Origin of the sequence: Anaerobacillus sp. MEB173 (genome assembly GCF_052119505.1) — a bacterium.
Taxonomy (GTDB): domain Bacteria; phylum Bacillota; class Bacilli; order Bacillales; family JBJMAU01; genus JBJMAU01.
In genome coordinates this window covers 57034-172376 of the sequence record NZ_JBJMAU010000005.1, presented here as the reverse complement: position 1 = coordinate 172376, position 115343 = coordinate 57034, and the positions used below count along the sequence as shown (strand labels likewise).

Genomic DNA, 115343 nt, shown 5'->3' with positions numbered 1-115343 from the left:
AATATCAAAAGCTATTAGAGCTTGATGATGTACAGTTAGAATTTACTGACGAAGCACTGGAAGAAATTGCGAAGAAAGCAATCGAGCGTAAAACAGGTGCGCGTGGTCTCCGTTCCATTATTGAAGGGATTATGCTGGACGTTATGTTTGAGCTTCCTTCAAGAGAAGACATTGTAAAATGCACAATAACTGCTGAAGCTGTAACGGATGGAGCAGTACCGATCCTGGAAACTGCTGACGGCAAAATTGTCACTGTGAAGAAGCAAGAACCAAAAGAAAGCGCATAAGAAGTAGAGACGAGAATATTCTCGTCTCTTTTTTTCATTTGAAGTAATAAATTCGTTTACTGTACCAATTCTCGGAGATACTAAAAAAAACAACATAAGGAAAAACAGAGATCAGGAGGGTAACTTTGATGAGTTGGACAGGTATTGCATTGTTAATACAATTATTTTTTGGTGTAATTATCGGGCTTTACTTTTGGAACTTACTCAAAAGCCAAAGAACTCAGAAAGTGTCAGTAGATAAGGAATCCCGAAAGGAAATGGAACAACTGAGAAAGATGCGGGCAATTTCATTAAGTGAACCTCTAGCTGAGAAGGTTCGTCCAACCAGTTTTGATGAGATAGTTGGTCAGAAGGAAGGAATCCGTTCATTAAGAGCAGCCCTATGTGGACCTAACCCTCAACATGTAATTGTTTATGGGCCTCCGGGAGTAGGGAAAACGGCTGCAGCGAGGTTAGTATTAGAAGAAGCAAAGCGAAATGAAAAGTCACCATTTGCAAAAAATGCTGTATTTGTGGAATTAGATGGGACAACGGCACGTTTTGATGAAAGAGGTATTGCAGATCCACTTATCGGTTCTGTTCATGACCCAATTTATCAAGGGGCAGGAGCGATGGGACAAGCAGGGATACCTCAACCGAAACAAGGAGCAGTGACCAAAGCACATGGAGGAGTTTTATTTATTGATGAAATAGGAGAACTTCATTCGATTCAGTTAAACAAATTATTAAAAGTGCTGGAGGATCGGAAGGTATTTTTAGAAAGTGCCTATTATAATGAAGAAAATACACAAATTCCTCAGCATATCCATGAAATTTTTAAAAATGGATTACCGGCCGATTTTCGCTTAATTGGGGCAACAACAAGAACACCAGATGAAATACCTCCGGCCATTCGTTCACGTTGTTTGGAAGTATTCTTTCGTTCACTTCAGCCTGAGGAGATCATTTCAATTGCAGAAAAAGCTGTACAGAAAATTAATTTTGAAGTTGAGGATGGTGCCTTAGACATTGTTTCAAAATACGCTACAAACGGCAGAGAATCAGTGAATATCATTCAAATTGCAGCCGGTTTGGCGACGTCTGAGGATCGGGATAAAATAACAATTGCCGATATTGAGTGGGTTGTTCATTCGAGTCAACTGTCTCCGCGTCCTGAAAAGAAAATTCATCCAGAGCCTAAAGTCGGCCTTGTTAACGGCTTAGCAGTATATGGGCCGAACACAGGCGCATTGCTAGAAATTGAAGTTACTGTCATTCCAAATAAGGAGAATGGTTCGATCAATATTACGGGGATCGCAGAAGAGGAGCACAGTGGAAACCAAGTCCGTTCCATTAAACGGAAAAGCATGGCAAAAGGATCGATTGAAAATGTGCTTACTGTCTTAAGAAACCTAGGTCAACCAACGTACGATTACGATATTCATGTGAATTTCCCAGGAGGTACACCAGTTGATGGACCTTCAGCAGGAATCTCAATGGCTACTGCGATTTATTCTGCGATTAATGAGATTAAAGTAGATAACACGGTTGCAATGACAGGGGAAATTGGAATTCACGGTCTAGTAAAACCGATAGGAGGCGTCGTTGCCAAAGTTGAAGCAGCAAAACGGGCAGGAGCAAAAACAGTAATTATTCCAAAAGATAATGAACAGGCAATTTTAAAAGAGATCACGGACATCGATATTATCCCAGTCACAAAAATCGAAGAAGTATTTTCATATGCTCTGCTTAGCGAAGAACAAGCAAAAGAAGAAGAAGTCATTCCGGCAAGCAGCACAATAGAAGGCGATACAGCAAGCGTGTAATTAATTTAGAATTGAGAATGTAGGATTTAGAATTGTTTGCAAGATTCTTCTAGAAGGTATTACTTCTACATCATTGATTCTGCAAACACTTAATTCTAAATTCTAAATTCTACATTTTACATTTGTTTGTCTTTGGTTAGAATTAGACAAAGATTATTTAATAGGATAAAATTAGACAAAGGTTAATTTTAACTTTTTTTAACACATAATGTATGGTTTTCCTAAAACGATTATGTTCTTTATACATTCCTGTGATGTTCGCAATGGTATCCGGGAATGTATAAAGTTTTTATCTGGCGAATTTTTTATGTACATAGCTTAGAAATGTAAAAACATATGCAATTTAGTTTTAGTAAGTTCTGGAGGTGTTACGAATATGGCAGATCAAGAACGTATAATTCCTTTACTGCCTTTAAGAGGTTTACTCGTCTATCCAACAATGGTATTGCATCTTGATGTTGGTCGTGAAAAATCGGTGAATGCATTAGAAAAAGTGATGGTAGACGACCATGAAATTCTATTAGCGACTCAAAAAGAAATTGCGATAGATGAACCTAGTGAAGCAGAAATATACCGCGTTGGAACGCTTGCAAAAGTAAAACAAATGCTCAAACTCCCAAACGGTACGATCCGTGTTTTGGTTGAAGGGCTGCAACGGGCAAAAATAAATGAGTTTATCGAAAATGATGATCATTTTGAAGTATCAATTTCAATTATTGATGATGTAGTAGAACCAGATGACTTAGAAGTACAAGCATTAATGAGAAATGTTCTTCATCAATTTGAACAATACATTAAGCTTTCAAAGAAAATTTCGGCGGAAACGCTGGCTTCGGTTAGTGACATTATTGAGCCGGGTCGTTTAGCAGATGTCATTTCTTCACATTTACCATTAAAAATCGCTGAAAAGCAGGAAGTTTTAGAAATTTTTGATGTGAAGGAACGGTTAACCAAGCTTTTGGAAATTTTAAATAATGAAAAAGAAGTACTTGGTTTAGAAAAGAAAATCGGACAACGCGTAAAGAAGTCAATGGAACGGACGCAGAAGGAATATTATCTCCGTGAACAAATGAAAGCAATCCAAAAAGAACTTGGAGATAAAGAAGGAAAAGGCAGCGAAGTTGAAACGTTAAAAGAAAAGCTTGAACAAGCAAATATGCCTGAGAATGTGCTTGAAAAAGCATTAAAAGAACTTGACCGTTATGAAAAAATGCCAGCCAGTTCTGCAGAAAGTTCAGTTATTCGAAATTATATTGATTGGTTACTAAATCTCCCATGGACAAATGAAACTGAAGATCGTCTTGATACAAACCATGCTGAGAAAATTTTAAATGAAGATCACTACGGCTTAGAAAAAGTAAAAGAACGTGTGCTTGAATATTTGGCTGTACAACAGTTAACTAAACAATTAAAAGGACCGATTCTTTGCCTGGCAGGCCCTCCAGGTGTGGGGAAGACATCGTTGGCACGATCAATCGCTCGCTCCCTTAATCGTAATTTTGTAAGAATTTCACTTGGTGGAGTACGAGACGAAGCTGAAATTCGCGGCCACCGCCGCACATATGTGGGCGCAATGCCGGGAAGAGTTATTCAAGGAATGAAAAAAGCAGGAACAATTAACCCTGTATTTCTTCTTGATGAAATTGATAAAATGGCTAATGACTTTAGGGGTGATCCTGCAGCAGCACTTCTTGAAGTGCTAGATCCCGAACAAAACAGTACATTCAGTGATCACTATATTGAAGAGCCGTATGATCTATCCAAAGTTATGTTCATTACAACAGCCAACAATGTCGGAACCATTCCTGGGCCGCTTTTGGACCGTATGGAAATTATCTCAATTGCCGGTTACACGGAGCTGGAGAAATTGCATATCGCAACCGATTACTTACTACCAAAGCAAATGAAAGACCATGGTTTAGATAAAGGGAAGCTTCAAGTAAAAGAAGAGGCCATTCTAAAGGTTATCCGTTATTATACGCGTGAGGCGGGTGTTCGAAGTCTTGAAAGACAAATGGCAGCATTATGTCGTAAAGCAGCAAGGACAATTGTTTCAGGAGATAAGAAGAAAGTAATCTTAACTGACAAAACCGTTGAACAGTCGTTAGGAAAGCCGAAATTCCGTTATGGCCAAGCAGAAGTCGAAGATCAAATCGGTGCAGCAACTGGCCTAGCCTACACAACAGCAGGCGGGGATACACTTTCAATTGAAGTGTCAATTGCACCTGGTAAAGGAAAGTTAACATTAACGGGTAAACTTGGTGAAGTTATGAAAGAATCTGCGCAAGCAGCTTTCAGTTATATTCGTTCGAAATCTGAACAGTTAAATATTGATCCAAGTTTTCATGAAAAAAATGATATTCATATCCATGTTCCTGAAGGAGCGACACCAAAAGACGGCCCGTCTGCCGGAATTACAATGGCAACAGCGTTGATTTCTGCATTGACCGGTCGGGCAGTTAGAAAAGAAGTTGGAATGACTGGTGAAATCACGTTACGAGGTCGAGTGTTACCGATTGGCGGTTTAAAAGAAAAATCGATGAGCGCTCACCGTGCCGGATTGAAAATTGTCATTATGCCAAAGGATAACGAGAAAGACCTCGAAGATATTCCAGAAAGTGTGCGTAAGGATTTAACGTTTATTCCTGTTTCACACCTGGATGAGGTTTTGAAACACGCGTTAGTAGGAGAGTAGAAAATGAAAGTGAATAAAGCAGAAATTGTCATCAGTGCCGTCAAGCCTGAACAATATCCTGATACGAATTTGCCGGAGATTGCATTAGCTGGCCGTTCAAATGTTGGGAAATCTTCGTTCATTAACAAAATGATTAATCGAAAAAACCTAGCTCGGACTTCACAAAAGCCTGGAAAAACGCAAACATTAAATTTCTATATTATTAATGATGTAATGTATTTTGTTGACGTTCCAGGCTACGGTTTTGCGAAAGTTTCCAAAAAAGAACGTGAAGCTTGGGGAAGAATGATTGAAACATACATTCAACAAAGAGAGCAATTGAAGGTTGTTGTACAAATTATTGATATCCGTCATGACCCTTCAAAGGATGATGTCATGATGTATGAATGGCTGAAGCATTTTGAAATACCAGTCATTCTTATCGCGACAAAGGCCGATAAAATTCCTAAAGGAAAATGGCAAAAGCATTTGAAAAATATTAGTACGGTGTTAGGAAGAAAGAAAGAAGATCCATTGTTGATTTTCTCTTCAGAAACCGGACAAGGAAAAGACGAAGCATGGGCGACAATTCAATCTTATACGTTGGATAATGAGTAAAAGCAGGTTATTATGTACCTGCTTTTTTTCATTCTTGGCAATAGTGCTATTCTTGTTACCGCTTTTGTGATTTTTGACACAGAAATTTCAAGAAAAGTAAGATAGAGTTGGAGATATAGTAAAGTGTACTGAATTCATTGTTTGCAAAATTTGTCTTTTTTTATTAGCTTTGCTAGTATTAATATGAGAGTTGGTTATAATAAAAGTAAGGAAAATTGTTACTAACTAACCACCTTTTCGAGGATTCGAATATAACATGAAGCTTTCAAGATCTGTTCACAATTTGTTTAGATACTTGTTTATTTCCGTGTTATAATAGTATGTAGCAATTATAAGATCTTGTTTATAATAATTATTAAGAGATATAATCTTATGGGGGTGAGTGGAGAAAATGCATATTGTAGTTGTTGGTTTTAATTATAAAAGAACCCCTGTCGAAATACGCGAAAAGTTTGCTTTTCAAGGAGCAGAACTGCCAGATGCAGTCAAAAAGCTACAAAATATGAAAAGCATCTTAGAATGTGTTGTTATATCAACATGCAACCGTACTGAAATTTATGCAGTAGTCGATCAATTACACGTAGGCAAATACTCCATTAAGCACTTTTTATCGGAATGGTTTGAAATGGATAAAGAGGAGTTTATTCAATATTTAGATATTCGTGAAGATGATCATGCGATTGAGCATTTATATAGAGTTACTTGTGGATTAAACTCAATGGTATTGGGTGAAACACAAATTCTTGGCCAAATCAGGGACGGATTTTTGCTTGCCCAAGAAGTAGGAACAACGGGAACGATCTTTAATCAATTATTTAAACAAGCCATTACTGTTGCCAAACGTTCTCATTCAGAAACAGAAATCGGCGAGAATGCCGTATCTGTTAGTTATGCAGCCGTAGAACTTGCGAAGAAGATTTTCGGAGATGTATCTGATAAGCATGTTCTTGTTGTCGGTGCTGGTAAGATGAGTGAATTGACAGCAAAGCACCTTCATGCAAATGGTGTTGGAGCAGTAACTGTATTAAATCGTACAATGGCTAAAGCAGTGGAACTGGCAGAACGATTCTTTGGCCAAGCGCGTTCAATGTCCGAAATCAAACAGGCAATGATTGATGCTGATATTTTAATTAGCTCAACTGGATCAACGGATTATGTTGTGACAAAAGAAATGGTAGCTGATATCGTTAAAAAGCGAAAAGGTCGTCCTTTGTTTATGGTGGATATTGCTGTCCCGCGTGACTTAGACCCACGTTTGGGAGAACTTGATAGTGTTTATTTATATGATATCGATGACTTAGAGGGAATTGTTGCAGCCAACTTAGAAGAGCGCAAGAAAGAGGCTGCGAAAATTGAAATCTTAATCGAAGCAGATATGGATGAATTCAAGAATTGGTTAAATACACTTGGTGTTGTTCCTTTAATCTCTGCTTTGCGTACAAAGGCACTTGCTGTTCAGGCAGAAACAATGGAAAGCATCGAACGCAAATTACCTAATTTAACAGAACGTGAAAAGAAGGTTTTACGAAAGCATACGAAGAGCATTGTAAACCAGATTTTAAGAGATCCAATTATGCGTGTAAAAGAAATTGCTGGTGAATCGAACTCAGAAGAAGCTCTTGAGCTATTTACAAAAATCTTTGCTTTAGAAAATGAGGTTGAAGCCGAACAAAAAAAAGCAGAGGAAAAGTTAAGAGTTGAAAAAGCAGAAAAAGAATGGAATGCTTTTAAGAAAGAGTCAATGACTAGTCTGAAAGAAGTTATTGTTCGCTCCTAGGTAAGAGAGGAGTTTTGCGTTTGTGGTAAGCTTAAATGTGCTTTATATACTAACCGTTATTTTATATGCACTTAGTGTACTAGGATATTTTATTGATTTTTTACAAAACAACCGGAAGGTCAATCGTACTGCCTTCTGGTTGCTTTCGATTGTATGGGTTTTTCAAGCTACGTTTTTTATTTTGAGAATGATTGAATATGATCGATTGCCAATTCTAACGATGTTTGAAGGGCTATTTTTTTATGCCTGGCTTCTAGTTACATTATCATTAATGATCAATTGGTTTTTTCGAATTGATTTTATCGTTTTTTTCACGAATGTCGTCGGCTTTATCGTCATGTCGATAAATTTATTTGCTCCTACTGGTGATGTGTCGACAACCTTTCAACAATTATTAATTTCAGAATTACTGATCATTCATGTTACGATGGTATTGTCCTCTTATGGTGCATTTACATTAGCCTTTATATTTTCGATTATGTATATTCTTCAACATAATATGTTAAAAAAGAAAGTATGGGGTAAACGTTTAGGACGCTATGGGAGTCTATCAAATTTAGATCGTTATGCTTATATATCTGTTCTTCTTGGAGTACCTCTTTTACTACTTGGTCTCATCTTAGGATTAGTATGGGCTTCATTAAAATTGGATCATCCGCTATGGTTAGACGCAAAGGTAATCGGCTCTTTTACAGTGTTATCAATATATAGCGTTTATTTATATTTAAGAGTTGTAAAAGGATTGCAAGGACATAGTCTTGCATTATGGAATATTGCTGCGTTTTTAATTGTTATGATTAATTATTTCTTGTCAGGTAATTTGTCAAGTTTTCATTTATGGGTATAGGTATGTTTTCGATCATTATTTTGCAAAAGAAGAATGCTCACAGAAGGTTGGAGGAAAATTATGAGAAAAGTCATTATTGGTTCAAGAAAAAGCAACTTAGCACTAACACAAACTGAATGGGTGATTGATCAATTAAAAAAACTTGATGATCGCTTTGAGTTTGAAATAAAGAAAATCGTAACAAAAGGTGACCAAATTTTAGATGTAACACTTTCTAAAGTTGGTGGAAAGGGCTTATTTGTTAAAGAAATTGAACAGGCAATGATGGATCGAGAAATTGATATGGCTGTTCACAGTATGAAAGATGTGCCATCAGTTCTTCCTGAAGGATTCACAATTGGCTGTGTTCCGAAAAGGGTTGACCCTCGTGATGCCTTTATTTCAAATGGTCATGTAAAATTAGCTGACCTGCCGGCAGGCTCGATCGTTGGTACGAGCAGTTTACGCCGATCAGCGCAAATTTTAGCGAAACGTCCTGACTTACAAGTAAAATGGATAAGAGGTAACATTGATACACGTATCCGTAAGCTGAAGGAAGAGGATTTTGATGCGATTATCCTGGCAGCTGCCGGCTTACAACGTATGGGCTGGTCAGATGATATTGTCACTGAATTTTTAGATGCTGATTTCTGCCTTCCAGCTGTTGGTCAAGGAGCACTTGGAATCGAGTGTCGTGAAGAGGATACGGAGTTAAGAGAATTACTGAAGAAGTTAAATGATGAGGTAACAGAGCGTACAGTGGCTGCAGAGCGCGCATTTTTATATAAAATTGAAGGTGGTTGCCAAGTTCCGATTGCTGCTTATGCAACATTAACCGAGGATGGACTGGTCTCATTAACGGCATTAGTCGGTTCACCAGACGGAAAAGTTCTCTTAAGTGAGCAAATGACAGGTGATGATCCAATTCAACTTGGCGAATCAATTGCTGAGCGCCTGCTTTCTCAAGGTGCGAAAGAGATTCTGGATGCAGTTAAGAAAGAGCTTAATCAATAATGATCGAGCTTGGGGGGAAGCGGATTTTGGTAACGAGAGCAAAAGCACAAGCTTTTGCTCTTTCCAACAAAATTGAGCAGTATGGCGGCATAGCCATTGAGGTACCACTCATTGCGTTTCAGCCGCCAAAAAATGCAGAACCGATCTATCAAGCAATTGAACATATACATAACTTTAAATGGATCGTTTTTACAAGTGCAAATGGTATTGATTATTTTTTTGAATCGTTAAAAGAGAGTAACCGATCTACTTCGTCCTTATCTTCTTTAAAAGTTGCTGTTGTTGGAGCGAAAACAGAAGAACGCTTAATGGCGTATGGGATAAAAGCAGATTTGATTCCAAAAGAATTTGTAGCTGAAAGTTTGCTTGAGTCATTATTGGAACATGTCAATTCAGAAACTCCTGTATTGATTCCTCGTGGCAATTTAGCGAGGGAGATTATTCCGAATGGGTTAAGAAAAAAAGGAATCCCAGTCACTGAATTGGATGTATATGAAACTGTTCTGGCTGGTGAAGCGAAACATACATTAATCGGGTTACTTCAAGGAAATGATCTCGATGTCATTACCTTTACAAGTCCGTCAACAGTTGATCATTTTGTTCAAGTACTTGAGGGTACAAATTGGCGTAATGAGATCAATATGATTCAGATTGCATGCATTGGCCCAATTACAGCACAGGCAGTTGAGAAGAATGGCTTAACACCGGACATTGTTGCTAAGGAGTATACAATACATGGTTTGTTACAGGCGATTGCTGAGACAGTATAGGACAGCGAATGATCGTTAATGAGATATTAGAACGTTTAGGAGGCTAACTTAATGAGTAATTTACAATTTCGCAGACACCGTCGATTACGTCAAACACCATCAATCCGTGCGATGGTTAGAGAAACACATATACATAAAGAAGATTTAATTTATCCGATCTTTGTCGTTGAAGGAGAAGGGATAAAAAATGAAGTGCCGTCAATGCCGGGTGTTTTTCATTTATCATTAGATTTATTAAATGAAGAGATTAACGAAGTGGTTTCTTTAGGAATTGAATCAGTCATTATTTTTGGAGTGCCAAATCATAAGGATGACGTAGGTACTTCAGCTTATCATGATCATGGTATCGTTCAAAAAGCAATTGCACAAATTAAAGAAAACCATCAGCAGTTAACAGTGATTGCAGATACTTGTCTTTGTCAATTTACGGATCACGGCCATTGCGGCGTGATTGAAGATGGAGAAATACTTAATGATCCGACGCTAAATTTGTTAGCTCGTACTGCTGTTTCTCAAGCACAGGCCGGTGCTGATATTATCGCCCCATCAAATATGATGGACGGTTTTGTTGCGGCCATTCGCCATGGGTTGGATGAAGCGGGATTTACACATGTGCCAATTATGTCTTATGCGGTAAAATATGCTTCTGCATTTTACGGTCCGTTCCGTGATGCAGCTCACAGCTCTCCTAAATTTGGTGATCGCAAAACATACCAAATGGACCCAGCTAACCGTTTGGAGGCCCTTCGTGAGGCAGATTCTGATATTGAAGAAGGTGCAGATTTCTTAATTGTCAAACCTGCATTATCTTACTTAGATATCATCCGTGAAGTAAAAGATCATTCAGGCTATCCGGTTGTTGCCTACAATGTAAGTGGAGAATATTCGATGATCAAAGCCGCAAGTCTAAACGGCTGGATCGACGAAAAGGATACTGTCCTGGAGAAATTAACAAGCATGAAACGAGCAGGAGCCGATCTAATTATCACCTATTTCGCCAAAGACGTAGCGAGATGGATTTCTTAATTAATAGTTAAATAAGTTTAGAGTTTAGAGTGTAGAGTTATTGTGGGGAGCGCTTCGAAGGTCTTCTAGCATCTCTGAATTGCTTAAACAACTCTAAATTCTAAACTCTACACTCTAAACTAAAAAAAAGAGGTGTTTTTACATGCGTACATATACGAAATCGCAGGCGGCGTTTGAGAAGGCGAAGCCTTTAATGCCGGGCGGCGTAAATAGTCCTGTTCGAGCATTTAAATCAGTAAAGATGGATCCTGTCTTTATGGAACGTGGGAAAGGGTCGCGTATTTATGATATCGATGGAAATGAGTACATTGATTATGTTCTATCATGGGGACCGCTTATTTTAGGTCATGCCAATGACCAAGTCGTTGAAGAGTTGAAAAAAACGGCAGAATTAGGGACGAGCTTTGGAGCTCCTAGTGAATTAGAAACAAAGCTGGCTGAATTAGTCATTGAGCGTGTACCATCGATTGAAGTTGTTCGTATGGTTAACTCTGGAACAGAAGCAACGATGAGTGCACTCCGTCTTGCCCGAGGGTATACAGGCAGAAATAAAATAGTCAAATTTGAAGGCTGTTACCATGGACATGGTGATTCCTTATTAATAAAAGCAGGTTCAGGTGTTGCAACATTAGGTTTACCAGACAGCCCGGGGGTACCTGAGGCAGTTGCGATGAATACATTAACCGTTCCGTATAACGATCTTGAAAGTCTTCGTTATGCTTTTGAACAGTTTGGTGATGATATTGCTGGTGTTATTTTAGAGCCTGTAGCCGGAAATATGGGGGTTGTTCCTCCACAGCCTGGTTTTTTAGAAGGAGTTCGTGAAATCACTGAGCAAAACGGTGCTCTGCTTATTTTTGATGAAGTTATGACGGGCTTCCGTGTCGGTTATAATTGTGCCCAAGGATATTTTGGTGTTACTCCTGACTTAACGTGTTTAGGAAAAGTCATCGGTGGCGGTTTACCGGTTGGTGCGTATGGTGGAAAACGTGAAATTATGGAGCAAATTGCACCAAGCGGACCGATCTATCAAGCAGGTACGTTATCAGGAAATCCTTTAGCTATGACAGCCGGTTATGAGACACTTTCACAATTAACGCCAGAACATTACAAAACGTTTGAACGTCAAGGAAAACGACTCATTGAAGGCCTTTCAGCTGCTGCAAAGAAATATGATATTCCGCATACAACAAATCAAGCGGGTTCAATGGTAGGATTCTTCTTTACGAATGAAGAAGTGATTAACTACGATAAAGCAAAAACCTCAAATTTAGATTACTTTGCGAATTACTTTAAGTATATGTTAGAGGAAGGGGTATCATTGCCTCCGTCTCAATTTGAAGGGTTGTTTTTATCAACAGCACACACAGATGAAGATATTGAAAAAACAATTGCAGCAGCAGAGGTTGCTTTTTCTAAATTGAAATAATAAGGAACGGTTTGACCACTCTTTCATTTGAAAGGGTGGTTTTTTAGTCATATTTGCTGAAGTCTTGTCATACATCTGTAACGTATTGGTATTTATATAAATTAATCCATTTATGCAGAGATGATAACGAACATGATTTGAAATCCAAACATACGTGGAGACCAAAATTTTTTATAGAGGGAGGAGAAGGTTTTGTCACAAGATCATCCATCTAAATTAACTTTTTCCGTGGAAGAGTCAGTATGGCTAAATAAAGGACAGGAAATCGAGGAAATACTGGCTATGGAATTAGAGCCGGAAATCACGATTCACGAAAATTCTGATCATATTTCCATTCGCGGGGGGCTTCTGCTCACAGGGGAATATCGTCAAGTGGAGCCTGAACAGTCATTAGAGGTAGAGGAAGGCTCTTTACGGGATCAAGTTTCTTTTCGCTCAATTGAACAGGTTTCTGTGTCTGATGACGGAATTGCCAATATTACACATCGTTTCCCAATCGATGTCACAATTCCGCAGAACCGAATTAAAAACTTAGAGGATATTTATGTGATTGTTGAGTCATTTGATTATGATCTACCAGAACGCGGCTGTATTCAATTAACAGCTGATGTTTCGATAAGTGGAATGACAACAGAATTGCAAAACAAAACAGAACCAAAACAAGCAGTTCAACCAGTAATTACTTCTGAACCAGAGCAAAGTTCTATTGAACGGACGATGGAGCCTTTCCAATTTGAAGCACGAAAAGCGCCACAGGAAACAACGAATGTTCAACCTCCACCAGTGACATTAGAAGAAACAGGTACGGATGATCTTACACCACAACCTTCTGTTCAACCGAATGTTCAAGTCGAGTCAGTTGCTCCGGCTGAAGCAAGAGATGAACATATCGAAGTACCGAAAAATGCAGAAGAACACAATGATAATGAAGCTGAACTTCAAGTAGAGGCACAGAAAGAAGAAGCAGAAGTACCGAAAACACCACAAATCGAAATGAACTCCCGTCGAGAAGATAAAGTCACTAATGAAAAAAGAGAAACGGTATCTTCCATTTTTTCAAGAACCGAAACACCAAAAGAAACACAACCTGAACCTGTAGCAAAGAAAGTTGAGGAGAAAGCACGGCCTGTTGAGGATGCTGAAGATAATGTGGTTTCACTTACTGAAGCAAAGGAAGAATCTGGTGTAGCAATTAATTTAGCTCCATTAAAAAATTTAGCTGATAATCGCCCGGAAGTAGTCGTTGAAGAAGCATCTGTCAAAGCAACGGCAAGTCGGGATGAAGAGGTTAACGAGCTAGATGAAGAGCCACAGGAGAAAACGCGGAAAGATGAGAATGCCTTATATTTAACAAAAATGCTAACAAAAGGGGAAGAGCAATTTTCAAAGTTGAAAATGTGTATTATTCAGGAAAATGAGTCATTAGAAACTATTGCCGCACGCTATGAGGTGTCAGCTAGTCATTTAATTCGGGTAAACCGTCTTGATGATGAGTCTGTTGAGGAAGGACAGATCTTATATATTCCAGTAACATCAAACTCATAAAGAAGAGAATGATAGAAGTTTCACTTAAGAGAAAAGGGGATTGCGCTCATGGATATTCTAAATTTAATAGAAGAGCATTATAGGCTGACAGAATTGAAATGGCGTAAAAATAAGGAAATCATTGAGAGTAAAACAGGTGTAAAGAAAATTCGATATTGGGAAAATCGACAACTCCTTGATTGGCATATTGCTTGGAGAGATGGTATTAACCATAGCAATCAAGTCATGGTCGATCGAATGATACGAACGAAAAAAGGTGAACCAGCCATCCAATATGAGAATGGCTGGTTAACCTTGCATGATGAGGTGTCAATAACGTATCCAATCGAGGAAGACATTGATAAATGGGCATTATTATTATCACAGATGCTTGGTTACGGGCTAACTGTTGAGAAAACGATTCATGAAGACGTGCCTTTTTCAATTGAACAATGCTTGCGTTTACTTCCACATAGCAAAAAGCTGGATGGAGTGGCCAAAGTGGTTCTTGAAAAAAGCTGTAACGAAGCCAAAAAAAGAGTTCAATTAGTGAAGGGCTTACTCAAACATTGTGATAAACAAAAGCTTCCAATCGTTGATAAAATTACAACAGTTCAGCAAGGAAAGCAAATCTATCAGCTGTTATTTTGGGTTGGCGGCAATGAGAAACCGGATGTTGGTTACAAAGGAATCCGGAAGTTTCTTGAACAATGGCTAACCGTTCATGGAACAGACGGGACAGAGCTATTGCTGAATAAAATAAATGATAATTTTTCATTAACGGGTGAACAAGGGCTTTTTCTATTGGCTGAATGCTTGACTCCATGGGAGCTGCATGAGTGTCTGGACCATTTGGCGGTGACAACGAATTCAGAAGAAGTGTACACTATTTTTGATCGATACAATCAACGATGGGAATTAAGCAGGGAGCTTGTTGATATAATAAGCAGCTGGTTAGACAAGAAGAGAGAGAAGGTGGCGACATGAGTCTGAAAACAATCAACCAGTCTTATGGGCCGATCCTTTTCCAATATGATCTATACCCTGACAGGATTGAACAGCATGGTAAAGTTAAGAAAATCGTTACAGGCTACGGCAATTTTGCCTTAAAGAAAACCAATTTTACAGAAGAGCAGGCAGAATGGTTTATCCATGTGATGCGGAGGTTAGAACGGCTCGGATATGAGAATGTTATCCCAATCATACCGACAAAGTATGGAGATTATATTGTTACAAATAATCAGCAATCGTATTATTTGATGCCCTGGCTGGAAGAATTTGATCATAACCGAATCTCGAAAGAAGAAGTTATATTGCAACAGATGGCCAAACTTCATGGATTGACGGAGAAAGAACAAAAGTATTCTCCTGAAACGTTAGAAAACTCATATAATGCCCTGATCCAGCGCTGGGAACGCAGACGCCTTGAGATGGAGCGGTTTGCTCAATTTGCTGAAACAAAAACGTATATGTCACCATTTGAACTAACCTTCCTTACGCATTTTGGCCGATTAATCAAAATGGCAGAAGACTCGGTATACTATTTAAAAAGCTGGTATGAAGCTTGTCAAGAAAATGGAAAGTATCGCAGTGTTCTCTGTCATGGGCGTTTATCCCGGCATCATACACTTTTTGATCGCTATGGTAATGGATATTTATTTAATTTTGAAAGGGCAATCCTTGATACACCTGCAAGGGATCTGGCGGTGTTCTACCGGAAATCATTACAATACACGCCATGGGATGAAGATGAGGGCATACGCTGGATGAACATCTATCAAAGTCAATTTCCTTTAGTAGCGGAAGAAAAGCAATTATTCATAAGCTATTTATCGTATCCTGAACCTGTATTTCGTGTCATTGACGATTATCAGGAACGAAAAAACTATTTAACAGAATTACAATATGTGCAAAGACTCGAAAAGCGCCTTCTTAATATGGCAAGAATCCGGCGCTTTATAGAAAAACTATCAAGTATAGAAAGTGAGTAAGCCGCCAACAGACTTCTGTGGCGGTATTTTTTTTTAGTTGGAAAGTTGTTTAGCTAATAGCTATTAGCTTTTAGCTTTCAACTCTAAACTCTAAACTCTAAACTCTAAACTCTAACTCTAAACTAACTAAATCCAACCCAGCAAAAAGCATGTATAGAGAAACGTTAGAAATAACAGGATTAATACGTCTAAAGTAGTTGGAAAGAGTAATAGGCGAATCACTTGAAAAATGATCAAAGGAAGAACAAATTGATAACAGGCATCCCTAATTCGTCGGAGCCAAAGAGGATAACGGTATTTATTAAAACGGCGACGATGAGACATTATCGGATCCCCCTTTCAAAATAAATACGACAGACTTATTGCTACTATCTTATGTGAAAAAAAAGAATCAGTGCATATCATTTCCAGAACAAGCAGACAATAATGGGAGAATTCAGTTTAGAGTTTAGAGTTACTTGAATCTGAAATCATTGGAGGGCTTAAGTTCATCAATGATATTGCTACTAACAACTCTAAACTTTCAACTCTACACTCTAAACTAAAAAAGGGGTTTTAAAATGATTAATTCCACGTTTCTATTTTACGAGTTGTTATGGGGAGCTGTTTGTGTTTGGCTGATTTGGTTTGTTGTTCGTGTCATTGTCAGCAAAGATCATTAACTAAACTAAACATATGAGGTGTTTGCTGTGAATTCGACGGGAAAAGTGGCTTGGAGCAGTATAAAGCGGAAACGCTCACGGGCATTAATTTTAGTCGCCAGTACAGCGATCACGGCTTTCATTATATTTTCTAGTTATTTTTTTCTTCATTCATTACATAATAGTGTTGCAGCAACGGAAGGCAGGTTAGGTGCTGACCTGATCATTGTCCCTGAAGGAATGGCAAAGTATGCAGGTGAAAATGCTTTGTCAGGGGTAGTGATGAAACAGTATCTTGATGAAAAAAAGGTTTCATCCACACTCGCTGCAATCCCTGAAGTACAAGAGTATGCCCCGCAGCTTTACTTGGAGACAGTGTCGACTGTATGCTGTGGAACAGAGGGTGACTTTCCAATTGTTGCATTTGAACCAAAGGATGATTTTACATTGTCGTCATATATGGTGACCATCACAGACTTTGAAAAGGACGATGTGGTGATCGGAGCGAATGCCGGCGGAGATCGGTTTATTTATCATTATGATGATCAGTATATTACAGAATCTGTCCAAATTTTTAATGAGAGATTTCGGATTAAAAATGTTTTGTTTCCAACGGGGGCTGCAACTGATGAAACGATTTTTATGCGTTTAGACCGAGCGCGTGAACTGATTCAACATAATGAGCTGTTAACCATTCCTGAACAAGCGGTATCTGTTATTTTCGTGAATACGAAAAAGGGAATGGAGGAGTTTGTCATGTATCAAATCAAACAGGCAGTGGATGGCATTGATATTGTATTAGGCAACCAACTAAAAGCCGAAATAAAGCAACAGCTTCTCCCCGTTAAACTATTAAGTTATTTCATTATCGCTCTTGTTTTGGTTATGTCATTAATGCAAATCATGACGCTTTTTTCGGCGATGATGATGGAAAGACAGAAGGAAATAGGTATGCTTAGAGCGATGGGTGTATCGAAAAAAAACACCTATCATCTGCTTATTATGGAGGCCGCTATTATTTCTGTCATCGGTGCTGTTGTTGGCATAGTTGCTTCTCTTGGTCTGATTTATGATCATAAAACAATGATCTTAATGCTGGTTCAGCTACCACTTGTTTTTCCGGATGTTTTAACTACGCTATACATTGGGTTTGTCACACTGCTCATAACAGTCGGAATGACAATGATCGGTTCGCTATTCCCAATCCGAACAGTCTTAAAGGTTGAACCGTATGAAGCAATCCGTGAGGGGGAAGTGTAATGCTTCGTGTGGAAAACATATCAAAGGAGTACAAAATTGACAGAGAGCGAAAGGTTGTTGCGATTAAAGACGTGTCATTGACCATTCAGAAAGGGCAGTTTGTTTCAATTACGGGTCCTTCAGGGAGTGGGAAGTCGACACTGTTAGCAACGATGGGACTATTGGCTAAGCCGACAGCTGGTGAGGTTTTTTACGATGGGACGTCAACAAGCAGCTTGAAAGATCGAGATCGAACAAGGTTTCGCTATCAATGTAACGGTTTTGTCTATCAGTTTGCAAGTCTGATCCCCACATTATCTGCCTATGAGAATATTTTGTTGCCAGTATCACTTGAAGAAAAGAAAGTGACAATCCGACATCAAAAGAGGGCTGATGAACTTTTAGAGATGGTTGGATTAATTGAACAGCGTGAACATCTTCCAAGTCAGTTAAGTGGCGGGGAGCAGAGAAGGGTCGCCTTAGCAAGAGCATTAATGAATGAACCCCCTTGTTTGTTTGCGGATGAACCGACGGCAGCTCTTGACCGTGATTCGGCAAACAGAATTTTTTCAATGATGAAGCAGTTACAGCAAAAAGGCACAACGATTATCATGGTAACACATGATAACGAATTAGCTCGAAGAACGGATAATATGATAAAAATATCAAACGGTACGGTTGTGACTGAATAAAAAAGATGGATATGGGGTATCCTATTGACGAAATTTAGTATATAAAGGTAAAATATTAAAGGTATTTGAATAATAGATACAATGAAATGCAGTGATAGGGAAGAGTATATCCCCAACCCTTCAGAGAGAAAAATCATTAGCTGTGAGATTTTTCAGGACGTAAGGATAGAAGGTCGCCCTTGAGTAGCTTCTTTGAACAGTATGTCTTATTGATAGACGTAAAATAGAGGGAGCCGGTTTAAGCCGTTATCTTAATGAAGTGTGCAGTAGAATAACTTTGACTTTTTTTACTGCAAACAAAGGTGGTACCGCGAACAAACTTTCTTCGTCCTTTGAGATGGAGGAGGTTTTTTTTAATTTAGAATTAAGAATTAAGAATTTAGAATTGTGTTTAAGTTTTTCAAAGAAGCTTCTTTGAAATTACCCACACTAATTCTAAATTCTAAATTCTACATTTTACATTGGAGGTTTTGATACATATGGCAAATCAAGAGATTTCAATGCCGACGAAGTACGATCCACAGGCGACGGAAGCGAAATGGTATCCGTTTTGGCTGGATGGGAAATTCTTTGAGGCGACTGGTGATGAAAGTAAGGAGACATATACAATTGTTATCCCGCCACCGAATGTTACAGGGAAACTGCATCTTGGACATGCATGGGATACAACATTGCAAGATATTCTTTCACGCGTTAAGAGAATGCAGGGTTATGATACGTTATGGCTTCCGGGAATGGACCATGCAGGTATTGCGACACAGGCTAAAGTAGAAGGAAAGCTGCGCGAGGAAGGTTTAAGCCGTTATGATCTAGGGCGCGAGAAGTTCCTGGAAAAATCATGGGAATGGAAAGAAGAGTATGCTGATTTTATCCGTAAGCAATGGGCAAAATTAGGTCTTTCATTAGATTATTCACGTGAGCGTTTCACACTTGATGAAGGCCTTTCAAAAGCAGTTCGTGAAGTATTCGTTAAGCTCTACGAAAAAGGCTTGATTTACCGCGGTGAATACATCATTAACTGGGACCCGCAAACGAAAACAGCACTATCGGATATTGAAGTAATTTACAAAGATGTTCAAGGTGCATTCTATCATATGAAATATCCGCTTGTTGATGGCAGTGGTCATATTGAAGTGGCAACAACACGCCCTGAAACAATGCTTGGTGATACGGCAGTTGCTGTTCATCCAGAAGATGAGCGTTATAAGCATTTAATTGGTAAAAAGGTGAAGCTGCCAATTGTTGGCCGTGAAATTGAAATTGTTGCTGATGATTATGTTGATATGGAATTTGGTTCTGGTGCTGTAAAAATTACCCCTGCACATGACCCGAATGACTTTGAAATCGGAAACCGTCATAACCTAGAGCGTGTGCTTGTGATGGATGAAGCTGGAAAAATGAATGAGAATGCCGGGAAATATCAAGGGCTTGATCGCTTTGAATGCCGTAAACAAATCGTGAAAGATCTACAGGACGAAGGAATTCTTTTCAAAATTGAGGAGCATATGCACTCAGTAGGTCACTCTGAGCGTAGTGGTGCTGTTGTTGAACCGTATTTATCAACACAATGGTTCGTAAAGATGGGGCCACTAGCTGAGCAAGCGATTGAGTTACAGAAGTCTGAAGGGAAAGTGAATTTCGTTCCAGAACGATTTGAAAAGACGTATTTACATTGGATTGAAAACATCCGTGACTGGTGTATTTCACGTCAGCTTTGGTGGGGACACCGTATTCCGGCTTGGTACCACAAAGAAACGGGTGAAGTGTATGTAGGTCATGAAGAACCTGCAGATATCGAGAACTGGGAACAGGACGAAGACGTTCTTGATACATGGTTCAGTTCTGCACTATGGCCGTTTTCAACAATGGGCTGGCCGGATAAAGAGGCAGCAGACTTTAAACGTTATTACTCAACTGATGTACTTGTAACTGGATACGATATTATTTATTTCTGGGTTGCGCGTATGATTTTCCAAGGACTGGAGTTTACAGGAGAGCGTCCATTCAAGGATGTCCTTATTCATGGATTAGTTCGTGATTCAGAAGGTCGTAAAATGAGTAAGTCGCTAGGTAATGGTGTTGATCCAATGGATGTTATCGACAAATATGGTGCAGATGCGCTGCGCTTCTTCTTATCTACTGGAAGTTCCCCGGGAAATGATTTGCGTTTTTACTGGGAAAAAGTCGAATCAACATGGAATTTCGCCAACAAGATTTGGAATGCTTCGCGTTTCGCCTTAATGAATATGGATGGAATGAAGTATGAAGAAATCGACCTTACTGGTAAAAAATCAATTGCCGATCAATGGATTTTAACTCGTCTTCAAGAAACAATTACAGACGTCACTCGTTTGATCGATGCTTACGAATTTGGAGAAGTAGGTCGCCTATTATACAACTTCATTTGGGATGACTTCTGTGACTGGTATATTGAAATGGCGAAACTGCCGCTTTACGGTGAAGACGAGGAAGCGAAGAAAACAACCCGCTCAGTCCTTGCCTATGTACTTGATCAAACAATGAGATTGCTTCACCCATTCATGCCATTTATTACAGAGGAAATTTGGCAGCACTTACCGCATGAAGGTGAATCAATTACAGTTGCCAAGTGGCCGACTGCTCAATCTGAGTTAACTTTTGCTGATGCAGCGAAAGATATGAACATTTTAAAAGATATTATTCGTTCTGTTCGTAATACACGCGCTGAATTGAATGTACCGATGAGCAAGCAAATTGAATTACACATTAAAGCCAAAGACGAAGCAGTTCTTGCACAGCTTGAAAATGGCCGCAGTTACATTGAGAAATTCTGTAACCCGAGTTCGCTGAAAGTAGGAACAGATTTAACGGCTCCTGAAAAATCAATGTCATCAGTTCTTTCAGGAGTTGAGCTCTACTTGCCGCTTGCTGGTCTACTTGACTTAGACGCAGAAATTGCCCGTCTAGAAAAAGAAGTAAAGAAACTTGACAGCGAAGTAGAACGTGTTCAGAAAAAATTAAGCAATCAAGGCTTCATTGCCAAAGCTCCTGAAAAAGTCATCGAGGAAGAAAAGGCAAAAGAGAAGGATTATTTAGAAAAACGAGCAACAGTCCAAGCTCGAATTGATGAATTAAAAGGGTAAGTTGTATAGACAAAAACGGGTCCATTATAAATGGATTCGTTTTGTTTTATCCAGAATCAATGAATGTGGAGGCTGAATATGAAAACTTACGAAGAGGCATTGCAATGGGTTCATGGTTTACTAACGTTTGGAATAAAACCTGGTCTTTCACGAATGGAATGGATGTTAGAAAGGTTGGGGCACCCAGAAAGGAGGTTGAAATCGATTCATGTTGGGGGAACAAACGGGAAAGGATCAACTGTTACCTTTTTACGCCACATGTTAGAAGGAGCGGGCTATGATGTTGGTACATTTACATCTCCATATATTGAACATTTTAATGAACGAATTTCCGTAAATGGATTGCCAATTAAAGAAGAAGATTTTTTAACGGTAGCGAATAAGATTCGTCCACTAGTTGAAGAACTCGCACAAACAGAACTTGGATCACCGACTGAATTTGAAGTGATTACAACGATTGCTTTTGAATATTTTGCAACGGTTGCTTATCCTGATGTCGTCATTTGGGAAGTTGGACTTGGAGGGCGCTATGATTCGACGAATGTGATCCATCCGCTATTATCAATTATTACGAATGTTGGCTATGATCATATGAACATTCTCGGAAATACAATTGAGGAAATCGCTTCACAAAAGGCAGGCATTATTAAGCCGGGTGTTCCGGTTATTACAGGATCGGAAAAGGAGGAAGTGTTAGCCGTTTTCCGGAAAGAAGCTATCGAAAAAAGGAGTGTCCTATACGAACTAGGGAAGCAATTTTCTTATCGTAATTACTCTTGTACTGAAGATGACCAACGCTTTAGATTTGAATCGGTCTTAGGAAAACAACAGGATGTAGTCATAACAATGAGTGGAGAGCATCAAGTAAAAAATGCATCATTAGCCTTAATGGCAATCACTTATCTCAAAACGTACTGCGCATTCCTTGTTGAAGATGAACACATTTCGACTGGCTTACAAAAGGCCAATTGGCTTGGACGATTTGAGAAAGTGTCTACGTCTCCAACTGTCATACTTGACGGCGCCCATAACCCTGAGGGAGTCAAGGCATTAGCTGAGACATTGAAACAACAATATAATGATCGGAACATTTATATTATCTTTTGTGCGATGAAGGATAAGGAAGTTTCTGAAATGCTTACTCCATTGTCACAATTAGCTAAGGAAGTTATCTTTACTTCGTTTGATTTTCCGCGTGCTGCCACAGGGCAGGAGCTCTTTGAACAGGCCAAATTTGAAAATAAACGTGTGGAAGAGGATTGGGGAAAGGCAATTGCTACTGTTAAGGAAAAGATGAGGGAAGAGGATGTTCTTGTAGTGACTGGGTCGTTGTATTTTATTTCCGAAGTTAGAGGGTTATTTGTTAAGAAAAATTTATAGATAATTGAATCCTCATAATAATAAGACCCTCAAAAGTATTTAAATTACTTAGGAGGGTCTTATTATATTTAGTAAGTAACGGTTAATTCATCATTAATTAATTTCCATCTGTTAACATCATAATGATATTCAGGATTTATAACAGTTGTATTACACAAATCATCATCATTATTTACGATTTCATGATAGGTCTCCCATTTATTATTTTTATAAATATAGGAATCGCCATTTATGCATATACTATTGTTCCCAAGTCCCCTAAAGTCAACTGGCCTATTAAAATAGGCATCTCCGGTTACTGTAAGAATCGCATTATTTCCGTTAAATCGTAAAAGCTTTTCAAAGTAGGCCTCTCCACCAATAATAAGTAAGCTACCATTACCACCTAGCGTTACATCATTACTAAAACGCATTGAAGAGAAGTATTGAGCTTCGGAACGACCAGAGATATTTACTGTGGAAGTATAAACTTCCAGATCACTACTCGGACCATTTAATCCATCTCTTTCTGAACTTTCTCTTTCACTCTCATTGCCAATTGTAAAGGTAGCATTTATAGTTTTTTGGGTTTGTGACATGTTGCCAACTGTACCGATACTTTTAATATTAATTTTGATAGATTCTAAATTCTCACAAGAAATGCTTGATGGACCACTTAATGTATATTTATACGATTCATTATTTACTTGTTTAGTTTGAGGGAAGACACCTAACTTTATTCTATTGTCTAACTTCTGACAAAAGAGACGGTCATGATTTGAAGTGCGAAAATTCGGATCTTTTTTTACATCGTCAATGGCAAGTGCTATTTGTTTGTTTAGAATATTATGTGAAGAATCAATCCCCATCTCAGCTAGATTAGTTGCTTGGAGATCACCTTCACGAAGATTTACTTGTTTTGTGTTAGAGATGTTCATTGAGATTAGTGACATTCCAAGAATAGTAAAAACCGAAGTAATAAGTAGTACTAAAATTAAAGCTGCACCTTTTTCGTTAAAATAGGTCATGATAAATTGCTCCTTCGTGATGTATCGAAAACTCTAGCTGTAGTTTTAGCAAAAATATATCATTTAAAAACTAACTAAAATATAAATTACCTATATCTGTTAAAATTATTCAGTTAAACCAATATTTTATAAAACAATAATAGCGATTTATGAAATAGGGTTATAAATATATTCAATATTTGATAAATCATAATCAATCCCCCATTCAAAAGTTGGGGAAGAACTGTTACTCTCTGAAAAGGAACCACAATAGGTTTTAAGTTCATCAAATGAGTCTACGGTTATAACAGAATGATTCGTAATGTTATGTGTTCCGTAAACATAAATATCTGCTTTATTATTAGCATTATTACCAACATTTACTTGGCCGCCAGTTACGAAAAGGTTTCCTTTTACACATAATTTAGCGGGATTTCCTCTTAACTCCAAACCATTATTAAATCTAGCCTCACCATTTACTTTTAATGAATGACTTCCTCTAATATTAACATTCTTCGAATATGTAACAGATCCAGTGGTAGTACAGTTATTATTAATATTAATCTTGTTAGGAGTTTCTCCTGATGTACAGTTGTTCACTATATTCTCATTACTTCCATTTCCATCACTTGGTGATGTGATACTTTCTTTAGATATTGTAAAGTTAGCTAAAAGACTTTTTTCCATTTCATTTTCAACGTACCCTGTGCTAATAAAGGAAATCCTAATTTTATCGTTCCCATCATTATCTATGGAATAATTTTTAGTGGATGTAAAAGGGGATTGTACTCTAAAAGCATATTTTTCTTGGTCTTCGTAAACAATAATCTCCTGACTGAGTATTTTTGTATCCATTTCTTGTTCTATGAGTCTAATTAATTCATTTATTTCAAGTTCTTCCGAATATTCTATTTCAGGGTCATCATATAGCTGATCGATATAGTCATCTAAAGGTTCTAAACTATCATTAATCGATGCTTCAATCGAATTAATATATAAGTCGACCCCCATCTCCGCTAAATTAGTTGCTTGTAAGTCTACTTCCCTATAGAACACCTGTTTAGTGTTATTTATATTCATAGAAATGAGTGACATCCCCAAAACTGTAAAAACCAATGTAATAAGTAGAACAATAAGTAATGCTGAACCTTGGTTATTTGTCTTTAAATTCATTTTATCACCTCTATTTCATTTCCAAGGATAAATTAATCTACTTTCTAGTTCGAGTGGTTTCACATTTCTATTTTCATCATTGTAGGAAATAACAAGTGTGATTTGGATCTCCTTCTCTGCGAAAACTAGATCATCAACAGGTAATTCATAGGTGAAATTTGGATTTGAGAAATCTCTTATAATGTCTAATATTTCATCCTTTATTTTTTTTTCATCTATTTCAACTTCATTTTCCTTAAGAAACTCTTTCTGAGTATACCCTTCCTTTTCATAAAAATCATTCACTATATGTGCCATAACAATATCAGCATCTTGCCTCATCAAAGTTTCTGTACTTCCTTTATGAAACAATGAAACACCACTAATGAGAACACCATAGACAAGTGTAATAACTAATGAAGAAATTGCTAAAACGGCAAGGACCTCAATTAATGTCATTCCTTTTTCGTTGTTCCATTTTTTAATCACCATAAAATCATCTCGCTTTATTTGTAGGCATAGGTCTCAGCAATTGGACCGCTTGTTTCGTCTATGTATACTTGTATAACAACTTCTTCTAAGCCACCTGATCCACTCTTTGAGAAAAACCAAATATTGTAAATTTCATTATTTACTCTGATTTTTCTATCTGGGTTATTATCAGTATCAAAACTTGAGTTATAGTCTGCATAATGGGTATATGTAAACGAAGTTAATCCAGGATTTACTGTTGGATTTTTCGAATCCGATTTTGTTTCCCAATCTAGACCAAGCCGATCGATGTTTTTCGCATACTGCCGTGCCAAATTCACCGCAACCAATTTATCCTCTGCTTTCTTACCAGCGAGAAAAGCTTGTCCGAAAAATCCGAAGAACGTAAGAGAGACAACGGATAAGATTGTTAATGCTAGTAAAAGTTCTATGATTGAAAAACCTTGTTCATCTGTGTTTATTCTCAAATATAACACCTCGATTTTCGAGTATATTGCCTAATAACTTTCACTATACGATATATTTCGTAGTATGATAAACTGATTTTAGTATTTAGGCACTAAATATTCAAAAAATAGGGGGATGACTTTTGTTCCATATATTAATTAGCTCCATTATACTATTAATTTTACTTTTATGTGCATTTCTGCTAATCCCCTTTTCACTACATAAAAAAATAAAGTGGATTAGCTTTGGAGGAACAGTCATTGCAGCCTATGCCGCTTTGTTTATCTACATATTTTATAATGTTTGGTTGTCGATCATTGTTTTATTCCTTCTGCTTACGTTAACTGTATTGTATGTACGTCAACAACTATTAACTAGTCCTATCGTCAGTGCTAGTGATGAAAGTAACGAAGATTACATAGAAGACTCTGAATTCGAACAGACGGTAAAAGATAGCGAGCCTAACAATGAGGAGGCTGAAGCGCTGTCTTTTTCGGATGTAAAATTAAATCAAGATAGTATTGATGAGCATGTCGAGGCATTACTTGAAGGGAAAGAAAAGAATGAAAAGGATTCTTTAGAACATGACTTAACACACAGCAAGGAACCAACAGATAACGATAAAGACGAAGTGAAAGCGCAAGAAATTGATGTTGAAGAAGGATTATTAAGTGATCGTTCACAGCTTGAAGCGATTGAAGAGAAGGAAATTAATGATGAGCAGGAGTTGCTTGCTTCGAGAAAATGGATGCTGGCGGACATCATCGGTGATAATGAATCGGAAGAAAAGGAATCTTTAAAATTCATGGAAAGCGAGAATGTTGATTTCAAAGAGGATCATGAATTGAAAGAAGAGAATTCCAACAAACTAAAAAAAGAGAAATCTTCGTTACAAACATTAGAAGATATTAATATCCATGATTCGAAAGACTAGAGGGGGAGAAAGTCGTTGCACGAACGAGAGATTTATCGCTCTACACTAAAAAAAGTAATGATTATCGTTTTTTTGTCAGGTCTTCTTCTTTACAGTTTGTCGATTGGAATTGGCTCAATCTTTGAACGGACTGCAGATGGTGCTGCGATCCCGGCTGGTTCTACAATTGCCAATATTGATGTTGGCGGCTTAGAGTACAGTGAAGCCCAACAGCTAATACAAGCTGAAGTAAGTTCATGGAAAGAGAAGCCGGAAATTATTGTCGATACAAAGCATGAGGAAGAGGAAGTAAGGATAGACCGCAAATTGTTTACATTTAAAATTAAAGATACACTAGAGCAGCTCCACCGTGAAATAGAACAGCCATGGTATAAGTTTTTTGTAAGACATTCAGCTGTAACCTTACCATTACATGTTGAGCTTAACCCAGCATTTGAACAGTTAGAGGACATTTGGCCTAAAACAATAGATATTGAGAAAACATTATTAGCTGCAACAGAACAGGTGAAGCATCTAAATGAACCTATTGTTGCTGCTGCCTATATAGAAAGTTCACAACTAGAGATGGTAACGATCGCTGAAGCGTCAGTTGTGATCAATGCGAGTAACAGCCTTGCTTTGCCTAAACTGGTTCATCAATTAGATCAATTTGAACTGGATGAGGGACAAGCCTTTTCATTAGTACATGCACTTGGTGACAGCACAGAGTTTGGAATCTCAGCAGATGAGCTTGATCGATTAGCTACTGCGGTTTATACGGCAGTACTTGGCACAAACTTCGAGATTATTGAACGGCATTCCCAAGGGCAAATTCCAGCCTATGCTCAAGCAGGATTGGAAGCAACAGTAGTTATCAATGAAAAAGATTTAGTTTTCCAAAATTCGAGCCCGTTTTCGTATACATTGCAATTTTCTATAGAAGATTCACAGCTGAAAGTGGCTGTAATCGGACCAGAGCAGGAAACTACGTACAGCTATGACACTAAGAATGTTCAAGAACTACAGCCAAGAACGATCTATCGCTACGATAAAAATCTGGCAGCTAATCGAGAACGAGTCGCCGATTATGGATCAAACGGTTATCGTGTCGATGTATATCGTGTAACATACAACAATCATGGCAAAAAGCTAAATGAAACCCGAATGGCCCGTGATTACTATCCGCCATCACCAAGAATCGTCATGCTTTCTACAGAGCAGTCTATCCCGCAAGCAGAAGATGATTCATTTGAAAATATTGATCGTAACGATGACAAGGATTCGTACTATGATCAAAACGGTGGACGTGATAATTATGATGATGAAGAAACGAACCCACCGACAAAAGGTACAAACCGTGGGGGAAATGGCGATCAAACAGGTGAAACAAAAAAGAAACAAGATAAAGGTTCATCTGCCGGAAATGGTGAAGAGGATGATACCGAAGAAGAAAACTGGGATTGGTTAAAGGATCTTGATGGTCCAATTAAAGGCCACTAAAAAATAGATGTAAATAAGTAGGGATGGAAAATGGCTAGAAAAAGATTAGGTGATTTACTTGTTGAGTCAGGCTTAGTCACAGAAGAACAGCTAGAGAAAACATTAAAAGAAAAATCACGTGACCAAAAGCTGGGAGATGCCCTTCTTCAGGAAGGCTACATTACTGAGCAGCAGCTGATTGAAGTGCTTGAATTTCAGCTCGGAATTCCGCATATTAGCTTGTATCGCTATCCAATCGATACGAGCTTAATTCACATCGTTCCAAAAGATCTAGCGAAACGTCATAATGTGTTGCCTCTTAAGAAAGAAGGCAATAAACTATTTGTCGCAATGGCTGACCCGATGGATTATTTTGCGATTGAAGAGATTCGAATGGCAACGGGATTCCAAGTAGAGCCGGCAATTTCCACAAAGGACGAGCTGCTTAGAACGATTAATAAGTATTATGAATTGCAAGAGTCGATGGAAGAGGTGATGAGTGATCTTCCAACAAATGAAGAAATAGAGGAAACAAGAATTACAGATGAAGAGTCACCAATTGTTCGCCTTGTGAATCAAATTATTTCACAAGGGGTCGGCTCAAGGGCAAGTGATGTACACATTGACCCTCAGGAAAATGAAGTTCGGGTTCGCTACCGGATTGATGGTGTCCTTAGAACAGAACGGACATTGCCAAAGCATATGCAAAGTGTCATTATTGCCCGGATTAAAATTATGGCCAATTTAAATATTACCGAATCGCGCATTCCGCAAGATGGCCGGATGAAGTTGAATATTAACTTTAAACCAGTCGATATTCGTCTTTCAACATTGCCAACTGTATACGGTGAAAAAATTGTTATGCGTATTCTTGATCTTAGTACACAGTTAAATGATATCGAAAAAATAGGCTTTAACCGTCATAGTTTTGCCCTTTTTTCAGGCATGATTTCACAGCCAAATGGCATTGTCCTGATTACTGGACCGACTGGATCAGGGAAATCATCGACACTCTATGCGGCATTAAATAAATTAAATAATGAAGAAGTAAACATTATTACGATTGAAGATCCTGTTGAGTATCAACTAGAAGGGATTAATCAAATTCAAGTGAATGGAAATATTGGAATGACCTTTGCCAAAGGCTTGCGGGCAATATTGCGTCAAGACCCGGACATTGTGATGGTCGGGGAAATCCGTGATCAGGAAACCGCAGAAATTGCTGTACGTGCTTCATTAACAGGTCATTTAGTATTAAGCACATTACATACGAATGATTCAATTGGAACGATTACAAGACTTGTTGATATGGACATTGAACCGTTTTTAATTGCTTCATCACTAGCTGGTGTTGTTTCGCAGCGGCTTGTTCGCCGAATTTGTCGAGATTGTCAGGAGTCTTATCAGGCAACAGAACGGGAGAAGGAAATTTTTAAGAAACGTGGCTTATCTGTCGATACATTAAAACGCGGTCGTGGTTGTCATAGCTGTAATATGACGGGCTACCGGGGCCGACTGGCGATTCAGGAAGTGTTAAAGGTCGATGAACAAATAAAAGGATTCATAATGAATAACCGTCCAGTGTCTGAAATTCGTCATTATGCGCTTAAATCAGGAACCATTTTCTTAATTGATGACGGACTGTTAAAAGTAAAACAAGGGTTGACAACGACCGAAGAGGTTCTGAGAGTAACATTGAGTGATTAGGAGGGGAGATAATGAAAGAAAGAATTGAAGATTTGCTTCGCGTTGCCTTTGAAGCAAAAGCTTCCGACTTGCATATTACAGTAGGCGCCCCGCCAATTCTTCGACTGAACGGCAGTTTGAAGCAATATGGAAAGGATGTCTTGACTGCTGAAGAAACGGAAACAATGGCAAAAGCACTTGTTCCGAGTCACCAATGGGAGAGCTTCCTTAATAAGGGCGAGCTAGATTTTTCATACGGCCTTCCTGGAGTTTCAAGATTTCGGATGAATGTTTACCGCCAGCGCTCTCATATTTGTATTGTTGCTCGTGTTATTTCCGCAACCGTACCGAGTCTGGATGATTTACAAATGCCCCCAATATTAAAAGCAATTGCTGAAAAGCCGCAGGGCCTTTTTTTAGTAACGGGACCAACCGGATCTGGGAAATCAACGACACTTGCAGCAATGATTGATTATATTAACAGGAAACAATCGAAGCACATTATTACTCTTGAAGATCCAATTGAGTATTTACATAAGCATCGATTTAGTATTATTAATCAGCGTGAAGTCGGCTTTGATACGTTAAATTTTGCCAATGGATTACGGGCAGCATTACGACAAGACCCTGATATCATTTTAGTTGGGGAGATGCGTGATTTAGAAACGATTTCAACGGCAATAACGGCAGCGGAAACAGGACATTTAGTGTTGGCAACGCTTCATACGAGCAGTGCACCGCAAACGATTGATCGTATTATTGACGTGTTTCCATCGCATCAGCAGCCGCAAATCCGGATTCAGCTTGCAAGTGTTCTTGTTGGTATACTTTCACAGCGACTGTTCCCACTCTCAAATGGGAAAGGGCGAGTGGCAGCAACGGAAATTTTAGTGAACCAGTCTGCGGTTGCGAACTTAATTCGAAATGAAAAGAATCATCAAATTAAAAGTGTGATGCAAACAAGCAGAGCGAGTGGGATGCAGACGATAGAAATGTCGATCAAAGAACTGGTTGATCAACAGAAAATATCCAGAGAAGTTGCCGAAAGTTTCCTCGGTGAAGGAGTGGCGTACTAGTGTCGTATTACAGTTATCTCGGCAAAGACCGACTTGGACGAAAAAAGAAAGGGACGATTGAAGCCGAATCAAGGTACCGGGCGTTTCAGCAGTTAAAGGAAAAGGGAATCCTGGCGATTGAAGTTGTTGAAACAAAACCAAGCATCTGGAAGCAGGACATTTCCATTGGCGGCAACAGTGTGAAGCATCAGGACTTTGTTATTTATTGCCGTCAATTTGCAACGCTCATTCGTGCCGGCGTGACCGTGATCGATTCAACTCGAATTCTTGCCAAACAGACAAGCAGCAATTTGCTGAAAAAAGTGTTAACAGAGGTTGAAGAAGACTTACAAAAGGGAACATCGATTTCTGCAGCGATTGAAAAACACCCAAAAGTCTTTCCGCCGATGTTTATCAATATGGTTCATGCGGGCGAAGTCAGTGGAAATCTCGATGATACATTAGACCGATTAGCCACTTATTTTGAAAAACAGTATCAGCTAAGAAAAAAAGTCCAATCAGCACTTAGTTATCCGATTGTAATCGGGATTGTCACCGTGTTTGTCGTTATGTTTCTGCTCGGACAAGTAATTCCGCAATTTGTCGATATGTTTGCGAGCTTTGATGCCGAATTACCGTGGATTACACAGTTAGTCATGAGTCTCAGTGATTGGGTGCAACGGTTTTGGTGGATCTTATTAATAATCATTATTGCACTTTTTGTAGTTTTTCGTATATTATATAAAGATGAGCAGTTCAAAATGCTTACGACTTATGGTCTGCTTAAAATGCCGTTATTCGGTAAACTTATGCAGCGGTCCGCACTCGCCCGGATGACAAGAACGTTATCATCATTATTCTCAAGCTCAGTTCCGATCTTACAAGCATTAACAATTGTGACAAAAGTCGTAGATAATCCAGTCATCGGTAAAGTATTGCTAGAAGCACGAGACAGTTTAGAGAAAGGGAATTCATTGACCGTTCCCCTTGAAAAAAGCTGGGTCTTTCCACCTCTAGTTACGCAAATGATCTCAATTGGCGAAGAGACAGGCTCACTCGACTTAATGCTTGAGAAGGTCGCTGACTTTTATGAAGCTGAGGTTGAAGCAACTGTTGATGCGCTAAAGTCACTTATTGAACCATTAATGATCGTTGTCTTAGCGGCAGTTGTTGGGGTAATTGTGTTAGCCATCATGGTACCAATGTTTGAAATTTTCAACTCGATTTAAAAGCAGATGTCACTAATATTTCACTATTATTTCCTAGGTAAATTGGTATAATTTTAGTGAAGACAGGAAACGACAATTAGATTATGATATTAGAGGAATGTGATGAGTCATTATCTGTATGTGGGCACTTGGATGATGAGGAGCAAGTAGTGCAACCGGCCATTTTTTATGTTGATGTATGCAATGTAAAAAAGGCTTTTTTAATTTTGTACTTTGGAAATAGTAATACGTAAAGAATCAACACTTTACTTTATTTATATCTTTTTATCATTTTAAGAAAAAAGTAAAACAAGGGAGGAATAATAAATGATAAAGAAAATGAAGTTAATGAAAGACCAGCGAGGATTAACACTAATCGAGCTTTTAGCAGTAGTTGTTATTTTAGGGATTATTGCAGCGATTGCGGTGCCTAGTATTGGCGGTATAATTGAGAACTCAAAACAAAATGCGGCGGTTGCTAATGGGGAGATGCTTGCTAGTGCAGCTAGATTATATGCTTCAGCAGGTGGGAATACTACTACCATTGATAAAACTGAGCTAAAAACATACTTAGAAAGCGGTATTAATGACCCGTGGACAAAAACAGCGGTTGCTGATGATAACTGGACTGTTACTTTTACAAATAATGTACCAACCATTTCAATAACCTATTCAAAAGGGAGTGTTGCTGGTGCTGCGGGAAATGTTACTTATACAGGACCTACAACTTAAAGGACTGATCCCATGACAACATTCCTTTATCTCTATCTTTTTGCCCTAGGCTTAGTCCTAGGCTCTTTTTTTAATGTAGTTGGGATTCGGGTGGCGGATGGGGAGTCGATTGTGACTCCTCGCTCCCATTGCCCGACATGTGAGCGGACGCTGAATTGGTACGAGCTTATTCCAGTCTTATCATACATACTACAAGGCGGCAAGTGCAGAGGCTGCCGCATATCGATTTCAATTAAATACCCTTTTTTTGAATTGCTGACGGCAGTTCTTTTTGTGTTTTCATTTTATATTATCGGTTTTGGGAAAGATTTAATTTTAGCACTATGTCTAGTTTCATTGCTTGTTATTATTTCCATCTCTGATTTTCATAGGATGTTAATTCCGAATAAAATCTTGCTGTTTTTCTTTTTGCTTTTTATTCCTATTCAGTTCATTGTTCCTCATCAGCCGTGGTGGGACGGGATTGTCGGCTTTTTTGTCGGTGGTATTCTCCTGTTTCTCATAGCCCTGGCTAGCAGGGGCGGTATGGGAGGAGGCGACATTAAACTCTTTGCACTGCTCGGCTTTATTCTGGGGATCAAAGGTGTACTGTTAGCGTTCTTTTTTTCGACATTGTTTGGAGCGGTCTTTGGTAGTATGCTAATGTTAGTAGGAAAGGTAAAACGAGGCAAACCGATGCCCTTTGGCCCCTACATCGCCCTAGGCACCCTAACCGCCTACTACTACGGCGAACAACTATGGAATTGGTACATACAACTAATCTAATTTAGAATTGAGAATGTAGAATTTAGAATTAGCCTGAGCATTTTCAAAGTAGCGTCTTTGAGAGACTTTCAACAATTCTAAATTCTAAATTCTACATTATAAATTAACAATTGGAGTGACATGCGTTGTCTTTATTTTCTTTTAAACCTAATAAGAAGATTGTGAGCTTGGCGTTGAATGATTATGTAATTCGGATGGTTGAAAATCATACGCATACTATAGCTGGTGTGAAGCGATGGAAGGAAAAGCGTTTACCTGATGGTGTGATTGTGAATGGCAAAATTGTTGATGATGCTGCATTAGTACAATTTCTAAAGGAATGTGTCATTGAATGGGGGATAAAAAAGCGGCCGATTTTATTTTACGTACCTGATTCAACGGTGATCATGCGGAAGGTTGAGATCCCAACCAATATTCCTGAGGAAGAAATCAACGGCCATTTTATGCTTGAGCTGGGGACTTCACTGCATTTACCGTTTCAAAATCCAATTCTTGATGTGTATCCGTTTCCTCTAGAGGAAGGGAAGAGGACACGAGCGGGTGTGTTATTTGCGGCACCAGAGGATGAGGTGCTGAAATATAGTGATGTGTTAGAGGAAGCAAAGCTGGAACCTGTTGCTGCTGATATTTCGGCTTTAGGACTTTATCGCTACTTTTACGAGAGTGATCTTGCAATGCGCGGGCAAAATTATTTATTTGCTCAATTTGATATACATACGGTGTCAATTAGCATCTTTTCAAATCATTGTCCGGAGTTTCTTCGCTTTGAAGCCTTGACAACGGAGGATAATGATCATTGGACAAGTCAGCAAACGATCGAAGGTGAGCTGCGCTGGAAATACAATGGTGATATGGAGACGATGTGGGGACAAATTCATGACCAACATCTTGAAATTGAACGGATGTTGAACTTCTATAAATTTTCGATGCATCAAGGTAATAAAGAAGTTAATCAAGTCATCATTACAGGTGATCATCCGTATTTGGAGGATATTCAACAGCGTCTTGATGGGATCATCGGTATACCTGTGTCCATTTTGCCAAAGCATGATGATTTGCACGTTAGCCGGCCATTTATTCCTGTTGTAGGGCTGTCCTTGAAAGAGGTGAACTAGTTGTTAGTAGATATTAACCTATTGCCGAAAAGGCTTAGAACAAGCTCTTTTCTTATTGTTTTATTAGGAGTATTCGTTTTAATTTGGCTTTTAATGCTTACTGTCTTTATGTTTGTTTATTTTGATTTGCGTGGTGATATCGAAGCGGCCGAAGTGAGGAAGGCACAGCTCATAGAACAACGGCTGGAGCTTGAACAACAGCAAGCATCTACAGTGGGCCGCCATAACGTGACCTTACAGGAAGCTGTTGAACATATCGAAAAACTTACAGTTCCTACGACGATTTTAATTGATGATTTAATGAACTGTTTACCTGATCATGCTTATTTAAGTACGTTTAGCTATAACAATGGACTGGCAGCTATTCAAACGCAATTCGAAACGTTAGAGGATATATCGCTTTATGTGACACAATTAACGGAATCACCGTTTCTTGTTGATGTAAAGGTGAATACAATTACATCATTTGAGTTTGATTGGGAAGATGAAGGGAATCATTCTGTTATTCCTCGTTATGATGTGAATTTTACGCTTGAAGTAGACCGCGGAGAGCTTGTAAAGGGGTTGAAGCAGAATGAACGAATGGATTAGTGAAAGAAGAACAATTGTCATCGTTGGATTAGCTGTCCTTTTTCTCATTTTGGCTATGTTTTATTATTTCCTGCTTCAACCTGCACGAGAACAGTTGAAGCAGGAGGAACAGGCAATTGCTTTTGAGCAGCAATTGATCGATGCGCTAGAAAAAAGAGGAGATCGTGATGTACAGCCGGAGGAAAATACGGCAATGCTTGAGAGGAGAGTTCCACTTCACCGTGCTGTTGATCAATACTTGCTTTCTCTTCAAGCCGTTGAGGCGGTATCAGGAACAACAATAAATTCTGTTTCGTTCAGTCAGTATGGCGGTGAACTTACGGAAGCAGATGAGACGTACACTGTTATTGATGAATATGAAGAGTTCCAAGAAGAGGCCGCGAGTATCGGGCAAAGAAAAGATGAACCAGTAGAAGAAGCTGTAGAGGTTGTTCATCCAGAGGAAATACAGACGATTCGTTTAAGTTTGAATGTGACATCGCCAGACTATGACAGCCTAATCGATTTTATTGAGGAATTAGAGCAAGCAGAGCGGATTACAAATATTCATACCGTTAATTTCACTGCACCGGGTGAAGAAGGATTGTTCTTCACAGATGAAGAGGACCAAGACCTGTCATTTACCATTGATCTGTCAATATATTATTATGAAAATGAAATGTGACAAAACCTTCAAGAACAAGACGACAAAAGTCTTGTTCTTTTTTTACCCGATTATGATAAGGTTTAATTATAATTTAGAATTTAAAATTTAGAATGTAGAATTGGTGAATGCTATTCCTAGCAGCTTTTTCAGTTCACAACAACTTGCAACTCCAAACTCCATTACTTTAAACTAATTTTACATTTTAAATTAACCAATCATAGTTCTATCTAGTAAGAAATAATAATAGAATAGAATATATAGTAAACCTTTGTATGAAAGGGGCTGACAAGGAGTGGACAAGGACCACCGTCAAATTTCGATCCGCTTAAACGGGAAAAAGCATAATTATGAAGAGTCTGCAGAACCTGAGGCGGCAGCGGCCAATGAAGAGGACGAGCTACTATCATTGCCTGAGCCCGAAAAGAAGACGTCAAAAATCATTGATTTTGGCAAGCGTCTCCATGAACGAAAAAAGAATGATCAGCCATTTTGGGATGATGGAAATCGTGAGCAAGGTCCTAAGCTTCCGTTGAAACGAAAGAAAAAGCGTCGGACAACCATCGGCCTTTCGTTAAAATCATTGCCGATGAGTATGATAATAGCGGTTGTATCGGCGGTAATTATAGGAATTAGCTTTGGTTTTATGGTACTCACTGTTTTTACAAGTGATCGAATTGAACCGACGACTGCACCTTCGATGGAGACAAATGAGCCACTTGGTACCCCTGTGATTACAGAAGGTGAAGTCACAATTCCAGCTCTTACTGTTGATATTGTTCAAGGAGGAGCTTTTTCTACGGCAGATAAAGGGGAAGTGGGAGTTGCTAACCTTCAACGCTCTGGTTATGCTGCGGTAATTTCTAAGGCAAATGAGCCAGTGTTATTATTTATTGGTGTTGGAAATAATCGTGAGGAGGCAGCTGCTGTAGCTGATTTATATAAAGAAAATGGACAAGAGGTGTACCTGAAGTCGTTGACAATTCCTACTGTACAGATGCCAGCTACTGAGACGTCAAGTGCTACTTTTCTTGCTGAAGGAGGGGAGCTTTTTCATGAACTTATAACATTATCTGTAAATAGTTTAAACAGCTCCAGCCCAACGGAAAAACAGCTTACAGCCATTGAGCAAAAGCACGTTCAATGGAAAGAAAAGCAGCAGCAGTTTGTATCGGATTTTTCGGAGTTATCCGAGCCGGCTAGTGCGTTTGCGAGCTCGTTATCTTCAGCGGTTGAGCAACTGAAACAGCCTAATTCCAATCAACAATTTTGGCAAGTACAGCAATCATTATTAGATGGTTTACTAATCTATCAAGAACTAATTCAAAAAGCTCAAAGTAACGGTTAGACAAGCATCCATGAATGGGAGGATGCTTGTTTTTTAATGCGAAGACATACCTTTCTTGAGTTTATGGATGAGAGACAATAGTACTGGTTAACATAATAGTTAAATCGTACATGAGAGTGTAGCATCGCATAGGATAGATTACACAGAAAATAAATTTGAAAGTTTTGAAAATAAGGTTATCTATTGTAAATCATAGGAAAAAGGCTTACCTTTAAGATGCTTTCTGAAAGTTTATAATGAAGGGATGTTTATCATGACGAATGTTCGTGTTGAACGTGATTTATTAGGGGAGAAAGAAGTACCCGTTGATGCTTATTACGGCATACAAACAATAAGAGCAAAGGAAAACTTTCCGATTACTGGTTATCCGCCACATCAAGAGTTAATTCGTGCTTTTGCCTATGTGAAAAAAGCAGCGGCCATGGCTAATCGTGATGTTGGGGTTTTAAATGAAAAGATTGCTGATGCAATTGTGAAAGCCTCCGATGAAATTATAGAAGGAAAGCTTCATGATCAATTCATTGTTGATGCGATTCAGGGCGGGGCAGGCACTTCTTTTAATATGAATGCGAATGAGGTTATCGCCAATCGGGCAATCGAGCTGCTTGGCGGCAAAAAAGGGGAGTATATTAAAGTAAGTCCTAATACGCACGTGAATATGGCTCAATCTACAAATGACGCTTTTCCAACCGCAATTCATATTGCTTGCTTAAATTTAGCGAAAGGGCTGACACGCTCGCTAAATGATTTAATTTCTGCATTACAAATGAAAGAAAATGAGTTTGATGATGTGATCAAAATGGGCCGGACACATTTGCAAGATGCAGTTCCAATCCGATTAGGACAAGAATTTGGTGCGTACCGCCGTGTACTTACGAGAGACTTGGGCCGGATTACGGAATCGGTTGATCATCTCTATGAAATTAATATGGGGGCAACTGCGGTAGGAACCGGACTAAATGCCATGCCAGAATACATTGAGAAAGTGGCTCGATATTTATCTGAGCATACGGGAATGCCGTTTCGAAGTGCTGAAGACTTAGTTGATGCTACGCAAAATACCGATGCCTATACAGAACTTTCCAGCTCGCTAAAAATTGCGGCGATTAATCTATCAAAAATTGCCAATGATTTACGTTTAATGAGTTCAGGGCCAAGAACGGGGATCAATGAAATTAATCTCCCGCCAAGGCAGCCGGGATCGTCGATTATGCCAGGGAAGGTTAATCCAGTTATGTGTGAGGTTATTAACCAAATTTCCTTCCAAGTGATAGGCAATGACCATACGATCTGTTTGGCTTCGGAAGCTGGTCAGCTTGAATTGAATGTAATGGAGCCGGTGCTTGTCTTTAATTTGTTGCAGTCTCTTTCGATTTTACAAAATGGAATTAAAGTATTTAGAGAGTTTGCAATTGAAGGCATTACGGCCAATATAGACCGCTGCCGTGAATTGGTTGAAAAAAGTGTTGGAATTATTACCGCGATTAATCCTCACGTAGGCTATGAGGTGGCAACAAGAATTGCGAAAGAAGCCATCCAAACAAATCGTTCAGTAAGGGAAATTTGTGTAGAGCGAGGAATTCTATCAGAAGATGAACTGAACAAAATTCTTGATCCAAAAGAAATGACGAACCCAGGGATTGCTGGAGCCAGCTTACTCTTTTAGAAGAGTTTCCTATTATTTTTGCAAATACCATTATAAAAAGTCTGTTCTTGTCGAATGATAGTAAAGGGCAGGCTTTTTTTTGCTATTTTCAATGGACTGCTTTCGGCAGGTGTATAAGATGGGGAACTTTTTTTAGTAGTGAGCAAAATAATTTTACATTTTACATTTTCAATTTTACATTTAAGTGGTATTCTAAATTTACATCCTTGTACATAATATACCTCAACAAACGTAAAGGGTGATCTTCATGAAACAACTCATTTTAGCTTCAGGCTCCCCACGCCGTAAGGAACTCCTTGAACAAGCACATCTCCAATTCTCCATTATCACAAGTGATATTCAGGAACTAGTCGATCCTACTCAATCTCCAGGTGCTATTGTTGAATCATTAGCATTGCAAAAAGCGTCTGCTGTAGCCAAGGACTATCCTCAAGCTGTAGTTCTAGGTGCAGATACAATTGTTACCCATGATCAAAAAGTACTAGGAAAACCAGAGAATGCTGCTGATGCAAAAAATATGTTACAATCCCTCTCGGGCAACAGTCACGAGGTTTATACAGGTGTGGCCATTGTTACTTCAACAGAAACAATTACTTTTCATGAGAGAACAAAGGTGACCTTTTGGGATTTAAAAGATGAGGAGATTGATCAATATATTGAAAGCGGAGAGCCGTTTGACAAGGCAGGTGCTTACGGCATACAGGGATTTGGAGCTACATTAGTCAAGGGTATTGTAGGTGATTATTTCTCAGTCGTTGGTTTACCACTTGCGAGGACGGTAAGAGAACTGGAGCAGTTTGGCTTGAAACCGGTCCTTACGAAACATGAAACAGAAAAAACATGAAGCAGGGAGGAATTGTAAGTGGGAGAAAAACCCCTTATGATCCGCGATGTCCCCATTAGTGAACGCCCAAGAGAGCGGATGTTAAACGAAGGTGCACATGTTTTGTCAAACCAAGAATTGTTAGCCATTGTTTTAGGTACTGGTACGCGAAATGAATCCGTACTGCAAATATCACAGCGGGTTCTACAGCACTTTGATGGTCTACACCTCTTAAAGGAAGCAACAGTAGAAGAGCTAAAAGGAATTAAGGGAATTGGTGATTCAAAAGCAGTCTTAATTCAAGCCTCGCTTGAATTAGGGCGCAGAATGAGCCGGTTGCAACTTGAGGCACGTTATGTGATTCGCTCGCCAGAAGATGTCTCACGTTATGTTATGGAAGATATGCGTTTTTTAACGCAGGAGCATTTTGTCTGTTTGTATTTAAACACGAAAAATCAAGTGATTCATAGACAGACTGTATTTATCGGAAGTCTTAATGCCTCAATTGTCCATCCGCGCGAAGTATACAAAGAAGCGATCCGTCGTTCGGCTGCCTCCATTGTTTGTTTACATAATCATCCATCTGGAGATCCCTCACCGAGTAGAGAGGATATTGATGTAACAAAGCGGTTAGTCGAATGTGGGAAGATGATTGGGATTGAGCTGCTTGATCACGTCATCATTGGTGATCAAAAGTATGTAAGTTTGAAAGAAAAGGGATATGTTTAATGTGAAATTTAAAATTTAGAATGTAGAATTTAGAATTGGTTTGGGGGATTCATGGGGGAAATATCTTACATGATATCCCCTTAGCAATTTTATCGATTTATCTGTTTCACAATTTTACATTTTTAATTTTACATTTTACATTCTAATTGCTATTTTTTTTTCGTGTTTTTAAGTATAATAAAGGTTATGGGTTCGCAAATGAACTGTGATAATATGGTAGATTTTTTATTAAAATTTGGAGAAGTTGTTTAAAAAACCCTTTTTTAAACAAGTGTTGAAGGGAGATTACATAGATGTTTGGTGGTTTTTCTAAAGATTTAGGTATTGACTTAGGAACTGCGAATACGCTGGTCTACGTCAAAGGAAAAGGAGTTATCGTCCGAGAGCCTTCCGTAGTAGCGTTGCGCACGGATACGGGATCAATTGAAGCAGTCGGAAATGATGCAAAAAATATGATTGGACGTACACCGGGAAATATTGTAGCGGTACGACCAATGAAAGATGGAGTTATTGCTGATTTTGATACTACTGCGACAATGATGAAATATTTTATTAAACAAGCGCAAAAGAGCCGTTCGATTTTCGCCCGCAAGCCAAATGTAATGGTTTGTGTTCCTTCTGGAATTACAGCAGTTGAAAAACGAGCTGTTGAAGATGCGACAAAACAAGCTGGTGCGAGGGAAGCATATACGATCGAAGAGCCATTTGCAGCGGCAATCGGTGCTGATTTACCAGTTTGGGAACCGACTGGGAGTATGGTTGTTGATATTGGCGGTGGTACAACAGAGGTAGCGATTATTTCTCTTGGTGGAATCGTAACAAGTCAATCGATTCGCGTTGCCGGTGATGAAATGGACGATGCTATAATTCAATATATTAAGAAGAAGTACAACCTGATGATCGGTGAACGTACAGCTGAGGCGATTAAATTTGAAATTGGTTCAGCTGGTGATACTGAAGGTGTTGAAGATATGGATATCCGAGGTCGGGATCTTGTTTCTGGCCTGCCAAAAACAATCTCAATTTCTGCGGAAGAAATTGCCGGAGCATTAGCTGATACTGTAGCGACAATCGTTGAAGCGGTGAAAAATACGCTGGAGAAATCACCTCCAGAATTAGCGGCTGACATTATGGACCGTGGTATTGTCTTAACAGGTGGCGGAGCGCTGTTACGTAATATTGATAAAGTGCTAGCTGATGAGACGAATATGCCGGTGTTAGTAGCAGAAAATGCACTTGATAGTGTAGCAATTGGAACAGGACGTGCCCTGGAGAACTTGCATCTGTTTCGTTCAAAAGCAGGAATTACGGTTCGTTCAAAAAGAAAATATTAAGAAGGTGTAAGTTATGCCACATTTTTTTTCAAATAAACGACTAATTGTTCTTATGGTATGTATTATCGTTTTGGTGGCATTGATTGGCTTTTCTATTAAGGACCGTGAACGACTAACAGTACCGGAGCAGTTTATGAAAGATTCAGTCGGATGGGTGCAATCCATCTTTATCAAGCCCGCTCAATATGTAGCGGGTTTCTTTGAGAATATTTCTGAAATGAAAAATATTTATGAAGAAAACAAAATCTTAAAGTCAAGACTTGATGAATTTGCTGCTCTATCCGTCGAGCTACAGCTGGTCCAAAAAGAAAATAAGTCATTGCAAGAAATGCTTGATACAAAAGAAAGTTTATTTGATTATTCGTTACGCCCCGCATTAGTTATTCATCGTTCTCCTGACCGGTGGAGTGAATATATCGGTATTAACAAAGGGGAACAGCATGGGATTGAAAAAAATATGGCAGTGATCACTGCCCATGGATTAATTGGTAAGGTAAGGAACGTTTCACAATTTACATCGACGGTTCAGCTATTAACAGATCACGACAGAACAAATCGTGTGTCTGCAATGGTGCTGGGTGAGGAAAGTGTATTTGGATTCATTGAAGGCTATGATCATGAACGCGGGACATTAATGTTTAAGAAAATCGATACTGAGGCACCGGTTGAGGTCGATCAAACGGTTATAAGCTCAGGTAAGGGCGGGATGTTTCCAAGAGGCTTAATTATTGGAAAGATTGTCCATGTTGAACCTGATGAATATGGATTAACGAAAAACGCATATGTAGAGCCTGCGGCAAATTTTTATGATATGGATTTTGTCATGGTTGTGGAGAGATCGGGGACCTCTCTTGAACGTGAGCTAATAATAGAGGAAGAGGGGGATGACTTATGATTCGTTTTCTCCTTCCTTTTTTCGTCTTTCTCCTATTTATCATAGAGGGAACCGTTGTCCAAGTATTCACTCCTGAACGTTTTGGTTCGGAAATTTTTTTTGTACCTAGATTTGTCATGGTTGTCATCGTTTTTATTGCTATATTTTTAGGACGAACAACAGCCACATTTTATGGAATTGTTGTTGGTCTCTTTTATGATTTGATCTACACAGATTTAGTAGGTGTTTATTTATTCTCAATGGGTTTTGTAGGTTATGTTACCGCATTGACATATGATGTGTTTCAACGAAGTTTATTTCTGGTCATTTTTGTTTCTTTGCTGGGGGTAGCTATTCTTGATTATTTAGTGTATGGGCTGTACACAATCGTCGGGATTGCAACAACTCCGCATCAGCTCTTTTTATATGAACGGTTATTACCTAGTATTATTTTTAATGGTGTATTTACGATTATTATTTCGTATTCATTACGGAAATTTTTAGTCTATTTACAAGTTCTCAAGCGACGTGATCAGCAGCAAGAAGAAAATTAGAGTGAAGAAAAAGGAATTAGACGATAAATGTAGAATATTAGGATGTTGAGGTGAACTTTGGAATGGGACAAAAACAGCATTTTGTGACGATAAAAGGAACCAAAGATGGCCTAATCTTTTTGCTTGATGACAGCAGTTCTTTTCAAAGTTTGTTGGAGGAGCTTGAGGACAAACTATCAACAAAATATCATCAATTATTTGAGGGACCGACTGTTAGTGTGAAAGTAAAGGTAGGAAATCGTTATTTAACTATTGATCAGGAAAGCCAGTTAAGGCATTTAATTGAAAAAACAAAGAGTATGCATGTAGAATCAATAGAATCGAATGTGATGACTAAGGCTGAGGCTGAAGAAATACGAAAAGACAGCCAAGTCGTTTCAGTCGCAAAGATTATCCGCTCAGGACAGGTTCTTGAGGTGAAAGGTGATCTGCTTCTGTTAGGGGATGTCAATCCAGGTGGAATTGTTGTCGCCACGGGAAATATTTATGTAATGGGAGCACTAAGAGGGATTGCTCATGCAGGGGTAGAAGGAAATGAAGAGGCGATAATCAGCGCAGCACTTATGGCGCCTTCACAGTTAAAAATTGCGGACACGCTTAGTCGGTTTCATGAGCAGGACGAAGTAGTCGAAGGTCCAATGGAATATGCTTACATAGATAGGCGAAACGAAAACGAAAGAATAATTGCAACAGATCGAGTGCAGCAAATAAGCCGGCTAAGAACATACATAACGAGGTTGTAGGAGAAAGGGGAATGTGTCGTGGGAGAGGCGATCGTAGTTACTTCTGGTAAAGGAGGCGTTGGAAAAACAACAACTTCTGCAAATTTAGGTACAGCCCTTGCCCTTTCAGGTAAGAAGGTTTGTTTAGTAGATACAGATATAGGACTTCGAAATTTAGATGTGATCATGGGACTTGAAAACAGAATTATCTATGATCTTGTTGATGTTGCTGAAGGGCGTTGCCGCGTACAGCAAGCATTAATAAAGGACAAGCGTTTCGAATGTCTTGATTTATTACCGGCTGCTCAAACAAAGGATAAGGCAGCTGTTCAACCTGAACAAATGAAAAAGATAGTCATGGAACTTAAGCAAGATTATGATTATGTCATCATTGATTGTCCGGCAGGAATTGAGCAAGGGTTCAAAAACGCTGTAGCCGGAGCAGACAAAGCATTAGTTGTTACTACCCCAGAGACTTCTGCAGTCCGTGATGCCGATCGAATTATCGGATTATTAGAACAAGAAGATATTGAACCGCCGCGTTTGATCGTCAACCGTATTCGCGGGCATATGATGAAAAATGGTGACATGCTTGATGTTGATGAAGTTGTTCGAACATTAGCTATTGAATTAATTGGAATAGTAGTTGACGATGATGAAGTCATTAAAGCGTCAAATAAAGGGGAACCGATTGCGATGAACCCGAATAGCAAGGCTTCCATTGCCTATCGTAATATCGCTCGCCGTATATTAGGAGAATCAGTTCCGTTAATGAAGCTCGAATCAAATCAGGGAGTGTTCTCCAAAGTAAAGAAGTTTTTTGGAATAAGGTAAAACCAATGTATAATTAATAATTAAAAATTTATAATTAAGGGCACTTGGGCATAAGCTCAGGTGTTTTTTTGCGTACATCTAAATAATGATAAGTCATATCTATCACGGACAAGTCATAAAATGAAGTAGGACAAGGAAATCTTTTGAACTTTAATTTTCAATTATTAATTATACATTATTAATTAAAAAAGGGTGTGAAGCGATGGCTAATGAGGCGGAAAAGATTAGGAAAAAATTAGCGGCCAGGCGAAAAGAAATAAACCACAAAGTCCAATATAAGCAAAGGTCGGCGCCGCAAATTTTTCAAAGTCATGACGAAGCTAGAGATGAACCAATGTTTTATGTAGCAACAGATCATGATGTAAACCAAGAAGAAAAAAGAAATAAACTGTTTAAAATGGAAGTATTTATTTTACAAATGTCTGCGGCAGTTTGTCTCTTTCTAGTTGCTGCAATTCTATTTAAGTCGCCTGCACAACAGTGGGAGGGGGCTCGGCAATTTGTTCATCAGACATATGAACAAGAATTTCAATTTGCGATGATCTCCAATTGGTATGAGGAACAGTTTGGAAAGCCGTTAGCATTACTCCCTACTAGAGATCAGCCGGCTATTCCTGTGACTGATGATGATCAGCAAGTTGAACCTGTTTATGCGGTTCCTGCATCAGGCAGAGTAGCAGAAAGCTTTGAAAAAAATGGGACAGGAGTTGTTGTCGAGACTGGTCCGGACTCACATGTAGAAGCTGTAAAAGGCGGGATTGTTCAATACATTGGTGAATATGAGGATCTTGGAAAAACAGTTATTGTCCAACATTACGATGGCGGGGAGTCATGGTATGGCAAATTAGAAGAGATTAATGTTAAACTATATGATCATGTAAAGAGCGGGCATCACTTAGGGACAGTATCAAGGCTTGATGGAGCAAATATGGGTATCTATTATTTTGCTTTGAAAAATGGGGAGTCTTATATTGATCCGATTCAAGTGATTTCATTTGAATAGTTATCTTTCCCTACTAACGAAAGTAAAGATTAATCCTTTTTTTTGGCTTATTATTGGAATTGGTATAATCACAGGTTATTTTCGTGAAGTTATTATGGTCTTTTTAATTGTCTTCATTCATGAAATGGGTCATGCGTGTATGGCCCATTTTTTTAAATGGCGAATTAAGAAAATTGAATTGCTCCCATTTGGAGGAGTAGCAGAAGTTGATGAGCATGGAAATCGGCCATTTAAAGAGGAGTTCTTCGTCATTATTGCTGGTCCATTACAGCATCTTTGGCTTATTGGGTTATCATTTCTATTCCTTTCTTTTGACTTTTGGACACTTCAAGAACATGAAACATTTATCAAACATAATCTCACCATTCTTCTTTTTAATTTATTACCGGTTTGGCCACTAGACGGTGGTAAATTATTGTTTTTACTCTGTTCGTTTGCTTATCCGTATCGAGACGCACATAAAAATGCATTATCCTTTTCATTTTGCATACTTCTGATTGGAATGGTTGCTAGTTTTTTCTACTTTCCTTTTCATTTAAATCTATGGATTGTGATTAGTTTTCTGTTGATTTCACATTACCTTGAATGGCGTCAAAGGCATTATGTGTTTATGAGGTTTTTATTGGAACGCTATTATAATGATGTGAATCAGCGTCAAATGAAGGCGTTGCAGGTTGAAAAACAGACGAAGGTTGGAGATATTTTAAAACAATTTGAACGAGGAGTTTGTCACGAAATTGTTATTCAACATAACCATAAGTGTCAGTTTGTTTTTAAGGAACAGGAACTATTACAAGCCTTTTTTGAAAAAAATAAAGCGAGAAACCAAGTTGGTGACCTCCTAATCAAAACATGACAGTAAGCGACTGTCATGTTTTTTTATTAACTATCAACTTTCAACTTTTAACTTATAAATACATTTCAGCTTAAGAGGATTTCTACTCAAAGTTGCGGTAAAATAGAAAGTAGCACCTGGTTGAAAGGGGGAGTGAAGCTTGAAAAAAATAATATTTAATTTAGCGACAACAGAACGTCGCGTTGCCATAACTGAGCATGATAAAGTAGTTGAATTCATGATTGAGCGCCCGGTTGAAAATCGTATTGTTGGCAATGTTTATAAAGGTAGAGTTGTCAATGTATTGCCTGGCATGCAAGCTGCATTTGTTGATATTGGTCGTGATAAGAATGGTTTCTTGTATCGTGATGACTTATTGTCATTTCAGCGGTTAGACCTGCCTGATGAGGAAAAGAAAAATCGGAATATATCAGAGTTTGTTACGAAAGGGGAAGAAATTCTCGTTCAAGTTACAAAAGAAGGCTTTGGAACGAAAGGGCCAAGGTTAACTGGGGTTGTATCGTTTCCAGGGCGTTATGTTGTCTATATGCCGGAAGGTGGCTATGTTGGCGTGTCAAGACGAATGAAGTCTGAGGAGGAACGTGAACGGTGGCGAGTATTTGGGGAGCAATTATGTGAAGGAAATGAAGGGATCATTATTCGCACTTCTTGTGAAGGGATCGCAACTGATAAGATTGAACAGGACATTCAGTTTTTACGAACAGTATGGCAGGATATTTGGAAAGATGGCAAAGCACTGAAACCGCCTGCACTCATCCATCAAGATATCAGCTTGTTAGAGCGAATTGTCCGTGATTTTTCTTTTGATCATGTTTCAGAAATCGTTGTCGATAATCGTAAAGATCATCAACGTCTACAGGAGTTACTGCAGGCATACCCGAACTTACGCGAACGGTTGAAAATGTATCGTGATAAAGAAAATGTATTCTCAGCATACGGTATTGAGGCTGAGCTTGAAAAATCGTTACGTCGCCATGTATGGTTAAAGAATGGTGCCTATTTAATTATTGATCAAACAGAAGCCCTAACCATCATCGACGTCAATACTGGGAAGTTTACAGGAAAGAAAGACCTAAGAGATACGATTGTTAGAACAAACCTGGAAGCAGCAAAGGAAATTGCCAGACAACTGCGCCTTCGTGATATTAGTGGGATTATTATTATTGATTTTATTGATATGAGAAATGATGCTGATAAAGCAAGAGTGTTAGCAGCATTCACAAAAGCATTAGAAAACGACCGGACAAAAACAAATGTAGTAGGCTTTACAGGCCTAGGCTTAGTGGAAATGACAAGGAAAAAGGTCCGTCAAAATTTACAAGACAGCTTATCGAAGTCTTGTCCAACCTGTGACAGCAAGGGAAAAGTGCTGTCTGATGAAGCACAAGCCTACCGGATTGAGCGGTTATTATGGGAATACCGTAACATGGATGATGAGGCAATTCTACTCGAAGTTCCGCCAAATGTTGCGAGAATTATCCGAGGTGAAGGAGACAATCACCTTAAGGAGCTTGAATCAGTCTTTCATTACCGGATATACATAAAGGAAAATGAGCATATGAACGAAATGGAATATTCGTTTCGTCATATTGGTTCAGAAATGGATGTACTTGAGCGGATGAAACGCATGTAAAATCGATTGACAATGAATTTAGTAATATGGTATTATATTTTTTGTTAGTTATTTGGATAGCACCCAAACAACTACAACCGCACAGAACAGGTTTTAAGCTATTTAAGACGGATTTACAATTTTCGTCGTAGCACCTAGGATGGCGAGTCTGAGTATAAGAGGAGGTGCACAAGATGTACGCAATTATTGAAACTGGTGGAAAACAAATCAAAGTTCAAGAAGGTCAAGAAATCTACATCGAAAAGCTAGACGCTGCTGAAGGTGAAGTAGTAAGCTTCGATAAAGTCCTAATGGTAGGTGGAGACGATCTTAAAGTTGGTACGCCTTTACTTGAAGGTGCAACAGTTACTGGTAAAGTTGAAAAACACGGCCGTGACAAAAAGATCATCGTTTACAAAATGAAAGCGAAGAAAAACTACCGTCGTAAGCAAGGTCATCGTCAACCTTACACTAAAGTTGTTATTGAAAAAATCAACGCATAAGGTTAACGCATATGATCAAAGTAAATGTTGAGCGTAATCAAGAACAGCAGATTGTCTCGTTTTCAATGAGCGGTCATGCTGAGTCAGGTCCGTATGGACAAGATCTTGTTTGTGCCGGAGCGTCTGCTGTTTCCTTTGGAACAGTAAATGCAATAGATGCTATATGCAAAGTACAGCTTGAGATTGAAATGAAGGATGATGGTGGCTTTCTCCGCTGTGTAGTTCCGACTGGTTTAGTAGAATCTACAAACGAGAAAGTTCAACTTCTTTTAGAAGGCATGATTGTTTCGCTTCAATCAATTGCTGAAGAATACGGAAAACATATTAAAATCTCTGAAAAAACAGGAGGTGAATGAACATGTTAAAAATGAACCTTCAATTTTTCGCATCGAAAAAAGGGGTAGGTAGTACAAAGAACGGTCGTGATTCAATCTCGAAGCGTCTTGGTACAAAGCGTGCTGACGGACAAACTGTAACAGGTGGATCAATCCTTGTTCGTCAACGTGGTACTCGTATTTACCCAGGTGTAAACGTTGGTAAAGGTGGAGATGACACTTTATTTGCTAAAGTTGACGGCGTTGTTAAATTCGAACGTGTAGGTCGTGACCGCAAGCAAGTTAGTGTATACCCAGTTGCTCAAGAAGCATAATCAAAAAAAAGCTCCAATCGATTAGTCGATTGGAGCTTTTTTTTTTTTGCGGAGTTTAATACTAACGTTCTTTTCCAATTTAATAGAAGAACGGGAAGAAGAATGTTCTTAATCTGTGAAGCGGGAAGCGACGTCTTCTAAAACGGCGAAATCTGCGTGGAAAACCATACCCATGACCATATGGTGAAAAACCTCCATATCCGCCTGGACCGTAGAATCCTCCTGGATATCCAAAGCGATGATCGTTATCCATATCTCCTTCTGGAGTAAGTAATGTTACACCTTCTTGATCCACATCTTCAATAATTCCATCGTGCATTTGACCATCATCTGTTTGCATTTTGACAAAATATAAATGATATTGATTGCAGGCGTCATACATTTGTTGTGCATGTGGCTGATGGGCTGTTGTTGGGTCTTCCATATGGTGGCTTGGATTGGGCACGTTCATATGATTCATTGTTGGATCTTGCATGTGGTGGCTTGGATTAGGCACGTTCAAATGATTCATTGTTGGATCTTGCATGTGGTGGCTTGGATTAGGCATGTTCATATGATTCATAGTTTTTATTCCTCCTTTTTCTTTCACAGTCATAGTATTCAGCCTATAGGTATTTGTGAGTTTTTATCCTTAGAAAATTTTCTTTTCTCTTTACAGCCGGTAGCTTTTGGTGAATAATTCCATGTAATAAGTTGAAAGTTAAAAGTGAGTTTAGAGTTTAGAATTTAGAGTTGTGTGGGCTTTTTCTATGAGGTGAAAAACTTCCAAGGATTTGCAGTCACAACTTACAACTTTTAACTAAACTGAAAGGTGTGTTGTAAATGAAATTAACAGTTGTAGGACATTGGGGGGCATATCCTGAGCAAGGGGAAGCAACGTCAGGTTACTTATTAGAACATAACGGCTTTACATTGCTCATTGATTGCGGGAGTGGTGTGTTATCACATATGCAGCAATTTGCATCAATTGAACAATTGGATGCTGTTATTCTGTCTCATTATCATCAGGATCATATAGCCGATATTGGTCCATTACAATATGCTAGGCTAATTGCAACACAATTAGGAAAAATAACAACGTCACTACCGGTTTACGGACATACATATGATCAAGCGGCCTTTCAACAATTGGGAAAAGAGCCTTATGTAGTGGCAACTCCATATCATGAAGACGACACGTTACAAGTTGGACCATTTACAATTACCTTTAGCAAAACAATTCATCCTGCTCCATGTTTTGCTATGCGGATTGAATGTGAGTCAAAAGTGATCGTCTATAGTGCTGATACGGCTTATTATGAGGAATTGATTGATTTTACAAAACATGCCGATCTGATTATTTGTGAGGCAAGCTTTTACGCTGGACAGACTGCAGCTACCTATGGACATATGAATAGTACTGATGCAGCAAAGGTAGCACAAAAAGCCTATGTTAAGCATTTGTTACTTACACATCACCCGCATTTCGGTAATGTGCTTGAGTTAGAAGCGGATGCGAAAAAACATTTTCAAGGAAATGTAAATGTAGCCTCATTAGGATGGAATATTGAATTGTAGCAAGATTAATAGAAAAAATAAACGTGTAATGAATGAAATTGGTCATTATACGTTTTTTTGTTTTGTAAATTCACCTTTACATTTCTTTTACACGTTATTAACAACGCCTCAAAACTAACTTAATATTACTCTTCTATACTATGAATTGTGATAGAGATAAATCAAAAAGAAATCGACAAAATCTATCAACAACTTTTTGTAAACATGAGGAGGAAATAATCAGTGAGCGCAAAGAAGTTTCTACTATTTTTAGTCATGGCAGCAGTAATGATGATCGTAGCAGCATGTGGGGGTGGCAGTGAAGACACACCTTCACAACCAAATGAAACAGAAACTGGAGCAAGTGAAAGTGTAGAAGAAACAGAGGGAGCAACTGATGAAAAACTTTCAGGCTCAGTCGTGATTGATGGATCAGGTACAGTATATCCATTCATGGCTCAAATGGCTGAAAATTACATGGTTAATAAAGAAGAGGATGTTTCTGTCGAAGTAAGCCGTGCTGGTACATCAGCTGGTTTTAAAAAGTTTTTAGTTGAAGATGGAACGGATTTCAATAATGCTTCTCGTCAAATTAAAGACGAAGAAACAGCAACAGCTGAAGAGTTAGGAATTGAAGTTCAAGAATTAAAAGTTGCTTTAGATGGATTAACATTTGTTATTAACAAAGAAAATGATTGGGCAACAGAATTAACTGAACAAGAAGTAATTGATATTTTCCTAGCAAGTGCAGGGAATAAAAACTGGTCAGATATTCGTCCGGATTTCCCGAACGAGCCAATCGTAGCGATGGGTCCTAACGAAAACCACGGAACGTATGAATTCTTTTGGGAAAAAATTCTCGATGAACAAGATTTAGTAGAAGGAGTTAATCTTCAACAAGAATACTCTACATTAGTTGATTTAGTTTCTAAAGAAAAGAATGCAATTGCCTTCTTTGGATATGGTTACTATGCAAACAACACTGATAAATTAACAGCTGTTAAGGTTGACTTTGGTAACGGCCCAGTTGAACCATCATTAGACACAATTGCTGAAGATGGTGATTATGCACCGTTTACTCGCCCAGTATTCACTTATTTAAATAAAAATTTAGCGAAAGAAAAACCACAAGTATTAGATTATGCGATTTACACAATGGAAAACGCACAACAAGTAGCAGCTGAAACAGGATTTGCACCTTTATCGGATGCCGATATTCAAGCAGCAATCGAAGCTTTAAACGGATTAAAGTAATTTTAAAAAATGTTGATCCTTAATTAATGAGTAAACAATAAGATGAGAAGCTATTTCATTCTCATCTTATTGCCATGTTATGATAGCAGTTTCCTATAATTAGTTTTTATAATAGTAGATTTTTTCTCCTTACAGCATTGTATGGATGATGGAGGTTTATAACATTGGAAAAAAGCGTGGTTAATCAAACGAGTAAGAATGTTAATATCCGCGATATGATAGATCAAAATAAGAAGTCTTTTAGTATAAGGAGAATCATTGAAAGAGGAATTCCGCAGATTCTCTTTGCAATCGCAACCGTTTCTATCTTAACGACAATTGGAATTTTATTTACATTGCTAAGCGAAACGTTTCTCTTTTTTAAGGAAATCCCTTTTGTAGACTTTTATACAGGTACGATATTAAAACCGTTAGGAGAGAATGCCCAGTTTGGAATATTACCATTACTTACTGGTACGATTATCTCTTCGATTATTGCGATGTTTGTTGCTATACCGATTGGTGTGATGACAGCGATCTATTTAAGTGAATACGCATCAGATAAGGTGAGAAGAACGCTTAAACCAATTCTAGAGGTATTAGCTGGTATTCCTACGATTGTATATGGATTTTTTGCATTTACATTTGTTACACCATTTTTACAGTCATTTATCCCAGGATTAGATCCTACAAATATTTTAAGCCCGGGACTAGTAATGGGAATTATGATTATCCCAATGGTTGCTTCCCTTTCAGAAGATGCGATGAGCTCTGTACCGAATGCCATGAGGGAAGGTGCTTTAGCACTAGGAGCAACAAAGCTTGAAGTAACATTTAAAGTTGTAATACCTGCAGCTATTTCTGGTATTATTGCTTCATTTGTACTTGGAATTTCCCGAGCAATCGGTGAGACGATGATTGTTACCATCGCTAGTGGAAGCTCAAAAAACTTTACCTTTGATATTACTCAATCAATGCAAACGATGACAGCTTATATTGTCGAAGTAACTGGAGGAGATGCACCTGCGGGGTCTACTATCTATTACAGTTTATATGCAGTTGCGATGACATTGTTTGTATTTACTCTTATTATGAATTTGATTGCACAATATATTTCTCGTAAGTATAGAGAGGAGTATTAATTGATGAAGTATGTAGATATTGCAAAAGTAGAAAAGAAGATGGACAAACGTATTATTACTAATAAAATAGCAAAAGCTTTATTTCTTACGGCTGCTTTATTTGGACTTGTTATTTTAGCTGTACTTATTTATCGAATTTTTTCTCAAAGTATAGGTTGGATCGATATGAATTTTCTTACAAATAGGTTATCGACTGATCCAAACAAAGCAGGGATTATGGGAGCAATACTAGGAACATTATGGCTAATGGTTGTTGTCGCACCTGTAACAATGTTCTTAGGGATTGGAACGGCCATCTATTTAGAGGAATATGCAAAAAAAGGAAAAGTGAGATCGTTTATCCAAACAAATATTACAAATTTGGCGGGTGTACCTTCAGTCGTATTTGGAATTTTAGGTTTAACGATATTTGTTAGAAACTTTGATTTAGGATCAGTTGTATTAGCCGGTGGTTTAACAATGGCTTTACTCGTCCTGCCGATTGTCGTGGTTGCCAGTCAAGAGGCTATTCGTGCTGTACCTCAATACTTGAGGGAAGCTTCGTATGGCATGGGGGCAACTAAGTGGCAAACAATTAGGAATGTCGTATTACCAGCTTCGATCGCTGGAATTTTGACTGGGGCAATTTTGGCACTTTCCAGAGCGATAGGGGAAACTGCACCACTGATTGTAATTGGTATACCTGCACTCCTAATCCCACTTCCAAATGGAATCTTTGATAAATTTACGATTTTGCCGATGCAGATCTATTATTGGACAATCGACTCTGCATTAGTAGCTGAATATGCAAATTTGGCTGCTGCTACAATTCTAGTATTGCTCATTGTATTGTTTGTTATGAATTCAGTAGCTATTTTGATTCGAAATAAGTTTCAAAATCGATTTTAATAGGGGGAAATAATCATGTCAGCTTTAATGGTTGAAAATAATAAAAAGAAAATAAATGAAACTGTTGGTGATAAAATGACAGTTGATATGCAACAAGAAGCAAAAAAGGTTGTCTATAATACAAGAGATTTAAACCTATGGTACGGTAAAGATCATGCTTTAAAAAATATTAACCTCCCTATTCAAGAAAATGAAGTAACAGCAATTATTGGCCCATCTGGTTGTGGAAAATCTACTTATATTAAGACGCTTAATAGAATGGTAGAGTTAGTTCCAAGTGTCAAAATATCAGGAGAGATTTTATATAGAGAACGTAATATACTTGATAAAAATTATAAAGTTGAGGAACTTAGAACACGTGTAGGAATGGTTTTTCAGAAGCCGAACCCGTTCCCGAAATCAATCTTTGAAAATGTAGCTTATGGACCAAAAATTCATGGAATCAAAAATAAAAAAGTTTTAAAAGAGATTGTTGAGCATAGTTTGAGAGGTGCAGCCATTTGGGATGAAGTAAAAGACCGGCTTCATGAAAATGCTTTTGGACTATCAGGAGGGCAACAGCAGCGATTATGTATCGCCCGTTGTTTAGCGATTGAGCCAGATGTAATCCTCATGGATGAGCCAACATCAGCACTTGATCCAATTTCAACGTTAAAAGTTGAGGAACTTGTACAAGAATTAAAGGAGAATTATAGTATCGTTATTGTCACTCATAACATGCAACAGGCCGCACGTATTTCTGACAAGACAGCCTTTTTCTTAAACGGTGAGGTAGTTGAGTACGATAAAACAGAAAAGATTTTCTCAAATCCAGCTGATAAGCGTACAGAAGATTATATTACAGGACGATTTGGTTAAAAGGGACGTGTTGAATAATGAATGTTCGCGGAAACTTTGAATTAGAATTAAAAACGCTGAAAAGTAAAGTTATACAACAAGGAAAAAGTGCTGAGTATATGTTAGACGAAGTAATCAAAGCCTTCAATGAACAGAGCACTCCGAAAATGGATTATGTCATTAATTACGATATAAATATAAATATGATGGAACTTGAAATTAATGAAGCCGCTACGGTATTGATTGCAAAACAACAGCCTGTAGCATCGGATTTAAGAAAGATCATTGTCGCAATGAAAATCTCGAGTGACCTTGAACGTGTGGCAGATTTAACGGTTGATATCGCTAAAGGAGGCAAGCGGATCGATATAGTCTCCTTTAATAAGCACATTGGCGACTTGAATAAAATTGCTGATGCAGTGAAATCGATGCTTACTTTATCACTTGAGGCCTTTGAAACTGTAGATGTATTAATGGCACAAAAAATTGCCACCCTTGATGATCATGTAGACAAAATGTACGGTGAATTTATTCGACAATTATTCCAATTTGTAACGAATCAAGCTGATGCAGAACAAGCTACACAGATTGCATTTATCTTAAGATATTTAGAGAGAATTGCAGATTACGCAACAAATATTGCTGAATGGGTCATTTATGAAGTAAATGGTAAACATTTTGACCTGAATTAACCTATGGATTTCATAGGTTTTTTTTATGAAAAACTAACTGAGGCTTTTGAAAAAATAGTAGAGTACAGAGATGATATGTGCTCTACTATTTCTAATGATAGTTATGCTTTGAAACGTTTTGTTATTGAAGTGAGAGATTCAGATAGTTTCATTAACTGTAAACCAATTTGATGGGTTGTTTCCATTTGTACAATTTGCTCACCACTAGTACTATACATCTCTTCAGCACTTGCTAATGTTTCTTGAGAAATTGACGTGAAATTTTCCGTTGCTAATTCAAGCTGTGGTAACACATGATGCAAATCTTGCAGCTCCCCTTTCATTTCACTGATTCTATTATTAACGATGTTAATTTCCAGCATTAGTTCGTCAAATGAATTTTTAGCTTCATTAGCTGCTGCAATATTTGCTGAGGTTTTCGAAAGCATTTGTTCAAACTCCTGGCTAGCTTGAATGGTTATATGTTCCATACCTTTGATTGAATTTGTAATCTCTTCTGTTGTGTTAGTCGCTTGTTCAGCTAGTTTACGCACTTCGTTAGCAACGACTGCAAAACCTTTCCCGGCCTCACCAGCTCTTGCAGCTTCAATTGCAGCATTTAAAGCTAACAGTTTTGTTTGTTCTGCAATTCCCTTGATTAACCCAACTAAGTTTGAGATGGACGAAGAATGAGTTTTAACGTTTTGAATTGTCTTTGTCATGTGATTAAAGTCTTCTTCATATGTTGTAATTGTTTGAATTAACTTTGTAATATTTTCCTCTCCCTGTTTAGCAGAATGATTCATATCTTCAGAACTAGTAAAGATGATTCCCATATTATTTAATAACTCTTTCACTTTCATGTTCATATCACTAAAGCGATTTGCACTTTTTTCTGAACTACCTGCTGTTTGTTCTGCTCCGGTTTTGACGCTATGTATGGCTTCAATTAACTGGTGACTTAATGTTAGAGCGCTATCTGATGACTTCTTTAGTTCTTCTCCTGTTGTCTCTAATTCGGTTGTTGTATCAGTAAGTTCATTCAACATAAGACGCATTTGACCAATCATTGCATCATAGCTTTTATGTAAGGAAACAATTTCGGGTATTGTTGTATGAATATCGATCGTGTGCTGTAGATTCCCTTCTCTCACTTCTCTCATCGTATTGCGCAATATCGTTAATGGTTTCGTTAAACTACGAACAAATAACATAAGTAATAGCACGGAAATAACTGAACTTATAATGATCGCATAAATTGTAAATTCAGCTATTTGATTGATATGAACCATAAAGGACTGAGTACGTGCAAGAAGAACATAATGGCCATTAATTTCCTCTAAATTTTGAACAATGATTGTATAATCATCCCCATTTATTTTTTCGTACAGGACCCCTTTTTGTTTAGAAATGATTCGCTCTGTTAATGAATCAGAGAAGGCAATTTCTTTATCTTTACTAACCTGGAAAGGAATTACGTTGTTATTAGCAATATAAAAAATATCAGAAGAAATGCCATCATCCTTTAATTGTTCTTGTTGTGATCGTATATGTATTTCTAATTGTTGCATAAAGTAATCTTCATCGCTTACATAGAGGAATTTTAAATTAGTAGCAATGTATGTCATTAAATCTGCCTCACGAACTAAACGATTTTCTATCGTCTCCATTGTTGTATCTTTTGCTTTCAGATAAGAACTTAAGCCAACTACGTTAAGAGAAACAATTAATAGAGAGATAAATAGAATCAACAATCTATTTTGTAAACTAATGTTTTTAACTATATTACTTAAATAATTTAGATTGTTTTTTCTTTTTTTACGTGTATTTTGGCCATTTTTTTTGATTAAAAAATTAAATTTCAATGGAACAACCTCCAAGTGTTAACAAATTTATATCTCGACAAATTTTACCAAATCTATATTAAGTGATTATTAACATTCCATATAGTTTAAGTAAATGTGTAATAATAAAGGACTTAGCAAGATTAATGTCGAAAGTTATTTTTGACAACATGTGGTATCTAGGAGGAGATGGACGCATGGCTTCAAATGCAGATCGCTTTATTACAGCATTCAATTCGATTGAGAAAGCATTAAAGAAAGAATTGTTATTAGACAGGCATTACTCATTTATTAAATTAGTAGATTTATCGAAAAAAAGAAATCCTTTAGTTATGAAATACGAACTGGATTTAAAGAAATTTGCAGAGTTGAGAAATGCAATTGTTCACGAACAAACCGAAATAGAGTTTATCATCGCAGAACCACATATCCAAATTGTTGAAGAAATTGAAAAAATAAAAGAAGAACTAACTAAACCAGAGTTAGTCATCCCGCGATTTAAGAGAAAGGTTATTTATTTCCAATTAGAGGATAGGTTAACTACTGTTCTTAAAGCCATTAAAGAACATGCTTTCACACAATATCCAATATATAAAGATGGAAAATTCTTCGGGTTAATAACAGAGAATGGGATTGTCAGGTGGCTTTCTAATAAAGTAGATAAAGATCAAATTACATTGAATTCAAAAACATTAGATCAAGTTATGCTTTATGAAAGGCATGCACAAAATGTTATTTTTATTCATAAAGAAACTACGCTCTATGAGGCACAGGATCTTTTCGTAAAGCAGTTAGATAAAAAGTTTACACGGCTAGATGCATTGCTTATTACGGAAACAGGAGACAAAAATGAGCCGTTATTAGGGATCATTACTCCGTATGATGTTATTAAATTTAAATTTTAATTTCGGGAAATTTGTATTGTTCCTTTCTTTTCGCTAAACTTAAATTGAGGTGAATCAGTATGATTGAGCCAAAGGTAATCATCGTAGAAGGGAAAACCGATCGTGATAAACTACAAGAAATCATTTCTGAACCGGTTGAAATTATTTGTACGTATGGAACATTAAGTGAGGAGAAGATAGAGGAGTTAATTATTCCTGTTGAACTTAATGATGTCTATATTTTCGTTGATTCAGATGAATCTGGTGAGAAATTACGAAGACAATTAAAGAATGAATTACCAAATGCAACTCATTTGTATATCGCAAAGCAGTATCGTGAAGTAGCCAAAACACCGTATGATGTATTAGCAAAGATTTTAAGTGATGCTTTTTTTGAAGTTCGACAAGTTTAGACGTAAATAGAGCATATTAGTTTACGATTTTCATTAAAAAATGTATACTATACTTGTTTTGAACATAGCAAGTGTGAAAAAGATATAAAGTATTTGGAGGGATTGTATGCCATACGCAGCGTTACTGCATACACATGTATTGACATGGTTTTTAGCGTTAGTATTTTTTATTGTTAGTTATTTTCTGTTTAAAGCCGGGAAACAAAAAGGTCAAAGAATCACTCATATGATTTTACGACTCATGTTTATTTTAGTTTTCCTATCAGGCGGTAGTTTAGTTTTTGCATTAGGATTTTCTGTTTCCTCGATCATTAAAGGGGTATTGGCTATTTGGCTGTTATCACTAATGGAGTTAATTTTAGTGAAATCTGTAAAAGGCAAGATTTCTGGTGGCTATTACTGGATTCAATTTATCATTGCATTAGTAGCCGTATTCTACTATGGCTATATTGTGATTCCATCATAGTAAACATGAAAAGACAACCATCCCAATTGTGGAATGGTTGTCTTTTTCAATTTCATCAATGACTAGGGTGCAGCAGAATGGAGACACTAAAACATATTGCGACATGTAAGGATGGGAAGAAAATGGATTTGAAGCATATTATTAAAAAGTGCGAACTGCTCATTTTTGATTTAGACGGAACGTTATATGAGGGGACAGACCACTTTGATTATTTTGCAAAGTGCTTACAACAAAAACTAAGTAAAGAACAACAAGAGCCCTTTATGCGTGAATATGAGGAAATGAAGTGTGGTGAGCATGTAGCAGCAATAGGAAAAGGTTATGATATTAATCGAGATTGCTTACTCTCTATTGACCCATTGACATTAAAAGTGGTTGCTGTAGAAGAATGGGATGGTCAAAGGTGGTCTCCAAAGAAAATAGAGGAAGTTTATAAAGATCCAATTTCGTTTGACTTTGAGCGGATCATTGCCATAGGTGATGGTTGGTGGCTTCCTTTTGTTATCGGTACTCATTACTGTATTGATAATATCAATGAGAGCTACAATGAAACAAAGGAATATATGGTTACTGATGAATTCCATTTGGAAAAAATTATTGGCTTAAAAGAATGGTTAGTCAGTTTAAAACAAGATAAACAGATTGTCCTGATGACAAACAGTGATCAGGATGATGTCGGTCGGTTGTTACATGAATTAGATTTACAGAACGTATTTGATCATGTGATAACTTCTGCCAAAAAGCCAACGGAGACAAAAAGGCTGTACCATGAATTAATGGAACATTACAAAGTTAAAGCAGAACAAGTGGTATCAATAGGTGATAATTTTTTAAATGAGATTGCCCCAGCTCTATTAATGGGGATGTGTGGGGTGTATATCCAACCAAATGAACAGCAAATAGAACATGAAAATCTAATAATAATTAAGAGAATTACTGAATGTTATAAACATTAGAATCATTTTATTTACATATGGATGTCGAAGGGTCGCGTGAAAAGCGACTCTTATTTTTGATTTTCGTCAAAATAACCCTAATTGTTTAAATTATATATATAATTATGTCAATTTATAATTTTCATAAAATTATAAAAATTATGTTGACTTGAGCGCATGCTCATTTGTATAATCGTGTTAACGCTTACATATGAGGACAAAGTGAGGAGGAAAAGTAATGGCAATGTTGACTGTTGAAAATGTCTCACTTCAATTTGGTGGGGTTAAAGCGTTAAATGATGTTACCTACCATATAGAAGAAGGGGAAATATTTTCACTAATCGGGCCGAATGGTGCCGGAAAAACGAGTATGCTAAATTGTATTAGCGGTCTGTATCGACCTACGAATGGTTCAATGAAGTTTCAAGGTCAAGAAATATTGACAATGAAACCTTATAAACGAACAGGACTTGGAATTGCACGGGCATTCCAAAATATTGCTCTTTTTGCTCATATGTCGGTGTTAGATAACTTAAAGCTTGGACGACATATTCTGATGAAGTCGGGAATGCTTTCAGGGGGACTTTACTGGGGAAAGGCACAAAAAGAAGAAGTAGAGCACAGAAGGGCGGTCGAAGAAGTAATTGAATTTCTTGAAATGCAGGATATTCGAAATGTACCAGTTGGCACATTACCATATGGCCTTCAAAAGAGAGTTGAGGTTGGGCGGGCACTGGCGCTTGATCCAAAAATGATCTTATTGGATGAGCCAATGGCTGGTATGAATAGCGGGGAGAAAGCAGATATGGCCCGTTATATTATTGATATGCATGAAATTAAAGGAATGACAGTTGTATTGATTGAGCATGATATGGGCGTAATTATGGACTTGTCTGACCACATTGCCGTGCTTGACTTTGGAAAATTAATTGGCTTTGGTACACCTGAAGAAATTCAGAAGAATCCAGAAGTAATTCGAGCTTACTTAGGTGAGGAAGAAGTTAGTTAAAGGAGGCTATGACGATATGTCTGAAAAAACGTTGCCGCAGCTACTACTGGAAAAGGCTGAAAAGGACGGTAATAGCATTGCTATGAGGCAAAAGGAATTAGGGATATGGAATGAGATTACATGGTCTTCTTATTATGAAAATGTGAAGCAGCTTGCACTTGGTTTACAACAATCGCTAGGTTTTAAACGGGGGGAAAAGCTGGCCATCATTGGAGAGAATAGACCGCAATGGGTCTTTACAGAACTTGCTGTACAAAGTGTTGGCGGAATACCAGTTGGTGTCTATCAGGAAGCAGGATCATCTGAAATCGTTTCAGTCATCAACCAGTGTGAAGCTAGATTAGTTATTGTAGAAGACCAAGAACTCGTTGATAGATTATTAATGATAGAACAAGAGTTACCTAATGTTGAAAAAATTATTTACTATAATCCGAAAGGAATGCGGAGATATAACCATCCAAAATTACTCGATTTTGCTGATTTGCAAGAAGTGGGTAAAAAGTACGATAGTAATCATCAAGAGCATTTCAAACAAGAAATTAGTAAAGGGAAAGCGAATGAGACCGCGATTATCACATATTCATCTGGAACTACAGGAGAGCCAAAGGCGATTCTTCTCTCACATGGAAATTTAGTTTCAGCTGCCAATCATATGGCTGATATCGATCCGGTCAGCGAGAGTGATGACTGTTTATCATTTATGCCATTAGCATGGATTGGTGAACAAGTAATGGGAATCTCACTTTCGTTAACCCAAGGAGTAACATTAAATTTCCCAGAAGAAACATCGACTGTATCAGGGGATTTAAGAGAAATTGGTCCGCAGGTTTTGTTTGCGCCACCTCGTATGTATGAAAACATTGTCTCGAAATTCCAATTGCGTATACAAGGTTCAAGCTGGTTTAAGAAGAAGGTTTACAATCTATTTAAACCTTATGGCAAGAAAATGGCTGATGCAAAGCTAAATAATACACCGGCTTCTTTTTCAACTAAGATCATGTATACAATAGGAGATTTTCTTGTGTTTAGTGCTATAAGAGATCACTTAGGATTAGCAAGGATTAAACGAGCTTATTCAGGTGGGGGATCGCTTGGTAAGGAAGTGTTCGAGTTTTTCCATGGCTTTGGAGTCAACTTAAAGCAAACATATGGATCAACTGAGCTTGCAAGTATAGGTTTTGCCCACCGAGATGGCGATATTAACTTAAATAGCGTTGGTGTGCCACTGCCAAATACAGACGTTAAAATTTCTGATGAAGGAGAAATTTTAATTAAAAGTCCAACTGTTTTTCAAGGCTACTTTAACAATGAGGTTACGTCTAAGAAAGCACTTGATAACGGCTGGCTGCATACAGGGGATGCCGGATACTTAGGTGATGATGGTCATTTGTATATGATCGATCGAATGGAAGAGGTCTTTGAAACTAAGTCGGGAGAGCTCGTTTCACCGAAATATATTGAGAATAAATTAAAGTTCAGTCCGTATATAAGAGAAGTTATTGCAATTGGGAAAGATCGGCCATATGTCGTGGCAATGATCAATATTGATATGGAAAATGTAGGTAGATGGGCTGAGAAAAATCAACTGGTTTATACAACGTATGCGGATTTAGCCGCATTACCGGAAGTAACGAATTTGATTGAAAAAGAAGTTTCCCAAATTATGAAGGATGTACCTGAAGAATTACGAGTCAAGAAATTTATACTTCTTCATAAAGAACTAAGTACTGCTGATCATGAACTAACTCGTTTGAGAACAGTACGAAGATCCTACGTAATCGAAAAGTATCAATCATTAGTTGACGGCATGTATGGTACAGAAAAAGAAATTACGATTCAGGTGAATAACGGGTTAGAAACGGACCAGGAAACAAAACTTCGAATTGTTTTATTAGATGTAGGACAGGAGGTGGCATAGAGAATGACGTTTTTCTTGCAGATGTTAATTACAGGAATCGTTGTAGGGAGTATTTACGCGTTAGTTGCATTAGGATTCGTCCTCATTTACAAGGCGAGTGATGCCCTAAACTTAGCAAATGGTGAATTTGTATTAATTGGATCTTACATTTGTTTAACGTTAGTAGCAGTGTATCAAATTCCGTTCTTTATTGCCTTTCTTCTTACTTTAGCCTTTAATGCTGTTTTAGGTATGGCGGTTGAAAGGGTTGTACTAAGACCATTAATTAATGCTCCGGTTATTTCGGTCATTATGGCAACAATTGGTTTATCGAGTTTATTAGGCGGGATCGTTCATATGATTTGGGGCCATCAAACAAAGTCATATCCATCTATTTTCCCAACTGCGCCAATTGAAATAGGTGGAATCATTATTTCACCAGTTTATCTATGGTCGTTCATTATCGTTATGATTTTACTTGTTGCATTTACAATCTTCTTTAAATATTCAAAAATGGGTCTCGCAATGCGAGCAGTTGCAGACGATCAAATGGCGGCACTATCGATGGGAATCAGTGTTAAATCGGTATATGGAATTACGTGGGGTATCGCTGCATTAGTTGCTTCAGTAGGTGGGGTTTTGCTTGGAAATATCAACGGTGTTGACGCTTCAATGGCGATGATTGGTTTAACGGTACTTCCGGTTGTTATTTTAGGCGGACTGGACAGTATCCCAGGTGCGATTATAGGCGGATTTATCATTGGTATCTCACAAAACTTGGCTGCTGGTTACTTACAGCCAATTCTTGGAGGCGGTATTAAAGAAGTTATCCCATTTATCATTGTAATCATTATATTAATGCTTAAACCACATGGCCTCTTTGGCAAAGGTGGAATTGAAAGGGTGTGAATGAATGAAGAATCCGTTCGTTATGGAATGTGGGAACTACAAAACGAGCTATAAGAAAGACATGGCTCTTTATCGGAACCCGCGAATACAAAGAAGGATGTTAATAATTGTAGCGCTACTATTTTTGTTCCCGCTCTTTGCATCAAACTATGTCATTGGTCTTGCAACATTATGTGCCATTGCTGTTATCGGAGCGATTGGTTTAAATATTCTAACTGGTTTTACAGGACAAATTTCTGTTGGGGTAGGGGCTTTCTTAGCCGTAGGTGGATATACTTCAGCAATATTGACATCGACATTAGGTTGGAGCTTTTGGATTTCTCTTCCACTTGCCGGTATTGTCACAGCTGTTATTGGTGGATTATTTGGAATTCCGTCACTGCGATTAAAAGGTTTATACTTGGCGATTGCTACGTTAGCAGCTCAAGTTATTATCCTTTGGATTATCGGCCGTGCGAGTGGTTTAACTGGTGGTAGTGCGGGTATGATTTTAAGCCGACCATCCATTGGTGGATATTCATTTACTAGCCATAACAGTTATTATTACCTTTGCTTAACGGTTGCTGTAATAACAACGATCTATGCTTTAAATCTATTTCGTTCGAGAACAGGCCGTGCGTTCCTGGCTGTACGTGACCGAGATGTTGCTGCACAAATTATGGGAATTAACTTGTTTAATTACAAAGTAATGTCATTTGCAATCAGTTCATTCATTGTTGGTATTGCTGGTGCATTACTCGCACATTATACGATGGTTGTTACTGTTGAGCTCTACAGTATTGATGTTTCCATTCAATACTTAGCCATGATCTTAGTTGGTGGATTAGGCAGTGTGTTTGGTGCCATCTTAGGAGCAGTCTTCATCACTTTATTACCGGTAGGATTAGGCTTTATGGTTGAATTTTTGACAATTTATATGCCTGATGCTCACTCTCTGCTCTCATCATTCCGTGAATTTGTATTCGGTTTGGTAATCATTCTGTTCTTAATCTTTGAACCAGGTGGTCTGGTTCATATCTGGAATAACATCAAAAATTATTTCCGACTATGGCCATTCTCTTATTAAAACGTTAAGTAACTTTGGGATTTTGAAGCTATTACATACTAATTTAGTTAATAGTTGAAAGTTAAAAAGTTAAAAGTTATTGAAAGCTTCACTGAGAAGCTTTCAATAACTCTACACTCTACACTTTACACTCTAAACTTATAAATTACATAGTAATAGCTTCATCCAGATAAAAATGGTTTATCTATTAAAAGGGGGAAAATAGTAAATGAAAAGAAGTCGTTGGAGCAAAATTTCTACAGTTGTAGCATCATCTGTTCTTGCAATTGGTTTATTGGCAGGTTGTGGAGGCGGAGAGGAAGCTTCTACTGATTCTGCAGATGGAGGCAGTTCAGGGGATTCAGCAAAAGTAGTAAAAATCGGTGGAATCTTTGATGAGTCAGGTGCAACTGGTGATGTAGGTGCACCATATGCTGAAGGAGCAAGAGCTTACTATGAATACCTTAATGCAAATGGCGGATTTGATGGCTATCAAATCGAATTAGTTGGTGAAGATTATGCCTATGATATTAGTCGTGCACAACAAATCTATCAATCTTTAAGAGACCGTCATAAAGTACCTGCAATCATTGGATGGGGTACAGGAGATACAGAGGCTTTACGTAGTCAGATTATCAATGACGAAATTCCATTTATTTCTGGATCTTATTCCGAAAACTTAAAAGATACAGGAAGTGAAAGTGGATTTAACTACTTAACAGCAGCAAGTTATTCTGACCAAGGACGTGCAGTGTTAGAATGGATTGCTGAAAACCATGAAGGTGATAAGCCGGCTAGAGTAGCACTTGTATATCAAGAAGGACATCCGTTCAGTGAATCGCCAATGGCAGATCTGAAAGCGTACGCTGCTGAGAATTTAGCAGGTGTTGTTGAGCTTACTCCGGATATTTTAATCGAGCTTGGCGATACTGATCCACAAACGTCATTACAGTCATGGGCAAGAAGCAATGAAGTACCAGACTATACAATCATTAACTATACTTGGAACCAAACGAGAAATGTTGTTCGTGATGGAAAACGACTTGGCTGGGATACACAGTTTATGGGCTTAAACTGGACAGCTGGAGAAGGATTAATTCCTACTGGTAGCGATAACCAGCAATGGGTTGATTCATTAGATGGCTTTATTGGGGTAGTAACGCACGCGTTTCCGTTTGAAGATCTACCTGGTATGGATCCAATTAAAGAGTACCTAGATTCTAAAGGAAAATCAATTGAAGACATTAACCAAAAGTTCGTTCAAGGCTGGACATCAGCATCAATCTTTGGAGAAGCAATCCGTATTGCGATCGAAGAAAAAGGTGGAGATATCACTGGTCTTGATGTGAAAGCTGGTATGGAGTCTATTAACGATTTAGACTTAGGCGGATTAGGTTCAAATGTTTCATTCTCACCTGATAATCACGCTGGTACAGACAAAATCCGATTAGGTCAATTAAAAGATGGTCAATGGGAGATTATTACAGACTACTTTAGCTTTAGCGACTTAAAGTAAAGCTTACAAGTTTGGGAGGACAATCTAATCAAGTTGTCCTCTCAATTCTTTAAATAGTTATTAAAATAGTTAAAAGTTAATGAAAGCTTCTTCGGGAGGCTTTCATTAACTCTAAACTCTAAACTCTAAACTCTAAACTCTAAACTCTAAACTCTAAACTCTAAACTCTAAACTCTAAACTCTAAACTCTATTTGTAGGAGGTTGCGTATGCTCCGTCTTAGTAATATTGAAGTTGTTTATTCAAAAATGATTCTAGTGTTAAAGGGCGTTTCACTAGAAGTTCCGGAAGGTAAAATCGTATCACTACTAGGTAGTAACGGAGCAGGTAAATCGACAACATTAAAAGCGATTTCCGGCTTGTTAAAAAATGAAAACGGGCAAGTGACAGATGGGACGATTGAATTTGAAGGGCAAAAAATAAGTGGGATTGACCCAGATCAAATTGTAAAAAACGGTATTTTTCAATGTATTGAAGGCCGAAGAGTGTTTAAGCATTTAACTGTTGAGGAAAATCTTATGGCAGGCTCATATACTAGGAAAGATCGAAAAAATATTAAAGATGACCTAGAACGGGTATATCATTACTTTCCAAAATTGAAAATGCTGCGCTCAAGAGCTTCAGGCTTATTATCAGGTGGTGAGCAGCAAATGCTGGCCATTGGCAGAGGAATAATGGCAAAACCGAAGCTGCTCCTATTAGATGAGCCATCACTTGGGATTGCACCGCTACTCGTTAAAGAAATCTTCCAAAATATTAAACAAATCAACAAAGAAGAAGGAATGTCAATTTTGGTCGTTGAACAAAACGCCAATGTAGCACTTTCTATTGCAGACTATGGCTATATTATGGAAAATGGCCGAATCGCAATGGAAGGTCCAGTAGATTTTCTACTTTCAAATGAAGAGGTACGTGAGTTTTATCTTGGAATGAATGATAAAGGAAAGAAAAGTTTCCGGGATACAAAAACATATAAGAAAAAAGTGCGTTGGGTATAATTACTTTTACTTATTTTTGAAGTTGCAAAGAAAGGTGAGGAAATAGCTCCTCACCTTTTTTTAGCTGTTCAGTATTGTATTGTTAACATGTTTTATTTGACCGTTTCTTTTATAGACACGAGGGACTCGTTTCCCAATTAAACAAACGACCTCATAATTGATTGTACCCATATGCTCTGCGACTTCATCAATGGATAAGAAGCTTTTGTCATTTCCACCAAAGAGAGTTACCTCATCACCAATCGTAACAGCAGGAAGAGATGACACATCAATCATTGACTGATCCATACATACCCGGCCAACAATAGGTACTCGAGTATTGTGAACGAGAACGTGTCCTTTGTTCGATAATAAACGAGAAAAACCGTCTGCATAGCCAACCGGGATAGTAGCAATATCAGTTGCGTCTGTTGCTGTAAATGTACAACCGTAACTTATAGATGTTCCAGCACTTACTTTCTTTAATGCCGATATTTTTGTTTTAAAGTGCATCGCTTGCTGAAGCGGAAAAGCTGGATTATTCACATCTGCTGATGGGCGTAATCCATAAAGACTTATTCCAACACGGACCATGTCAAGGTGCATGTGAGGAAAGTTAATAGTTCCTGCACTGTTGCAGCAATGTTTGATCGGAATCGCAATCTTATGTTCCTCTAAATAATGGATCATCTCTGTGAATCGTTCGAATTGCTCATTTGTATATGTTGAGTCATCACTATCAGCACTGGCAAAGTGAGTAAAGAGTCCTTCTAGTACTATATTGTTGGCATTTACAGCGATATTTGCTAATGTAAGCAAATCTTCCTTTGTCGTTAGACCGACTCGACCCATTCCAGTATCGACTTTCAAATGAATAAGCGCTTTTTTATTTAAGTCTTCCGCACATTTGTTGCATTCTACAAGTACGTCTTCTGAATAAACAGTTATTGTAATGTCTTCTTCAATGGCTTTTATGACAGAAGTTGGCGGTGTATAGCCGAGAACTAAGATTGGCGTTGTTATACCATTCTTTCTTAAAACAAGTGCCTCATCCAAAAAAGCAACACCTAAATAGTCAGCTCCTGCTTCAAGTGCAGTTTTGGCTACTTCAACAGAGCCATGTCCATATCCGTCTGCCTTAACAACGGCCATAAATCTTGCGCCATTTGTAAGGTTATTTTTGAATGTCGTTGCATTATGATAAATCGAATCAAGAGAAATTTCTGTCCAAGTATCACGGTAACTAATAGTACTCATTATTAATGCTCCTTAAATATAAAGTGGGAAAGAGTTTCTGTATACTCTATCATAGAATACGACAAAGACCATGTAAATAGAGGAAAATCCCCTCATGATCTCAATCTTGAGGGGATCTTTATTTATATTTTTTATTAAACTGTAGCTACTGCTTTTTCAAGAGCTTTTTCTACAGGAACATATTCGTAGCCAAGGTCTCTAGCTACAGCTTCATAAGTGATCGAACCAGCAGCAACGTTAACACCAAGTTTAAGTGCTGGGTTTTCAGCAACTGCTTTGTTTACGCCTTTGTTTGCAATTTGTAGAGCGTAAGGAACAGTTACGTTTGTAAGACCGATTGTTGATGTTTTCGGAGCAGCACCAGGCATGTTAGCAACAGCATAGTGTACAACGCCATGTTTTTCATAAGTTGGGTTGTCATGAGTTGTAATGCGGTCAACTGTTTCAAAAATACCACCTTGGTCGATGGCTACGTCAACGATAACTGAACCAGGAGACATTGCTTTAATCATGTCTTCAGTTACAAGTTTAGGAGCTTTTGCACCAGGAATTAATACCGCACCGATAACTAAGTCAGACTCAGCAACAGCTTGAGCGATGTTTAAAGGATTAGACATTAATGTTTGAATGTCGTTTCCAAAGATATCATCTAATTGGCGAAGACGCTCAGGGCTAAGGTCGATGATTGTTACATCAGCTCCAAGTCCCATTGCAAGTTTCGCTGCGTTTGTTCCAACAACACCGCCACCGATAACTGTAACTTTTCCACGTTTAACACCTGGAATTCCAGCTAATAAGATTCCTTTACCGCCATTTGATTTTTGTAAGAATTGTGCACCGATTTGTGCAGACATACGACCAGCAACTTCACTCATTGGTGTAAGAAGTGGTAATGTACGATTTACTTCTACAGTTTCATATGCAATAGCAGTTACACCTTTTTCTGTTAATGCTTTCGCTAATTCAGGCTCAGCTGCTAAGTGTAAGTATGTGAATAGGATTAAGCCTTCACGGAAGTAGTTGTATTCAGATGCTAATGGTTCTTTAACTTTCATTACCATTTCAGCTGACCAAGCTTCAGCAGCAGTATCAACAATTGCAGCTCCAGCTTGAACATAATCTTCATTAGTGAATCCGCTTCCAAGACCAGCCTCAGTTTCAATGATTACTTTATGACCAGCTTTAACTAATGCATCTACCCCTGCAGGTGTTAAAGCAACACGGTTTTCATTATTTTTAATTTCTTTAGGTACTCCGATTAACATAATAAAAATCCCCCTTAAGTTCAGTCAATTTCAATTAAATTGCTTGATAATCACAGTATAGTTTTTCGTCTCGGATTCCGCATTGTTAAGAAAAGAAAAAGAAAGAAAGTCTATTTGTTTAAATTAACAAATAGACTTTCAAAACCGTTGATAAATCTAACCTAAAGGCAATAGTTTGTTATCAAAATTCTTTTTGATCAATTTTATTTAGTTTAATTTCCAAATATAATGTCATTTTCTGGTTAGGATCTTTAAGGTTCATCCCCGTGATTTCGGAAATACGTTTTAGGCGATAATTTAAAGTATTCGTATGAACATGAAGTTCTTTAGCGGCATCATGTACATTACTGTCATTATTTAAAAAGGCTTCTAATGTTTCAAGTAATTGTGTTTTATTAATTTTGTCATAATGAATTAACTGAAGCAGTGTAGAGTTTTCAAACCCATCTTCTTGTCTTTTTTGCAAAATGACATCTAAATATCGATAAATGCCAAGAGATTGATATGTATAAAGATGTCCAATTTCGTGTGGAAACTGATTTTTTAATTCTAATACAGTTAGTGCTTGTTGATAGCTGGCTTCAATTTTTTCATATTTATCATAAATATTGCCGCAACTTCCTTGAATACGTGAGACTTTAAATCGTTTGTTCATTTGGGCTACAAAATCACTAATAAATTCATTGATACTATGATGAAGCTCCTTTGACAAGTTTGGAGAGACAAGTAATATTAGTTCTTTTCTGTCAATTACATGAAATGGAACTCGGAGCTGCTGTGTTGTTGTGAGCATATAAGTAATATGTCGTTCATTGTCAGTCGTTATTTCTTCTTCAAATTGAAAAACAATAACCGCAACAGGGTTAGGCGGAATCATTTCTAGTTGTTCAATCTTCTTTTTAATTTCATTATGTGCTTTAATATGCCCCGTAAGTAACTGCCAAAAAAACTCTTGATGACCTTCTTCTTTCTTCTTTTTTCTTACTTGTAAATGTAAAAGCTGGTTTTTTGCTGTTTGTGCTGCTTGTTTCAATAGCTGTAATTCTTTTTCGGATAGCTTGTGGTCAATTTCTAATGCCCATATGTACCCTAACATTTCATTGTTCTTCTTTATGGAAATAGCAACGCGGTCACCTAACCCGATATCTGAGATTTGTGAAATTCTTATTGGTTCGTCACTTTGGTTAAGTTTAGGGATAACACCATCTCTCCATAGGCTATTGATTACTTTTTCAGGTACCCTTCGTCCAATAATCGTAGCCACTCTGGCTGGATCAGTTTGGTTATCGTGTGAACTATATGCAAGTAAACGGTGGTTAGAATCCTCAATCGTTATCGGACATTTTAAGACATCACTAATACGATCAACTAAATTTTCTAAGCTGCCGAATGTTCCTTTGAAGGGATCTCGTTCAAATTGTTTTTCTTTCATCGTGAATCTTCTCCTTAAGTAGTTAGAAATCCGACGACTATCTTCTTATATAAATAATTTACTGGATCATAATTATATCGTGTCTAAGGGACATATGCCACTGTGAAACGAAATTTGATGTAACAAAAGATTAAAAAATAAAATTATTCCTCAATCCCTTCCCGTATTCTGATAATTAGTACAGTTTTTTGAATAAATGGGGGATCATTGAAATAAAATTTCAAGCATTTGGAATAATGCCTAACTTACTTTTTTGAATTATATCTACATTTGTTTGGTTAAACAACAAAGTGACGTTATGTTTTAGTATATTCACAAATGGGAAGGTTCACAGAAATGTTAAAATTACGTTATCAGTCTTTCAAAAACATTTTTTTTCAACATTTTTGGAAGCGTTATCACTGGAGGGGGAAATACAGATGGATATTTTAGCAATATTGGATAAAATTAATGGTGTCCTTTGGGGAACGCCAAGTTTAATCCTATTATTCGGAACAGGATTACTGTTAACAGTGATGTTACGAGGCCTGCAATTTAGAAGGTTACTTTATGCATTTAAGCTTGGGTTTACAAAAGAGGGTAACTCGGATAAAGATGCTGAAGGCGATGTTAGTAACTTTAAAGCATTGATGACTGCATTAGCCGGAACAATTGGTAATGGTAATATTGCCGGGGTAGCAACAGCGATCACAATTGGGGGACCAGGAGCAATCTTCTGGATGTGGGTTGTTGGTTTATTAGGTATGGCAACAAAATACGCAGAGGCACTTCTAGCAATGAAATACCGTGTTAAAAATGCAAACGGTGAGTATTCAAGTGGTCCGATGTATTATGTTGAAAGAGGATTAGGTAAGAAATTTAAATGGTTAGCTGTAGCATTTGCAATCTTTGGAGCGTTTGCGGCTCTTGGAATCGGGAACAGTGTTCAGTCGAATACAATTGCTGATGTTATGCAATCATCTTTTGGTGTTAATAACGTAGTAACTGGAATTGTACTAGCATTATTAGCAGGTTTAATTATTTTTGGCGGAATTCAACGTATTAGTACTGTAGCAGGATTTTTCGTTCCAATTATGGCTGTATTATATATTGGTGGAGCACTTATTATTTTAGCGGTAAATTACGATCAAATTATTCCTGCATTTCAATTGATTTTCTTCTACGCGTTTAATCCAATTGCAGCAACAGGTGGATTTGTCGGTGTTGTTGTATCAGAAGCGATTCGTAACGGGGTAGCTCGTGGTATTTTCTCAAACGAAGCTGGTCTAGGTACAGCAGCATTAATTGCTGGTAATGCAAAGACAGATCATCCAGTTAAACAAGCGTTAGTAGCAATGACTGGTACGTTTATTGTAACAATTATCGTATGTACAATGACAGGATTAGTATTAATGATTTCAGGGTTCTGGGACATGACTGGTGGATTACTTTCAGGGGTACCGCATGAGGTTGGCCTCGATGGGGGAGCATTAACGTCAGCCGCGTTTGCTTCAGTATTAGGTAAAGTTGGAGAATACATTGTAGCTTTCTCAGTTATCTTCTTTGGTTTCTCAACAATTGTTGGTTGGTATGTATACGGTGAAAAATGTTTTGAGTATCTAGTTGGTACGAAGGGGATTATGTTCTACCGTGGAATCTACATCTTTGCAACAGGTCTTGGAGCAGTTGCAAGCTTAACATTAGTATGGGCATTTGCTGATATGGCGAACGCACTAATGATGATCCCGAACTTAATTGCTTTAATTCTATTAAGTAAGGTAGTCGTTAGAGAAACAAATGACTTCTTTGAAAATCACTACAAAGCAGCAAAAACAATGAAAAAAGCAAGTTAATTTCTTAAAAAATTAAAAGTGGAAAGTTAAAAGTTAAAACATTGAAAAGCGTCGATTTCATGTATGAAATCGATGCTTTTCAACTTTAGCTAAAAGCTATTAACTTTCAACTTTCAACAACACAACACTCTACATTAATGCGTTCCCCGATGTCGGTAACGGTCTTTAATTCTTTCATTATAATGTGCCTCAATGTTTTCTGCTGAAAGTAAGCTGATGTTGGCGATTTCAGGTACATCATAATAAATTCTAGTCTGTTCATTGTTTAACCGTACATAGAGGGTTTTTGTTACCTCATCATAACCAATTTCAGCAAGCTCATCTCCGCCTACTTGAATATAATTAATTCCATTATCCATAAATCACTCACTCCATTTCTATTATAAGAATATTTTTTCCGATTTTCCGTAGAAAGAAACCCTTCACATTGACATATTTCCTTATCATTTTGATCAAAAATGTTATCCATCAGTTTTATTTTTCAATGATCTTCATAATTTATACATAATTACAAGGTATACTCAACTTTGGATTAAAGAAATTTCCGATCCAATGAAAAACAAAAGCTACATTTCTATAAAAAAATGACAAAAAGTGATATAGTATTTTAAGAGAAAAATGCTGAAAGGAACACATGAATGAATACTACTAAAAAGGCAGTCGTTGAATATAGTTTATTTGCAGCATGGGCAATATCTTTTATAGCAACATTGGGAAGTTTATTTTTTTCAGAGGTGATTGGATATATTCCATGTGAGCTTTGTTGGTATCAGCGTATTGTGATGTATCCGCTCGTCGTGATCTTAGGGATTGCTGTTGTGAGAAAGGATGCAAAACAATATATTTATGTATTACCAATTGCAAGTATTGGATTTGTCATATCCTTTTATCATTATCTAATACAGAAGGTCCCGGCTTTCGCCAGTAACTCGATTTCGTGCGGAGTTATCCCTTGTACGACACAGTATATTAACTGGGCTGGGTTTATTACCATTCCGTTTCTGGCATTAAGTGCATTTACAGCGATTATCGTATGTTGTTTGCTAATCTGGAAATACGATAAATAAAAAGAAGAAGGAGAGTAAGATGAAGAAAATTATTATTTTTTCACTAGTTATTGTTGTCTTTTTTGCAGCATTGGCTGTTGTAACGAATAACAAAAATTCGCAGCAGGTCGAAGGAAATCCTTATGGTAAAGAGAAATTAAACCCTGCTACAGTTAAACAATTAGATGACCCAAATTACCAAAATCAAATTTTACCAGAGGAATTACGGACGTCATTAGATGCGGGTGAAACAGTGACTGTATATTTCTACAGCCCTACTTGTCAATATTGTAATCAAGCATCACCAGTTATTGTCCCAATGGCAGAATCATTAGGAATTGATATGAAATTATTTAACTTACTTGAGTTCGAAGAGGGATGGGAAGATTACCCAGTACGAAGCACACCAACTGTCATTCATTTTGTTGATGGTGAACCTGTTGCCGGGATTGAAGGATTTGGCGGCGACTTAGGTGAGGAAGAATACAAAGAGTGGTTTTCACAATTAAAGTAAGGTCAAAGAGAAAGTAGATAACGATGTCTACTTTCTCTCTTTTTTTATCATTTTTTAGAATTATAGTATGTTCCAAGGATTATTTAGATTATCTCACTGAACATTGAACGTAATGCAGTTTTTAAAATTTTACCTGATGGATTTCTTGGTAATTCATGAACGAATTCAACCGATTTCGGTTTTTTATAGCTGGCTATCTTTCCGTTGCAAAACTGAATTACATCCTCTTCTGTAAGGGTATTGTCTCTTGGTACAACAATTGCCTTGACAGATTCTCCCCAGGTTGGATCAGGAACACCGATTACGGCGACATCAAGAATTTTTTCATTTGTATAAAGAATCTCTTCAATTTCTCGCGGATAAATGTTTACCCCGCCACTAATTAACATATCTTTCTTGCGGTCAACAATATAATAGTATCCTTCGTCATCTTGCATGGCCATATCGCCAACCGAGAAATAGTCGTCCAAAAATGACTCAGCATTCGCTTTTTCGTTTTTATAGTAACCATCCAACAGGTACGGTGTTTTAATATACAGTTCGCCAATTTCTCCTCTAGCCACAGGCTGTTTATTCTCATCTAAGATTTTACATTCTACAAATGGAAAAGGCTGACCAACGCAGCGATCTTTGCGTCGGATATCTTTTGGCTTGATGTTTAATGTAATCGCACTTTCTGTTGACCCATAAAACTCGTGTAAATCAGCTTCAGGAAAGCATGATAAAATATCATTTTTGGTCTGAGTAGGGAGTGCCGCTCCAGCAGAGATCATAACTCTCATTGAAGAAGAATTATAGTTCGATTTGATGTCATCAGGTAAATTAACAATAAAATTAAACATTGTCGGTGCCATAAATGTATTTGTAATTTGATATGTTTGAACGTCATCTAAGAACTGTTCAGGAGAGAATGATTCCTGAATGACAAGCGTACCACCAACAATTAACTGCATAACAAGAAATATCCAAGGTGCCGCATGATAAATAGGACCAGCGACTAAATGGACATCAGACTCATCGATTTTATATTCATAAGCGGCAACCATTCCAGTTAAGATACGAGATTTGTGTGAAATGACAACTCCTTTTGGTTTTCCAGTTGTTCCTGAAGTATAGCCAAAATAAAACGGATCTTGTTCATTGACTTGAACAGCAGGCTCCTCACTGGAACCTGTTTGTAAAAATTGGTCATAATCGACAGTTTGCTCAGTAGAAGCACCGATGACAAGAATCGTATCAAGCTGAGGTAATTTCGGTATAAGCGTAACAACTTCTTTTTCATATTCATTCGTTGTAATAAATCCGCGGCATTCGGAATCATTTACAATATATTCGACTTCAGAACCAACAAGGCGGAAGTTTATCGGAACAATAATCACACCGATCTTTGACAATCCTGCAATCACTTCGATATACGCTCGGTGGTTTTTCATGAATACCGCTACTTTGTCACCTTTTTTGTAGCCTTTCATTAAGAAAGCGTTTGCAATTTTGTTTGAGCGCTCATTCAGTTCTTCGTATGTATAACATTGTCCTTTATAAATGACCGCATTCTTATTTGCGTACTTTACCGCGTTCTGTCGCATAATTGATCCAAAAGTAAGCATGATACCGACCTCCTATAAAATAATATGTACCTATAGAAATTGTAACAAATTCAGAAAATTTTGTCATCAAATTATAAAGAACAAAAATATATGTTATGCCATTGTAAATATGATCCTAGATGATGATGAAGTCGTTACAGACATAATTGTTGATGTAGCGGATGATCATATCGAGGTAAAAAAAAGATAATCAAATGATGAGTGAAAGTCGGGACAGCGATCTCGGCTTTTTTTGTAATTGATAGAGCTTATGAAAAAGGAAGTAAGTTGAATTTGTTGAAATTATAGACAGTAGAATATTCTTTTTATCATTCAAAGACGTAGTAAATATATGAGTACAACTTGGGAGAAATCGTCATAACTTTTTATATTCCATCTTATTATTAAAATAGAGTTTTAATTAATAGAGAGTGAGTGATGTCCAGTGGTAAAAGATAAAGTGGTTTTTATTACAGGTTCGGCTAGTGGGATTGGATTTGAGCTAGCAAGAAAATTTGCTGATAACGGTGCAAAAGTTGCAATAAGTGACTTAAAACGTGAATTGGTTGATAAGGCGGTTACCACTTTACAAAAGAGCGGTGCAGAGGTGATTGGGTTCAAGTGTGATGTAACATGTGAACAAGAACTTATTGAAAGTATGAATGAAACAGTTAATCATTTTGGTCGTCTTGATGTCGTAATTAACAATGCTGGACTGCAACACGTTGCCAGTATTGAAGAATTTCCAACGGAAAAATTTGAGTTATTAACAAAAGTCATGCTCGTAGCCCCTTTTATGGCGATCAAACATGCTTTTCCAATTATGAAAAAACAACAGTTTGGTCGAATTATTAATATGGCTTCCATTAATGGATTGATTGGGTTTGCTGGTAAGGCTGCTTATAATAGTGCAAAGCATGGGGTAATTGGATTAACAAAAGTGGCGGCATTAGAGGGAGCGGAGTATGGAGTCACAGTTAATGCTGTCTGTCCGGGCTATGTTGATACACCATTAGTTAGAAATCAACTTGATGATTTAGCGAAAAACCGTAATATAACAGTAGACAAAGTGATGGAAGAAGTGATTTACCCGCTTGTTCCACAAAAGCGACTATTAGATGTGGAAGAAATTGCGGATTATACAATGTTTTTAGCAAGTGAACGGGCAAAAGGAATCACGGGCCAGGCAGTTGTTATTGATGGGGGCTATACAACTCAATAGGGGAAAGGTTAAAAGTTAATATCAACTACTAACCAACTAACCTACTAAAACGAGGTGATTTAATGAAGGATTCGAAAATCGAAGTAAATGGAATTGACCTCCATGTTGTTGACTATGGGGGAGAAGGTGAAACGATTATCTGTGTTCATGGTTTAACGGCAAATTGTCGGTTTTGGGATTGTATTGCAGAACAGTTCATTGATCAATATCGAGTTATTGCGTTTGACTTGCGGGGAAGGGGAGATAGTGCAAAGCCAGTAAGTGGTTACAATATACAGCAACATGCAGAAGATGTAAAGGGGATACTTGAACACTATGAAATTGAAAAAGCAATCTATGTAGGGCACTCATTAGGGGCAATGATTGGAGCATGTTTTGCAGCTACATATCCAGACCGTCTAAGATCGTTAATTTTAATTGACGGCGGAGCAGATGTAGAGCCGAACGTTTCTGAAATTCTTCGTCCTGCGATTGGAAGGTTAGGTAAAGTTTCAAAGAGTTTTAATGCGTATACAGATGAGTTGAAGGCGATTCCATTTTTTAAAGATTGGAATTCTTACATTGAACAATATTTTTATTTTGATGTTATTCATAATGAGGATGGCAGTGTTGTTTCAAAAGTAAGTAAAAATGCTATTGTACAAGAAATGAATGCTTTATTAGAAAGTAATGTTAACCAATTTCATAAAAAAATAAAAACACCGACTTTACTGCTTTGGGCTCCGCAAAGTTTGTACCATCCAACAGCTTACATCGTTACAAAAGAAAAAGGTGAAGAAATGGTCCATATGATTCCTAATAGTAAGTTCGTACCGATTAAAGAGTCGAATCACTACTCCATTGTTTTGAATGAGTATGAGGACGTAGCCCGAGAAATAAAAAAATTCTTAGCAGGAGAATAATGAAATTACTGAAATTACTTTATAAATATAAAGTAATATAAAACATATTATCATTTTCAGAAAACATTTTGTTAGTTTGTATATATTAAAAAGGTAGTCTCAACGAGTGAAACGTTGAAACTACCTTTTTTTATTTTTTTAAAATATTATGATGATTTAAACATCATTTAATGATAGAATTTTCACATATATAATAATGACAAAATACTAGCTATTCTAACATTTTTTGTAAAAATTCAGGTCCAAACATACTAGGAGAGGTGAAAACATGAAAAGTTTACAGGGAAAATTATTATTCGTTATCTTACCGGTTTTAATTTTGGCATTATTATTTGTGACATATGTAAACAACAGTCAAGCACAAAAGTTTCTTGAAGGGGAGTTTAACGAAAAAGCCGAAGTAAGTTTAGAAAAAGCACAAATCGAAATTAATGAATATTTCGTTCAAAGGCTGAAAGAGATTGAAGTACTAGCGAATACGAGTACAATTCAATCGATGAATGTTGAACAGATTGTTCCTTATCTAGCATCAGAATTAGCGCGAATGGGAAGTTATGAAATGCTTCTTGTGTCTGATCTGGATGGGATGGCGACATCACATGCAGGGACAGAAGCAGATGTTAGAGATCGTGATTATTTTGTTGCAGCAACACAATCTGGTGAAACGGTTCTATCACAACCTATTATTTCACGAGCAACAGAGGAATTAGTTGTAGCAATAGGTGCACCAATTAGAAATGAACAGGGACTTGCTGGGGTGGTCATTGCTACTGTACCAATCTCAGATATTGTCTCTCTTGTATCAAATCTTCAAATTGGACAAAACGGCTATGCTTTTCTTGTTAATGAAAGCGGTATCGTTATTGCTCACCCGAATCAAGAACTGATTATGGAGACGAATTTCCTGGAATCATCGGATTCAACATTTCGGTCAATAATTGAGCGGTCGATCAATAATGAAACCGGGAGTCTAGTTTTTAATGACAATGGTGTGGAAAGCTATGGCTATTATACAGTGATTCCTGAAACGAATTGGGGATTAGTTATTTCTGCTCCAGTTGCAGAGGTAACTAGTAATATATCGTATTTAGCTAAATTATCATTTATTACTGCTGCAGTAGTTCTAGTATTAAGTGCAATTATTATAATTTTATTTGCTAGACGTATTGTTATCCCAATCAAACAATTAAGTGAACTGACTTCAAGAGTTGCAGAAGGTGATCTCACAATATCAGTAGATCATCGTTCACGTGATGAAGTTGGAGTATTGTCAAATAATTTTAATACAATGGTTTTAAAAATGCAGGAAATGCTAAAAAATATTGATACTGTATCAAATACAGTGAAAAGCTCGTCAGATACACTACTAGTTTCAAGTCAAGAGACAAAACAGGCATCAGAGCAAGTAGCTGTTACGATTTCAGAGTTAGCTTCTGGCATGACCGATATTTCACATTCAGTAACAACAACAACTGACCAAATGAACCATATGGTTACTACAGTAAATGAGATTTCAAGTTTTACGGATGAAGTGATCGCTACGTCATCTCAAAGCAAGGCGGCAACAGAACGAGGAAAACTATCAGCCAACCAAGCTGTTGAAAGAATGGTTGAAGTAAATCGTAGTGTTGAAGAAGCAGCAACAATTATTCGAAAACTTGATCAACAGTCAAAAGAAATAGGAAATATTATCGGGATGATTACAAATATTGCTGACCAAACCAATCTGCTTGCTTTAAATGCGTCAATTGAGGCTGCACGGGCAGGGGAACATGGGAGAGGTTTTGCTGTTGTTGCCGATGAAGTTAGAAAGCTTGCTAGTGAAACAAGCGACTCTGCAGAGAGAATTGCAAGATTAATTCACGAAACGCAAAATGAAAGTAATCGCGCTGTTTCAGCGATTGAAAGTGGATTTAAAGTTGTTGATGAAGGTACAGGTACAGTAAGAGATGCAGGAAAAGCCTTTGAGGAAATTGATCGTTTTGTCGATAATGTTCTGAATAAAAATAAAGAAATTGATCAATCAATCAAACAATTACATTCAATTGCCAAAGACATTGGTACGAATATGGAGAGCGTTTCTGCAGTTATCGAGGAAGCGACGGCTGGAACTGAAGAAGTAAGTGCAAGCAGTGAAGAGCAGTCCGCATCAGCAAATCAGATTTCCTATGATGCTGAGAGTCTTGCTGAATTAGCAAATGAACTTCAAAAGATTATGACACAATTTAGAACAAAGTAAAAAAGGCGCCTAAGGGCGCTTTTTTTGTATAAAATGAGAGTAAATTTAGAATTAAGAATGTAGAATTAAGAATTAGAGAATAATTCCTTTTAAGAGGTTAAATTAATTTCTTAAAATAGCTTCGTAGAATATACGACCCATAATTCTAAATTCTATATTTTAAATTATAAATTATTTTTTTATATTTCTGTCTTGACAATAGTCGTCAAAGTTTTTAGAATTTAAGTAAGCAGACTGACTAGTCGGTTTGGGGAAGGTTCGATTAGCACTGCTAACCAGCCCAGAGCAAATAAAGATTGTTAGGAGGCTGGATAAAGCCATTGTGCTTTTCATATGATAAATGAAAACGTTTTAACGAATGATGTTAAGGATAGGAATGGAGGGGTTAATTTGTTTAAAAAAGTACTTATTGCCAATCGTGGAGAAATCGCAGTACGTATCATTCGCGCATGTAAAGAGCTAGGTGTCGCTACTGTAGCCGTTTATTCTGAGGCAGATAAAGATGCGCTGCATGTTCGACTAGCTGACGAAGCCTATTGTATAGGACCTCATTTATCAAAGGCGAGTTATTTAAACACAACCAATATTTTAAGCGTTGCTACAAAAGCTCAGGTTGATGCCATTCACCCTGGATATGGATTTTTAGCTGAGAATGCAGATTTTGCAGAGTTATGTGCAGATTGTAATATTACATTTATCGGACCATCACCTGAAGCAATTAACAAAATGGGTGCAAAAGCAGTAGCAAGAGATACAATGCAAGCAGCATTTGTACCAATTGTTCCAGGGACCGATGGCATTATTGATGATGTCGACAAAGCTCTAGAAACAGCAAAGGAAATTGGCTTCCCAGTAATCGTTAAAGCGACTGCTGGTGGAGGCGGTAAAGGAATGCGTGTTGCAGAGACTGAGGAAGATTTGAAAAAAGCAGTCTCAATGGCGCAGCAAGAAGCTGAAACAGCGTTTGGAAATGCCGGTGTTTATTTAGAGAAATACATTGAGGAACCACGTCACGTTGAAATTCAAATCATTGGCGATAATTATGGAAACGTTGTTCACCTTGGTGAGCGCGATTGCTCAATTCAACGTCGACATCAAAAATTAATAGAAGAAGCCCCATCACCAGCTTTAGATGAACAACTACGTGAGCAAATGGGACAAGCAGCATTAAAAGCTGCAAAAGCTGTTAACTATTCAGGAGCTGGGACAGTTGAGTTTTTATTAGACAAACATAAAAACTTCTACTTCATGGAAATGAATACACGTATTCAAGTAGAGCATCCAGTTTCAGAGTTAGTCACAGGTGTTGACTTAATCAAGGAGCAAATCTGTGTTGCTGCAAACTATCCATTATCATTTACGCAAGAAGAGATTGAAATTAATGGTTGGTCTATTGAATGTCGTATCAATGCTGAAAATCCAGACAAAAACTTCATGCCATCACCAGGAACAATTAACATGTATTTACCTCCAGGAGGACTTGGTGTTCGTGTCGATAGTGCAGCATATACGGGATATACAATTTCACCGTTTTATGATTCAATGATTGCAAAATTAATTGTTCATGGTAAAGATCGTGACGAGGCAATTGCAAGAATGAAACGTGCACTAAGTGAATTTGTTGTTGAGGGAATTGATACAACAATTCCATTCCATTTGCGATTATTAGAAAATGAAGATTTTGTCGCTGGAAATTTTGATACGAAGTTTTTAGAGAAGAACAAAATCTAAAAGATAACCATTCGGTTAGATTATAGAGGATGATTTAAAGCAGGTTTGGAAAAAATAAGTAAAGGCCCAATTAAACAAAGTGTCGTTACGTCAAAAGTAGGTGATATGAAGCTATGGCTCGAAAAACGACCAAAGATCGCATTGCCGAAACAGCCTTACAACTATTTGAAGTGAATGGTTTCCATGCCGTTACTGTTGATAAAATTGTCCAAGAGAGTGGAACTTCCAAGGGTGGGTTTTATCATAATTTCAAATCAAAGGATGAACTACTTTATACGATCCATGACTCATTTATCACATATGTTTTGGATAAGGCGCAAGAGGCATATGAGAAATGGCAAACACCTACTGAGCGTCTTTATGAAACAGTCAAGTCATTTGTGATGATGTTTGAAATGTATCGATCACATGTAACGGTTTTTTACCAAGAGAGTCTTTATTTAGCACCAGAATACTTTCAACAAATTAAACACAAACGTGATCGGTACAAAGAGATGATGTTTCGAATTGTTCAGGAAGGAATAGATGCTGGCGAATTTCGTCCAGAGGTGCCTGTTCCGATTATGTCAATGGCCATCTTTGGGATGATTAACTGGACGTATAAATGGTATAAGGCAAATGGTCTTTATTCTGTAGATGAAATTGCGAATATTTATGCCGATCTAGTCTTGCATTCAATTTTAACAAAAGACGCACTAGAAAAAGTTGAATATAGTCATTTGTTTTTAAAGAATAAATAACATTGTCAACTTGAGACCGACTAGTCGGTTTACAAATAAAACTATTAAACTAAACTACTATCGTAGAGATATGAAGGAGAGAAATAATTATGTTAAAAGTAAATGATATTAAAGAATTAATCCGTGCTGTAGACCGTTCATCAATTGGAGAACTTGTAATCAGTGGCGAAAACAAAGAGAAAATTACAATCCGTAAGCAAACAGTTGGAGTTGCAGTTGAGGCACCAGTTGTTCCAGTTCAAGCTCCTGTAGAAGAAGTTAAAGCTGAGCCGACAGTAGCAGCGGCACCAGCTCCGGCACCTGTGAAAGAAGAAAAGGCAGAAGCTCCAGCTGCAACTGACGAGTCACTGCACAAAATTGTTTCACCAATGGTAGGAACTTTCTATGCAGCACCAGCACCTGATCAAGACGCATATGTAAAAGTTGGCGATAAAGTAACTTCAGATTCAGTCGTTTGTATCGTTGAAGCTATGAAATTAATGAACGAGCTTGAAGCGGAAGTATCAGGAGAAATCGTAGAAATTCTTGTTGAAAATGGACAGCTTGTAGAATATGGACAACCTTTATTCCTTGTAAAAGAATAACAGCATTGTCATCATCAGAAAATAGATGCTAAGGAAAAGGGGGAAAAACAAGATGGACATTTTTGACAAAATTGAAATTATGGAAGAACGCCGTGAAAAAGTAAAGCTTGGCGGTGGAGAAGCAAGAATCGAAGCACAGCATAACCGTGGCAAATTGACAGCGCGTGAGCGTATCGATCTCCTTGTTGATGAAGGATCATTTGTAGAAATTAATCCATTTATTGAACACCGTGGATTAAGCTTTGGAGCTGACGGTGCAGAAGCTCCGGGTGAAGGTGTTGTTACAGGGTACGGGAAAGTAAACGGCCGACTGATTTTCTTGTTTGCACAAGATTTTACAGTGTTCGGTGGGGCACTTGGAGAAATGCATGCATTAAAAATTACGAAGATCATGGATTTAGCTGCTGAAAATGGCGCACCAGTGATTGGGTTAAATGACTCAGGTGGAGCCCGTATTCAAGAAGGCGTTCTATCATTAGATGGTTATGGTCATATTTTTTACCGTAACTCAATCTTCTCTGGTGTAATCCCGCAAATCTCAGTCATTATGGGACCTTGTGCCGGAGGTGCTGTATACTCTCCAGCAATTACAGACTTTGTATTCATGGTTGAAAAAACAAGTCAAATGTTTATTACGGGCCCTAAAGTTATCGAGAGTGTAACAGGCGCAAAAATCAACAACGAAAACTTAGGAGGAGCAAAGGTGCATTCAAGTAAGAGTGGGAATGCGCACTTTACATCACCTTCAGAGGCGGAAGTACTTGATCAAGTACGCAGATTAATCAGTTATATTCCTTCTAATAATGAAGAAAAGCCGCCACGTAAAGAGCCGGAAAATAAAATTCCATTAGATGAGCGAATTGATGAGTTACTTGATATCGTTCCTGTTGATGGTACGAAAGTATATGACGTTCGTAAAGTAATCAGTAAGATCGTTGATGATGAAGACTTTATGGAAGTTCAACCGCAATTTGCAAAAAACATCGTTATTGGCTTTGGAAGAATAGATGGGGAAACAGTAGGGATTGTAGCGAATCAGCCTAAATTCATGGCTGGTGGACTGGATATTGATTCATCAGATAAATGTGCACGTTTTATCCGTTTCTGTGATTGCTTTAACATTCCACTTATTACATTTGAAGATGTAAGTGGCTTTATTCCTGGAATTCAGCAAGAGCATGGCGGTATCATTCGTCACGGTGCAAAAATTCTTTATGCATATTCAGAAGCGACTGTACCAAAGATTACGGTTATTTTACGTAAAGCGTTTGGTGGAGCTTATGTTGCCTTAAATAGTAAGGCAATTGGTGCAGATTTAGTGTTTGCATGGCCAAACGCAGAAGTAGCGGTTATGGGTCCAGAAGGTGCAGCTAACATTATCTTTGCAAAAGAAATTGCAGAGAGTGATGATCCTGAAGGAACGCGTGCAGCGAAAATTGAGGAATATCGTGAAAAGTTTGCAAATCCATACGTTGCTTCTTCAAATGGAATTATTGATGATGTTATCGATCCTCGTGATACAAGAAAGAGCTTAGCAAGTGCATTAGAGATGCTAAGAAATAAGAAAAAGTCTTTACCAAAGAAGAAGCATGGCAATATCCCGCTATAGTTCGTAATAGTTGAGAGTTCTAGATGATCGAGTTGCATAGTAAGCGTGCAACATTTTCTAAAAAAGAAAAGAGTAGTATGGGGAGAATTGGATTGTACGGTAGGAGAGAACCGTTAATCATAGGAACGGGAGCTTCAAATAGTTATTGAAGGAACTTGTTAATTTCATGACAAAATACTCTTAACTAAAAACGATAAAGAAGGGAGAGAGCAGCAAGAGTTGACCATGACTCTTGCTGCACCAATATATGAGCGAAAAAGTGAAAGATATATTAGCGGAAATATGTGAATTTCCGATTCCATCATATGAAGAATGGCGCAAAGTAACAGAGAAGTCTTTAAAAGGTGCTTCCTTTGAGAAAAAACTTCTCACACATACGTACGAAGGCATTACGCTTGAACCAATGTATCGTAAGGAGAATATTCAAGGTATTCCACATCTGGACTCACTTCCGGGATCAGCTCCTTATGTTCGTGGGACGAAACCTGTTTTTAAGGATGCAAAAGCATGGGACGTAAGCCAAGAAATCTGTGAAACATTACCTGAACAATTTAATGAAGTGGTGAAGCATGATTTAGATCGTGGACAAACTTCGTTAAATATTGTTTTAGATCAAGCAACATTTTCTGGTTATGATGCAGATGAAGCTCCAGAGCTATTAGGTTCAAAAGAAGGAGTTTCAATTTCATCGTTAACAGATCTCCGTCAAGCTCTAGCAGATATCGATCTTACAAAAATTCCAGTGTATGTTCATAGCGGGCCTGTATCATTACCGTTTTTTTCATTATTAATTGCTTACGCAAAAGAAGGAAATGTAGCCATTGACCAGCTACAAGGTACAGTTGGTATGGACCCACTTGGGGCACTGGTTAGTAAAGGAACAATTTCATATGACATACAACAAAGCTACGACGCGATGGCAAAAGTAACAGCGTGGTCAAAAGATAACTGTCCTAATATAAAAACAATCATTGTTGAAGGGCACCCATACCATAATGGTGGAGGAAATGCTGTTCAAGAATTAGCCTTTTCATTAGCTGCTGCTGTTGACTATATTCAGGCGTTAGTTGAGCGGGGCTTAAATATTAATGATATTGCACCAAGAATTCAGTTCTCATTCTCGGTTGGATCAAATGTATTTATGGAAATTGCAAAACTAAGAGCGGCAAGATTATTATGGTCAACGATTGTTGAAGCATTTGGCGGTACCTCGGAATCTCAGAAGATGAATATCCATGCCCGCACATCATCTTGGACGAAAACAGTGTATGATCCTTATGTGAACATGCTTCGTGGAACAGCAGAAGCTTTTGCAGCCGCTGTAGGTGGAGTTGATAGTATGCATGTCAGTCCGTTTGATGAGCCGATTCAACCTTCAACTTCTTTCTCACGTCGTATCGCTAGAAATACGCAAATTATTTTGCAGGAAGAATCGCATTTATCACAACAAGTCGATCCTGCCGGCGGTTCTTGGTATGTTGAGTTGTTAACAGATTCTGTAGCACAAAAGACGTGGGAACTATTCCAGGAAGTCGATCAAAATGGTGGTCTTCTTAAGTCGCTTGAGGAAGGGCTGCCACAACAAAAAATTGCCGAAACAAAAGCAGAAAAAGCAAAGAATATCGAACATCGTAAAGATATCTTTGTAGGTACAAATATGTATCCGAATGCTGAAGAAAAACCTCTTGCAACAACGAATAGGAATGAGCAAGAAGTTCTAGAACAACGTCAAGCGGCAATTGAAGGCCACCGTTCATCTCGTACGTTACACGTTGCAGACATAAGTGCTGAAACTGTAGAACAAGCCATTTCAGCGATGGAGCAGGGGGCAACAATTGGTGAAGTGGCAAAAGCGATCGGCAGGGATTCTACTAGTCTAACAATTAAGGCGATAACAGCTGAACGCGGTGCCGAGCGTTTTGAACAATTACGGGCGGCTTCAGAAGCGTATTTCGCTGAGACTGGAAAACGTTTGCAAGTATTTCTTGCTAACTTGGGACCGATTCCAAAGCATAAGGCTCGAGCAGATTTCTCTGCTAGCTTCTTTGAAGTTGGCGGCTTTGAGGTACTTCGTAATAATGGATTTTCGACTGCTGAAGAAGCAGCAAATGCTGCACTTGAATCAAAAGCTGAGATTATTGTTATTTGCGGAACAGACGAGAGTTATCAAGAGGTTGTACCAGTATTAGCGGGAAAACTAAAAGAATCAGAACAATCTATCACAGTAGTTTTAGCTGGTAAACCAGCACAAGAGGATCAACAAGTATTCAAAAACGCGGGTGTTGATGAATTTATTCATATGCGCTCGAATTGTTACGAAGTGCTTGTGAAGCTACAAACCGAGAAAGGAGTTGTCCAATCATGACAAAGCCTGATTTTAAGAACATTGCATACACAACAAAAAAAGAAAATGCCAGTATAAATGAGTGGCGTAAACAGGCTGAACAAGAAACAGGAAAATCAGTTGATGAACTCCTTTTTCGAACGATGGAACAAATTGATGTAAAGCCATTGCATACAAATGAAGATACAGCAGGTATGAGCCATCTTGATTATGTTGCAGGTATTCCGCCATACTTACGTGGACCATATCCTGCAATGTATAAAAGTCGTCCATGGACTGTTCGACAATATGCAGGATTTTCAACAGCAGAAGAAAGTAACGCTTTTTATCGCCGTAACTTAGCGGCAGGTCAAAAAGGACTTTCCATTGCCTTTGATTTGGCAACTCATCGTGGCTATGATTCAGATCATCCACGTGTAGTCGGTGACGTTGGGAAAGCAGGAGTAGCAGTTGATTCAATCCTTGATATGAAAATTTTATTTGATGGAATACCGCTTGATCAAATGAGTGTTTCGATGACAATGAACGGAGCTGTACTGCCGGTTATGGCTTTTTACATTGTCGCAGCAGAGGAACAAGGGGTCAAACAGGAGCAATTAGCAGGTACAATCCAAAATGATATCTTGAAAGAGTATATGGTAAGGAATACGTACATTTATCCACCTGAGCCTTCAATGAAAGCGATTGCTGATATTTTTGCCTATACATCTAAACATATGCCGAAATTTAATAGTATAAGTATTTCAGGTTATCATATGCAAGAAGCGGGGGCAACAGCCGATATTGAGCTTGGTTATACATTAGCAGATGGTCTTGAGTATGTAAGAACAGGAATAAAAGCAGGAATTGACGTTGATGCGTTTGCACCGCGATTGTCATTCTTCTGGGCAATCGGCATGAACTACTTTATGGAAGTAGCAAAAATGCGCGCAGGTCGTTTAATCTGGGCAAAATTAATGAAGCAATTTAACCCGAAAAATGAAAAGTCATTGGCACTGCGTACTCACAGTCAAACATCTGGTTGGAGTTTAACAGAACAAGATCCATTCAACAATGTGACTCGTACTTGTGTTGAAGCGATGGCGGCAGCACTTGGGCATACGCAATCATTACACACAAATGCACTTGATGAAGCGATTGCTCTGCCGACGGACTTCTCAGCTCGTATAGCTCGTAATACACAGCTGTTCTTACAAGATGAAACAGGCATTTGTAATGTACTTGATCCTTGGGGCGGTTCATACTATGTTGAATCATTAACAGCTGAGCTTGTTGAGAAGGCATGGGCACATATTCAAGAGATTGATGAACTTGGTGGAATGGCCAAAGCGATTGAAACCGGGTTACCGAAAATGCGTATTGAAGAAGCAGCGGCACGTCGTCAAGCTCATATCGATTCTCGTAAAGAAGCGATTATTGGAGTAAACAAATACCGCCTTGATAAAGAAGAGCCATTAGATATTCTTGACATTGATAATACGGCGGTGCGTGAAGCACAAATTCGCAGATTGGAAAAACTGCGTGCTGAGCGTGATCCAGCTCGAGTTGAAGCCGCATTAAATGCGATTACAAAGGCAGCAGAAACAGGTGAAGGAAATCTTCTTGAGCTAGCGATTGAAGCAGCACGTGCGAGAGCAAGCTTAGGTGAAATTTCTGATGCATACGAAAAAGTCGTTGGACGTCATAAGGCGGTGATTAGGTCGATTAGCGGTGTATACAGTGCAGAATTCGGTGAAGAAGAAGTGAAGGTAGTTCGTCAAATGACGGATCAATTTGAAGAGCGTGAAGGACGCAGACCTCGTATTATGGTTGCAAAAATGGGTCAAGACGGCCATGACCGTGGTGCGAAGGTTATTGCAACAGCTTTTGCTGATCTTGGCTTCGATGTTGATATCGGATCATTATTCCAAACGCCTGAGGAAACAGCATTACAAGCGGTAGAAAATGATGTTCATGTCATTGGGATGAGTTCCCTTGCAGCCGGACACAAAACCCTTCTTCCTCAACTTGTAGCTGAGTTAAAGAAGCTGGGGCGTGAGGATATTATGGTTGTTATTGGCGGGGTAATACCTGCTCAAGACTATGAATATTTGAAGGAAAATGGTGCTTCCGCTATTTTTGGACCAGGTACAGTTATTCCAGTTGCTGCCCAAAAAGTCATCGAGGAAATTAATCAACGACTTGGCTATGAAGATGAGGACAGCAATGAGTAATGATAAGAAACGCCCTGAATGGACACCGAAAGAGCATAATGATGCATTCACAACAAATATTATGGATGGTGTGACTGGCGGGCATGATGGCATGAAACGCAGCCAACCTAGTAAGAAAAAACCTGTTCCAAAACGACGTGTATTGACTGTTGATGATTATGTTGATGGTGTTTTGAATGGTAACCGAACAGTAATTGCTCAGACAATTACATTAGTCGAAAGCAATTCACCGAAACATATGGAAACGGCACAGGAAGTGTTAAAGAAACTACTTCCTTATACTGGTAATTCAGTAAGGGTTGGTATTACGGGAGTTCCTGGTGCTGGTAAGAGTACATTAATCGAAGCGTTTGGGAGTACGCTTTGTGATGACGGTCATCGGGTTGCCGTTCTTGCGGTTGATCCGAGCAGCTCCATCACTCGAGGCAGTATATTAGGGGATAAAACCCGGATGGAGCAGTTATCTCGGAATAAGAATGCTTTCGTAAGACCATCTCCATCTGGTGGAACGCTAGGTGGTGTCGCCCGTAAAAGTCGTGAAACACTTCTTGTTTGTGAAGCAGCCGGGTTTGACGTCATTCTTGTTGAAACCGTTGGTGTTGGTCAAAGCGAAATTACCGTTCGCTCAATGGTTGATTTTTTCCTCGTTATCATGCTTACTGGCGCAGGGGATGAGCTGCAAGGAATGAAAAAAGGAATAATGGAAATTGCTGATGCCATTTTTATTAATAAAGCTGATGGCGATAATAAGCAAAAGGCATTAACAGCAAAGGCAGAATATAATCGAATCCTTCATTATTTACAGCCTGCCACAGAAGGTTGGATGACTGAAGCTCATACTTGTTCGGCACTTACTGGTGAAGGGGTACGAAACATATGGGATGTTATTTCCCGCTATAAAGATACAACCATTAAGACGGGCATTTTTGAAAAAAGAAGGCAGAAGCAAGCCCTTGACTGGATGAATACAATGATTCAAGAACAATTGAAAGAACGGTTTTATAACAATAGAGCTGTTAAGGAGCTAATGCCTAGTATTGAAAAAGAGATCATTGACGGGCAATTATCGGCAACATTAGCAGTTAACAAATTATTAGAAGTCTATAACTCTGATTCTAAGGGCTAAACCATATTTTGGTTTAGCCTTTTTTACGTAACCTTTATAATAACAAAGCTCCAGCGCTTATAAAGACGCTGGAGCTTTTCTTCTTATACTGGAGGGGTAATGTAACTCATATTTCCAGTAATTAAGAGTAACCCGAGTATAATCAATAAGATACCACTAATAATTTGGATTTTTCCAAGATGTTTCTTGAGGGCATTAATAAACGTGAATCCCAGTGCACTTAATAGCCCAATAATTAAAAAGGGAACGCCTAATCCTAATCCATAGACTAGAAGTAAAGCTCCACCGCGTAACATCGTTTCAGAATCGGCAGCTAATATTAAAATAGAACTTAACATAGGACCAATACAAGGTGTCCAGCCAAAACCAAATGCTAAGCCCATTAATCCTACACTCCAAATACTGTTCTTCGTTGTAAACAGTTTATCTAAGCGGTACTCACGATTTAGGAGAGTTACTCTTAATAGTCCTAATACATGAAGCCCGAATAAGATCACTACAAATCCTAAAAGCTTTGAGATAAGATTTTGGTAAGGCATAATCATTGACCCAATGGCTGATGCAGACATTCCAAGAATGATCAGTGGAATAATAAGCCCAATAATAAAGGCAAGCATTCGAGGAACGACTTTAAATTTTGATGTTGTATTCTCTTTTAATTCATCAATAGATAACCCTGTAATAATGGCCAAATAACTCGGGATTAGTGGAAGAATACAGGCAGAAGCAAATGACAAAATCCCTGCAGTAAAGGCTAAAACATAATCCATTTTTTAGCCCTCAACATCAGCGTTATGGAATTTGTCAAAGGCATCATCATATCGTTGCTGAAGCTCTTCTTTGTTAGGAATGATATAAGGATAACTTCCCATATTGTTACCTTCCTCATCAAAGAAGACATAAGTTGGTGAAACATTTGCTCCATAATGACGGGCGATGCTTTGGTCTAAGTCAATTCCCCATAAATGCTTAGCCTGATATTCCTCTTCAAATTTTGTCTTTATTTCACTTCTTTTTCCGTAAAATACAATTGTAATGACCTCAATTTCGTCTTGTTCTGCCGCAAATTCTTGAATGAATGGCATTGAATAGCTGCAGCATTCACAAGGAACTGCTACAAACTGCAAAATGGTTTTCTTTTTTCCAATATAGTCGTCTAGTAAAATCGGTTCTTGATCAAACCTCTCAACTGTATTTATATCGCCGTCACCTTCTGCAAAAAAAGAATATATAGTATATCCCATTCCAGCAAAGATGAACAGTAATAGTACTATAATTAGTTGGTTTTTCAACCTACTCCCCCCTGATCCTGATAATTCTTTCTTTTTCTCAAATGTTCTTTAAGATTTCACAACATTAATAACTAGAAAATGATATTATCTATGTACATCATACATTAATTTGGAGTGAGTATAATGAATAAAAGCAACTTTTTTATGACGTTTTTACTATTAATTTTTGCCATATCTTTAATTGGTTGCAGTTCTGAAAATAACCAGTTCGAATCAACAATCTTAAATGATGCAGAGGTTAACTTTTTAAATCAGGGTGAATTATTTCAAACTGGGGAAATGAACACGTACACTGTAGAAGTGACGGATTCTTCCGGAAGCCCTTTGCAACCTGATTCTGTTTATATTTATATGAATATGGAAATGATGAACCATCCTATGGAAGGTACAATGCATGAGGTAGAGGCTGGAACGTATCAGTTGGATTTACCTTTAGCAATGGCTGGAGATTGGTATGTACAAGTAACGATTAAAGATGGGGAAGAGGAGAAGGTGTTTGAAGATTTTGCTATCCAAGCAGAAGGTGAAAAAGTTATGGAAATCATGACTGGCTATCATGCTGATCAACAATAGTAAGTCCCCCTTTGGAGCGATTGTTCCAAAGGTTTTTTTATTATTTTGGTTCAGTTAAAGTTTGTTATTAAGAAGCAAAACAAGCATAAACATTAAGATTAATTAGAAAATATTCGAAAACTAACGGAACAAATTGGGAAAAACTAGAATAGTAATATAACATATGAGGAGGTGTAATCAGTGAGATTAGCTGACAAAGTTGCGATTGTTACAGGTGGGGGAAATGGACTAGGGAAAGAAACAGTTTTATTATTTGCAAGAGAGGGAGCTAAGCTTGTTATCGCTGATTTCGATGAAAAATCTGGTCATGAAGTACTTTCACAAGTAAAAGATTCAGGTGGAGAAGCAATCTTTCAACAAGTGGATGTTTCTAATTTAGAAAGTGTAAAACAGATGGCAAAAGCTGCGATTGAGCACTATGGTCGAATCGACATATTAATAAATAATGCTGGGATTACAAATGATGGTTTATTAGCAAAACTATCCAAAGAAGCCTGGCAACAAGTAATCGATGTTAATTTATCGGGTGTTTTTTATTGTGCTCAAGCCGTTATTCCAACAATGATTGAGCAAGGGAAAGGAAAAATTATTAATACATCATCAGTTTCAGGGGTATACGGTAATTTTGGTCAAACGAATTATGCCGCAACAAAAGCGGGTGTTGTCGGTATGACAAAAACCTGGGCAAAAGAATTAGGTGGAAAAGGGATTAATGTTAATGCCGTTGCCCCGGGGTTTATTGAGACAGGGATGACAGCGAAAGTACCTGCAAAAGTACTTGATAAGATGAAAGAAAAAGTTCCGCTTAAGCGATTAGGGAAACCTAGAGATATTGCAAATGCTTATTTATATTTAGCCTCTGATGAAGCCGACTATGTTAATGGAACCGTTCTACATGTTGATGGAGGAATTGTATTATAATGGATGTAGAAAAGTCATATCAATATGATATGGCTTTTCATATGACATCATTGAACTATCCCAACAACTCTAAATTCCAACCTTTAAATTAAGGAGTGTTCGAATGAACCACCTCATTATCTATATGCATCCGACAGATCAAAGTTTTAACGGAGCGATTTTACAACGTTATGTTCAAACATTGAAGGGGCAAGGTCATCATGTTGAAATTCGAAATTTATATAAAATGAACTTCCAGCCTTTATTAAGCAAGAAAGAATATGACGGTTTTTTTGAAGGAAAGTATAGTGATGATATTCAAAGAGAACATGATTATATTCGCTGGTCAGATGTCATCACTTTTATTTATCCATTATGGTGGACAGGCTTTCCGGCGATAGGGAAAGGATATATCGATCGAGTCTTTTCCTTTGGATTTGCCTATCGATTAAAAGATGAATCACCAATACCGTTATTAAACAACAAAAAGGCAGTGACAATATGTACTATGGGCACACCTTCTTCGGCGGCTGCAGAAACAGGGATACTTACAAGTATGAATCATAGTATGGATGAAGGGATTTTTCATTTTTGTGGAATAACAGTCATTGAGCATCTTTATTTTGGAAATGCTGTATTAGCTACAAACGAGGAACATGAACAAATGCTGGAGGCCGTTCAACAAGTCGCCAAAAAGGTATCTTGGTAAATTATTGAAATATCCTCTAGTCGTTAAGCATATGAATAATGTAATGGTTATGGTGCATCGATCATATGTCTAGAAAAACGTAAAGAGGGTGTGTATTTGTGAATGATATTGTCTTAAAAACGGTGGAAATCGATAATGGAGAAACGTTAGGGTACCGAGTACGTCGTGGCGGAGACAAAGTGTTACTACTTATTCACGGGAATATGACCTCTTCGAAACATTGGGATCTTCTATTGGAATCCATTGATGAAAAATATACAGTATATGCTGTAGATATGCGCGGATTTGGACTATCTTCCTATCATAAGTCAATTAATAGTATTAAAGATTTTTCAGATGATATTAAGCTTTTTGTCGATCGGTTACAATTGCAAACGTTTTCGATTATTGGCTGGTCAACAGGCGGTGCCGTTGGGATGCAGTTTGTGATTGATCATCCTGATTATGTAGAAAAGCTCATTTTACTAGAATCAGCATCCACTAGAGGATATCCTTTTAATGCGTTAGATGGCTGGAAGCTTGTCCGATTAAAATCGAAGGAGGAAATAGCTAACGATCGTTCAAAAGCAGCACCAGTATTAAACGCATATAAAAATAGAGATGGCATATTTTTGAAGATGTTATGGAATTCGGTTATCTATACCCATAATGAACCGTCTCCTGAACGATACCAAGAGTATATTGAGGATATGCTAACACAGAGAAATATTGTTGATGTCTATTCAGCGTTGAATACATTCAACATAAGTAAGCACCATAATGGATTAACGGAAGGGTCAAATCAGGCTGAAAACATTACGATTCCGACATTAGTTCTTTGGGGTGAAAGGGACCGTGTTGTCTCAAAAGAAATGACACATGAGATTATCGAAGATCTCGGTGATAATGCCCAGCTTGTTTATTTAAAGGGGTGTGGCCATTCCCCATTAGTTGATGATCTGGATCAACTCCTTCATGAGATTTATACGTTTTTGGATCGGTAATATCCGATAAAAACTATTGTCTTGCTGCCCATCAGTGGCAGGTGGATGTCGCTGATGGACTTTTCTTTCTAAATAAAATTTACGTTCTAAATGATTATGTACTGCTTAAACTAATAGTAAGAGATGTCCATTGTTGTAAGAGAGGTGCTGCTAATGAGAAAATTTTTCCTCGGTTTTACAGGTGTCTTTATCATTTACAGTATCATCATGAGTTGGTATTTACTTTATGGTGTTCAGGCTGCTATTCCAGTAGAATTACAAGGGACAGCAGCTGATCCACAAGTTTTTATGAATGCTGAACAATTAAAACAATCGATTGATTATGCCCGGATAAGAGATGTCCTCTATTTTATATCCATTCCTCTTGAATGGGGGATCTATTTATTTGTTGTACTCTTTGGCATATCAAAACGATTTGTCAGTTGGTCAAAAGAAATCACTCGTTTTTCTTTTGTACATACAACGATCTATGTCATCCTTTTATCGCTTGTTTCGTGGTTGCTTACGTTTCCAATTCAGTGGTACAGATTCCAGCTCTCTCATCAGTATGGGATTTCCAATCAAAGCTTTCATGATTGGATGAGAGATAATACAATTAGTTTTTGGGTAAGTGCATTCATTATGACGATCATTGTTTATGTACTTTATGCATTAATTCAAAGAACACAAAAACGATGGTGGTTATACGCTTGGCTGTTATCGATTCCATTTACATTATTGATGATGTTTATTCAGCCGGTTATAATTGATCCACTGTACAACGATTTTTACCCGATTCAAGATATAGAGTTGGAGCAAGAAATTTTAGCGCTGGCCGCCCAAGCGGAAATTCCAGCTGATCATGTGTATGAAGTGAATATGTCTGAAAAAACAAATGCGTTAAATGCTTACGTCAATGGAATCGGAAATAATTTGCGAATTGTGCTGTGGGATACAACGTTACAAAGTCTTACGAAAGATGAAGTGTTGTTTGTGATGGCACATGAAATGGGGCATTATGTACTACATCATCTTCATTGGCTTGTCATAGGAACGATTGCCATGTCCCTTGTTGGTCTGTATGTAACGTATCGTCTCTATACGTGGGTGATAAAAAGATTCGGTCGAAAGTTAGGAATATCGGGAACGAATGATCTTGCGGCATTGCCGGTGATTCTGCTTATTTTATCGCTTCTTTCTTTTGCTGCAAGTCCATTTATGAATATGATTTCAAGAGAATATGAATACGAAGCTGATCGCTATGCAATTGAATTAACTGAAGACGTGGATGCGGCAGTAGGGGCGTTTCAACAGCTCGCTGTTCAAAGTTTAAGTGATGTAAATCCACCAGGTATTGTTAAAGTATTTCGCTATACACACCCGCCGATGATTGAGAGGATTACCTATTTACAATCATTTGCGGAAGAATAAGTAAGAAGCAAGTCTCCGTCTTTGGAGACTTGCTTCTTATACGTTGAACCCTTGTTTTTTTAGCATTTCATCGACATGTTCGTAATATTGCTTATTATAAAAACGAGCAACTCCTTCAGACCAAGTCATATTTTTACGTTCTTTATTGTATTCAGCAATGGTTTGGTCATATTGATCAATGTATTTTTTTAAGTTATGTTCATATTCTTCCTCGTGGAGAACGGCCTTTTGTGGAAGGCGAGGTTTTTTATCAGGAGTTTCTTTGGCATAACCGACACATAAGCCAGAGATTGGTATAACATGTTCAGGTAGATTTAATAACTCAATAACTTCAAGTGGGTTTCTTCTAATCCCGCCTATCGCACATATTCCCAATCCTAATGATTCAGCAGCAGCGATGGTATTGCCCATAGCTAAGCCAACATCAACTCCACCTACAAGTAGCGAATCAATATCATTAACAACCATTAGTTCCTCGCCATGCTTTTCGGCTGCAAGCTTAGCACGGTAAAAATCAGCGCAGAAAACGAAAAAGACTGGAGCTTCTTCTACATAAGATTGATTACCGACTAGTTGTGCTAATTGTTTTTTCTTATTATCATCTTTGACAACGATAATGGACACCTGCTGGCCATTTACCCAAGAAGGTGCAGCTTGGGCAGCAGCGACCATCGCTTTAAGGTGTTCATCAGGTACTTCTTTATTTACATAACTGCGGATGGAACGATGGTTGGTTAGTGTTCGAATGACATCATTCATAAATGAAAACCTCCTATGTAAAACCCCGGAGCAGCAATAGTTTCTGCTTGGGGAGATATAAGTTTATAGTAGTAATGCTTTAGAGACTGTAAATGGAATGACAGTTTGTTCTTTAGGCTGATAGTAAACAATAAGAATAGTAGGTTCTTCTTTTATCTCTTTTGTTTTAATAAAATGTTCAATATCAAAAGCAAGAACTTCAATCATTGTGTGCTTATGCAATTCTTTTTCTGAAAGGGATAATTCCGCAAATATATTTGAAACAAGGTGAGGCTGCTCGGCAATCCCTTTTAAATAAGCAGAAAGCTCGTGCTTTTCCAAAGAAAAGTCCCACCATGGTTTTCGTGGTTTATGTTTATGATTCGTAAAGTAGTCATACATCATTAACCCTTTAATAATCTTTGTATGTGTTGTCTGTCTCTCTGACAGGAATTGATCGAGGCGACGGAACAAATCCTCCAGCTGATGACCAATTCTTGACCAGCCTTGTTTATCCCAATAATCACCAAATTGTTGAAAGAAGTCAAATGGTGAGTCAAATTCATCTTTGACGAGGAATTCAATCGTATTATCCATACGATGGTCATTCCAATATTTTTCTAATACATCTTCTACTCGTTTAATTCGAATTATCTCTGCAAATGAAAGAACATCATTGCTTAGAATTTCGTATGGTGATTGATCCAGAAAAACATAGTTATGCTCGTTTGCCCGAAGACGTACGCCAGTTCCTCTCAGCATTTTTAGAAAGCCGAGCTGTAACTCTTCTGGCCTTAGGGCGAATACATCGTTAAAGGTTTTTCGGAATGAGTCATAATCTTCTTCAGGAAGTCCGGCTATTAAGTCTAAATGCTGATCAATTTTCCCGCCTTCTTTTATTAAACGCACCGTTCGCGTCAGTTTTTCAAAGTTTTGTTTCCTGTTGACAATTTCATTGGTTGCATCATTAGTCGACTGTACCCCAATTTCAAAGCGGAATATCCCTTGTGGTGCATTTTCATTTAGAAATTGTAACACTTCGGGTCGCATAATATCGGCAGTGATTTCAAATTGAAAAACACAGCCTTGATGATTGTCGATTAAAAACTGAAAGATCTCTAACGCATAATCACGTTTAATATTAAAGGTACGGTCAACAAATTTAATTAATTTTGCCCCATTTTCAATAAGAAAAAGCAGGTCCGATTTGATACGGTCCATATCAAAGTATCGAACACCTACTTCGATCGAGGACAAGCAAAATTGACAGCTAAAAGGACATCCACGGCTCGTTTCAAAGTAGGTCACACGTTTCTGAAGTCCAGACAGGTCTTCCTCAAAGCGGTATGGTGTAGGAATTGAATCTAAATCGAGCTTTGGTCTAGGTGGGTTAATGACTGGCGTGCCATCGTCCTTCCTGTACGCCAAACCAAAAACCAAATGATATTTATTTGTTGTAGTTATTTCTGTAAGTAAGTGCTTAAATGTGTCTTCACCTTCACCAACAATAATGAAGTCGACTTCAGGTATTCGCTCTAACCAATAGTCAACATCATATGAGACTTCAGGTCCGCCAATGATAATTTTGATGCCAGGTTTAACTTTTTTAAGCATTTTAATAATCTCAATCGTTTCTTCGATGTTCCAAATATAACAGCTGAAACCAATGACATCAGGGGCTTTACTATACAAATCTGAAACAATATTCATTGCTGGGTCTTTAATAGTATATTCAACAATTTCGACTGGAAATTCAGGTTCTGCATAGGATTTCAAATATCGCAGCGCTAATGCTGTATGGATAAATTTGGCATTTAATGTACTAACAACAATCTTCATTGTATCCCTCAATTCAAACATAATCTAAACCAATCCTTATCTTACCATAAGGAAGAGTCAACGTATAAAGGTAACACTTAAAAACAAATGACAATTGAAATGAGTATATTTTCATGTTTTCCTATGTAATAATTAGAGTAGGGAAGCAGGATTTAGAAAGAAATACTGAAATAACCTCATATTATTTGTAACTATTAGGAGTATGGACGAAGATGACAGCTTTTAAATATGCAGCTTTATTTATTACGATCATTTTTCAAGTATTGGCAATTGCTTTTGTATTTATTAATTTGACTGTAGTCTACTATTTATTAGCAGGTTACGCATTAGCACTTCTTGTTTTGATAGGATTAGTTGTTCGAGAACGAATAAAAGAGAAGAAAGAGGATGATGATGATGATGATCGCAACTACTGAATTTATTCCAGGCAAAGAAGTTATGGAGTACAAAGGATTTGTAAAAGGAAATACAATTCAGGCAAAGCATATAGGCAGTGACATTATGGCAGGTTTAAAAAATATCGTCGGTGGAGAGATAAAAGAATATTCGAGTATGATGGAAAAAGCACGCAAAGTCGCGATAAAACGGATGGTAGAGGAAGCAGAGTCACTTGGAGCGAACGCGATCATATCAGTGAGACTCCAAACATCAAGTGTCATGAACAGTGCTTCTGAAATAGTTGCATATGGTACGGCTGTAGTCGTTGAATAGCATGTTAAAAAATGTCGAAGGATGAAAGTTGTTTTACCCTCAGCCTTTTGAGAAACCCCACTTTTATTTGAAGTGGGGCTTCTTTTTGCTGAAAATTTTAAAGGCAAACTCTCCATTTTATAATAGTGAATATTTTTCTAGAATAAATCATTTTTAGTGTTTCTTTAAATTTAAAGATGATCAATAGAAATAATATTCAAAAAATCTTCACTACTTATCCGCTAGAACGCTTTAGTGTGACGAATTTTTATGTTTACAAGATTAGGTGGATGTAATATGATAATAACTAATATTAGAAAATTTAAAAAACTATAGGGGGAAAATATTTATGAAGGTGATCAAAAAATTTATTGCAGTACCATTGTTAGCTTTAATGGCTCTTGCGGGATGTGGCAGTGAGGAAACTGCTCAATCAACAGAAAACGCAGAACAACCAGCGAATGAAGCACAGGAAATGGTCACAATCGGTACAACACAAATTGTCGAACATCCATCGCTTGATGCTGCATTCGAAGGGTTTAAAGCAGCACTTGCTGATAATGGCTATGTAGAAGGCGAGAATGTTACGTTTGATGTAAACAATGCTCAAAATGATATGAATACGAACGCAACCATTGCTCAAAATCTAGTGAACCAAAATGTTGATCTTATTTTTGCTAATTCAACACCGAGCGCCCAATCAGTTCTCAATGCAACAAGAGAGATTCCGATTATTTTTACATCAGTGACTGATGCTGTTGGGGCAGAGCTTGTACAAGCGATGGATCAACCGGGAGATAACATTACAGGTGTGTTAGATCTTCATCCGGAATCCATTGAAATGACAATCGATTTTATATCAACATTTTTCCCGAATTCAAAGGTTGGGTTAATCTATAACTCTGGTGAGCAAAACTCAATTGCTCAAATAGAAGCGGTAGAAGCTGCAATTGAAGGAACAAGTCTGGCTGCTGTTACGCGTAGTGTATCGACTTCAGCTGAAGTACAGCAAGCTGCTGAGTCTTTAGTCGGAAGTGCAGATATTTTCTTTATTGTGACAGATAATACTGTTGTTTCAGCTCTTGAATCTGTAATTGGTGTGGCTGAAGATCAAAACATTCCTCTTATCGTCGGTGAACCGGATTCGTTAAAGCGTGGAGGATTTGCAACGTTCGGTATTGATTATTTCTCTATCGGTTACCGTTCAGGTGAAATGGCAGCAGAAATATTAAATGGAGACAAAACAACAGCTGATATTCCAGTAGAATACCCTGCGGATATGCAATTATTTATCAATAAGGCTGCAGCTGATGCTCAAGGTGTTGAATGGAATTCAGAGTGGGATAATCTTGCTCAATTATTAGAAGAAGAATAAGAAATTAGTAGAAAGGAGAAGGAAAACAACATGTTTATTTCAATCTTTGGCTCAGTAGAAGCAGGAATTATATACGCACTCATGGCACTAGGGGTCTACCTCTCCTTTCGTATTCTTGACTTTCCGGACTTAACTGTAGATGGAAGCTTTGTTACTGGTGCTGCTGTAGCAGCGATGTTAATTGTCAATGGATACAACCCCTTTCTCGCGACAATAGTCGCTGTAGTTGCGGGCTTTTTAGCTGGATGTATTACTGGAATTCTTCATACAAAAGGGAAAATTAATCCACTTTTATCAGGAATATTAATGATGATTGCTCTCTATTCAATTAACTTAAGAATTATGGGGCGGTCAAATATTCCATTACTTAATCAGGATACTATTTTTTCGCATATAACTTCTTTTTGGCAAGGATTAGGCTTTGATCAGTTTTTTCATTCGATGGCATCGGCTGTTGGACTTACTCATTTGCCACGAACTTGGGGAATCTTATTCTTTGTCTTTGTCATTACGATTTTGATTAAACTTATTACAGATCGCTTCTTAAAAACAGAAATTGGCCTGGCACTTAGAGCAACAGGTGATAACAAAAGAATGATTCGAAGCTTCTCAGCAAATACCGACTCTTTAACGATTCTTGGGTTAGGGATTTCGAATGGATTAGTAGCACTTTCCGGAGCATTGATTGCCCAATACGGCGGTTTTGCAGATGTCGGAATGGGGATTGGAATGATTATTGTTGGATTAGCATCTGTAATCATTGGTGAATCATTATTTGGTACAAAAACAATTGCCCGAACAACACTAGCCGTCATTGGTGGTGCCATTATTTATCGAATTGTTGTCACTTTGGCACTTCGAGTTGAATTCTTAGAGACGGGTGACTTAAAGCTTATTACAGCAGTTATTGTTATCTTTGCTCTTGTCACACCTAAAATAGTAGAATCACGTAAAGAGAAAAAACGTCGACTTCGCAAACGGGCAGAACAAATCAAAATGGCGTCGGTAAGTAAGGAGGGAAATAGTAATGCTGCATCTTAAAGATATAAGTGTTACCTTTAATGAAGGGACACTTGATGAAAAGAAAGCTCTCCAACATATTAACCTAGCGCTAAACCCGGGAGATTTCATTACGGTAATTGGCAGTAATGGAGCAGGAAAGTCAACGTTAATGAATGTTATTTCAGGCTCGCAGACCCCTGATATTGGTGATGTATATATTGATAATAATCTTGTCACACATTTACCGGAATATAAACGTTCGCAATTTATCGGTCGTGTCTTTCAGGACCCGATGGCTGGGTCTGCCCCAACGATGACTATCGAAGAAAATTTAGCGATGGCTTATTCGCGAAATAAAAAAAGGACCCTCCGTTTTGGAGTTACAAAGAAACGGAAAGAAATGTTCAGAGAGTATTTAACGACATTAAATCTAGGTTTAGAGGAGCGGTTAAACGCAAAGATTGGGTTATTGTCTGGTGGGGAAAGGCAAGCACTTTCATTATTAATGGCTACTTTTACTGAACCTAAAATTTTATTGCTCGATGAACATACGGCTGCATTAGATCCATCGCGAGCTGAATTAATCACTGCATTAACTGGTGACATTGTAGAGAAATTTAAATTAACAACATTAATGGTCACTCACAATATGCAACAAGCGCTTGATCTAGGAAATCGATTGATCATGATGGATAAAGGACAAATTATTCTTGATGTCGCAGGTGAAAAGAAACAGCAGCTTACGATTGAAAAATTACTAAAAGAGTTTCAACGAATTCGTGGCTCAGAAATGGCTAATGACCGCGCATTGCTCGGATGAAAGAAGGCAGGGGATGAGATAAACATTCGTCTCCTGCTTCTTTCTTATGGTAAAATAAAGAAGTGGGAAGTCAATCACTCATTTAAAGGGGGAGAAACAAATGAGATTTGTTACATTTTTATATGATCAATATGAGACATATGGGATCATTAACGATAGCTATGATGAAATCATTGATGTTCGAAAAGCACAATGGTTTATGAGTAAGGAAGCGATCTTACCATCATCATTGCTTGCCGGAATTAAAGAAGGGGACGTTTTTTTGAATATGGTCAATCAAGTTGTTCAATGGGCAAAGGAAAATGTTGATGAACAATACATATACGAGATTACCAATCCAAATATTAAATTATTAGCACCAATTCCTAGACCAGCAAAGAACATTTTTTGTGTAGGAAAAAATTATGCTGCCCATGCAATTGAAATGGGAAGTGCAGCTGACATTCCGGAGTATCCGATGATTTTTTCGAAGGCTCCAACGACTGTAATTGGCCATGAGAGTATTATGTTAAATCATAAAGAAGTGACCGATTCGTTAGATTATGAAGGGGAACTGGCTGTTATCATCGGTAAAAAAGGAAAAGCAATAAAAAAAGAAGAGGCATTTGATTATGTCTTTGGCTACACAATTATCAATGATGTAACGGCCAGAGATTTGCAAAAAAAACATAAACAATTTTTAATTGGAAAAAGTTTAGATACCTCTTGTCCAATGGGTCCATATATTACACATAGAAGTGTAGTGGATGATCCACATCAATTGGCAATTGAAACGAAAGTAAATGGAGAAAGTAGACAAGTTGGTAATACAGAACAGTTTATTTTTGATATTCCGACAATTATAGCTACAATTTCCCAGGGAATGACCCTTGAAGCTGGAGATATTATCGCTACAGGAACTCCAGCAGGGGTAGGAAGTGGTTTTAATCCGCCTAAGTATTTACAGCCTGGTGATGTAATTGAAATTACTGTTGAAAGATTAGGAACTTTACGAAATCAATTATCTATTGATTAATAATAAAGAGATCTCTTTGGCGAATAATGTTGAAGAGGTCTCTTTTCATTTTAATCTTTAGAGACGAACGAGCCAAAATCACATCAAATGATATTACAGCTTATTGTTAAGAAGAGGAATTTTGCGTTGTGCATATTTTTACTGTGCCTTTTTCAAAATAAAGTAAGTTAGTTTTTTTGAAAGGGGACAAAAATGTGGCAAAAAGGTATGGGGATTTTCCACTCGTTTTAATCTTGGTAATCATTCTATTACTCACAGGCTGTGGCAATAATGCTCTTAGTGATCGGGGAACTACAGTAACACCTTTAAATTATGACCCTGAACTCGAAACAATTTATCATGCATCTCAAGAACAGCCTGAAGGGGGACCTGAATATTCGGTACGTCAACAAAAGGCCGTTTCTAATCAAAGATTACAGAGAAAATACCCCAATATTATCGTTTTACGAGGTGCAACCAATAGTAATAAAATTGCCTTAACATTTGACGATGGACCGGATTACCGCTTTACACCGCAAGTGTTAGATGTATTAAACAAACACGAGGTAAAAGCAACGTTCTTTGTGATGGGTGCAAGAGCGGTTGGCCATCCAGATATTATTCGTCGGATTCACAACGAAGGTCATCAGATTGGAAATCATACGTACTGGCATCCTGATCTAACAAAAGAGGGGAAAGATCGATTAGATTGGGAAATCAGGGAAACGGATAGAGTTCTAGAAAATATGATTGGATATCGTCCTAAGCTATTTCGGGCTCCTTATGGTGCTTTAAATGAAGAATTAACAGAACATTTAGGTGAAATGAATCAAACTGTAGTTGGGTGGTCTGTTGATTCATTAGACTGGCGTCAACTCACTGCACCGGAAGTTGAAAAAAATGTATTAAAAGATGTCCATCCCGGATCCATCATTCTTTTTCATGATGGAGGCCACTGGACAATGGATTTGTCAGGAACTGTTCAAGCATTAGATGTCATCATTGATCGATTAACAGATGAGGGAATGGAATTTGTAACTATCTCAGACATGGTTAATGTCTCAGAAAGAAAGTAGGCAAAAAGGCAGTAGAAAAGGAGAAGCACGATCACTCTCTTTATTCTACTGCCTTATTATGTTTATTTATTTTGTTATTAATTTCTTTTCAGGAAGATCTGGTAATTCGTTAACTGAGACAATTTCTTCATTTTTCTTTTTTGGTTTTTCCCAATGTTGTTCGCTTCCAGGTAAGTCGTCGAACCAGGCAGCATTATCAGGACAATCTAAAACCATAAATTTACCATATTCATTATCACGAGATTGGTGATACTTTAAGTAAGCCTTGCCATCTTCAATTGCCAAGACTTCAATTTTTCCTGATGTGTGACTCATTGAAAGGCGTACTCGTTTTCCAAGTCCTGAAGTTTTTGCTTTTGCTTTTTCAACAATGTCATAAACTTCTTTTAGTGATAGTACAAAATCATTGTTACCAGCTACAGGTCGGTTAATGAAGAAGTAGTACGGAGTAACACCAGCCCATGAAAGCTTATCAAGTAATTCAGCTAATACTTCAGGGTCATCATTAATTCCTTTTAATACAGGTGTTTGGTTAACAACGATTGCACCTGCGTCATGAAGTGCTTGGAAGCCTTTTCTTGCTTCTTCAGTAATTTCACGTGGATGGTTAATATGAGCCATGACGTAGATTCGCTTTTCCGGTGTTGAGTATTCACGAATAAGCTCAAGCAATTCTTCATCTTCATAAATACGCATTGGATTGAAAACCGGAAGCTTTGAACCAAGTCGGATTATCTTAACATGGTCAATAGCCCGCAGCCTTTCGATAATCATACGAAGTTTTTTCGTAGCAAGAATCAATGAGTCACCACCTGTTAATAATACATTATTAATTTCAGGAGTGTTCTCAATATACTTCAAACCTGGCTCAACGTCATTCATTGCTTCTTTTACATCATTTCTGAAAAGACGCTTTCGGAAACAGTAACGGCAGTAGGCTCCACAAACTTCAGAAACGATAAGGAGAGCAGTTGTTCCGTATTTATGCTGACAGCCGGGTACAACATAATTCGTATCTTCATCGGAAGCATCCCAGCGCCCATATTCTTCTAATTCACCTTCGTTAGGAATAACAAGTTTACGAATGGGATCGTTCGGATCATTCCAATCAATCAGATTTAAATAGTAGTCATTAACACGAAAAACATACTTGTTCGTAATTTCTTTGAGCTTTCTTTTTTCCTCCTCAGGAATTTGATCAATCTTATCCAGACTAGTAATGTATTTTGGTTGTGCCAAAACGATCACCTTCCTCTATAAATTATTAATTTACTACATACTTTTTAATTATAGCAGTTAAGGTGAAATAAGGTCAAAAAAGAATGAAATATTGCTATTGTTCTAGAATGATGAAGGTTCTCTTTCATTTTTAATAGAGTTTGTTCATATAAGGAAAATATGCTCGAAAATAGGCAGAGAAGTAGTAACTTGTGAATGGACAAATTCATAAAATATATAAAATGAAATTTATACTTCACTTTGGTTTTGAAAACGTGTATTATGAAATAAATCATTCATCATATGATAATGGTGGAGGTAAAATTTCCAAAAAGTGAGGGACTGTAAAATGGCGATCAACAAGATCGAACTTCCAATAATGGAATATTATAAAAAAACTAAAGGTTCATACGATTTTGTAGAGCAAGCAAAGGAAGTAATGCCAGGAGGAGTTACAGCAAACATTAAGTCATTTGCTCCTTATCCACTCGTAATGAAATCAGGAAATGGTGCTTATTTACAAGATGTGGATGGTAATGAATATATTGACTACTCTTTATCTTACGGTGCACTAATGCTTGGGCATGGTCATCCGGAAATCAAAAAAGCAATGATGTCCCAAATTGAAGAGTGTGGAACTTGGTTATTTGGGACACCGCATCAACTAGAATATGACTTAGGGAAAAAACTTCAACAATACTATCCAAGTATGGAGTTGTTGCGCTATACAAATTCAGGTACGGAAGCTACGTTATTAGCATTACGCTTAGCTGCAGCTTATACGGGCAAACATAAAATTGCAAAGTTTGAAGGGCATTATCATGGTGGGTATGATCAAGTTTTACTAAGTGTTAATCCACAAGTCCATGAGGCTGGTGATGCAAGGCATCCTAATTCAGTCATTGAGTCAAGAGGGGTCGATCGCTATTACCAAGAGCATACAATCATCTTACCTTTTAATGATCTGGAGGCATGTACGAAGATTTTGAAACAGCATCAACATGAGCTTTCAGCAGTTATGATTGAGCCTGTCCAAGGGGGATTTATTCCTGCTGAAAAAGAATTTATTCATGGTTTGCGTGAAGTTACAAAGCAGCTCAATATTGTATTCATATTTGATGAAGTGAAAACTGGATTTCGTTTAGGGTTAGGCGGGGCTCAAGAATTTTATCAAATAAAGCCAGATATTACCGCACTTGGAAAAGTTATCGGTGGAGGATTTCCAATTGGAATTGTTGGAGGGAAGAAAGACATCTTAATGGTCAGTGCGCCGACGACTTCATCAGATGTGTTTGATTCTAGCCAAAGTAAAAAGTCATCAGCAAAGGATGTATTATTTCACAGTGGAACTTATAACGGGCATCCGATGATTCTAGCAGCAGGCTTAGCAACCATTGAAGTGTTGGAAAAGGAAATTGAACATATTTTTCAAATCACAACGATTTTAAAAGGAAGATTAGAAAAACTGTTTGCGTCAAAAGGTATTCCGATGAAGGCTATTGGCACAGGCTCAATCTTTAGTGTAGTATTAACAGATGAACAGAAAATTCAAAATTATAGAGATCTTCAACAAACAGATTTAGCTACGAGGAAAAAGCTAGATGAACAATTATTAAATGAAGGCATTTATGTTAAGCCGCTAAACAGATATAGTATGTCAACTGCTCATCGAATTGAAGAAGTTGAGAAAACAGTGGCTGCTTATGAAAGAGTATTGAACAATATGTTTGGGAGCTCTCGAATAAATAAGGGATGATCAAAGTGCTAGAAAATGATGTTTTTAAACGGATTAGTGAAAAAAGGGAAAAGATGAGTAAATCACAGAAAAAAATAGCTAATTACTTAGTAGAACATGCAGAAACCGCACCTTTTTTAACGGCATCAAAATTAGCAAAAAATGCTGGTGTCGGGGAAGCAACGGTGATTCGTTTTGCTGTGTTTTTGAATTATAAAGGTTATCCCGATTTACAAAGACATCTTCAAGAAGCACTAAAACGCAAATGGACATCGGCTGAAGTTTTTGTAAGAACGACTGATCAAAATGAAGAAACGAGTAATACTTTTAAAGAGGTTCTATCTGATGATGTACAAAATTTAAAAACAACATTAAAGCAGATTGACCCGTCTCTTTTTCAAGAGGCTGTAGAGGATATCATCAAAGCAAAGAGAATTTACATTATTGCCTATCGCAGTGCAGCTAGTTTAGGTCTATTTTTAGAATTTTATTTAGATCTTGTGTTACAAAATACAGAACGTGTTCGCCAAGCAGATGGTGTATCGGAACACCTATTAGATATTACTGAAGATGATCTTGTTATTGGTTTTGGTTTTGCAAGGTATACAAAGCGGACTGTTGAAGCACTGAAGTATGTGAAACAGAAAGGTGCAAAGACGATTGTCATTACGGATCACCTTTTATCACCGCTTGTCCCATATGGGGATAAAACACTAATTGCTGCGACAGAAATTAATTCATTCATTGATTCATTTACAGCACCATTAAGTGTAGTCAGTGCGTTAATCACAGCTGTAACGAGATCTGAACATGAAAAGGTGGAATCGAGGTTAAAAGATCTTGAGGGATTATGGGAGAACTTCGATGTTTTTCATGAATAAGCAGGCAAGCAGAATCAAATCATCAAGAAAAAGCTTCAATCATTCTCTTTGAACCGATTGAAGCTTTTTCTTATCGTATTAAGTTAGGATGGAGATATTTCTCTTTCTGGATTGTTTTTACGCTTACGTATTAATTGAATCCCGCCAATAATGATAAGTAAGCCAAGACCTGATAAAGAGACTGCGATATTTCCTGGATACACTAATAATAATCCTGAGGCAAATAAAACGATACGTTCAACGATATTAGGATTAGTGATAAAGTAATTCATCATCGCTGCACTAATTGCCATCATCCCTATTAATGCCGTTAGAAGGGCGGGTGTTAGGTTTGCAAAATTGGCATTTTCCAATACTAGAACGGGATTGTAAACAAAGGCGTAAGGAATAATAAATGCTGCAATAGCAAGTTTTAAGGCATTAACCCCTGATTTCATTGGATTTGCTCTTGCAATCCCTGCTCCTGCATAGGCTGCCAAGCAAACTGGAGGAGTGATATCTGCAACAATCCCAAAATAAAACACAAACATATGAGCCGCAATTACTGGCACATCAAAGGCAATAAGTGCAGGCGCAGCCATTGATGCCGTAACAACGTAATTCGCCGTTGTCGGTAACCCCATACCTAATAAAATACAAGCAATCATCGTAAAGAATAATAATAGGAAGAAGCTACCGCCAGCAAGAGTAAGTATTCCACCGGCAATCTTTCCTCCAAGCCCAGTTAAAACAACGATCCCTACAATAATACCAGCACTGGCACAAGCTGCAATAACTGGTAATGCTACACGAGCACCTTTTTCCAATGCTGCTAATATTTTGGTGAACCCCATCCTCGTATCTTTTCGGAACAGGCTTACAACAAATGCGGTAGCAATTCCCCATAAAGCAGCATAAGTGGCAGTATATCCGTTTAAGAGTAGTCCTACAATAGATACGAGAGGCAACAATAGATCTATTCGCTTCATTAATCCTGAGAATGAAGGAAGTTGATCTTTAGGTAATCCGAGAATTCCTTGTTTTTTCGCTTGGAAATGAGTCCCCATAAATACACCTGAAAAATAGAGCAACGCAGGAATGATGGCGATGATAATAATTTCGCTATATGGTACACCAGTGTACTCAGCCATGATAAATGCTGCGGCACCCATAATAGGTGGCATAATTTGCCCGCCGGTTGATGCTGAGGCTTCTGCAGCCGCCGAAAACTCTGGTTTAAAACCGGCACGTTTCATCATTGGAATAGTAAAAGAGCCTGAACCAACTGTATTGGCAACGGAACTCCCTGTAACCATTCCTTGTAATGCACTAGCAGAAACAGCAGCTTTAGCTGTACCACCTGTAAACCTTCCTGTAGCACCAAATGCCAAATCATTAAAAAATCTACCTATCCCTGTTTGAGTTAACATTACTCCAAAGAAGAGGAATAAATAAATGTATGTTGAGGAGATTTGAATTGGGATCCCAAAAATAGCATTAGAACTAAAAAACATTTGTGTTGTTAATCTTGACCAATCAAAACCTGCGTGTCCGAAGTGGGGTAACCATTGGCTCTTCCCCCAGAGTCCGTATAATAACGCTAAACTACAAATAATTACAATTGGCAAACCTACCGCTCGCCTCGTTGCTTCTAATAATAAGATGATACCTAATGAGGCGACAATAATATCTGTTTGTGAAAACCCAAAAATAATTGCCTTTGTCGTTAATCGTTCATAATTAAATACAATATAATAATTAGTTCCCATTGCAATAAAGGCTAATACAATATCATACCAAGGTACACCAGGCTTTTTTAGAAATGATTTCTTAAGTGGATAGAGAATAAAAATAAGGCCTAATGCTGTTCCTAAATGGAGTGATCCTTGAATCATTGACACGTACGGTCCTTTTAGTGCAGTATACAAATGAAATAACGTCAATGAGATTCCAATAATGGCTACAACCCATGCCCAAACGCCAAGCGAAGTTCGATAAGCAGATTCTTTATCGTATTTCGCCAATAAGTCTTTCTCTGAAATTTCCTGTTCTATTTTGGTTGGCATACACTCACCACCTTAAAAGTATTTAAATATAAATATATTATTTTCCGTTGTTAAGTATTCAAACACCCAAAAATGAATTACCAATAAAAATTCAGGTGTTATTTAAAAGACCGGACATCTTATATGTCCGGTCAAGTGTATTAATCTAATAATCCAATTTCTTTGAAATATTTCTCTGCACCCGGATGAATTGGTAATCCATCAGAGCCATTGAGGACATTTTCAATTGTCATATGATTGGCTTGATTATGAGAAATTTGGTCAACGTTTTCGTAAAGTGCTTTTGTAATTTCATATCCTAGTTCTTCACTTACTTGGCTTGTAGAGCCGACAAGAATTGCATAAGCAGTAATTGTGCTTACTGGCGCATCTAAAAATTCATATGCATCAGCAGGAATTTCATGATGAGCATATCCACTGTTCTCCTCAACATATGCTAATGCATCGCCTTCAACAGGAAGGATCTTCACATCACGTTGTGTAGCTAACTCAGTTACATTCCCGGCAGGTAACCCTAATAATCCAAATGTTGCATCAATTGTTCCATCCTGAAGTCGTCCCGCAGCATCACCAAAGCCTTCTTGGAAAGCTTCGTAATCACCATCGTTTATACCATAAGCTTCTAAAATTAATCTAGCTGCTGCACGTGTTCCGCTTCCAGGAGGTCCAATCGCTACACGCTTTCCTTTTAGATCAGCAATCGATTCAATTCCATTTCCTTCTACCGTAACAACTTGCATAACTTCTGGATAGATGTGTCCCATAAATCCAAAGTTTGTTACAGTCATTCCGTCAAATTCGCCTTCTCCATTAAATGCGTCTAAAGCAGGAAGATGAACAGACATTCCTAATTGCATATCTCCGCGCGCAATTTGTGCTAAGTTATCAACAGACGCATCTGAAGAAACCGCACTAATATTAAACCCTTCAACCTCTACATTGGCTTTAATGACATTTGCCATTTCCGTTCCTAGTGGATAATATGTACCACCAGTACTACCAGTACCTAATTGAAGGTCAGTCTTATAATCAGCAGTTTCTGTTTCTGGGCTATCACCTTCATCTCCTGCTGGAGCAGGCTCATCTGTTCCGCCTCCACACGCTGCAAGGAAAATAGTTAATAGTCCGATTAACAAGAACACCAAACTTTTTTTCATAACTTAAATTACCCCCTTTTATTGATGTTTGTCTATCAGGCATAATATATGGAAAAAATGTCCAAAATATACCTAGTATTATTTAAACAAAAAGTAATAATAATGTCAAATTTGTAACATTAATTTAACAAAAAAACATAGGAAATAACCTATGTTTTTTATCGATTCTTTAATTTTTCCTGCCTTAATTCTTGTTTATATTTATCAGCATCTTTTAGATCTTTATCGGAATACATTGTCTCATAATCAAAAGGTTGAGCGGGTTCAGTTGTGTTATTGTCCAAAGTTTTATTACTTGATTCTTGTTCTTCATTCTTGGTTATATTCTTGGTCTCATCACTTTCATTAAAACTTTTGATGGCACTTTTCGAATTCGGTTTTCTGCTTTGATATAAGACGGTAAAGTTTTTTGCGGCTTCTAGTTCTTCAGGTGAATAGACCGATTCTAAATCAAAAATTTCACCAGGAACCCAGTTATCTGGGGTATTTGAATATGTTTGTTCTTTTTTCGTTTCACCATTGGCAGAGTGGTCTTGTGCTTCTTGATCTGGTATTTTTCCTCCATATAATACCGCTTTGTACCGTTGTGATGCTTGCATATCCTCATCGGAATACATTGATGTATAATCGAAGGTATCGTTGTTTGATTTAGTAAAATTGGTTTCTGCAGTTATTACATTTAAAATGGTTATGTCTGAATTGATTTGTTGACTACATGCAGTAAGTGTTGTTGCTATAAATAACACAAATAACAGGAGTTTTAGCTTCATGGCTATTTTCCCACCTTTCTACTCTAATTATATTATGATAGTGATAAGGAGCAGAGGATATTTGTGACATTTCATTGAATAAACAGAAAGGGAAAGAGTGTAAGTTTATGCTATAATAAACTCTGTTAGAAAATATTAGAAAAATTGCGGTGATGACATTCATGCCTCAGAGTAGAGCTTTTCGAATAGGATATGGTTTAATTCTTATTTTACTTATTGTATATTTAGCAACACTTGTTGATTTTATTTTTCGCCCACTTGTCGTGTTTGTACAGACATTGTTTTTTCCATTTTTGATTGCTGGTGTGTTGTATTATTTGTTTCGCCCGATTGTAAATTACTTGCACAGTCACAAAGTACCTAAAGTGCTATCGATTATCGTTATCTACATTGTGGCAATTGGACTGATTACTTCGGCAGTATTACTCGTAGGCCCTGTATTGCAACGTCAGGTCAACAGCTTAATTGAGAATTTCCCGCTCATTATTAATGAGATCCGTTTTAAAATCATGATGCTGCAAGAGAATGAATGGTTTGCTCGTTTTCAAGCAACGGAACAATTTTCAATAGAAGAGCTTTCAAGACAAATGACACAATATATAAATGAAGTTATTACGATAATCGGGACAAATATTGCATCTTTTATTGGTGTAATCGCGAATGTAGTTCTCATTTTTATCGTGATTCCATTTATTCTCTTTTACATGTTAAAGGAAGGCGAGAAGGCACCGAATCAAGTATTGCGTTTTCTGCCGGAAAGGCAACGGATTGAAGGTAGACGGATATTAGCAGATATGGACAGAGCTTTGAGCTCATATATCCAAGGACAAATTTTTGTTAGCTTTTGTGTTGGTGTCCTTATGTATATTGGTTTCTTAATCATCGGGATTGAATATTCATTATTATTGGCCCTAATTGCGATGTTTACAAATGTTATTCCATTTGTCGGACCTTGGATAGGAACGGTTCCTGGAGTGATTGTTGCTCTGTTTCATTCTCCGTTGATGTTAATAAGTTTACTTATTGTTGTTGTTATTGTTCAGCAGATCGAAAGTAACTTGATTGCCCCGAAGGTTTTAGGAAAAAAACTGGCCATTCATCCACTTACGATTATCTTGCTTTTATTAGTGGCAGGAAGGTTTGGAGGCTTACTTGCATTATTATTGGCAGTGCCTACATATGCGGTGTTAAAAGTGATTGTTAGTCATTCATATCGCTTACTTAAATTAAGGAATGAATCGCGCTAAAAGTTGAGTCAAAATACAAAATAAGATAAAGTAAGTAATACTATACAGTGATTTGTAGAGAGGTGTATTGAAGTGGCTTATGAATATGATGGTATAAAACAATTGGACTATAATGAATTGAACAGTATTTTAAAAGAAAAACAAAAAGCTCCAATCATTATTGATGTAAGAGAAGAGGAAGAGTATAATGAAGCTCACATTCCTACAATCCCTTTAATTCCGATGCATTCGATTCCTGAACAAATTGATAAATTTGATAAAAATGCAGAGTACATTTTTGTATGTCGCAGTGGAAATCGGAGTCATAATGTAGCAAAATTTTTTCAGATGAATGGCTTTTCAAAAGTAGCTAATTATGATGGAGGAATGCTTGTTTGGGAAGGAGAAACAAAATCAGGTCCAGAAAACATCGTCAAAGATGCAAGTGAACTGTTTAAAAAGTAATGTAAAATTTATAATG

The 115343-nt window shown here is 37.7% G+C and carries 107 protein-coding genes, 1 riboswitch and 2 other annotated features (1 of these 110 running past the window's edge); of the genes, 87 read left to right on the top strand and 20 right to left on the bottom strand.

Annotated features, from left to right (window positions below; translation table 11 throughout):
• The 13 genes from clpX to ysxE all read left to right on the top strand — a co-directional run.
• Positions 1-287, top strand: the 3' portion of a protein-coding gene (gene clpX / locus ACJ2A9_RS12660) for an ATP-dependent protease ATP-binding subunit ClpX (protein ID WP_441422029.1). 988 nt of this gene lie to the left of the window's left edge; 287 of the gene's 1275 nt are visible here — the last part of the coding sequence; its start codon lies beyond the left edge, outside the window; the stop codon is at positions 285-287.
• A gap of 128 nt (positions 288-415) precedes the next feature.
• Positions 416-2092 (top strand): ATP-dependent protease LonB, encoded by a 1677-nt coding sequence (lonB, locus tag ACJ2A9_RS12655; protein WP_441422028.1) that lies wholly within the window; start codon positions 416-418, stop codon positions 2090-2092.
• A gap of 376 nt (positions 2093-2468) precedes the next feature.
• Positions 2469-4787: an endopeptidase La gene (gene lon / locus ACJ2A9_RS12650; protein WP_441422027.1), complete on the top strand. Its 2319-nt coding sequence runs from the start codon at positions 2469-2471 to the stop codon at positions 4785-4787.
• A gap of 3 nt (positions 4788-4790) precedes the next feature.
• Positions 4791-5384, top strand: a complete 594-nt coding sequence (yihA, locus tag ACJ2A9_RS12645) for a ribosome biogenesis GTP-binding protein YihA/YsxC (protein ID WP_441422026.1) — start codon at positions 4791-4793, stop codon at positions 5382-5384.
• A 391-nt stretch (positions 5385-5775) separates the two neighbouring features.
• Positions 5776-7161: a glutamyl-tRNA reductase gene (hemA, locus tag ACJ2A9_RS12640; RefSeq protein ID WP_441422025.1), complete on the top strand. Its 1386-nt coding sequence runs from the start codon at positions 5776-5778 to the stop codon at positions 7159-7161.
• A 22-nt stretch (positions 7162-7183) separates the two neighbouring features.
• A complete protein-coding gene (locus tag ACJ2A9_RS12635) occupies positions 7184-8008 on the top strand; it encodes a cytochrome c biogenesis protein (RefSeq protein ID WP_441422024.1) in 825 nt (274 codons plus the stop codon).
• Positions 8009-8068: 60 nt separating this feature from the next.
• Complete coding sequence (gene hemC, locus ACJ2A9_RS12630) at positions 8069-9001, top strand: hydroxymethylbilane synthase (RefSeq protein ID WP_441422023.1); 933 nt, start codon at positions 8069-8071, stop codon at positions 8999-9001.
• Between the two features lie 26 nt (positions 9002-9027).
• The gene (locus ACJ2A9_RS12625) at positions 9028-9771 is read left to right on the top strand and encodes a uroporphyrinogen-III synthase (RefSeq protein ID WP_441422022.1); all 744 of its coding nucleotides are present in this window, start codon (positions 9028-9030) and stop codon (positions 9769-9771) included.
• A gap of 51 nt (positions 9772-9822) precedes the next feature.
• Positions 9823-10797 carry a porphobilinogen synthase gene (hemB, locus tag ACJ2A9_RS12620; RefSeq protein WP_441422021.1) on the top strand — a complete coding sequence of 325 codons (975 nt, stop codon included), beginning with the start codon at positions 9823-9825 and terminating at the stop codon, positions 10795-10797.
• A 142-nt stretch (positions 10798-10939) separates the two neighbouring features.
• On the top strand, positions 10940-12226 hold the full coding sequence (hemL, locus tag ACJ2A9_RS12615) for a glutamate-1-semialdehyde 2,1-aminomutase (RefSeq protein ID WP_441422020.1): 1287 nt from the start codon (positions 10940-10942) through the stop codon (positions 12224-12226).
• A gap of 192 nt (positions 12227-12418) precedes the next feature.
• Positions 12419-13771, top strand: coding sequence for a stage VI sporulation protein D (gene spoVID, locus ACJ2A9_RS12610; RefSeq protein WP_441422019.1), 1353 nt, complete (start codon positions 12419-12421; stop codon positions 13769-13771).
• A gap of 48 nt (positions 13772-13819) precedes the next feature.
• Positions 13820-14737 (top strand): hypothetical protein, encoded by a 918-nt coding sequence (locus tag ACJ2A9_RS12605; RefSeq protein WP_441422018.1) that lies wholly within the window; start codon positions 13820-13822, stop codon positions 14735-14737.
• Positions 14734-15741, top strand: a complete 1008-nt coding sequence (ysxE, locus tag ACJ2A9_RS12600) for a spore coat protein YsxE (RefSeq protein ID WP_441422017.1) — start codon at positions 14734-14736, stop codon at positions 15739-15741. Before ACJ2A9_RS12605 ends, ysxE begins: the two co-directional genes overlap by 4 nt.
• Positions 15742-15867: 126 nt before the next feature.
• Here ysxE and ACJ2A9_RS12595 read toward each other — a convergent pair whose 3' ends face one another.
• Positions 15868-16065: a hypothetical protein gene (locus ACJ2A9_RS12595; RefSeq protein ID WP_441422016.1), complete on the bottom strand. Its 198-nt coding sequence runs from the start codon at positions 16063-16065 to the stop codon at positions 15868-15870.
• A gap of 365 nt (positions 16066-16430) precedes the next feature.
• Between ACJ2A9_RS12595 and ACJ2A9_RS12590 the strand changes: the two genes are divergently transcribed.
• From ACJ2A9_RS12590 to ACJ2A9_RS12575, 4 genes are all read left to right on the top strand, one after another.
• Positions 16431-17642 carry an ABC transporter permease gene (locus ACJ2A9_RS12590; protein WP_441422015.1) on the top strand — a complete coding sequence of 404 codons (1212 nt, stop codon included), beginning with the start codon at positions 16431-16433 and terminating at the stop codon, positions 17640-17642.
• Positions 17642-18313, top strand: coding sequence for an ABC transporter ATP-binding protein (locus ACJ2A9_RS12585; protein ID WP_441422014.1), 672 nt, complete (start codon positions 17642-17644; stop codon positions 18311-18313). The genes ACJ2A9_RS12590 and ACJ2A9_RS12585 overlap by 1 nt, the downstream gene beginning before the upstream one ends.
• 82 nt (positions 18314-18395) lie before the next feature.
• Positions 18396-18649, top strand: a binding site (T-box leader).
• A 143-nt stretch (positions 18650-18792) separates the two neighbouring features.
• A complete protein-coding gene (locus ACJ2A9_RS12580) occupies positions 18793-21435 on the top strand; it encodes a valine--tRNA ligase (RefSeq protein ID WP_441422013.1) in 2643 nt (880 codons plus the stop codon).
• 78 nt (positions 21436-21513) lie between these two features.
• Positions 21514-22815 carry a bifunctional folylpolyglutamate synthase/dihydrofolate synthase gene (locus ACJ2A9_RS12575; RefSeq protein ID WP_441422012.1) on the top strand — a complete coding sequence of 434 codons (1302 nt, stop codon included), beginning with the start codon at positions 21514-21516 and terminating at the stop codon, positions 22813-22815.
• Between the two features lie 68 nt (positions 22816-22883).
• On the opposite strand, the gene ACJ2A9_RS12570 is transcribed toward ACJ2A9_RS12575, so the two are convergent.
• From ACJ2A9_RS12570 to ACJ2A9_RS12555, 4 genes are all read right to left on the bottom strand, one after another.
• The gene (locus ACJ2A9_RS12570) at positions 22884-23822 is read right to left on the bottom strand and encodes a pilus assembly PilX N-terminal domain-containing protein (protein WP_441422011.1); all 939 of its coding nucleotides are present in this window, start codon (positions 23820-23822) and stop codon (positions 22884-22886) included.
• A 147-nt stretch (positions 23823-23969) separates the two neighbouring features.
• The gene (locus ACJ2A9_RS12565; protein WP_441422010.1) at positions 23970-24974 is read right to left on the bottom strand and encodes a hypothetical protein; all 1005 of its coding nucleotides are present in this window, start codon (positions 24972-24974) and stop codon (positions 23970-23972) included.
• A 15-nt stretch (positions 24975-24989) separates the two neighbouring features.
• The gene (locus ACJ2A9_RS12560; RefSeq protein WP_441422009.1) at positions 24990-25445 is read right to left on the bottom strand and encodes a PilW family protein; all 456 of its coding nucleotides are present in this window, start codon (positions 25443-25445) and stop codon (positions 24990-24992) included.
• Between the two features lie 14 nt (positions 25446-25459).
• Positions 25460-25912 (bottom strand): type IV pilus modification PilV family protein, encoded by a 453-nt coding sequence (locus ACJ2A9_RS12555; RefSeq protein WP_441422008.1) that lies wholly within the window; start codon positions 25910-25912, stop codon positions 25460-25462.
• A 122-nt stretch (positions 25913-26034) separates the two neighbouring features.
• On the opposite strand from ACJ2A9_RS12555, the gene ACJ2A9_RS12550 reads away from it, so the two are divergent.
• The 25 genes from ACJ2A9_RS12550 (at position 26035) to rpmA (ending at position 49586) form a co-directional block, all read left to right on the top strand.
• Entirely contained in the window at positions 26035-26826 is a 792-nt protein-coding gene (locus tag ACJ2A9_RS12550) for a hypothetical protein (protein WP_441422007.1), read from the top strand.
• Positions 26827-26841: 15 nt separating this feature from the next.
• Complete coding sequence (locus ACJ2A9_RS12545) at positions 26842-28305, top strand: VanW family protein (RefSeq protein ID WP_441422006.1); 1464 nt, start codon at positions 26842-26844, stop codon at positions 28303-28305.
• Positions 28306-28335: 30 nt separating this feature from the next.
• Positions 28336-29991, top strand: a complete 1656-nt coding sequence (locus ACJ2A9_RS12540; RefSeq protein ID WP_441422005.1) for a GspE/PulE family protein — start codon at positions 28336-28338, stop codon at positions 29989-29991.
• Positions 29992-30002: 11 nt separating this feature from the next.
• Positions 30003-31046, top strand: a complete 1044-nt coding sequence (locus ACJ2A9_RS12535; RefSeq protein ID WP_441422004.1) for a type IV pilus twitching motility protein PilT — start codon at positions 30003-30005, stop codon at positions 31044-31046.
• Positions 31046-32254, top strand: a complete 1209-nt coding sequence (locus ACJ2A9_RS12530; RefSeq protein WP_441422003.1) for a type II secretion system F family protein — start codon at positions 31046-31048, stop codon at positions 32252-32254. Before ACJ2A9_RS12535 ends, ACJ2A9_RS12530 begins: the two co-directional genes overlap by 1 nt.
• A gap of 86 nt (positions 32255-32340) precedes the next feature.
• Positions 32341-32424: riboswitch (cyclic di-GMP riboswitch) on the top strand.
• A gap of 136 nt (positions 32425-32560) precedes the next feature.
• A complete protein-coding gene (locus ACJ2A9_RS12525; RefSeq protein ID WP_441422002.1) occupies positions 32561-32965 on the top strand; it encodes a type II secretion system protein in 405 nt (134 codons plus the stop codon).
• A gap of 12 nt (positions 32966-32977) precedes the next feature.
• Complete coding sequence (locus tag ACJ2A9_RS12520) at positions 32978-33730, top strand: prepilin peptidase (RefSeq protein ID WP_441422001.1); 753 nt, start codon at positions 32978-32980, stop codon at positions 33728-33730.
• Between the two features lie 125 nt (positions 33731-33855).
• A complete protein-coding gene (gene pilM, locus ACJ2A9_RS12515; protein WP_441422000.1) occupies positions 33856-34845 on the top strand; it encodes a type IV pilus biogenesis protein PilM in 990 nt (329 codons plus the stop codon).
• Positions 34846-35436, top strand: coding sequence for a PilN domain-containing protein (locus ACJ2A9_RS12510; RefSeq protein WP_441421999.1), 591 nt, complete (start codon positions 34846-34848; stop codon positions 35434-35436).
• Positions 35420-36100 (top strand): hypothetical protein, encoded by a 681-nt coding sequence (locus tag ACJ2A9_RS12505; RefSeq protein WP_441421998.1) that lies wholly within the window; start codon positions 35420-35422, stop codon positions 36098-36100. The genes ACJ2A9_RS12510 and ACJ2A9_RS12505 overlap by 17 nt, the downstream gene beginning before the upstream one ends.
• A 274-nt stretch (positions 36101-36374) precedes the next feature.
• Positions 36375-37427, top strand: a complete 1053-nt coding sequence (locus ACJ2A9_RS12500) for a hypothetical protein (protein ID WP_441421997.1) — start codon at positions 36375-36377, stop codon at positions 37425-37427.
• Between the two features lie 253 nt (positions 37428-37680).
• Positions 37681-39093 carry an aspartate ammonia-lyase gene (gene aspA / locus ACJ2A9_RS12495; protein ID WP_441421996.1) on the top strand — a complete coding sequence of 471 codons (1413 nt, stop codon included), beginning with the start codon at positions 37681-37683 and terminating at the stop codon, positions 39091-39093.
• A 247-nt stretch (positions 39094-39340) separates the two neighbouring features.
• Positions 39341-39937: a Maf family protein gene (locus ACJ2A9_RS12490; RefSeq protein ID WP_441421995.1), complete on the top strand. Its 597-nt coding sequence runs from the start codon at positions 39341-39343 to the stop codon at positions 39935-39937.
• Positions 39938-39973: 36 nt separating this feature from the next.
• A complete protein-coding gene (gene radC, locus ACJ2A9_RS12485) occupies positions 39974-40645 on the top strand; it encodes a RadC family protein (protein WP_441422188.1) in 672 nt (223 codons plus the stop codon).
• Positions 40646-40938: 293 nt separating this feature from the next.
• Complete coding sequence (locus ACJ2A9_RS12480) at positions 40939-41979, top strand: rod shape-determining protein (RefSeq protein WP_441421994.1); 1041 nt, start codon at positions 40939-40941, stop codon at positions 41977-41979.
• A 13-nt stretch (positions 41980-41992) separates the two neighbouring features.
• On the top strand, positions 41993-42874 hold the full coding sequence (gene mreC / locus ACJ2A9_RS12475; protein WP_441421993.1) for a rod shape-determining protein MreC: 882 nt from the start codon (positions 41993-41995) through the stop codon (positions 42872-42874).
• Positions 42871-43407 (top strand): rod shape-determining protein MreD, encoded by a 537-nt coding sequence (gene mreD, locus ACJ2A9_RS12470; protein WP_441421992.1) that lies wholly within the window; start codon positions 42871-42873, stop codon positions 43405-43407. The genes mreC and mreD overlap by 4 nt, the downstream gene beginning before the upstream one ends.
• A gap of 62 nt (positions 43408-43469) precedes the next feature.
• Positions 43470-44150, top strand: coding sequence for a septum site-determining protein MinC (minC, locus tag ACJ2A9_RS12465; protein WP_441421991.1), 681 nt, complete (start codon positions 43470-43472; stop codon positions 44148-44150).
• A gap of 18 nt (positions 44151-44168) precedes the next feature.
• Positions 44169-44963 (top strand): septum site-determining protein MinD, encoded by a 795-nt coding sequence (gene minD / locus ACJ2A9_RS12460; RefSeq protein WP_441421990.1) that lies wholly within the window; start codon positions 44169-44171, stop codon positions 44961-44963.
• A 202-nt stretch (positions 44964-45165) separates the two neighbouring features.
• Positions 45166-45966: a peptidoglycan DD-metalloendopeptidase family protein gene (locus tag ACJ2A9_RS12455; protein WP_441421989.1), complete on the top strand. Its 801-nt coding sequence runs from the start codon at positions 45166-45168 to the stop codon at positions 45964-45966.
• Entirely contained in the window at positions 45959-46822 is an 864-nt protein-coding gene (locus ACJ2A9_RS12450; RefSeq protein ID WP_441421988.1) for a M50 family metallopeptidase, read from the top strand. The genes ACJ2A9_RS12455 and ACJ2A9_RS12450 overlap by 8 nt, the downstream gene beginning before the upstream one ends.
• 139 nt (positions 46823-46961) lie before the next feature.
• Positions 46962-48455, top strand: a complete 1494-nt coding sequence (locus ACJ2A9_RS12445; protein WP_441421987.1) for an Rne/Rng family ribonuclease — start codon at positions 46962-46964, stop codon at positions 48453-48455.
• A gap of 65 nt (positions 48456-48520) precedes the next feature.
• Positions 48521-48615, top strand: a sequence feature (ribosomal protein L21 leader region).
• 13 nt (positions 48616-48628) lie between these two features.
• Positions 48629-48937: a 50S ribosomal protein L21 gene (rplU, locus tag ACJ2A9_RS12440; protein ID WP_441421986.1), complete on the top strand. Its 309-nt coding sequence runs from the start codon at positions 48629-48631 to the stop codon at positions 48935-48937.
• 11 nt (positions 48938-48948) lie between these two features.
• Positions 48949-49293 (top strand): ribosomal-processing cysteine protease Prp, encoded by a 345-nt coding sequence (locus ACJ2A9_RS12435; protein WP_441421985.1) that lies wholly within the window; start codon positions 48949-48951, stop codon positions 49291-49293.
• Between the two features lie 2 nt (positions 49294-49295).
• A complete protein-coding gene (gene rpmA / locus ACJ2A9_RS12430) occupies positions 49296-49586 on the top strand; it encodes a 50S ribosomal protein L27 (protein ID WP_441421984.1) in 291 nt (96 codons plus the stop codon).
• A 79-nt stretch (positions 49587-49665) separates the two neighbouring features.
• Here rpmA and ACJ2A9_RS12425 read toward each other — a convergent pair whose 3' ends face one another.
• Complete coding sequence (locus ACJ2A9_RS12425; RefSeq protein WP_441421983.1) at positions 49666-50148, bottom strand: hypothetical protein; 483 nt, start codon at positions 50146-50148, stop codon at positions 49666-49668.
• A 260-nt stretch (positions 50149-50408) separates the two neighbouring features.
• Here ACJ2A9_RS12425 and ACJ2A9_RS12420 point away from each other — a divergent pair, with 260 nt between their 5' ends.
• From ACJ2A9_RS12420 to phoU, 6 genes are all read left to right on the top strand, one after another.
• The gene (locus ACJ2A9_RS12420; protein ID WP_441421982.1) at positions 50409-51143 is read left to right on the top strand and encodes an MBL fold metallo-hydrolase; all 735 of its coding nucleotides are present in this window, start codon (positions 50409-50411) and stop codon (positions 51141-51143) included.
• Positions 51144-51365: 222 nt separating this feature from the next.
• On the top strand, positions 51366-52376 hold the full coding sequence (locus tag ACJ2A9_RS12415) for a PstS family phosphate ABC transporter substrate-binding protein (RefSeq protein WP_441421981.1): 1011 nt from the start codon (positions 51366-51368) through the stop codon (positions 52374-52376).
• Positions 52377-52591: 215 nt separating this feature from the next.
• Positions 52592-53497 (top strand): phosphate ABC transporter permease subunit PstC, encoded by a 906-nt coding sequence (gene pstC, locus ACJ2A9_RS12410; RefSeq protein WP_441422187.1) that lies wholly within the window; start codon positions 52592-52594, stop codon positions 53495-53497.
• Between the two features lie 3 nt (positions 53498-53500).
• A complete protein-coding gene (pstA, locus tag ACJ2A9_RS12405; protein WP_441421980.1) occupies positions 53501-54385 on the top strand; it encodes a phosphate ABC transporter permease PstA in 885 nt (294 codons plus the stop codon).
• Between the two features lie 75 nt (positions 54386-54460).
• Positions 54461-55243: a phosphate ABC transporter ATP-binding protein PstB gene (gene pstB, locus ACJ2A9_RS12400; RefSeq protein ID WP_441422186.1), complete on the top strand. Its 783-nt coding sequence runs from the start codon at positions 54461-54463 to the stop codon at positions 55241-55243.
• A 17-nt stretch (positions 55244-55260) separates the two neighbouring features.
• A complete protein-coding gene (gene phoU, locus ACJ2A9_RS12395) occupies positions 55261-55914 on the top strand; it encodes a phosphate signaling complex protein PhoU (RefSeq protein ID WP_441421979.1) in 654 nt (217 codons plus the stop codon).
• Between the two features lie 101 nt (positions 55915-56015).
• Here phoU and ACJ2A9_RS12390 read toward each other — a convergent pair whose 3' ends face one another.
• Positions 56016-57758 (bottom strand): methyl-accepting chemotaxis protein, encoded by a 1743-nt coding sequence (locus ACJ2A9_RS12390; protein ID WP_441421978.1) that lies wholly within the window; start codon positions 57756-57758, stop codon positions 56016-56018.
• Between the two features lie 176 nt (positions 57759-57934).
• Between ACJ2A9_RS12390 and ACJ2A9_RS12385 the strand changes: the two genes are divergently transcribed.
• The 10 genes from ACJ2A9_RS12385 (at position 57935) to ACJ2A9_RS12340 (ending at position 67808) form a co-directional block, all read left to right on the top strand.
• Complete coding sequence (locus ACJ2A9_RS12385) at positions 57935-58642, top strand: CBS domain-containing protein (RefSeq protein ID WP_441421977.1); 708 nt, start codon at positions 57935-57937, stop codon at positions 58640-58642.
• A gap of 59 nt (positions 58643-58701) precedes the next feature.
• On the top strand, positions 58702-59034 hold the full coding sequence (locus ACJ2A9_RS12380) for a toprim domain-containing protein (RefSeq protein WP_441421976.1): 333 nt from the start codon (positions 58702-58704) through the stop codon (positions 59032-59034).
• A gap of 106 nt (positions 59035-59140) precedes the next feature.
• The gene (locus ACJ2A9_RS12375) at positions 59141-59500 is read left to right on the top strand and encodes a DUF1516 family protein (RefSeq protein WP_441421975.1); all 360 of its coding nucleotides are present in this window, start codon (positions 59141-59143) and stop codon (positions 59498-59500) included.
• A 77-nt stretch (positions 59501-59577) separates the two neighbouring features.
• Positions 59578-60456, top strand: a complete 879-nt coding sequence (locus ACJ2A9_RS12370) for an HAD family hydrolase (RefSeq protein ID WP_441421974.1) — start codon at positions 59578-59580, stop codon at positions 60454-60456.
• A gap of 217 nt (positions 60457-60673) precedes the next feature.
• A complete protein-coding gene (locus ACJ2A9_RS12365; RefSeq protein WP_441421973.1) occupies positions 60674-61444 on the top strand; it encodes an ABC transporter ATP-binding protein in 771 nt (256 codons plus the stop codon).
• Between the two features lie 16 nt (positions 61445-61460).
• Positions 61461-63362, top strand: a complete 1902-nt coding sequence (locus tag ACJ2A9_RS12360) for an AMP-binding protein (protein ID WP_441421972.1) — start codon at positions 61461-61463, stop codon at positions 63360-63362.
• Between the two features lie 3 nt (positions 63363-63365).
• The gene (locus ACJ2A9_RS12355; RefSeq protein ID WP_441421971.1) at positions 63366-64250 is read left to right on the top strand and encodes a branched-chain amino acid ABC transporter permease; all 885 of its coding nucleotides are present in this window, start codon (positions 63366-63368) and stop codon (positions 64248-64250) included.
• Between the two features lie 4 nt (positions 64251-64254).
• Positions 64255-65316: a branched-chain amino acid ABC transporter permease gene (locus tag ACJ2A9_RS12350; RefSeq protein WP_441421970.1), complete on the top strand. Its 1062-nt coding sequence runs from the start codon at positions 64255-64257 to the stop codon at positions 65314-65316.
• 208 nt (positions 65317-65524) lie between these two features.
• Complete coding sequence (locus ACJ2A9_RS12345; RefSeq protein WP_441421969.1) at positions 65525-66811, top strand: ABC transporter substrate-binding protein; 1287 nt, start codon at positions 65525-65527, stop codon at positions 66809-66811.
• A 208-nt stretch (positions 66812-67019) separates the two neighbouring features.
• The gene (locus ACJ2A9_RS12340) at positions 67020-67808 is read left to right on the top strand and encodes an ABC transporter ATP-binding protein (protein WP_441421968.1); all 789 of its coding nucleotides are present in this window, start codon (positions 67020-67022) and stop codon (positions 67806-67808) included.
• A gap of 60 nt (positions 67809-67868) precedes the next feature.
• Here ACJ2A9_RS12340 and alr read toward each other — a convergent pair whose 3' ends face one another.
• The 3 genes from alr to ACJ2A9_RS12325 form a co-directional block, all read right to left on the bottom strand.
• The gene (alr, locus tag ACJ2A9_RS12335; RefSeq protein WP_441421967.1) at positions 67869-69044 is read right to left on the bottom strand and encodes an alanine racemase; all 1176 of its coding nucleotides are present in this window, start codon (positions 69042-69044) and stop codon (positions 67869-67871) included.
• 134 nt (positions 69045-69178) lie between these two features.
• Positions 69179-70309, bottom strand: a complete 1131-nt coding sequence (gene ald, locus ACJ2A9_RS12330) for an alanine dehydrogenase (RefSeq protein ID WP_441421966.1) — start codon at positions 70307-70309, stop codon at positions 69179-69181.
• A gap of 181 nt (positions 70310-70490) precedes the next feature.
• Positions 70491-71741, bottom strand: coding sequence for a PucR family transcriptional regulator (locus ACJ2A9_RS12325; RefSeq protein ID WP_441421965.1), 1251 nt, complete (start codon positions 71739-71741; stop codon positions 70491-70493).
• Positions 71742-72160: 419 nt separating this feature from the next.
• Here ACJ2A9_RS12325 and ACJ2A9_RS12320 point away from each other — a divergent pair, with 419 nt between their 5' ends.
• The gene (locus tag ACJ2A9_RS12320; RefSeq protein ID WP_441421964.1) at positions 72161-73573 is read left to right on the top strand and encodes an alanine/glycine:cation symporter family protein; all 1413 of its coding nucleotides are present in this window, start codon (positions 72161-72163) and stop codon (positions 73571-73573) included.
• Between the two features lie 134 nt (positions 73574-73707).
• Here the strand turns inward: ACJ2A9_RS12320 and ACJ2A9_RS12315 are convergent, their stop codons facing one another.
• Positions 73708-73932: a KTSC domain-containing protein gene (locus tag ACJ2A9_RS12315; protein WP_441421963.1), complete on the bottom strand. Its 225-nt coding sequence runs from the start codon at positions 73930-73932 to the stop codon at positions 73708-73710.
• Positions 73933-74211: 279 nt separating this feature from the next.
• On the opposite strand from ACJ2A9_RS12315, the gene ACJ2A9_RS12310 reads away from it, so the two are divergent.
• Both ACJ2A9_RS12310 and ACJ2A9_RS12305 read left to right on the top strand, forming a co-directional pair.
• On the top strand, positions 74212-74640 hold the full coding sequence (locus ACJ2A9_RS12310; protein WP_441421962.1) for a disulfide oxidoreductase: 429 nt from the start codon (positions 74212-74214) through the stop codon (positions 74638-74640).
• A 19-nt stretch (positions 74641-74659) separates the two neighbouring features.
• Complete coding sequence (locus ACJ2A9_RS12305; RefSeq protein WP_441421961.1) at positions 74660-75133, top strand: thioredoxin family protein; 474 nt, start codon at positions 74660-74662, stop codon at positions 75131-75133.
• An 83-nt stretch (positions 75134-75216) separates the two neighbouring features.
• Here the strand turns inward: ACJ2A9_RS12305 and ACJ2A9_RS12300 are convergent, their stop codons facing one another.
• The gene (locus ACJ2A9_RS12300) at positions 75217-76740 is read right to left on the bottom strand and encodes a class I adenylate-forming enzyme family protein (protein WP_441421960.1); all 1524 of its coding nucleotides are present in this window, start codon (positions 76738-76740) and stop codon (positions 75217-75219) included.
• Positions 76741-77164: 424 nt separating this feature from the next.
• On the opposite strand from ACJ2A9_RS12300, the gene ACJ2A9_RS12295 reads away from it, so the two are divergent.
• The 10 genes from ACJ2A9_RS12295 to meaB all read left to right on the top strand — a co-directional run bounded on the left by ACJ2A9_RS12295 (position 77165) and on the right by meaB (position 91429).
• Positions 77165-77941: a 3-hydroxybutyrate dehydrogenase gene (locus tag ACJ2A9_RS12295; protein WP_441421959.1), complete on the top strand. Its 777-nt coding sequence runs from the start codon at positions 77165-77167 to the stop codon at positions 77939-77941.
• A gap of 62 nt (positions 77942-78003) precedes the next feature.
• Positions 78004-78843 (top strand): alpha/beta fold hydrolase, encoded by an 840-nt coding sequence (locus ACJ2A9_RS12290; RefSeq protein ID WP_441421958.1) that lies wholly within the window; start codon positions 78004-78006, stop codon positions 78841-78843.
• Between the two features lie 268 nt (positions 78844-79111).
• Positions 79112-81082, top strand: coding sequence for a methyl-accepting chemotaxis protein (locus ACJ2A9_RS12285; protein ID WP_441421957.1), 1971 nt, complete (start codon positions 79112-79114; stop codon positions 81080-81082).
• Between the two features lie 390 nt (positions 81083-81472).
• Positions 81473-82813: an acetyl-CoA carboxylase biotin carboxylase subunit gene (gene accC / locus ACJ2A9_RS12280; RefSeq protein ID WP_441421956.1), complete on the top strand. Its 1341-nt coding sequence runs from the start codon at positions 81473-81475 to the stop codon at positions 82811-82813.
• Positions 82814-82926: 113 nt separating this feature from the next.
• Positions 82927-83553, top strand: a complete 627-nt coding sequence (locus tag ACJ2A9_RS12275) for a TetR/AcrR family transcriptional regulator (protein ID WP_441421955.1) — start codon at positions 82927-82929, stop codon at positions 83551-83553.
• A gap of 89 nt (positions 83554-83642) precedes the next feature.
• The gene (gene accB / locus ACJ2A9_RS12270; RefSeq protein ID WP_441421954.1) at positions 83643-84137 is read left to right on the top strand and encodes an acetyl-CoA carboxylase biotin carboxyl carrier protein; all 495 of its coding nucleotides are present in this window, start codon (positions 83643-83645) and stop codon (positions 84135-84137) included.
• Positions 84138-84189: 52 nt separating this feature from the next.
• Complete coding sequence (locus ACJ2A9_RS12265) at positions 84190-85746, top strand: acyl-CoA carboxylase subunit beta (RefSeq protein WP_441421953.1); 1557 nt, start codon at positions 84190-84192, stop codon at positions 85744-85746.
• Positions 85747-86005: 259 nt separating this feature from the next.
• A complete protein-coding gene (locus ACJ2A9_RS12260; RefSeq protein WP_441421952.1) occupies positions 86006-88111 on the top strand; it encodes a methylmalonyl-CoA mutase family protein in 2106 nt (701 codons plus the stop codon).
• The gene (gene scpA / locus ACJ2A9_RS12255; protein WP_441421951.1) at positions 88108-90303 is read left to right on the top strand and encodes a methylmalonyl-CoA mutase; all 2196 of its coding nucleotides are present in this window, start codon (positions 88108-88110) and stop codon (positions 90301-90303) included. The genes ACJ2A9_RS12260 and scpA overlap by 4 nt, the downstream gene beginning before the upstream one ends.
• Positions 90296-91429, top strand: coding sequence for a methylmalonyl Co-A mutase-associated GTPase MeaB (meaB, locus tag ACJ2A9_RS12250; protein ID WP_441421950.1), 1134 nt, complete (start codon positions 90296-90298; stop codon positions 91427-91429). The genes scpA and meaB overlap by 8 nt, the downstream gene beginning before the upstream one ends.
• Positions 91430-91512: 83 nt before the next feature.
• On the opposite strand, the gene ACJ2A9_RS12245 is transcribed toward meaB, so the two are convergent.
• A complete protein-coding gene (locus ACJ2A9_RS12245; protein ID WP_441421949.1) occupies positions 91513-92199 on the bottom strand; it encodes a cytochrome c biogenesis CcdA family protein in 687 nt (228 codons plus the stop codon).
• Positions 92200-92202: 3 nt separating this feature from the next.
• Complete coding sequence (locus ACJ2A9_RS12240; protein ID WP_441421948.1) at positions 92203-92721, bottom strand: TlpA family protein disulfide reductase; 519 nt, start codon at positions 92719-92721, stop codon at positions 92203-92205.
• Between the two features lie 123 nt (positions 92722-92844).
• On the opposite strand from ACJ2A9_RS12240, the gene ACJ2A9_RS12235 reads away from it, so the two are divergent.
• The 5 genes from ACJ2A9_RS12235 (at position 92845) to ACJ2A9_RS12215 (ending at position 97296) form a co-directional block, all read left to right on the top strand.
• Positions 92845-93294, top strand: a complete 450-nt coding sequence (locus tag ACJ2A9_RS12235) for a FixH family protein (RefSeq protein WP_441421947.1) — start codon at positions 92845-92847, stop codon at positions 93292-93294.
• 180 nt (positions 93295-93474) lie between these two features.
• On the top strand, positions 93475-94215 hold the full coding sequence (gene fabG, locus ACJ2A9_RS12230) for a 3-oxoacyl-ACP reductase FabG (RefSeq protein ID WP_441421946.1): 741 nt from the start codon (positions 93475-93477) through the stop codon (positions 94213-94215).
• Positions 94216-94318: 103 nt separating this feature from the next.
• A complete protein-coding gene (locus ACJ2A9_RS12225; RefSeq protein ID WP_441421945.1) occupies positions 94319-94903 on the top strand; it encodes an NAD(P)H-dependent oxidoreductase in 585 nt (194 codons plus the stop codon).
• Between the two features lie 98 nt (positions 94904-95001).
• Positions 95002-95886, top strand: coding sequence for an intracellular short-chain-length polyhydroxyalkanoate depolymerase (gene phaZ, locus ACJ2A9_RS12220; protein WP_441421944.1), 885 nt, complete (start codon positions 95002-95004; stop codon positions 95884-95886).
• 153 nt (positions 95887-96039) lie between these two features.
• Positions 96040-97296, top strand: coding sequence for a M48 family metallopeptidase (locus ACJ2A9_RS12215; RefSeq protein WP_441421943.1), 1257 nt, complete (start codon positions 96040-96042; stop codon positions 97294-97296).
• A 36-nt stretch (positions 97297-97332) separates the two neighbouring features.
• Here the strand turns inward: ACJ2A9_RS12215 and ACJ2A9_RS12210 are convergent, their stop codons facing one another.
• Both ACJ2A9_RS12210 and ACJ2A9_RS12205 read right to left on the bottom strand, forming a co-directional pair.
• On the bottom strand, positions 97333-98055 hold the full coding sequence (locus tag ACJ2A9_RS12210; protein WP_441421942.1) for an NADPH-dependent oxidoreductase: 723 nt from the start codon (positions 98053-98055) through the stop codon (positions 97333-97335).
• Positions 98056-98118: 63 nt separating this feature from the next.
• A complete protein-coding gene (locus tag ACJ2A9_RS12205; protein WP_441421941.1) occupies positions 98119-99873 on the bottom strand; it encodes a B12-binding domain-containing radical SAM protein in 1755 nt (584 codons plus the stop codon).
• A 212-nt stretch (positions 99874-100085) separates the two neighbouring features.
• Between ACJ2A9_RS12205 and ACJ2A9_RS12200 the strand changes: the two genes are divergently transcribed.
• The 7 genes from ACJ2A9_RS12200 (at position 100086) to ACJ2A9_RS12170 (ending at position 105830) form a co-directional block, all read left to right on the top strand.
• Positions 100086-100289 carry a hypothetical protein gene (locus ACJ2A9_RS12200; protein ID WP_441421940.1) on the top strand — a complete coding sequence of 68 codons (204 nt, stop codon included), beginning with the start codon at positions 100086-100088 and terminating at the stop codon, positions 100287-100289.
• Complete coding sequence (locus ACJ2A9_RS12195) at positions 100270-100584, top strand: YbjQ family protein (RefSeq protein ID WP_441421939.1); 315 nt, start codon at positions 100270-100272, stop codon at positions 100582-100584. The genes ACJ2A9_RS12200 and ACJ2A9_RS12195 overlap by 20 nt, the downstream gene beginning before the upstream one ends.
• 328 nt (positions 100585-100912) lie before the next feature.
• Positions 100913-101938, top strand: coding sequence for an ABC transporter substrate-binding protein (locus tag ACJ2A9_RS12190; RefSeq protein WP_441421938.1), 1026 nt, complete (start codon positions 100913-100915; stop codon positions 101936-101938).
• Positions 101939-101968: 30 nt separating this feature from the next.
• Positions 101969-102979 carry an ABC transporter permease gene (locus ACJ2A9_RS12185; protein WP_441421937.1) on the top strand — a complete coding sequence of 337 codons (1011 nt, stop codon included), beginning with the start codon at positions 101969-101971 and terminating at the stop codon, positions 102977-102979.
• On the top strand, positions 102966-103760 hold the full coding sequence (locus ACJ2A9_RS12180) for an ABC transporter ATP-binding protein (protein ID WP_441421936.1): 795 nt from the start codon (positions 102966-102968) through the stop codon (positions 103758-103760). The genes ACJ2A9_RS12185 and ACJ2A9_RS12180 overlap by 14 nt, the downstream gene beginning before the upstream one ends.
• A gap of 100 nt (positions 103761-103860) precedes the next feature.
• Positions 103861-104775 (top strand): fumarylacetoacetate hydrolase family protein, encoded by a 915-nt coding sequence (locus ACJ2A9_RS12175; protein WP_441421935.1) that lies wholly within the window; start codon positions 103861-103863, stop codon positions 104773-104775.
• Between the two features lie 194 nt (positions 104776-104969).
• Positions 104970-105830, top strand: a complete 861-nt coding sequence (locus tag ACJ2A9_RS12170) for a polysaccharide deacetylase family protein (RefSeq protein WP_441421934.1) — start codon at positions 104970-104972, stop codon at positions 105828-105830.
• A gap of 66 nt (positions 105831-105896) precedes the next feature.
• Here the strand turns inward: ACJ2A9_RS12170 and ACJ2A9_RS12165 are convergent, their stop codons facing one another.
• The gene (locus ACJ2A9_RS12165) at positions 105897-107069 is read right to left on the bottom strand and encodes a KamA family radical SAM protein (protein WP_441421933.1); all 1173 of its coding nucleotides are present in this window, start codon (positions 107067-107069) and stop codon (positions 105897-105899) included.
• Positions 107070-107397: 328 nt separating this feature from the next.
• On the opposite strand from ACJ2A9_RS12165, the gene ACJ2A9_RS12160 reads away from it, so the two are divergent.
• Both ACJ2A9_RS12160 and ACJ2A9_RS12155 read left to right on the top strand, forming a co-directional pair.
• A complete protein-coding gene (locus ACJ2A9_RS12160) occupies positions 107398-108804 on the top strand; it encodes an aspartate aminotransferase family protein (RefSeq protein WP_441421932.1) in 1407 nt (468 codons plus the stop codon).
• A gap of 5 nt (positions 108805-108809) precedes the next feature.
• Positions 108810-109664 (top strand): MurR/RpiR family transcriptional regulator, encoded by an 855-nt coding sequence (locus tag ACJ2A9_RS12155; RefSeq protein WP_441421931.1) that lies wholly within the window; start codon positions 108810-108812, stop codon positions 109662-109664.
• 83 nt (positions 109665-109747) lie between these two features.
• Here ACJ2A9_RS12155 and ACJ2A9_RS12150 read toward each other — a convergent pair whose 3' ends face one another.
• From ACJ2A9_RS12150 to ACJ2A9_RS12140, 3 genes are all read right to left on the bottom strand, one after another.
• Positions 109748-111709 (bottom strand): TRAP transporter permease, encoded by a 1962-nt coding sequence (locus ACJ2A9_RS12150; RefSeq protein ID WP_441421930.1) that lies wholly within the window; start codon positions 111707-111709, stop codon positions 109748-109750.
• Positions 111710-111849: 140 nt separating this feature from the next.
• The gene (locus ACJ2A9_RS12145; protein ID WP_441421929.1) at positions 111850-112866 is read right to left on the bottom strand and encodes a TAXI family TRAP transporter solute-binding subunit; all 1017 of its coding nucleotides are present in this window, start codon (positions 112864-112866) and stop codon (positions 111850-111852) included.
• 158 nt (positions 112867-113024) lie between these two features.
• A complete protein-coding gene (locus ACJ2A9_RS12140; RefSeq protein ID WP_441421928.1) occupies positions 113025-113636 on the bottom strand; it encodes a hypothetical protein in 612 nt (203 codons plus the stop codon).
• 161 nt (positions 113637-113797) lie between these two features.
• On the opposite strand from ACJ2A9_RS12140, the gene ACJ2A9_RS12135 reads away from it, so the two are divergent.
• Together ACJ2A9_RS12135 and ACJ2A9_RS12130 are read left to right on the top strand one after the other, a co-directional pair.
• The gene (locus tag ACJ2A9_RS12135; protein ID WP_441421927.1) at positions 113798-114883 is read left to right on the top strand and encodes an AI-2E family transporter; all 1086 of its coding nucleotides are present in this window, start codon (positions 113798-113800) and stop codon (positions 114881-114883) included.
• Between the two features lie 72 nt (positions 114884-114955).
• Complete coding sequence (locus ACJ2A9_RS12130) at positions 114956-115327, top strand: rhodanese-like domain-containing protein (RefSeq protein WP_441421926.1); 372 nt, start codon at positions 114956-114958, stop codon at positions 115325-115327.
• Positions 115328-115343: the final 16 nt, after the last annotated feature.

Coding starts and splice junctions, on each gene's coding strand:
- hemB (WP_441422021.1), top strand. CDS start 9,823: ATGAGTAATTTACAATTTCGCAGACACCGTCGATTACGTCAAACACCA.
- yihA (WP_441422026.1), top strand. CDS start 4,791: ATGAAAGTGAATAAAGCAGAAATTGTCATCAGTGCCGTCAAGCCTGAA.
- ACJ2A9_RS12205 (WP_441421941.1), bottom strand. CDS start 99,873: ATGAAGATTGTTGTTAGTACATTAAATGCCAAATTTATCCATACAGCA.
- aspA (WP_441421996.1), top strand. CDS start 37,681: ATGACGAATGTTCGTGTTGAACGTGATTTATTAGGGGAGAAAGAAGTA.
- ysxE (WP_441422017.1), top strand. CDS start 14,734: ATGAGTCTGAAAACAATCAACCAGTCTTATGGGCCGATCCTTTTCCAA.
- ACJ2A9_RS12235 (WP_441421947.1), top strand. CDS start 92,845: ATGAATAAAAGCAACTTTTTTATGACGTTTTTACTATTAATTTTTGCC.
- ACJ2A9_RS12320 (WP_441421964.1), top strand. CDS start 72,161: ATGGATATTTTAGCAATATTGGATAAAATTAATGGTGTCCTTTGGGGA.
- ACJ2A9_RS12425 (WP_441421983.1), bottom strand. CDS start 50,148: ATGAATCATATGAACATGCCTAATCCAAGCCACCACATGCAAGATCCA.
- ACJ2A9_RS12420 (WP_441421982.1), top strand. CDS start 50,409: ATGAAATTAACAGTTGTAGGACATTGGGGGGCATATCCTGAGCAAGGG.
- ACJ2A9_RS12355 (WP_441421971.1), top strand. CDS start 63,366: ATGACGTTTTTCTTGCAGATGTTAATTACAGGAATCGTTGTAGGGAGT.
- ACJ2A9_RS12225 (WP_441421945.1), top strand. CDS start 94,319: ATGAACCACCTCATTATCTATATGCATCCGACAGATCAAAGTTTTAAC.
- ACJ2A9_RS12180 (WP_441421936.1), top strand. CDS start 102,966: ATGCTGCATCTTAAAGATATAAGTGTTACCTTTAATGAAGGGACACTT.
- ACJ2A9_RS12175 (WP_441421935.1), top strand. CDS start 103,861: ATGAGATTTGTTACATTTTTATATGATCAATATGAGACATATGGGATC.
- rpmA (WP_441421984.1), top strand. CDS start 49,296: ATGTTAAAAATGAACCTTCAATTTTTCGCATCGAAAAAAGGGGTAGGT.
- ACJ2A9_RS12435 (WP_441421985.1), top strand. CDS start 48,949: ATGATCAAAGTAAATGTTGAGCGTAATCAAGAACAGCAGATTGTCTCG.
- ACJ2A9_RS12190 (WP_441421938.1), top strand. CDS start 100,913: ATGAAGGTGATCAAAAAATTTATTGCAGTACCATTGTTAGCTTTAATG.
- ACJ2A9_RS12365 (WP_441421973.1), top strand. CDS start 60,674: ATGGCAATGTTGACTGTTGAAAATGTCTCACTTCAATTTGGTGGGGTT.
- ACJ2A9_RS12505 (WP_441421998.1), top strand. CDS start 35,420: ATGAACGAATGGATTAGTGAAAGAAGAACAATTGTCATCGTTGGATTA.
- ACJ2A9_RS12325 (WP_441421965.1), bottom strand. CDS start 71,741: ATGAAAGAAAAACAATTTGAACGAGATCCCTTCAAAGGAACATTCGGC.
- ACJ2A9_RS12275 (WP_441421955.1), top strand. CDS start 82,927: ATGGCTCGAAAAACGACCAAAGATCGCATTGCCGAAACAGCCTTACAA.
- ACJ2A9_RS12290 (WP_441421958.1), top strand. CDS start 78,004: ATGAAGGATTCGAAAATCGAAGTAAATGGAATTGACCTCCATGTTGTT.
- ACJ2A9_RS12215 (WP_441421943.1), top strand. CDS start 96,040: ATGAGAAAATTTTTCCTCGGTTTTACAGGTGTCTTTATCATTTACAGT.
- ald (WP_441421966.1), bottom strand. CDS start 70,309: ATGTTAATCGGAGTACCTAAAGAAATTAAAAATAATGAAAACCGTGTT.
- ACJ2A9_RS12605 (WP_441422018.1), top strand. CDS start 13,820: ATGGATATTCTAAATTTAATAGAAGAGCATTATAGGCTGACAGAATTG.
- ACJ2A9_RS12265 (WP_441421953.1), top strand. CDS start 84,190: ATGGACATTTTTGACAAAATTGAAATTATGGAAGAACGCCGTGAAAAA.
- ACJ2A9_RS12340 (WP_441421968.1), top strand. CDS start 67,020: ATGCTCCGTCTTAGTAATATTGAAGTTGTTTATTCAAAAATGATTCTA.
- ACJ2A9_RS12575 (WP_441422012.1), top strand. CDS start 21,514: ATGAAAACTTACGAAGAGGCATTGCAATGGGTTCATGGTTTACTAACG.
- ACJ2A9_RS12135 (WP_441421927.1), top strand. CDS start 113,798: ATGCCTCAGAGTAGAGCTTTTCGAATAGGATATGGTTTAATTCTTATT.
- mreC (WP_441421993.1), top strand. CDS start 41,993: ATGCCACATTTTTTTTCAAATAAACGACTAATTGTTCTTATGGTATGT.
- ACJ2A9_RS12210 (WP_441421942.1), bottom strand. CDS start 98,055: ATGAATGATGTCATTCGAACACTAACCAACCATCGTTCCATCCGCAGT.
- ACJ2A9_RS12585 (WP_441422014.1), top strand. CDS start 17,642: ATGCTTCGTGTGGAAAACATATCAAAGGAGTACAAAATTGACAGAGAG.
- radC (WP_441422188.1), top strand. CDS start 39,974: ATGATCCGCGATGTCCCCATTAGTGAACGCCCAAGAGAGCGGATGTTA.
- ACJ2A9_RS12380 (WP_441421976.1), top strand. CDS start 58,702: ATGATTGAGCCAAAGGTAATCATCGTAGAAGGGAAAACCGATCGTGAT.
- ACJ2A9_RS12360 (WP_441421972.1), top strand. CDS start 61,461: ATGTCTGAAAAAACGTTGCCGCAGCTACTACTGGAAAAGGCTGAAAAG.
- ACJ2A9_RS12200 (WP_441421940.1), top strand. CDS start 100,086: ATGACAGCTTTTAAATATGCAGCTTTATTTATTACGATCATTTTTCAA.
- ACJ2A9_RS12310 (WP_441421962.1), top strand. CDS start 74,212: ATGAATACTACTAAAAAGGCAGTCGTTGAATATAGTTTATTTGCAGCA.
- phoU (WP_441421979.1), top strand. CDS start 55,261: ATGAATGTTCGCGGAAACTTTGAATTAGAATTAAAAACGCTGAAAAGT.
- hemL (WP_441422020.1), top strand. CDS start 10,940: ATGCGTACATATACGAAATCGCAGGCGGCGTTTGAGAAGGCGAAGCCT.
- ACJ2A9_RS12520 (WP_441422001.1), top strand. CDS start 32,978: ATGACAACATTCCTTTATCTCTATCTTTTTGCCCTAGGCTTAGTCCTA.
- pstB (WP_441422186.1), top strand. CDS start 54,461: ATGACAGTTGATATGCAACAAGAAGCAAAAAAGGTTGTCTATAATACA.
- ACJ2A9_RS12160 (WP_441421932.1), top strand. CDS start 107,398: ATGGCGATCAACAAGATCGAACTTCCAATAATGGAATATTATAAAAAA.
- pstC (WP_441422187.1), top strand. CDS start 52,592: ATGATAGATCAAAATAAGAAGTCTTTTAGTATAAGGAGAATCATTGAA.
- alr (WP_441421967.1), bottom strand. CDS start 69,044: ATGAGTACTATTAGTTACCGTGATACTTGGACAGAAATTTCTCTTGAT.
- ACJ2A9_RS12385 (WP_441421977.1), top strand. CDS start 57,935: ATGGCTTCAAATGCAGATCGCTTTATTACAGCATTCAATTCGATTGAG.
- ACJ2A9_RS12315 (WP_441421963.1), bottom strand. CDS start 73,932: ATGGATAATGGAATTAATTATATTCAAGTAGGCGGAGATGAGCTTGCT.
- ACJ2A9_RS12300 (WP_441421960.1), bottom strand. CDS start 76,740: ATGCTTACTTTTGGATCAATTATGCGACAGAACGCGGTAAAGTACGCA.
- ACJ2A9_RS12525 (WP_441422002.1), top strand. CDS start 32,561: ATGATAAAGAAAATGAAGTTAATGAAAGACCAGCGAGGATTAACACTA.
- ACJ2A9_RS12140 (WP_441421928.1), bottom strand. CDS start 113,636: ATGAAGCTAAAACTCCTGTTATTTGTGTTATTTATAGCAACAACACTT.
- scpA (WP_441421951.1), top strand. CDS start 88,108: ATGACAAAGCCTGATTTTAAGAACATTGCATACACAACAAAAAAAGAA.
- ACJ2A9_RS12535 (WP_441422004.1), top strand. CDS start 30,003: ATGAAAGAAAGAATTGAAGATTTGCTTCGCGTTGCCTTTGAAGCAAAA.
- ACJ2A9_RS12560 (WP_441422009.1), bottom strand. CDS start 25,445: ATGGTGATTAAAAAATGGAACAACGAAAAAGGAATGACATTAATTGAG.
- ACJ2A9_RS12150 (WP_441421930.1), bottom strand. CDS start 111,709: ATGCCAACCAAAATAGAACAGGAAATTTCAGAGAAAGACTTATTGGCG.
- ACJ2A9_RS12185 (WP_441421937.1), top strand. CDS start 101,969: ATGTTTATTTCAATCTTTGGCTCAGTAGAAGCAGGAATTATATACGCA.
- ACJ2A9_RS12245 (WP_441421949.1), bottom strand. CDS start 92,199: ATGGATTATGTTTTAGCCTTTACTGCAGGGATTTTGTCATTTGCTTCT.
- ACJ2A9_RS12595 (WP_441422016.1), bottom strand. CDS start 16,065: ATGTCTCATCGTCGCCGTTTTAATAAATACCGTTATCCTCTTTGGCTC.
- lon (WP_441422027.1), top strand. CDS start 2,469: ATGGCAGATCAAGAACGTATAATTCCTTTACTGCCTTTAAGAGGTTTA.
- lonB (WP_441422028.1), top strand. CDS start 416: ATGAGTTGGACAGGTATTGCATTGTTAATACAATTATTTTTTGGTGTA.
- minC (WP_441421991.1), top strand. CDS start 43,470: ATGGGACAAAAACAGCATTTTGTGACGATAAAAGGAACCAAAGATGGC.
- ACJ2A9_RS12455 (WP_441421989.1), top strand. CDS start 45,166: ATGGCTAATGAGGCGGAAAAGATTAGGAAAAAATTAGCGGCCAGGCGA.
- hemC (WP_441422023.1), top strand. CDS start 8,069: ATGAGAAAAGTCATTATTGGTTCAAGAAAAAGCAACTTAGCACTAACA.
- pstA (WP_441421980.1), top strand. CDS start 53,501: ATGAAGTATGTAGATATTGCAAAAGTAGAAAAGAAGATGGACAAACGT.
- ACJ2A9_RS12345 (WP_441421969.1), top strand. CDS start 65,525: ATGAAAAGAAGTCGTTGGAGCAAAATTTCTACAGTTGTAGCATCATCT.
- ACJ2A9_RS12285 (WP_441421957.1), top strand. CDS start 79,112: ATGAAAAGTTTACAGGGAAAATTATTATTCGTTATCTTACCGGTTTTA.
- ACJ2A9_RS12375 (WP_441421975.1), top strand. CDS start 59,141: ATGCCATACGCAGCGTTACTGCATACACATGTATTGACATGGTTTTTA.
- rplU (WP_441421986.1), top strand. CDS start 48,629: ATGTACGCAATTATTGAAACTGGTGGAAAACAAATCAAAGTTCAAGAA.
- ACJ2A9_RS12565 (WP_441422010.1), bottom strand. CDS start 24,974: ATGAATTTAAAGACAAATAACCAAGGTTCAGCATTACTTATTGTTCTA.
- ACJ2A9_RS12580 (WP_441422013.1), top strand. CDS start 18,793: ATGGCAAATCAAGAGATTTCAATGCCGACGAAGTACGATCCACAGGCG.
- ACJ2A9_RS12540 (WP_441422005.1), top strand. CDS start 28,336: ATGGCTAGAAAAAGATTAGGTGATTTACTTGTTGAGTCAGGCTTAGTC.
- ACJ2A9_RS12350 (WP_441421970.1), top strand. CDS start 64,255: ATGAAGAATCCGTTCGTTATGGAATGTGGGAACTACAAAACGAGCTAT.
- mreD (WP_441421992.1), top strand. CDS start 42,871: ATGATTCGTTTTCTCCTTCCTTTTTTCGTCTTTCTCCTATTTATCATA.
- ACJ2A9_RS12490 (WP_441421995.1), top strand. CDS start 39,341: ATGAAACAACTCATTTTAGCTTCAGGCTCCCCACGCCGTAAGGAACTC.
- ACJ2A9_RS12195 (WP_441421939.1), top strand. CDS start 100,270: ATGATGATCGCAACTACTGAATTTATTCCAGGCAAAGAAGTTATGGAG.
- accB (WP_441421954.1), top strand. CDS start 83,643: ATGTTAAAAGTAAATGATATTAAAGAATTAATCCGTGCTGTAGACCGT.
- ACJ2A9_RS12370 (WP_441421974.1), top strand. CDS start 59,578: ATGGAGACACTAAAACATATTGCGACATGTAAGGATGGGAAGAAAATG.
- ACJ2A9_RS12570 (WP_441422011.1), bottom strand. CDS start 23,822: ATGACCTATTTTAACGAAAAAGGTGCAGCTTTAATTTTAGTACTACTT.
- ACJ2A9_RS12305 (WP_441421961.1), top strand. CDS start 74,660: ATGAAGAAAATTATTATTTTTTCACTAGTTATTGTTGTCTTTTTTGCA.
- ACJ2A9_RS12480 (WP_441421994.1), top strand. CDS start 40,939: ATGTTTGGTGGTTTTTCTAAAGATTTAGGTATTGACTTAGGAACTGCG.
- meaB (WP_441421950.1), top strand. CDS start 90,296: ATGAGTAATGATAAGAAACGCCCTGAATGGACACCGAAAGAGCATAAT.
- hemA (WP_441422025.1), top strand. CDS start 5,776: ATGCATATTGTAGTTGTTGGTTTTAATTATAAAAGAACCCCTGTCGAA.
- ACJ2A9_RS12145 (WP_441421929.1), bottom strand. CDS start 112,866: ATGAAAAAAAGTTTGGTGTTCTTGTTAATCGGACTATTAACTATTTTC.